Annotated in this window: 101 protein-coding genes (2 of these 101 only partly in view); 57 read left to right on the forward strand and 44 right to left on the reverse strand. The window is 62.4% G+C overall.

The annotated features are described in order from the left end of the window. The 4 genes from KU43P_RS21220 to dinG form a co-directional block, all read right to left on the reverse strand. Positions 1–457, reverse strand: partial view of an OmpA family protein gene (locus tag KU43P_RS21220; protein WP_317659379.1) — the start only. The gene continues 530 nt to the left of window position 1, outside the view; only the first 457 of its 987 coding nucleotides appear in the window; it begins with the start codon at positions 455–457; the stop codon falls past the left edge of the window. Between the two features lie 99 nt (positions 458–556). Further along, positions 557–1,702 (reverse strand): serine hydrolase domain-containing protein, encoded by a 1,146-nt coding sequence (locus KU43P_RS21225; protein WP_317659380.1) that lies wholly within the window; start codon positions 1,700–1,702, stop codon positions 557–559. 134 nt (positions 1,703–1,836) lie between these two features. After that, positions 1,837–4,071: a beta-agarase gene (locus tag KU43P_RS21230; protein ID WP_317659381.1), complete on the reverse strand. Its 2,235-nt coding sequence runs from the start codon at positions 4,069–4,071 to the stop codon at positions 1,837–1,839. Positions 4,072–4,152: 81 nt separating this feature from the next. Then, entirely contained in the window at positions 4,153–6,297 is a 2,145-nt protein-coding gene (gene dinG / locus KU43P_RS21235; RefSeq protein ID WP_317659382.1) for an ATP-dependent DNA helicase DinG, read from the reverse strand. A 98-nt stretch (positions 6,298–6,395) separates the two neighbouring features. On the opposite strand from dinG, the gene KU43P_RS21240 reads away from it, so the two are divergent. Then, entirely contained in the window at positions 6,396–6,860 is a 465-nt protein-coding gene (locus KU43P_RS21240; RefSeq protein ID WP_008090634.1) for a CopD family protein, read from the forward strand. A 6-nt stretch (positions 6,861–6,866) separates the two neighbouring features. Here the strand turns inward: KU43P_RS21240 and KU43P_RS21245 are convergent, their stop codons facing one another. The 3 genes from KU43P_RS21245 to KU43P_RS21255 form a co-directional block, all read right to left on the reverse strand. After that, on the reverse strand, positions 6,867–7,142 hold the full coding sequence (locus tag KU43P_RS21245; RefSeq protein ID WP_317659383.1) for a DUF1145 domain-containing protein: 276 nt from the start codon (positions 7,140–7,142) through the stop codon (positions 6,867–6,869). 20 nt (positions 7,143–7,162) lie between these two features. Then, positions 7,163–7,876 (reverse strand): OmpA family protein, encoded by a 714-nt coding sequence (locus KU43P_RS21250; RefSeq protein ID WP_317659385.1) that lies wholly within the window; start codon positions 7,874–7,876, stop codon positions 7,163–7,165. Between the two features lie 87 nt (positions 7,877–7,963). Then, the gene (locus tag KU43P_RS21255; protein WP_317659387.1) at positions 7,964–8,656 is read right to left on the reverse strand and encodes an OmpA family protein; all 693 of its coding nucleotides are present in this window, start codon (positions 8,654–8,656) and stop codon (positions 7,964–7,966) included. 158 nt (positions 8,657–8,814) lie between these two features. Here KU43P_RS21255 and KU43P_RS21260 point away from each other — a divergent pair, with 158 nt between their 5' ends. From KU43P_RS21260 to pdeM, 10 genes are all read left to right on the forward strand, one after another. Further along, a complete protein-coding gene (locus KU43P_RS21260) occupies positions 8,815–9,309 on the forward strand; it encodes a DUF6231 family protein (protein WP_317659389.1) in 495 nt (164 codons plus the stop codon). A gap of 2 nt (positions 9,310–9,311) precedes the next feature. After that, positions 9,312–9,788, forward strand: coding sequence for a YchJ family protein (locus KU43P_RS21265; protein ID WP_317659391.1), 477 nt, complete (start codon positions 9,312–9,314; stop codon positions 9,786–9,788). 2 nt (positions 9,789–9,790) lie between these two features. Beyond that, complete coding sequence (locus KU43P_RS21270) at positions 9,791–10,267, forward strand: LEA type 2 family protein (RefSeq protein WP_317659393.1); 477 nt, start codon at positions 9,791–9,793, stop codon at positions 10,265–10,267. Between the two features lie 7 nt (positions 10,268–10,274). Then, on the forward strand, positions 10,275–10,478 hold the full coding sequence (locus KU43P_RS21275) for an SEC-C metal-binding domain-containing protein (RefSeq protein WP_011532538.1): 204 nt from the start codon (positions 10,275–10,277) through the stop codon (positions 10,476–10,478). A 146-nt stretch (positions 10,479–10,624) separates the two neighbouring features. Then, positions 10,625–13,066 (forward strand): penicillin acylase family protein, encoded by a 2,442-nt coding sequence (locus KU43P_RS21280; protein ID WP_317659398.1) that lies wholly within the window; start codon positions 10,625–10,627, stop codon positions 13,064–13,066. A gap of 209 nt (positions 13,067–13,275) precedes the next feature. After that, positions 13,276–14,292 carry a ligase-associated DNA damage response exonuclease gene (locus tag KU43P_RS21285; RefSeq protein ID WP_317659399.1) on the forward strand — a complete coding sequence of 339 codons (1,017 nt, stop codon included), beginning with the start codon at positions 13,276–13,278 and terminating at the stop codon, positions 14,290–14,292. Next, on the forward strand, positions 14,289–15,947 hold the full coding sequence (locus tag KU43P_RS21290; RefSeq protein WP_317659400.1) for an ATP-dependent DNA ligase: 1,659 nt from the start codon (positions 14,289–14,291) through the stop codon (positions 15,945–15,947). The genes KU43P_RS21285 and KU43P_RS21290 overlap by 4 nt, the downstream gene beginning before the upstream one ends. An 80-nt stretch (positions 15,948–16,027) precedes the next feature. Next, positions 16,028–17,143 carry a succinylglutamate desuccinylase/aspartoacylase family protein gene (locus KU43P_RS21295; protein ID WP_317659401.1) on the forward strand — a complete coding sequence of 372 codons (1,116 nt, stop codon included), beginning with the start codon at positions 16,028–16,030 and terminating at the stop codon, positions 17,141–17,143. 67 nt (positions 17,144–17,210) lie between these two features. Then, a complete protein-coding gene (locus tag KU43P_RS21300) occupies positions 17,211–19,673 on the forward strand; it encodes a ligase-associated DNA damage response DEXH box helicase (protein WP_317659403.1) in 2,463 nt (820 codons plus the stop codon). Then, positions 19,670–20,329, forward strand: a complete 660-nt coding sequence (gene pdeM / locus KU43P_RS21305; protein ID WP_317659404.1) for a ligase-associated DNA damage response endonuclease PdeM — start codon at positions 19,670–19,672, stop codon at positions 20,327–20,329. The genes KU43P_RS21300 and pdeM overlap by 4 nt, the downstream gene beginning before the upstream one ends. On the opposite strand, the gene KU43P_RS21310 is transcribed toward pdeM, so the two are convergent. Together KU43P_RS21310 and dcd are read right to left on the reverse strand one after the other, a co-directional pair. Then, positions 20,330–20,542, reverse strand: coding sequence for a hypothetical protein (locus KU43P_RS21310; protein ID WP_317659405.1), 213 nt, complete (start codon positions 20,540–20,542; stop codon positions 20,330–20,332). A 96-nt stretch (positions 20,543–20,638) separates the two neighbouring features. Then, positions 20,639–21,205: a dCTP deaminase gene (gene dcd, locus KU43P_RS21315; protein ID WP_317659406.1), complete on the reverse strand. Its 567-nt coding sequence runs from the start codon at positions 21,203–21,205 to the stop codon at positions 20,639–20,641. Positions 21,206–21,533: 328 nt separating this feature from the next. On the opposite strand from dcd, the gene KU43P_RS21320 reads away from it, so the two are divergent. After that, complete coding sequence (locus KU43P_RS21320) at positions 21,534–21,743, forward strand: cold-shock protein (protein WP_003254922.1); 210 nt, start codon at positions 21,534–21,536, stop codon at positions 21,741–21,743. A 221-nt stretch (positions 21,744–21,964) separates the two neighbouring features. Here KU43P_RS21320 and apbC read toward each other — a convergent pair whose 3' ends face one another. After that, a complete protein-coding gene (gene apbC / locus KU43P_RS21325) occupies positions 21,965–23,059 on the reverse strand; it encodes an iron-sulfur cluster carrier protein ApbC (RefSeq protein WP_317659407.1) in 1,095 nt (364 codons plus the stop codon). Positions 23,060–23,215: 156 nt separating this feature from the next. On the opposite strand from apbC, the gene metG reads away from it, so the two are divergent. From metG to KU43P_RS21360, 7 genes are all read left to right on the forward strand, one after another. Next, entirely contained in the window at positions 23,216–25,255 is a 2,040-nt protein-coding gene (metG, locus tag KU43P_RS21330; RefSeq protein WP_317659409.1) for a methionine--tRNA ligase, read from the forward strand. 89 nt (positions 25,256–25,344) lie between these two features. Continuing rightward, positions 25,345–25,893, forward strand: a complete 549-nt coding sequence (locus KU43P_RS21335) for an Rnf-Nqr domain containing protein (RefSeq protein WP_317663888.1) — start codon at positions 25,345–25,347, stop codon at positions 25,891–25,893. Between the two features lie 39 nt (positions 25,894–25,932). Continuing rightward, a complete protein-coding gene (locus KU43P_RS21340; protein WP_317659410.1) occupies positions 25,933–26,904 on the forward strand; it encodes an RnfABCDGE type electron transport complex subunit D in 972 nt (323 codons plus the stop codon). After that, the gene (locus KU43P_RS21345; protein ID WP_317659411.1) at positions 26,901–27,503 is read left to right on the forward strand and encodes an RnfABCDGE type electron transport complex subunit G; all 603 of its coding nucleotides are present in this window, start codon (positions 26,901–26,903) and stop codon (positions 27,501–27,503) included. Before KU43P_RS21340 ends, KU43P_RS21345 begins: the two co-directional genes overlap by 4 nt. Then, positions 27,496–28,020, forward strand: a complete 525-nt coding sequence (locus tag KU43P_RS21350; RefSeq protein WP_317659412.1) for an Rnf-Nqr domain containing protein — start codon at positions 27,496–27,498, stop codon at positions 28,018–28,020. The genes KU43P_RS21345 and KU43P_RS21350 overlap by 8 nt, the downstream gene beginning before the upstream one ends. Before the next feature lie 4 nt (positions 28,021–28,024). Next, positions 28,025–28,663, forward strand: coding sequence for an endonuclease III (gene nth / locus KU43P_RS21355; RefSeq protein WP_317659413.1), 639 nt, complete (start codon positions 28,025–28,027; stop codon positions 28,661–28,663). Positions 28,664–28,767: 104 nt separating this feature from the next. After that, positions 28,768–28,944 carry a PA3496 family putative envelope integrity protein gene (locus KU43P_RS21360; RefSeq protein ID WP_317659414.1) on the forward strand — a complete coding sequence of 59 codons (177 nt, stop codon included), beginning with the start codon at positions 28,768–28,770 and terminating at the stop codon, positions 28,942–28,944. A 44-nt stretch (positions 28,945–28,988) separates the two neighbouring features. Here the strand turns inward: KU43P_RS21360 and KU43P_RS21365 are convergent, their stop codons facing one another. Then, entirely contained in the window at positions 28,989–29,615 is a 627-nt protein-coding gene (locus KU43P_RS21365) for a response regulator transcription factor (protein ID WP_317659415.1), read from the reverse strand. A 317-nt stretch (positions 29,616–29,932) separates the two neighbouring features. Between KU43P_RS21365 and KU43P_RS21370 the strand changes: the two genes are divergently transcribed. After that, positions 29,933–30,397 carry a hypothetical protein gene (locus tag KU43P_RS21370; protein ID WP_317659417.1) on the forward strand — a complete coding sequence of 155 codons (465 nt, stop codon included), beginning with the start codon at positions 29,933–29,935 and terminating at the stop codon, positions 30,395–30,397. Between the two features lie 61 nt (positions 30,398–30,458). Here KU43P_RS21370 and KU43P_RS21375 read toward each other — a convergent pair whose 3' ends face one another. Beyond that, positions 30,459–31,676 (reverse strand): argininosuccinate synthase, encoded by a 1,218-nt coding sequence (locus KU43P_RS21375; protein WP_317659419.1) that lies wholly within the window; start codon positions 31,674–31,676, stop codon positions 30,459–30,461. A 129-nt stretch (positions 31,677–31,805) separates the two neighbouring features. Continuing rightward, entirely contained in the window at positions 31,806–32,774 is a 969-nt protein-coding gene (locus tag KU43P_RS21380) for a flagellar protein MotY (RefSeq protein WP_317659420.1), read from the reverse strand. A gap of 130 nt (positions 32,775–32,904) precedes the next feature. Here KU43P_RS21380 and pyrC point away from each other — a divergent pair, with 130 nt between their 5' ends. Beyond that, complete coding sequence (gene pyrC, locus KU43P_RS21385; protein WP_016395688.1) at positions 32,905–33,951, forward strand: dihydroorotase; 1,047 nt, start codon at positions 32,905–32,907, stop codon at positions 33,949–33,951. Between the two features lie 59 nt (positions 33,952–34,010). Then, positions 34,011–34,622: a ribonuclease T gene (rnt, locus tag KU43P_RS21390; protein WP_411567265.1), complete on the forward strand. Its 612-nt coding sequence runs from the start codon at positions 34,011–34,013 to the stop codon at positions 34,620–34,622. Between the two features lie 178 nt (positions 34,623–34,800). On the opposite strand, the gene KU43P_RS21395 is transcribed toward rnt, so the two are convergent. Next, positions 34,801–35,403: a peroxiredoxin gene (locus KU43P_RS21395; RefSeq protein ID WP_023629028.1), complete on the reverse strand. Its 603-nt coding sequence runs from the start codon at positions 35,401–35,403 to the stop codon at positions 34,801–34,803. Positions 35,404–35,617: 214 nt separating this feature from the next. Between KU43P_RS21395 and KU43P_RS21400 the strand changes: the two genes are divergently transcribed. Next, the gene (locus KU43P_RS21400; RefSeq protein WP_152954499.1) at positions 35,618–35,839 is read left to right on the forward strand and encodes a bacterioferritin-associated ferredoxin; all 222 of its coding nucleotides are present in this window, start codon (positions 35,618–35,620) and stop codon (positions 35,837–35,839) included. 201 nt (positions 35,840–36,040) lie between these two features. After that, complete coding sequence (gene bfr / locus KU43P_RS21405) at positions 36,041–36,514, forward strand: bacterioferritin (protein WP_016395686.1); 474 nt, start codon at positions 36,041–36,043, stop codon at positions 36,512–36,514. Positions 36,515–36,571: 57 nt separating this feature from the next. On the opposite strand, the gene grxD is transcribed toward bfr, so the two are convergent. After that, positions 36,572–36,907, reverse strand: a complete 336-nt coding sequence (gene grxD, locus KU43P_RS21410; protein ID WP_274908984.1) for a Grx4 family monothiol glutaredoxin — start codon at positions 36,905–36,907, stop codon at positions 36,572–36,574. 91 nt (positions 36,908–36,998) lie between these two features. Beyond that, a complete protein-coding gene (locus KU43P_RS21415) occupies positions 36,999–39,107 on the reverse strand; it encodes a molybdopterin oxidoreductase family protein (RefSeq protein ID WP_317659422.1) in 2,109 nt (702 codons plus the stop codon). A gap of 374 nt (positions 39,108–39,481) precedes the next feature. Here KU43P_RS21415 and argF point away from each other — a divergent pair, with 374 nt between their 5' ends. Both argF and KU43P_RS21425 read left to right on the forward strand, forming a co-directional pair. Next, entirely contained in the window at positions 39,482–40,402 is a 921-nt protein-coding gene (argF, locus tag KU43P_RS21420; protein ID WP_317659424.1) for an ornithine carbamoyltransferase, read from the forward strand. Further along, a complete protein-coding gene (locus tag KU43P_RS21425; protein WP_317659426.1) occupies positions 40,399–41,508 on the forward strand; it encodes an ABC transporter ATP-binding protein in 1,110 nt (369 codons plus the stop codon). The genes argF and KU43P_RS21425 overlap by 4 nt, the downstream gene beginning before the upstream one ends. A gap of 39 nt (positions 41,509–41,547) precedes the next feature. Here the strand turns inward: KU43P_RS21425 and ybaK are convergent, their stop codons facing one another. Further along, positions 41,548–42,018, reverse strand: a complete 471-nt coding sequence (ybaK, locus tag KU43P_RS21430) for a Cys-tRNA(Pro) deacylase (protein WP_317659428.1) — start codon at positions 42,016–42,018, stop codon at positions 41,548–41,550. Positions 42,019–42,320: 302 nt separating this feature from the next. Here ybaK and KU43P_RS21435 point away from each other — a divergent pair, with 302 nt between their 5' ends. The 4 genes from KU43P_RS21435 (at position 42,321) to glpD (ending at position 47,390) form a co-directional block, all read left to right on the forward strand. Then, complete coding sequence (locus KU43P_RS21435) at positions 42,321–43,172, forward strand: MIP/aquaporin family protein (protein WP_317659429.1); 852 nt, start codon at positions 42,321–42,323, stop codon at positions 43,170–43,172. A gap of 40 nt (positions 43,173–43,212) precedes the next feature. Next, complete coding sequence (gene glpK, locus KU43P_RS21440; RefSeq protein WP_317659431.1) at positions 43,213–44,712, forward strand: glycerol kinase GlpK; 1,500 nt, start codon at positions 43,213–43,215, stop codon at positions 44,710–44,712. A gap of 168 nt (positions 44,713–44,880) precedes the next feature. Next, positions 44,881–45,636: a DNA-binding transcriptional repressor GlpR gene (glpR, locus tag KU43P_RS21445; RefSeq protein WP_317659432.1), complete on the forward strand. Its 756-nt coding sequence runs from the start codon at positions 44,881–44,883 to the stop codon at positions 45,634–45,636. Between the two features lie 224 nt (positions 45,637–45,860). Continuing rightward, positions 45,861–47,390, forward strand: coding sequence for a glycerol-3-phosphate dehydrogenase (gene glpD, locus KU43P_RS21450; RefSeq protein WP_317659434.1), 1,530 nt, complete (start codon positions 45,861–45,863; stop codon positions 47,388–47,390). Positions 47,391–47,426: 36 nt separating this feature from the next. On the opposite strand, the gene KU43P_RS21455 is transcribed toward glpD, so the two are convergent. Further along, on the reverse strand, positions 47,427–51,323 hold the full coding sequence (locus KU43P_RS21455; RefSeq protein WP_317659436.1) for an NEL-type E3 ubiquitin ligase domain-containing protein: 3,897 nt from the start codon (positions 51,321–51,323) through the stop codon (positions 47,427–47,429). A gap of 328 nt (positions 51,324–51,651) precedes the next feature. Between KU43P_RS21455 and KU43P_RS21460 the strand changes: the two genes are divergently transcribed. The 6 genes from KU43P_RS21460 to KU43P_RS21485 all read left to right on the forward strand — a co-directional run bounded on the left by KU43P_RS21460 (position 51,652) and on the right by KU43P_RS21485 (position 58,160). Then, positions 51,652–52,569 (forward strand): glutamate/aspartate ABC transporter substrate-binding protein, encoded by a 918-nt coding sequence (locus tag KU43P_RS21460; RefSeq protein ID WP_317659437.1) that lies wholly within the window; start codon positions 51,652–51,654, stop codon positions 52,567–52,569. Between the two features lie 142 nt (positions 52,570–52,711). Further along, on the forward strand, positions 52,712–53,458 hold the full coding sequence (locus KU43P_RS21465; protein ID WP_023379010.1) for an amino acid ABC transporter permease: 747 nt from the start codon (positions 52,712–52,714) through the stop codon (positions 53,456–53,458). After that, on the forward strand, positions 53,459–54,130 hold the full coding sequence (locus KU43P_RS21470; RefSeq protein ID WP_317659438.1) for an amino acid ABC transporter permease: 672 nt from the start codon (positions 53,459–53,461) through the stop codon (positions 54,128–54,130). Further along, positions 54,127–54,861 (forward strand): amino acid ABC transporter ATP-binding protein, encoded by a 735-nt coding sequence (locus tag KU43P_RS21475; protein ID WP_317659439.1) that lies wholly within the window; start codon positions 54,127–54,129, stop codon positions 54,859–54,861. The genes KU43P_RS21470 and KU43P_RS21475 overlap by 4 nt, the downstream gene beginning before the upstream one ends. A 69-nt stretch (positions 54,862–54,930) precedes the next feature. Beyond that, the gene (locus KU43P_RS21480) at positions 54,931–56,835 is read left to right on the forward strand and encodes an ATP-binding protein (protein ID WP_317659440.1); all 1,905 of its coding nucleotides are present in this window, start codon (positions 54,931–54,933) and stop codon (positions 56,833–56,835) included. Continuing rightward, positions 56,832–58,160 carry a sigma-54-dependent transcriptional regulator gene (locus tag KU43P_RS21485; RefSeq protein ID WP_317659441.1) on the forward strand — a complete coding sequence of 443 codons (1,329 nt, stop codon included), beginning with the start codon at positions 56,832–56,834 and terminating at the stop codon, positions 58,158–58,160. The genes KU43P_RS21480 and KU43P_RS21485 overlap by 4 nt, the downstream gene beginning before the upstream one ends. Positions 58,161–58,201: 41 nt before the next feature. Here KU43P_RS21485 and KU43P_RS21490 read toward each other — a convergent pair whose 3' ends face one another. After that, entirely contained in the window at positions 58,202–59,197 is a 996-nt protein-coding gene (locus tag KU43P_RS21490; RefSeq protein ID WP_317659442.1) for an alpha/beta fold hydrolase, read from the reverse strand. A 196-nt stretch (positions 59,198–59,393) separates the two neighbouring features. Between KU43P_RS21490 and metR the strand changes: the two genes are divergently transcribed. Beyond that, entirely contained in the window at positions 59,394–60,311 is a 918-nt protein-coding gene (gene metR / locus KU43P_RS21495; RefSeq protein WP_016395669.1) for a transcriptional regulator MetR, read from the forward strand. Here metR and KU43P_RS21500 read toward each other — a convergent pair. After that, positions 60,295–60,708: an NUDIX hydrolase gene (locus KU43P_RS21500; RefSeq protein ID WP_317659444.1), complete on the reverse strand. Its 414-nt coding sequence runs from the start codon at positions 60,706–60,708 to the stop codon at positions 60,295–60,297. The two genes, metR and KU43P_RS21500, sit on opposite strands and share 17 nt — an antisense overlap. Positions 60,709–60,932: 224 nt before the next feature. Between KU43P_RS21500 and KU43P_RS21505 the strand changes: the two genes are divergently transcribed. Further along, positions 60,933–65,201: a DEAD/DEAH box helicase gene (locus KU43P_RS21505; protein ID WP_317659445.1), complete on the forward strand. Its 4,269-nt coding sequence runs from the start codon at positions 60,933–60,935 to the stop codon at positions 65,199–65,201. Positions 65,202–65,303: 102 nt separating this feature from the next. Next, positions 65,304–66,923, forward strand: a complete 1,620-nt coding sequence (locus tag KU43P_RS21510) for an FMN-binding glutamate synthase family protein (RefSeq protein WP_317659447.1) — start codon at positions 65,304–65,306, stop codon at positions 66,921–66,923. Here KU43P_RS21510 and KU43P_RS21515 read toward each other — a convergent pair. From KU43P_RS21515 to KU43P_RS21530, 4 genes are all read right to left on the reverse strand, one after another. Next, positions 66,857–68,527 carry a glycosyltransferase family 39 protein gene (locus KU43P_RS21515; protein ID WP_317659449.1) on the reverse strand — a complete coding sequence of 557 codons (1,671 nt, stop codon included), beginning with the start codon at positions 68,525–68,527 and terminating at the stop codon, positions 66,857–66,859. The genes KU43P_RS21510 and KU43P_RS21515 overlap by 67 nt on opposite strands. Then, positions 68,524–69,489, reverse strand: a complete 966-nt coding sequence (locus KU43P_RS21520) for a glycosyltransferase family 2 protein (RefSeq protein ID WP_317659450.1) — start codon at positions 69,487–69,489, stop codon at positions 68,524–68,526. The genes KU43P_RS21515 and KU43P_RS21520 overlap by 4 nt, the downstream gene beginning before the upstream one ends. Continuing rightward, complete coding sequence (locus tag KU43P_RS21525; RefSeq protein ID WP_317659451.1) at positions 69,474–69,857, reverse strand: GtrA family protein; 384 nt, start codon at positions 69,855–69,857, stop codon at positions 69,474–69,476. Before KU43P_RS21525 ends, KU43P_RS21520 begins: the two co-directional genes overlap by 16 nt. A 148-nt stretch (positions 69,858–70,005) precedes the next feature. Beyond that, complete coding sequence (locus KU43P_RS21530; protein ID WP_317659452.1) at positions 70,006–71,424, reverse strand: amino acid permease; 1,419 nt, start codon at positions 71,422–71,424, stop codon at positions 70,006–70,008. Between the two features lie 390 nt (positions 71,425–71,814). On the opposite strand from KU43P_RS21530, the gene KU43P_RS21535 reads away from it, so the two are divergent. The 3 genes from KU43P_RS21535 to KU43P_RS21545 all read left to right on the forward strand — a co-directional run bounded on the left by KU43P_RS21535 (position 71,815) and on the right by KU43P_RS21545 (position 76,361). After that, positions 71,815–74,946 (forward strand): biosynthetic peptidoglycan transglycosylase, encoded by a 3,132-nt coding sequence (locus tag KU43P_RS21535; protein ID WP_317659453.1) that lies wholly within the window; start codon positions 71,815–71,817, stop codon positions 74,944–74,946. 88 nt (positions 74,947–75,034) lie between these two features. Further along, on the forward strand, positions 75,035–75,580 hold the full coding sequence (locus KU43P_RS21540; protein WP_317659454.1) for a PadR family transcriptional regulator: 546 nt from the start codon (positions 75,035–75,037) through the stop codon (positions 75,578–75,580). Beyond that, entirely contained in the window at positions 75,573–76,361 is a 789-nt protein-coding gene (locus KU43P_RS21545) for a siderophore-interacting protein (RefSeq protein ID WP_317659456.1), read from the forward strand. Before KU43P_RS21540 ends, KU43P_RS21545 begins: the two co-directional genes overlap by 8 nt. A gap of 27 nt (positions 76,362–76,388) precedes the next feature. On the opposite strand, the gene KU43P_RS21550 is transcribed toward KU43P_RS21545, so the two are convergent. The 3 genes from KU43P_RS21550 to KU43P_RS21560 form a co-directional block, all read right to left on the reverse strand. Beyond that, positions 76,389–77,636 carry an IS256 family transposase gene (locus KU43P_RS21550; protein WP_317658073.1) on the reverse strand — a complete coding sequence of 416 codons (1,248 nt, stop codon included), beginning with the start codon at positions 77,634–77,636 and terminating at the stop codon, positions 76,389–76,391. 146 nt (positions 77,637–77,782) lie between these two features. Continuing rightward, on the reverse strand, positions 77,783–78,424 hold the full coding sequence (locus tag KU43P_RS21555) for a Pr6Pr family membrane protein (RefSeq protein ID WP_317659458.1): 642 nt from the start codon (positions 78,422–78,424) through the stop codon (positions 77,783–77,785). Position 78,425: 1 nt separating this feature from the next. Next, positions 78,426–78,647: a VF530 family DNA-binding protein gene (locus tag KU43P_RS21560; protein ID WP_176511034.1), complete on the reverse strand. Its 222-nt coding sequence runs from the start codon at positions 78,645–78,647 to the stop codon at positions 78,426–78,428. Positions 78,648–78,817: 170 nt separating this feature from the next. Here KU43P_RS21560 and KU43P_RS21565 point away from each other — a divergent pair, with 170 nt between their 5' ends. The 4 genes from KU43P_RS21565 to lon all read left to right on the forward strand — a co-directional run bounded on the left by KU43P_RS21565 (position 78,818) and on the right by lon (position 87,525). Next, positions 78,818–80,863: a TonB-dependent receptor gene (locus tag KU43P_RS21565; RefSeq protein ID WP_317659461.1), complete on the forward strand. Its 2,046-nt coding sequence runs from the start codon at positions 78,818–78,820 to the stop codon at positions 80,861–80,863. A gap of 247 nt (positions 80,864–81,110) precedes the next feature. Next, a complete protein-coding gene (locus KU43P_RS21570) occupies positions 81,111–82,445 on the forward strand; it encodes a carbohydrate porin (RefSeq protein ID WP_317659463.1) in 1,335 nt (444 codons plus the stop codon). 27 nt (positions 82,446–82,472) lie between these two features. Beyond that, on the forward strand, positions 82,473–84,884 hold the full coding sequence (locus tag KU43P_RS21575) for a glucose/quinate/shikimate family membrane-bound PQQ-dependent dehydrogenase (protein WP_317659465.1): 2,412 nt from the start codon (positions 82,473–82,475) through the stop codon (positions 84,882–84,884). Positions 84,885–85,101: 217 nt separating this feature from the next. Next, on the forward strand, positions 85,102–87,525 hold the full coding sequence (lon, locus tag KU43P_RS21580) for an endopeptidase La (RefSeq protein WP_317659467.1): 2,424 nt from the start codon (positions 85,102–85,104) through the stop codon (positions 87,523–87,525). A gap of 37 nt (positions 87,526–87,562) precedes the next feature. Here lon and KU43P_RS21585 read toward each other — a convergent pair whose 3' ends face one another. The 3 genes from KU43P_RS21585 to KU43P_RS21595 all read right to left on the reverse strand — a co-directional run bounded on the left by KU43P_RS21585 (position 87,563) and on the right by KU43P_RS21595 (position 90,762). Further along, positions 87,563–88,528, reverse strand: a complete 966-nt coding sequence (locus KU43P_RS21585; protein WP_317659469.1) for a hypothetical protein — start codon at positions 88,526–88,528, stop codon at positions 87,563–87,565. Positions 88,529–88,596: 68 nt separating this feature from the next. After that, positions 88,597–89,586, reverse strand: a complete 990-nt coding sequence (locus KU43P_RS21590; RefSeq protein WP_317659471.1) for an alpha-xenorhabdolysin family binary toxin subunit B — start codon at positions 89,584–89,586, stop codon at positions 88,597–88,599. A gap of 12 nt (positions 89,587–89,598) precedes the next feature. Then, positions 89,599–90,762, reverse strand: a complete 1,164-nt coding sequence (locus tag KU43P_RS21595) for an alpha-xenorhabdolysin family binary toxin subunit A (RefSeq protein ID WP_317659473.1) — start codon at positions 90,760–90,762, stop codon at positions 89,599–89,601. Positions 90,763–90,929: 167 nt separating this feature from the next. On the opposite strand from KU43P_RS21595, the gene KU43P_RS21600 reads away from it, so the two are divergent. The 5 genes from KU43P_RS21600 (at position 90,930) to KU43P_RS21620 (ending at position 95,490) form a co-directional block, all read left to right on the forward strand. After that, positions 90,930–91,322, forward strand: coding sequence for a protease inhibitor I42 family protein (locus KU43P_RS21600; protein ID WP_317659475.1), 393 nt, complete (start codon positions 90,930–90,932; stop codon positions 91,320–91,322). Between the two features lie 89 nt (positions 91,323–91,411). Further along, positions 91,412–92,155 carry a carboxy-S-adenosyl-L-methionine synthase CmoA gene (gene cmoA, locus KU43P_RS21605; protein WP_317659477.1) on the forward strand — a complete coding sequence of 248 codons (744 nt, stop codon included), beginning with the start codon at positions 91,412–91,414 and terminating at the stop codon, positions 92,153–92,155. Continuing rightward, the gene (gene cmoB / locus KU43P_RS21610) at positions 92,152–93,108 is read left to right on the forward strand and encodes a tRNA 5-methoxyuridine(34)/uridine 5-oxyacetic acid(34) synthase CmoB (RefSeq protein WP_317659479.1); all 957 of its coding nucleotides are present in this window, start codon (positions 92,152–92,154) and stop codon (positions 93,106–93,108) included. The genes cmoA and cmoB overlap by 4 nt, the downstream gene beginning before the upstream one ends. A 328-nt stretch (positions 93,109–93,436) precedes the next feature. After that, positions 93,437–94,108, forward strand: coding sequence for a heavy metal response regulator transcription factor (locus tag KU43P_RS21615; RefSeq protein WP_317659481.1), 672 nt, complete (start codon positions 93,437–93,439; stop codon positions 94,106–94,108). Next, positions 94,108–95,490: a heavy metal sensor histidine kinase gene (locus tag KU43P_RS21620; protein WP_317659483.1), complete on the forward strand. Its 1,383-nt coding sequence runs from the start codon at positions 94,108–94,110 to the stop codon at positions 95,488–95,490. Before KU43P_RS21615 ends, KU43P_RS21620 begins: the two co-directional genes overlap by 1 nt. A gap of 127 nt (positions 95,491–95,617) precedes the next feature. On the opposite strand, the gene pdxJ is transcribed toward KU43P_RS21620, so the two are convergent. The 6 genes from pdxJ to lepA form a co-directional block, all read right to left on the reverse strand. Beyond that, positions 95,618–96,340, reverse strand: a complete 723-nt coding sequence (gene pdxJ, locus KU43P_RS21625) for a pyridoxine 5'-phosphate synthase (protein ID WP_411567266.1) — start codon at positions 96,338–96,340, stop codon at positions 95,618–95,620. Positions 96,341–96,401: 61 nt separating this feature from the next. Next, a complete protein-coding gene (gene recO, locus KU43P_RS21630) occupies positions 96,402–97,085 on the reverse strand; it encodes a DNA repair protein RecO (RefSeq protein WP_317659487.1) in 684 nt (227 codons plus the stop codon). Positions 97,086–97,138: 53 nt separating this feature from the next. Beyond that, entirely contained in the window at positions 97,139–98,041 is a 903-nt protein-coding gene (era, locus tag KU43P_RS21635; RefSeq protein ID WP_317659489.1) for a GTPase Era, read from the reverse strand. Continuing rightward, a complete protein-coding gene (gene rnc / locus KU43P_RS21640) occupies positions 98,034–98,723 on the reverse strand; it encodes a ribonuclease III (RefSeq protein ID WP_317659491.1) in 690 nt (229 codons plus the stop codon). Before rnc ends, era begins: the two co-directional genes overlap by 8 nt. Positions 98,724–98,884: 161 nt before the next feature. Further along, positions 98,885–99,739 (reverse strand): signal peptidase I, encoded by an 855-nt coding sequence (gene lepB, locus KU43P_RS21645; RefSeq protein WP_176511018.1) that lies wholly within the window; start codon positions 99,737–99,739, stop codon positions 98,885–98,887. A gap of 5 nt (positions 99,740–99,744) precedes the next feature. Further along, entirely contained in the window at positions 99,745–101,544 is a 1,800-nt protein-coding gene (gene lepA, locus KU43P_RS21650) for a translation elongation factor 4 (RefSeq protein ID WP_317659493.1), read from the reverse strand. A 250-nt stretch (positions 101,545–101,794) separates the two neighbouring features. On the opposite strand from lepA, the gene KU43P_RS21655 reads away from it, so the two are divergent. Continuing rightward, positions 101,795–102,985, forward strand: coding sequence for a hypothetical protein (locus KU43P_RS21655; RefSeq protein WP_317659495.1), 1,191 nt, complete (start codon positions 101,795–101,797; stop codon positions 102,983–102,985). 76 nt (positions 102,986–103,061) lie between these two features. Here KU43P_RS21655 and KU43P_RS21660 read toward each other — a convergent pair whose 3' ends face one another. From KU43P_RS21660 to rpoE, 4 genes are all read right to left on the reverse strand, one after another. Then, entirely contained in the window at positions 103,062–104,495 is a 1,434-nt protein-coding gene (locus KU43P_RS21660; protein ID WP_411567267.1) for a DegQ family serine endoprotease, read from the reverse strand. A 182-nt stretch (positions 104,496–104,677) separates the two neighbouring features. Then, entirely contained in the window at positions 104,678–105,643 is a 966-nt protein-coding gene (locus tag KU43P_RS21665) for a MucB/RseB C-terminal domain-containing protein (protein WP_317659499.1), read from the reverse strand. A gap of 12 nt (positions 105,644–105,655) precedes the next feature. Continuing rightward, positions 105,656–106,249, reverse strand: coding sequence for a sigma-E factor negative regulatory protein (locus KU43P_RS21670; RefSeq protein WP_317659500.1), 594 nt, complete (start codon positions 106,247–106,249; stop codon positions 105,656–105,658). A 31-nt stretch (positions 106,250–106,280) separates the two neighbouring features. Next, the gene (rpoE, locus tag KU43P_RS21675; protein WP_003252049.1) at positions 106,281–106,862 is read right to left on the reverse strand and encodes an RNA polymerase sigma factor RpoE; all 582 of its coding nucleotides are present in this window, start codon (positions 106,860–106,862) and stop codon (positions 106,281–106,283) included. A 435-nt stretch (positions 106,863–107,297) separates the two neighbouring features. Here rpoE and nadB point away from each other — a divergent pair, with 435 nt between their 5' ends. Beyond that, positions 107,298–108,902, forward strand: a complete 1,605-nt coding sequence (gene nadB, locus KU43P_RS21680) for an L-aspartate oxidase (protein WP_317659507.1) — start codon at positions 107,298–107,300, stop codon at positions 108,900–108,902. 55 nt (positions 108,903–108,957) lie between these two features. Here nadB and KU43P_RS21685 read toward each other — a convergent pair whose 3' ends face one another. Beyond that, positions 108,958–109,437 (reverse strand): protein YgfX, encoded by a 480-nt coding sequence (locus KU43P_RS21685; RefSeq protein ID WP_317659509.1) that lies wholly within the window; start codon positions 109,435–109,437, stop codon positions 108,958–108,960. After that, positions 109,421–109,675: a succinate dehydrogenase assembly factor 2 gene (locus KU43P_RS21690; protein WP_317659511.1), complete on the reverse strand. Its 255-nt coding sequence runs from the start codon at positions 109,673–109,675 to the stop codon at positions 109,421–109,423. Before KU43P_RS21690 ends, KU43P_RS21685 begins: the two co-directional genes overlap by 17 nt. Positions 109,676–109,808: 133 nt before the next feature. Here KU43P_RS21690 and KU43P_RS21695 point away from each other — a divergent pair, with 133 nt between their 5' ends. Both KU43P_RS21695 and KU43P_RS21700 read left to right on the forward strand, forming a co-directional pair. Further along, positions 109,809–110,750: a YgfZ/GcvT domain-containing protein gene (locus tag KU43P_RS21695; protein WP_317659512.1), complete on the forward strand. Its 942-nt coding sequence runs from the start codon at positions 109,809–109,811 to the stop codon at positions 110,748–110,750. Positions 110,751–110,781: 31 nt separating this feature from the next. Further along, complete coding sequence (locus tag KU43P_RS21700; protein ID WP_317659514.1) at positions 110,782–111,588, forward strand: HDOD domain-containing protein; 807 nt, start codon at positions 110,782–110,784, stop codon at positions 111,586–111,588. 38 nt (positions 111,589–111,626) lie between these two features. Here the strand turns inward: KU43P_RS21700 and KU43P_RS21705 are convergent, their stop codons facing one another. Beyond that, the gene (locus KU43P_RS21705) at positions 111,627–113,006 is read right to left on the reverse strand and encodes a sensor histidine kinase (protein ID WP_317659516.1); all 1,380 of its coding nucleotides are present in this window, start codon (positions 113,004–113,006) and stop codon (positions 111,627–111,629) included. Next, entirely contained in the window at positions 112,999–113,670 is a 672-nt protein-coding gene (locus KU43P_RS21710; protein WP_317659518.1) for a response regulator, read from the reverse strand. The genes KU43P_RS21705 and KU43P_RS21710 overlap by 8 nt, the downstream gene beginning before the upstream one ends. A gap of 199 nt (positions 113,671–113,869) precedes the next feature. Between KU43P_RS21710 and KU43P_RS21715 the strand changes: the two genes are divergently transcribed. Together KU43P_RS21715 and KU43P_RS21720 are read left to right on the forward strand one after the other, a co-directional pair. After that, positions 113,870–115,159: an OprD family porin gene (locus tag KU43P_RS21715; protein ID WP_317659520.1), complete on the forward strand. Its 1,290-nt coding sequence runs from the start codon at positions 113,870–113,872 to the stop codon at positions 115,157–115,159. Positions 115,160–115,204: 45 nt separating this feature from the next. Further along, positions 115,205–115,343, forward strand: the 5' end (the start) of a protein-coding gene (locus KU43P_RS21720) for a Bug family tripartite tricarboxylate transporter substrate binding protein (protein ID WP_317659522.1). It continues 842 nt past the right edge of the window; only the first 139 of its 981 coding nucleotides appear in the window; it begins with the start codon at positions 115,205–115,207; its stop codon lies beyond the right edge, outside the window.

Genomic DNA, 115,343 nt, shown 5'->3' on the forward strand with positions numbered 1-115,343 from the left:
TCTTGGCGACGCGGGTGATCGGGCCCAAGGTCATCGGCAGCAACATGTTCGGCCGATCCGGGTTGTACGAACCGTCGACAGGGATGGTCACCGCCAGCACGTTGTCGCGGCGCTCGAGCTGCAACTTGCTGTCCTTGATAGCTTCGCGCAGCTTCGGCTCGTATTCGTCGAGCCAGGCCTGGGTGGCTTTCTGGTCGATCTTCGGTACCGCTGGCCCCTTGGCCTGCTTGTCGTCACCACCGAATGGCCACCACCAGTGGCTGGCACTTTCCGACTTGGCGTCGGCCTTGGCGACGTTTTCGTTGACGGCTTGCTTCACTTCCTGTTCTGCGACCTTGTCCGAACCGAAGGGCCACCAGCTGCTGGACTCGCCCTTCGCTGCATCCGGAGAGTGGCTGGCACAGCCGGTCATGGCGGTCAGGCACAGCGCGAGTGCTAAGGTTTTATGTGAAGACATCAGCGATACACCATGAATTAAAAAGAAATTTTGCCAATGCACTGCAGGCATTGGCATTCAGGATAGTCAAAGGGTGCGGGCATTACCCGCGTTACCCGATCAAAGGCATGTGCCAAGGACCCGTACCAACTGTTGGGCTCTAGGGTCCATAAGCACGTATGGGCCGAGGGTATTGACCACGAAACCGAAGGCCACATCGTGCTCCGGGTCGGCGAAACCGACCGACCCTCCAGCGCCGGGGTGGCCGAAGGCACGGGCACCCAGGCCGAAGGTGGCGTTGGCCACATCGGGCTGGTCGAGCATGCAACCCAGGCCGAAGCGGGTCTGGGTCAGCAATGTACGATCCTGACCGAGGCTGTGTTCGCGGGTCAGTTCGTCGAGCAACTCGGATTCCAGCAAGCTGCCGTCGAGCAGGCCGGCATAGAAGCCTGCCAGGCTGCGGGCGTTGCCGTGGCCATTAGCCGCGGGCTGCTGCATGCGCCGCCACTCCGGTTTGTTGGTGCTGGTGAGGATCGCCGGCGGGTTGGTAAAGGCACGGGTCGACAAAGCCTCTGGCTCTCGCATGGTCACCTGCAGCAGGCGCTGGGCTGCGGCATCGCCTGCGTTGCCTTTGCCACGTGCGATATGCGCCACCCGATGGAATTCTTCGTCCGCCAGGCCGATATGGAAGTCCAGCCCCAGTGGGCGTGCGGTACGGGCGACAATCGACTCGCCCGGGCCACGGCCGTCGACACGTCGGATCAGCTCGCCGACCAACCAGCCGTAGGTGATGGCGGCATAGCCATGTTCGGTGCCGGGCGTCCACCAAGGTGTTTCAGCAGCCAGGGCATCGACCATCGCCTGCCAGTCGTACAGCGCCTCTGCCGGCAGCAACTCACGGATGGCCGGAAGGCCAGCGCGGTGGCTGAGCAACTGGCGAAGGGTGATGCCTTGCTTGCCCGCCTGGGCGAACTCGGGCCAGTAACGTGCCACCGGAACATCCAGAGCCAGCTTGCCCTCGCCCACCAGTTGCAGGGCGGTAACGGCCGCGAAGGTCTTGGTGCAGGAGAACAGGTTGGCAATGGTATCGCTGTGCCACGCTTGCTGGCCGTCCTTGTCGGCGCTGCCCGCCCACAGGTCGATCACGGTTTCGCCACCGACCTGGATGCACAACGCCGCACCGCGCTCCTGGGGATCATCGAACAATGCCGCGAACGCTTCGCGCACTGCCTCGAACTTCAGCTCATAGTGACCCTGAATCTGCACCCGCCTGTTCTCCGTACGACCTGGCTGGAAAAGGCGTGCATTGTTTCAGTAGTTAAGGGTTTTGCCTACTGGGCAGGGTCGGATGGTAATACGGAATATGTCCCTCAACGAGGGACTTGGCCGTACTGACAACCTCAAGGAGCCGATTTCTCAAGCTGGCCGCTTAACTGACCAACGGCCGCCAAGTTGCTTTTGCGCACCGCCTCGACAAACCCTGCATAAGGCACGTCAGTGATCGCCACCAGGCCCAGATGACCATTTTCGCCATCGAGCAAGCGGCCACTGGCAGGTTGGTCAAGATACTGGAACCAGTGCGCGCCCACGATCATCGGCTGGGCCAGGGCCGCCTTGAGGAAGTTGCCATAGGCCGGCCCACGGTCCTCTTCTCGCGCCACTTCCACAGGCCCGGGCCAGAATGGACCGCGGTCGCGGGAACCGAACTGGAACTCCGATACCAGCACAGGCTTGTCCAGTTCGGCCAGGCGGGAGAAGTCGTAGCCGTCTTCCGGCTTGAGGGTGTAGAAGTTGAAACTCAGCACATCACAGAACTCAGCGCAGGCCTTCACTGCCTCCGGCGTGCTCACGGCGTAGCGACCGCCCAGTAGCAGGTGGTTGGGAGCATGCCATTTCAGCGAGTCGGAAATGGTCTTGAAGTAGGTTTGCGCGAACACTTCCTGGAAGTACTGGTAGTCGCGCTCGATTTCCGGGTGTTCAGGGTTGGGCAGTGGCGCCTCGAAACCTGGGTCTTCCATCAGTTCCCACGCCGGCAGGTCGATGCCCCAGGCCTTGGACAAGCCTTCCTGGTTGCGATACTTGTCGCGCAACTGCTTGAGGAACGCGCGCTTGGCCGGCACATCGGTGGTCAGGCGCAGGGTGCCGTAGGCCAGGCCGTAACGCGCCTTGGGGTCGTTACCCGGCGCCGCCCAGGCCAGTTCGTTGTCGGCGAAGTAACCGATCAGCCAGGGGTCGTCACGGTGATCGCGGGCAGCAATGGCCACGGCGCGTTCGGTGGCCATGGCGAAGCGTGGGTCGAAGGGGTCCGGCATGCGGCCCCACCAGTCCATGCCGGTGCTGATGCTGGCGTAATCGCCGACAATCGACAGCGGCAGGGTATAGGGCACACGCTTTGCCTGGGCCAAGGCCGGGTCGCTCCAGTTACCCAGGGTGTTGAAGCCCCAGGCTTGCAAACGGTCGAGCGTATGGGCCTGCCAGCGGGCATTGTCCAGTGCAGGTGGCGGGCAGTCGGCCCCCGGTTGCCCGTCCACGGGTGCGCACGGCTTGCCGTAGGTGCGCTGGATGTTGGCGGCATAGAAGTCGAACCAACGCCCCTGCTTGAATCCACGCCCTTGAGAGGAAGCGTTGCCATCGTCGTTGTTGCCCTCACCATAGAAGGCAGCCAGCGCGTCGGCTTGGTCCGGCAAGCCAGCGAACATGCCTTCGCGGCCGGCGACATAAGTTCGACCGCCATCGGCGGCCACGGCATTGACGCCCAGGGAATAGAACGGGTGGCCATCAGGCGTTACCAGGTACCAACGGCCATCGCGTTTCTCGGTGCGGAAAAAACCCTTGGCATCGAACCCAGGCCCGGCCAGCAGGCCACCGTAGGTATCCAGCGGCTGTTTTGCACGCTCAGCCAGCCAGCCCTTGAGCTGCTGCTGCTCACGGCCATCGGCGGCCTTGAGCTGTTCGTCACTGACAATTCTTTCGGGCCAGCGGCCACGGGTGGACTGGCCGTAGGCATCGATCAGTTCATGGTAGGCCGCCTGGTAGGCCAGATCGTCGTCCTGGATGCCAACCTTTTCGATCAGCAGGTTCTGCGCAACCTTGGGGGCCGGGATACTCAGGCTCACGGAAGCCACTTGCGCGAGGTCGATCTCGCCTGCGCTGCTGGCCAACAAAAGGCGCTGGCCTTCATGGACCCACGGCATCGGTGGGCCAGCACGCATACCCTGGCTCAGCGGCGAACTGGCCTTGAGCGGCACCATGACGGTTTGCGCGGGCCCGGCCGGCAGGTCTATGCGGCTGGTCAGGGTACGGCCATCGCTGCCCAGCACCGTGACATCGACGGTCAACGCCCAGTCCATGGCACTTTGCATGCGCAAGGTCAGGAACTGACCGGCCGACCAATCCCATACACCCTCCTGCGGGCTCAGGCGCAAGGTTGGCCGCTCGACCGGGTTGAACACCACGCGCCGTAGCACCTCGCCTTCCGTGGTCTGCTCCGCGTTGTACTGCGGCATGCCAGTCCCTTCGGTCGCCACCGTGACCACCGAGGCCGGGCGCACGAAGCTGAACAGCGTCTGCTGTCCAGCCAGCAGTGGCGTGCTGAGCAACAGGGTGAGTACAGCAGGCAAGGTGCGACGGATCATAGGGCTCAGGCTCTCCTTTCAGGCCCGTTCGGGCCCGCGACTGAGTGATGGACAACGGGCCGGCGCAGCATGCTCCGGCCGTCAGGAAATCTCCCGCCGGAAGGGCGGCAGCGCATTGAGAATAGCCTTGCCGTAGCGCTGGGTGACCAGACGCCGATCGAGCAGGGTGATAACGCCACGGTCCTGCTCGGTCCGCAGCAGGCGGCCACAGGCCTGGATCAGTTTCAGTGAGGCATCGGGTACGGATATTTCCATGAACGGGTTGCCGCCACGGGCTTCGATCCACTCGGCCAGGGCCGCTTCGACCGGGTCGTCCGGCACCGAGAAGGGAATCTTGGCGATCACCACGTGTTCACAGTAGGCCCCTGGCAAGTCGACACCTTCGGCGAAGCTGGCCAGGCCGAACAGCACGCTGTGCTGGCCATCGTCGACCCGTGCCTTGTGCTTGTTCAGGGTTTCCTGCTTGGACAGATTGCCCTGGATCAGCACCAGCTTGCGCCAATCGCGGTCCAGGCCGTCGAACACGTCCTGCATCTGTTTGCGCGAGGAGAACAGCACCAAAGCGCCGCGGGCGTCTTCGACGATGGCAGGCAGTTCGCGGATGATCGCCGCGGTGTGCGCGGCTGCATCACGTGGGTCGGCCTTGAGGTCGGGCACCCGCAGCAGGCCGGCGTCACCGTGCACGAACGGGCTGGGCACCACGCAGGTGACAGCATCACGCGGCAAGCCCGAACGCATGCGGAAGCGGTCAAACTTGCCCAGTGCGGTGAGCGTTGCGGAAGTCACCAGGGCACCATGGGCCACATTCCACAAACTGCGGCGCAGCATCTCGGCGGCGAGGATGGGGCTTGCGTTGACCTCGATGTCGAACAGCGCCCCGCTCTCGGCAAGGGTTAGCCAGCGCGCCATGGGCGGGCTGTCCTGTGGGTCTTCGGCGGTGAAGGCGGTCCACAGTTCCCAATTGCCCTGGGCCCGGGTGACCAGGCTGCCGAACAGTGGGTACCACTCCTCGGCCTGGTGGCTGGCGATGCCGATGTTGACCTCGCCGTCCATGCCTTCCTTGAGCAGGTCGGCCAGGCGCGTGAACAGGTCGTTGAGCCGGGCAAAGCCTTTTTTCAGTTCGATGCCGACTTCGCGGATCTGCTCCGGCACCACGCCGCCTTCGAAGCGATAGCGTGGACGCTCGCGCCCCTCGGTATCTTCGCTGGGGCGGAAGTCGGCAACCTGCTCGCACAAGGTGAACATGAACTGCTGCTGGGTGCGGATTTCCCGCGCCAGTTCCGGCACCTGCTCGATCAGTTTGCCCAGGTCGCCTGGCAAAGGATGCTGGGCGAGCAGCTTGGTGAGGTTCTTGGCGGTCTGCTCCAGCCAGTCGGCAGTGGAGCGCAAGCGCGAATAGTGGGCGAAGTGGCCGATGGCCTTGTCTGGCAGGTGGTGGCCTTCGTCGAACACGTAGATGGTGTCACGCGGGTCAGGCAGTACCGCACCACCGCCCAGGGCCAAGTCGGCCAGGACCATGTCGTGGTTGGTGACGATCACATCGACCTTGCCCATGCCTTCGCGGGCCTTGTAGAACACGCACTGCTGGAAGTTCGGGCAATGGCGCCCGGTGCACTGGCTGTGGTCGGTGGTCAGGCGCGCCCAGTCCTGGTCCTCCAGGGCTTCGGACCAGCTGTCGCGGTCACCGTCCCAACGGTTGCCGGCCAGCTTCTCGATCATGCTGTTGAACAGCTTCTGGCTGCGCTCGTCCACTTCGATGTGGAAGCCCTCTTCCTCGAACAGCTGGGCAGTGGCCGACTGTGCGTGGCCCTCCTGCAGCAGGATGTCGAGCTTGGACAGGCACAGGTAGCGGCCGCGGCCCTTGGCCAGGGCGAAGCTGAAGTTCAGGCCACTGCTGCGCATCAGGTCGGGCAGGTCCTTGAAGACGATCTGTTCCTGCAGTGCCACGGTCGCGGTAGCGATCACCAGGCGCTTGCCGGCGGCCTTGGCGGCCGGAATCGCGGCCAGGCTGTAGGCCACCGTCTTGCCGGTACCGGTACCCGCCTCTACCGCGACTACGGCAGGCTCGCCGGCACGACGGCCTTCTTCGTCGCAGGCGATGTCGCCAAGCACCTTGGCCACTTCGGCGATCATCAGGCGCTGGCCATAACGCGGCTTGAGGCTCTTGGCTTCGAGAAAACGCGAGTAGGCGCCCTGGATGGTGGCTTTGAGTTCGTTGCTGATCATGGTCTGCAGGCGCCCGGAGGGCTGGATATATTTTCAGTGTTTCGCATGGGGCGGCTATCATACCCCGCTATTGCCCTTTGTGCCGCATGGAGATCCAGATGCTCGCCTTTGCCCTGCCCTACACATTGCATGTCCTGGCCGCCCTGGTGTGGGTCGGTGGCATGTTCTTCGCCTGGCTGGTGCTACGCCCGGCAACGGTTGCAGCCCTTGAGGGGCCAGCCCGGCTGCGACTCTGGGTGGAAGTTTTCCGACGGTTCTTCAGATGGGTCTGGCTGGCAGTGGCCATTCTGGCGATAAGTGGTATCGGCATGTTGCACATGCGTTTCAACGGCTTCGAGACAGCCCCGAAATACATTCACGTGATGATCGGCGGCGGCATTGCCATGTTCGCGCTGTTCATGCGCATCCAGGCATTGCTGCTGCCAGAGCTGAAAACAGCGGTGCAGGCTGAAGACTGGGCTGCCGGGGCTGCCGTGTTGGGCCGGATTCGTCGGATGGTCGGGGTCAACCTGTTGCTGGGGCTGGCCGTGGTGGCAGTGGCCAGCTCGCGGCTACTGATGTAACACGCTTCAGCCACGCCGCGGCAGCTCAGGCTGTCGCGGTATCGACATAACGTGGAATATCCCTGTCAGCAATATCTGCAACCGATCGAACCAGCGATGACTGCGCCCCCGCAGGCTGCCATTGAAGAACAACACTTCCAGCACATGCAGGCCCAGCACCGCGATACCTGCGGCATTGATCAACAGGTTGAACGGCAACGGTTGCGGCATGAGCCGGTTGAACAGCACCACGCCCCAGAACGCCACCGTCAGGACCTTGCCCAGGCCCAGGATGAATTTCATCTGCCGCCCCCTTCTCGTGGTCAATTGAGGTGCAAGTCGACCCGACGGTTGTGCGCGCGCCCTTCCTCGGTATCGTTTTCCGCCACCGGTTCGCTGGCCCCTCGTCCTTCACTGGTGACCTTCTGAGGTGCCAGGCCCTGGCTGATCAGGTACTCGGCAACGCTGGCGGCGCGCCGTTCGGAAAGCACCTGATTGTAACTGTCGGAGCCGACATTGTCGGTGTGGCCAACCACCCTGATGCGCGTGACACCCAACTCGTTGAGCCTCGGCAGCAAGCTTTGCAGCCGCTGCTGACTGCCGGTCGTAAGGTCTGCGGAGTTGAACGCGAACATCACCTGGCCTTGATCGTCGAGGGAAATCACCTCTGGCTTCGGTTCAGGCGCAGGCTGGCTCGGCGGGTATTGCGGCAACGGGCAACCCATGTGGTCGACTTCGGTATTGGCCGGCGTGTCGGGGCAGCGATCACCGCGATCGAACACCCCATCACCGTCCTCGTCACCATCTTGGGCGTAGCAGATGAGCCCGCCTGCAATGGCGCCCAAGGCTCCCCCGCCTGCGGCCCAGCTCGAACTCTCGATGGCACCGAGGCCACCGCCAGCCAGGCCGCCGAGCAGGCTGCAGATCGGCCAGGTCCTTTGATTGAGGGGGGCACTGCCATCACTGTGGGTGGCGCAGCCTGAGAGTAGGCTGGTGACCATCAGCAATGGCAGCGCCGCCTTTGACATAACACTCATCATGAATGCTCCTGTGTCGTTGACCGCAACCGGCCTACAGGAGTAAAGACGCGCCCGCGCCACTTCTCAAGGCGCGGGCGCAGGCCGTCAGCGCTGGATCTTGATCTCGGTGCGACGGTTCATCGAACGCCCATCGGCCGTGGCATTGTCCGCCACTGGCTGGGTCTCGCCGGCACCGACCACCGAGACGAAGCTGGCGCGCGGAACGCCGCTCTCGATCAGGTATTCGGTCACCGAGTGTGCACGACGCTCGGACAGTTTCTGGTTGTAGCTGTCGGAGCCGACGCTGTCGGTGTGGCCGGTAACGCTGAGGCGAGCGCTTGGCGCTTCCTGCTTCAGGCGGGTAGCGATGGTGTTAAGGCGTTCCTTGTCGGCCGCAGTCAGGCGGGCGGAATCGAACTCGAAGTGCACGTCACGGATGACGATGACTTCTTCTTTCTGCACCACCACTTCCTCGACCACCGGCGCCGGCTCGGGTGGGCAGCCATTGGCATCGACCTGCACGCCGCGTGGCGTGCCCGGGCACTTGTCGCGGCTGTCTGGCACGCCATCGCCGTCTTCGTCACCATCACCGTGAGCCCAGCAGTAACCCGCCGCCAGGCCACCGCCAAGCAGCGCGCCCCAACCCGCCCACGTAGAACTTTCGATGGCGCCCAGGGCGGCACCGCCCACGCCCCCGACGGCAGCACACTTCGGCCAGTCGGTTTTTTGCAAACCTGCACAACCAGTCAACACACTGGTGAGCAGTACCAGGGGTATCGCTGTGCGTACTATGCTCATTTTGTTGCTTCTCCTAGGGGGAATCGGCATAAGACCGATCTCTGGGAGTAAAGACCGCGCAATCAATCCCTGCCAGCAATAAGCCATGTCCCGGCACATGCCCCTTTGCCCACACGCAATGGCCCGCTAGTCTTGGGCAACCTGAACGAGGATTGGCAATGACCGACGGTTTTTCCCAACGTACCCCGCAGCAGGCCCTGGCGGCCCTGCTCGAACGCTTCACACCGCAGCGTCTGCTGCTGGTGGGCACGCGCTTTCCGGCCTTGGAGGCATTCGCCCAGGCGCACCCGCACGTGATCATCGAAACTGCCGCGCCCGGCCCTCTGCCGGCTGCACTCGCCGCTCAGCGCTTCGACCTGGCGGTGCTGGTGGACTGCCTGGAACACCTGCCTAAGCGCACCGGCCTGGAACTGCTGGGGGGCATCCGCAACCTCAATGCCAGCCGCGTGGCGGTGCTGGCCGACCTGCCCGCCTGTGGCTGGCACGACACCGACTTTTTCGCCCTGGCGCTGTCTGCCAGCGAGAAATTCCGGCGCGATGAGCAGGTTCTGAGCTTGTTCACCTATGATCTACATGACTATAAGCAGGTTCCGGACTGGCTCAATGCCAAGTTCTGGGCCAATCCTGAAAACTTCGGCAAGTACTGGTGGTGATGATGAGTGTCTCGGTTTGCCCTTGTGGTAGCGGCAACCTGCTCGACGCCTGCTGCGGGCACTACCATGTCGGTACCCCGGCGCCGGACGCGCAGACGCTGATGCGCTCGCGCTACAGTGCCTATGTGCTGGGCCTGATCGATTATCTGGTGGCCACCACCCTGCCAGCCCAGCAGGCTGGCCTGGACCGCGATGCCATGGCCGCCTGGAGCGCCCAGAGCACCTGGCTTGGCCTGGAAGTGGAAAGCGCGCAGGTGCTTGGCGGCCAGCCCGAACACGCCTTCGTCACCTTCACCGCACGCTGGCATGACCAGGAGGGCGACCACCAGCATCGCGAACGGTCGGCCTTTGTCCAACACGACCGGCGCTGGTACTTCATCGATCCGACCGTCGAGCTCAAGGCAGGACGTAACGACCCCTGCCCTTGCGCGAGCGGGCAGAAGTTCAAGAAATGCTGCGCCAGCTACGTCGGTAACTGAGCATGATTGCCCAGGCCCGCCTGCTGCTGCTCGGAACCCTCCTGGCAATGCTGTCGGGCTGCGCAATCTGGGGCGATGACGACTGGCGCGACCCCGAGGTGCACCTGGTCAAGGTCGAGACCGTGAAGGCGCGCCTGCTGGAGCAGGAGTTCGTCCTGCACCTGCGCATCGACAACCCCAACGACAGCCGCCTGTTCATCCGTAACCTGAACTATTCGCTGTGGCTCAACGACCTGCTGCTGGTCGAAGATGAAGCGAGCATCTGGCGCAGCGTCGGTGGCCATGCAAGGCGCACGTTCAAGATCACGGCACGGACCAACCTGTGGCAGCACCTCAAGCCGCTGGTCAAGCTGCTCAAGAGTGACGATGAGCTGCACTACCGATTGCGCGGCGAGCTCGCCACCGGGCTGATCATCCATCGGGACCTGCACTTGTCGCGCAGTGGTGAGATAATCCCCGGTGATTTCCTACCGGAGTAACCCTGCAATGACCCAGCAACCCCATGTCCATGGCCCAGACTGCAACCACGGTCACGATCATCACCACGATCACGACCATGGCCATGTGCACGGCCCGCACTGCAACCACGGCCACCAGGAGCCGGTGCGCAACGCCCTGAAGGACGTCGGCCGCAACGACCCGTGCCCGTGCGGCAGCCAGAAGAAATTCAAGAAGTGCCACGGCGCCTGATCAGGTGCCAGGCTGCCAGCTCCGGGCTTTGCGCCTGAAGCTGGCGACCGCTGGTAAATAAAGCTTCGACGCACCTTGCACGGCGACTGCGCGCTCACTACCTTAGCGCCTTTCCAACACTGCCACGCCTTGCAGGAGCCCTTGTCATGGCCGCCCCCGTCCTTCTCCCCTTCCGCCTGCGGTTCGCCAGCGCTGCCACGCTGCTCGGCATGCTCGGGCTAGCCGGCTGCCAGATGGGTGGCTATCAGGACAGTGTGCCCCCGACTACTGGTGTGCAACCGCTCACGGGCCTGGCACAGAACGTGTCGATACGGCGCAATGCCATGGGCGCGCCGCTGATCGAAAGCAGCAGCTTCCATGACGCTCTGTTCAGCCTTGGCTATGTGCATGCCGGTGACCGCATCGAGCAGATGCTCGCCATGCGCCTGCTGGCGCAGGGCCGCCTGGCCGAGATGGCCGGCAGCGAAGCGCTGGACATCGACCGTCTGATGCGTGCGGCCAACCTCAAGCAGAACGCCTCCCAGCTGTATGCCGATGCCTCGCCACGGCTCAAGCGCTTCTTCGAAGTCTATGCCCGCGGTGTCAATGCCTACCTGTTCCGCTACCGCGACAAGCTGCCGGCCAACCTTGCCAGCAGCGGCTACCGCCCGGAGTACTGGAAGCCTGAAGATTCGGCGTTGATTTTCAGCCTGTATGCCTTCAGCCAGTCGGTGAACCTGCAGGAGGAGCTCAGCGCCCTGACCCTAGCGCAGAAAGTGGGCAGCGACAAACTCGCCTGGCTGCTGCCCGGCGCCCCGGATGAACCGTTGGCAGACGCCGAGGTGGACAAGCTCAAGGGCCTGAACCTGAACAGCCAATTGCCTGGCCTGGCAACCTTGGCCGCAGCCAGCCAGAAGCTCGCCGACCTGGGCCTGCTTGGCAGCCCGGGTTCGGCCAACCTGGCCCTGGGCCCGCAACGCAGCCGCAGCGGCAAGAGCCTGCTGGCCAGCGACAGCCGTGCCGCCTGGGCCTTGAGCCCGGTGCAGATCCATACCGGCAAGTACCAGGTCGCGGGCCTCTCGCTGCCCGGGCTGCCCATCGTGCTGGCCGGCTACAACGGCAAGCTGGCCTGGAGCAGCAGCGCGGTAATGGCCGACAACCAGGACCTGTACCTGGAGCAGTTGCGCCACCAGGGCAGCCAGGTCAGCTACCTGGCCGATGGCAAATGGCAACCGGCCCGCGCCCGCAGCGAAACCTTCTTCGTGCGTGGCCAGCGGCCGTTGCGTGAAGTGATGTACGACACCCGCCACGGCACCCTGCTCGCCCAGTCCGGCAACCCAAGCCTGGGCCTGGCGCTGAACCTGCCGCAGATCAAGGGCGACCGCAGCCTCGATGCACTGTTCGACCTGACCCGCGCACAAACGGTGGAGCGCGCCTTCGACAGCACTCGCGAAGTGGCCGCGGCAGCACTCAACTTCGTCTTCGCCGAAGCCGAACACATTGGCTGGCAAGTCAGCGGCCGTTACCCCAACCGTCGCGAAGGCCAGGGCCTGCTGCCATCGCCAGGCTGGGACGGGCGCTACGACTGGGACGGCTATGCCGACCCGATGCTCCACCCCTACGACCAGGACCCGCCAGAAGGCTGGCTCGGCCATGCCAACCAGCGCAGCCTGCCCCGCGGTTATGGCATGCAGTTGTCCAATACCTGGTATTACCCCGAGCGCGCCGAGCGCCTGGCCCAGCTGGCCGGCAATGGGCGGCATGACAGCCGCAGCCTGATGGCCCTGCAGAACGACCAGGTAACGCTGCTGGCCGACAAGCTCAAGCAGATGTTCGACGCCCCCGGCATGGCCCAGCCGCTCAAACAGGCCATCGATGCTCTGCCGCCAGCCCAGGGCGACAAGGCTCGGGACGCCTTGGCCCGCCTCAAGGCCTTCGATGGCCGCCTGAGCCCGGCCTCGGCGGATGCGGCGCTGTATGAGCTGTTCCTGCAGGAAGTCGCACGCCAGGCCTTCCTCGACGAACTCGGCCCGGAATCCGGCCCGGCCTGGCAGGCGTTCGTCAGCAACGCCCAGCTGTCCTACTCGGCCCAGGCCGACCACCTGCTCGGCCGCGAGGACAGCCCCTTCTGGGATGACCGCAGCACGCCGCAGAAGGAAGATAAACCGGCCATTCTTGCCCGCAGCCTGGCCGCAGCCGTGGATGCCGGCACCGCGCAACTGGGCGCCGATCTGCGCACCTGGCAGTGGGGCAAGCTGCACCAGTACCGTTGGCCTGCCCCGGCCTATCACGGCTTGGGCGATACCCAGAGCCGTTCGCCGCTTGCCGCGGGAGGCGACTTCAGTACTTTGGCGCTGACGCCGTACGCTTGGGGCAGCGATTTCGACACCCATCTGCCGGCTTCGGCGCGGATGATCGTCGACTTCGGCCAGGCCGAGCCGTTGCAGGTGCTGACCAGCAGCGGGCAGTCCGGCAACCCGGCCAGCGGGCATTACAGCGACGGGCTGGATGCGTGGTTCAAGGGGCGTTTCATGAGCTTGCCGCTGCAACCGCAGAACTTTGGGCGGGCGTATGGGAGTCAGCGGTTGAGCCTGGTACCGGGCAGGTAATGGCGCGGGATTGCGTGAGGTGTGACTGGCGCTCGGCGTCGATTCTCTAGTGGTCTTGAGATCGAGCGCCGCGCGCGGCGCTCGATCTCAAGACCGATAAAAATGCCATGACAAACACCGCTCCCCCACCAACACGATCCAACCCCAAGCGAACTTCCCAACCCTGGCCCCGCTCCTAACTGGTAACCCCAGCCATCAGCGCCCACGCCATGGACCTCGTAATCGCCCGCCCCGAAGGCCTGTACTGCCCGCCCGGTGATTTCTACATCGACCCCTGGCGCCCGGTTTCACGGGCAATCATCACCCACGGCCATGGCGACCATGCCCGCAGCGGTAATCGTCATTACCTGACCGCCACCCCGGGGGCCGGCATCCTGCGCAGCCGGCTGGGGCCGGACATCGACTTGCAAACCCTGGCCTATGGCGAGCGCATCCAGCACCACGGCGTCACCGTGAGCCTGCACCCGGCCGGGCATGTGCTGGGCTCGGCGCAAGTGCGTGTGGAATACGAGGGCGAAGTCTGGGTGGCTTCTGGCGACTACAAGGTCGAACCAGACGGCACCTGCGCCGCCTTCGAACCGGTGCGTTGCCACACCTTCATCACCGAGTCGACCTTCGGCCTGCCCATCTACCGATGGCCCGAGCAGGCGCAGATATTCGCGGGCATCAACAGCTGGTGGCGCAGCAACCGCGACCAGGGCAAGGCCAGCGTGTTGTTCTGTTATGCCTTCGGCAAGGCTCAGCGCATTCTCCACGGCCTGGACCCAAGCATTGGCCCGATCCTGGTGCACGGCGCGGTCGAGCCGCTGAACCGGGTGTACCGTGAGGCTGGCGTGCATTTGCCACCCACCCGTTACGCCGGCGATATCCCGCGCAACGACCCGCTCATGCGCCAAGCCGTGGTACTTGCACCGCCTTCGGCAGCCGGCAGCACTTGGATGCGGCGTTTCGGCGATTACAGCGATGCCTTCGCCAGCGGCTGGATGCTGCTGCGCGGTACGCGCCGACGCCGTGGCGTTGACCGGGGGTTCGTGCTTTCCGATCATGCCGATTGGCCGGGGCTGCTATGGGCCATCGGCCAGACCGGCGCCGAGCGGGTGATGGTCACCCATGGCTCGGTCAATGTGTTGGTGCGCTACCTCAACGAGCAGGGGCTGGATGCCCGCCCATTCGTCACCGAGTACGGCGACGAAGATGACGCGCTCATCACAGAGCCCGAGCCATGAAGGCCTTCGCCGCGCTGTACTTGCGCCTGGATGCGACCACCTCCAGCAATGCCAAGCTCGAGGCACTGCGTGACTACTTCGCCAGCGCGCCTGCCGAGGACGCGGCCTGGGCGGTGTATTTCCTGGCCGGAGGCCGGCCTCGGCAATTGGTGCCTACCCGCCTGTTGCGCGAATTGACCACGCAATTGGCCGGGCTACCCGAATGGCTGTTCGAGGAAAGCTATCAAGCGGTGGGCGACCTGGCGGAGACCATTTCCCTGGTGCTGCCGACCACCTCCCAGGGCAACGACGAAGGTCTCGCCCATTGGGTGGAAGTACATCTGCTACTGCTGCGCGGATTGCCGCCAGAGGCCATTCGACAACGGCTTCCGCCTCTGTGGGCCCAGCTCGACCGCCCGAGCCTGATGCTGTGCCTGAAGCTGATCACCGGCAGTTTCCGCGTGGGCGTGTCCAAACTCCTGGTCACTCGGGCCCTGGCACAACTGGCCGGCCTGGACAGCAAGCGCGTGGCACAGCGCCTGGTTGGCTATACCGACATCGGCCACCGCCCCACGGCAGACGACTATCAGAAACTGGTCGCTGCCGAGTCGCCCGATGAACACCTGCAGCGTGGCGGCCAGCCTTACCCGTTCTTCCTCGCACATGCCCTGCAGGCTCCCACCGAGCAGTTCGACGCCTTGCTCGGCGCACCCAGCGACTGGCAGATCGAGTGGAAGTGGGATGGCATCCGCGCCCAGGTGGTCAAGCGCGATGGGCAGCTGTGGATCTGGTCGCGCGGGGAAGAGCTGGTGACCGACCGTTTTCCAGAGCTGCACAGCCTGGTGCAGACCTTGCCGGACGGCGTCGTGCTCGATGGCGAAATCCTGGTCTGGAAGGCGGACGCCAGCAATGACATGCTGGCCGTGCAACCCTTCGCCTTGCTGCAGCAACGGATCGGGCGCAAGACGCTGGGCAAGAAACTGCTCGCCGACGCGCCGGTGATCCTGCAAGCCTACGATTTGCTGGAATGGCAAGGCGAGGACTGGCGTAACCGCCAGCAACATGAACGCCGCCAGCAACTGCAATGGTTGGTCGAAACCTATCCGCTGGCCCCCGTGCTGCTTTCGCCGTTGCTTCAAGGCGACAGCTGGGAAGCACTTGCCGAACAGCGCGAACAGTCGCGCAGCCTGGGCGTCGAAGGGCTGATGCTGAAGCAACGAGAGGCCTTGTACGGCGTGGGCCGGACCAAGGACATGGGCCTCTGGTGGAAGTGGAAGATCGACCCGTTCAGTGTCGATGCCGTGCTGATCTACGCACAGCGCGGCCATGGCCGGCGGGCCAGCCTCTACAGCGACTACACCTTTGCCGTCTGGAACGCGCCCGCCGGCACGCCGGATCGTGCCCTTGTGCCCTTCGCCAAGGCCTATTCAGGGCTCAGCGATGAAGAAATGCGCAAGGTCGATGCAATCATCCGCAAGACCACGGTGGAAACCTTCGGCCCGGTACGCAGCGTGACCCCAACCTTGGTGTTCGAACTTGGCTTCGAAGGCATTGCCTTGTCCAAGCGGCACAAGAGCGGGATTGCCGTGCGTTTTCCGCGCATGCTGCGCTGGCGACTGGACAAGCCGGTGGAGGAAGCCGATGACCTGGCCACCTTGCAGGCGCTGTTGGCCTGAAGACGAAGCAGTGAGGCACAGTGGCCGATTTTATGCTTCTATCTTTGTCGCACCGTTTTCGCCACGCCCTCAGGACCACCATGCACCATTCGACCCACGACCTGCTCTCCCCCGTACCCGGCATCAGCCGCCAATTGCACAGCTTCCACTTCGGCCCCCGCGGTGGCGCCAAGGTGTACATCCAGGCCTCGCTGCATGCCGACGAGCTGCCTGGCATGCTGGTTGCCTGGCACCTCAAGCGCCAGCTCGCCGAACTGGAACAGCAAGGCCGCCTGCGCCGGGAAATCATCCTGGTGCCCGTGGCCAACCCGGTAGGCCTGGAACAAGTGGTGCTGGACGCGCCGCTGGGGCGTTTCGAGCTGCAGAGCGGTGAGAACTTCAACCGCAAGTTCGTCGATCTTTCCGACAGCATCGGCGACCAGATCGATGGCCATCTGACCCAAGACCCCGCGCATAACCTTGCATTGATTCGCGAGTACCTGCGCCGCGGCCTCGACGCTCACCCGGCCCATACCCCCCTGCAATCGCAACGCCTGACCTTGCAGCGGCTGGCCTGCGATGCCGACCTGGTGCTGGACCTGCACTGCGACTTCGAAGCCGTCGAACACCTCTACACCACTCCCGAGGCGTGGCCCCAAGTCGAGCCACTGGCTCGCTACCTCGGTGCCCAGGCCAGCTTGCTGGCCACCGACTCCGGCGGTCAGTCATTCGACGAATGTTTCAGCCTGGTCTGGTGGCAACTGCAGCAACGCTTCGGCAAACGCTTCCCGATCCCGCTGGGCAGCGTTGCGGTGACCGTCGAACTGCGCGGCCAGGCGGACGTCAGCCACGACCTGGCGGGCAAAGACTGCCAGGCGATCCTCAATTACCTGACCCATGCCGGCGTCATCGCCGGCAACGCCGCCGCTCTGCCGCCATTGCCACGCGCCGCGACGCCGCTGGCAGCCGTGGAGCCTGTGTCGGCGCCGCTGGGGGGGTTGCTGGTGTATCACGTGCGCCCAGGCCAGCAGGTGGAGGCCGGGCAGCTGATCGCCGAAGTGATCGACCCGCTCAGCGACCGCGTCACCGCCGTGCGCGCCGCCCAGCCAGGGTTGCTCTATGCCCGTAGCGTGCGCCGCATGGCGACCGCCGGCATGGTCATCGCCCATGTCGCCGGCGAACAGGTGTTGCGCACCGGCTACCTACTGGCCAACTGACCCGGTAAAACCAATGCACGTGGCTCAAGGTCTGTAGAAGCACAACCTTGCAAGGATCACACCGCGCATGCCTGCTTCTACCGACCTTGCCACTGCCTGGTTCGCCACGCGCGGCTGGAAGCCCTTCGCCTTCCAGCGGCAGGTCTGGGCAGCCGTCGGTCGAGGCGAATCCGGGCTGCTACATGCCAGCACCGGGGCTGGCAAGACTTACGCCGTCTGGCTTGCCGCCCTGCGCGCCTTTGCCGAGCCGACACCCGAGCGCCTGCCCCCCGGGCTGCAAGTGCTATGGATCACGCCCATGCGCGCGTTGGCGGCCGATACCGCACGTGCCTTGCAAGCCCCGCTGGACGACCTTGGCCTGAACTGGACCGTAGCGGTACGCAGCGGCGATACCAGCAGTGCGGAACGCGCGCGCCAGGCTCGGCGCCTGCCGAGCGCGCTGATCACCACGCCCGAGAGCCTGACCTTGCTGCTGACCCGCGCCCAGGCCGAAAGCGACTTCGCCAGCCTGCGCTTGGTGGTGGTCGATGAATGGCACGAACTGCTTGGCAACAAACGTGGCGTTCAACTGCAACTCGCCCTCGCGTGCCTGCGGCGCTGGCGGCCAGGCCTGGTGACCTGGGGCCTTTCGGCTACGTTGGGCAACCTGCCGCATGCCCTCGACGTGCTGTTGCCCCAAGGCGGCCAACTGGTACGAGGCCGCCAGGACAAACGGCTGGTCGTCGACACCCTGCTGCCACCGGCCATCGAACGCTTCCCCTGGGCCGGGCACATGGGCCTGAAGATGCTCGACCAGGTCGCCGATGCACTCGATGCCAGTGCCAGCAGTTTAGTGTTCACCAACACCCGCGCCCAGGCCGAACTCTGGTACCAGGCCTTGCTCGATGCGCGCCCCGACTGGGCCGGGCAGATCGCCCTGCATCATGCTTCGCTGGCCCGTGCAACGCGCGACTGGGTCGAACTGAGCCTCAAGCAAGGGGCGCTCAAGGCGGTGATCTGTACTTCCAGCCTGGATCTGGGCGTGGACTTTCTGCCGGTAGAGCGGGTGTTGCAGATCGGCTCGACCAAGGGCATCGCTCGGCTCATGCAGAGAGCCGGCCGTTCAGGGCATGCGCCGGGGCGGCGTTCGCGGATCACCCTGGTACCCACCCACAGCCTGGAGCTGGTGGAAGCCGCCGCCGCGCGCGAGGCGCTGGCGGCCGGCCATATCGAGGCGCGCCGCTCGCCACGCCTGTGCATGGATGTACTGGTCCAGCATCTGGTCAGCATGGCACTGGGCGCGGGCTTTCGCCCTGCAGAACTGCTGGCGGAAGTACGCGATACCTGGGCGTTTCGCGACCTGCGCGACAGCCAGTGGCAGTGGGCACTGGGCTTCGTCTGCCAGGGTGGCAGCTCGCTCAGCGCCTACCCCGATTACCAGCGTGTCGAGGCCCACCCCGACGGCATCTGGCGGGTGGCCAGCGAACGCCTGGCACGGCGACACCGCATGGGCATCGGCACCATCGTCAGTGATGCCAGCCTGCAACTCAAGTACTGGAGCAAGGGTGGCGGTGGCAAGCACCTTGGCAGTGTCGAGGAAGCCTTCATAGCCCGCCTGCGCCCAGGCGACACGCTGGTGTTTGCCGGACGCGTGCTGGAGCTGGTTAGGGTCGAGAACATGACCGCCTACGTACGCCGCAGCACGGCTCGCAAGGCCGCCGTGGCGCGTTGGAATGGCGGGCGCATGCCGCTGTCCAGCGAACTGGCCGATGCCTTGGTCGAGCAACTGGATGCCGCTGCCCACGGCCGCTACGCCAGCCCGGAAATGCGCGCGGTGCGCCCACTGCTGGCACTGCAGGCACGCTGGTCGGCCTTGCCTACCACGCAGACACTGCTGGCCGAGACCTTGGCATCTCGGCAGGGCTGGCACCTGTTCCTGTACCCGTTTGCCGGACGCATGGCCAATTTGGGCCTGGCCAGCCTGATCGCCTGGCGAGTCAGCCGGCAGCAACCGCTCTCGGTGTCGATCGCGGTCAGCGACTATGGCTTCGAACTGCTCAGCCCAAGCCCGGTGGACTGGGCCTCCCACCTGCCCGCCGCGCTGTCCACCGAGCATTTGCTGGACGATGTATTGGCCAGTCTCAACGCTGGAGAAATGGCCTTGAGGCGCTTTCGCGAAATTGCCCAGATCGCCGGGCTGGTCTTCGGCGGCTACCCGGCTGCGCAGAAAAGCACCCGCCAGATCCAGGCTTCGAGTGGGTTGTTCTATGAGGTGTTTCGCAAACACGACGCCCACAACCTGCTGCTCGGCCAGGCTCGGGATGAAGTGTTGCGCGAAGAGCTGGAAATCGAGCGTTTGCAACGGCAATTACAGAAGATGGGCCAGTTGCAGTTGGACCTTCAAGTGTTGCAACGGCCAGGGCCGTTGGCCTTCGCACTGCTGGTGGAAGGCATGCGCGAAACGTTGAGCACGGAGAAGCTGGCGGACCGGATTGCTCGGATGGTGGCAGACCTCGAGAAAGCGGCCATGCGAGGGAATGGTGAACCATGAACAGCGCCCTGGTGGTCGAGCATTGCGGTGAGACGCTCTGGCTGCTGCCGGGCAAGGCCATCTACTGGCCCGCTCGCCAAGCGCTGCTGGTGGCCGATGTGCATATCGGCAAGGCCGCCAGTTATCGGGCGCTGCACCAACCTGTGCCCCGGGGCACCACCGACGCGACTCTGGTACGCCTGGGTGAGCTGCTGGCCACATACGATTGCAAGCAGCTGGTGATCCTTGGGGATTTCCTCCACGCCCGCACGGCGCGAGCGCCGAACACACTGGCCAAGCTGCAGGCATGGCGCGAACAGCATGCCGAGCTGCGCATCGTACTGATCCGGGGCAACCACGACCGCCACGCCGGTGACCCACCTGCCGGGTTGGCCATCGAGGTGATCGACGAACCCTGGCTGGTGGCGCCCTTCGCCTTGCAGCATGAACCCGTGCCGCACCCCCAATACCCGGTGCTGGCGGGCCATGTGCATCCGGTCTACCTGTTACGCGGGCGGGCCCGGCAGCGCCTGCGGCTCCCGTGCTTTGTGCTCGACGCCCAGGTCAGCCTGCTGCCGGCTTTCGGAGAGTTTACCGGAGGCTTTACTGTCACACCGAGCGCAGATAGCCGTGTATTCGTCACCGGCGACGGTCACGTGTGGTCGCTGAGCGGTTGATCAGGCCACCGGCGCGGGTGGTGGTTCGTCCGGCCTGATGGGATCGCCCGGTTCACTCGGTTCGGGCGGTTGAGGGGTATCGGGTTCGGGCTGGTGCGGCACCCCCCCGGCCTGCATCGGCAACGGGTGAGCCAGCAACGACCAGGGCAGCAGGCCGACCTGGTTGGGCTGCAGCACAGCCAGCTTCGCGCTGATTGCGGGATGGAGTTTCATTGGCTGCTCCTGACGAGAGCCGATGCGCCTCATGCACATCGGCACGGTTACCCGTTGGAGTGCCAAAGGCGCGGGGAATTCCCCGCGCTCGTCGGCTCAGGTACGCGGCAGGGTGACGCCGCGCTGGCCTTGGTACTTGCCACCACGGTCCTTGTAGGACACTTCGCACTCTTCATCGGATTGGAGGAAGAGCATCTGCGCCACACCTTCGTTGGCGTAGATTTTCGCCGGCAGAGTGGTGGTGTTGGAGAATTCCAGGGTCACATGGCCTTCCCACTCAGGCTCGAGCGGGGTGACGTTGACGATGATGCCGCAACGGGCATAAGTGCTCTTGCCCAGGCAGATGGTCAGCACGTTGCGCGGAATGCGGAAGTACTCGACGGTGCGGGCCAGGGCGAAGGAGTTCGGCGGGATGATGCAGACATCGCTCTTGACGTCGACGAAGCTGCCGGCATCGAAATTCTTGGGGTCGACAGTGGCCGAGTTGATGTTGGTGAACACCTTGAATTCGTCGGCGCAACGCACGTCGTAACCGTAGCTGGAGACGCCGAAGGAGATGACTCGGCTGTCCTGCTCGCCGCGCACCTGGCGCTCGACGAACGGTTCGATCATGCCGTGTTCCTGCGCCATGCGGCGAATCCACTTGTCCGATTTGATGCTCATGGCGGGGTGTCCTGAAGGGTTGCAAGGTGAAAAACAAGACGCGCATCTTACCGGTCCCAGCGCCCAGGTTAAAGTTCCACGCCGCATCCCGCGCCGGACGGGGCTTGCGGCCGCCGCCGATCTGAATTTCATCAAAGGCCATCTTGGAGATTGGCAGGTTGCGGAAAGTGGGTTAAGGTGACGCCACTGTGCTGCACGTGACACCGAGAATCTCTAGTTTGATGCACGATCCTGATCGGCCCATCGCTGAATTTTCTGCTCTCTTTGCGCTCAGTCCCGGCCAGGGATTTTCCTGACCGTTTTCAACTTTATCCAAGGAGACAGAAAAATGTCCAACCGTCAATCCGGTGTTGTTAAGTGGTTCAACGATGAGAAAGGCTACGGCTTCATCACTCCTCAGTCGGGCGATGACCTGTTCGTGCACTTCAAAGCCATCCAAGCTGACGGCTTCAAAACCCTGAAAGAAGGCCAGGCTGTTACTTTCGTCGCTACCCGCGGCCAGAAAGGCATGCAGGCTGAAGAAGTTCAAATCGCCTAAGTCGATTTAGCTTCCTAGCTTTCAAAAAAACCCGCCTTCTGGCGGGTTTTTTTATGCCTGCGTCAAACACAGCCCACAAGCATTGAAATAGTACCTCTCCCTGTGGGAGCCGGCTTGCCGGCGATAGGAACCGAAGGGGCATTCGCCTGCCTCTGCCTCATCGCCGGCAAGCCGGCTCCCACATCGATCGCACTGGCCTGTGACCCTGCGCAATCGACCGGTCAATCTTCGCTGATGGTGATGCTCGGCATCGCCGGCGCTGCCGCTTCCTGCAACACGATGCGCGCGCCCACCTGACGGGCCAGCTCCTGATACACCATGGCGATCTGGCTTTCCGGCTCGGCGATCGCCGTCGGTTTGCCGCTGTCGGCCTGCTCACGGATCACCATCGACAATGGCAACGAGGCCAGTAGCTCGACGCCGTACTGCGCCGCCAGCTTCTCGCCGCCGCCTTCGCCGAACAGGTGCTCGGCGTGGCCGCAGTTCGAGCAGATGTGCACCGCCATGTTCTCCACCACGCCCAGCACGGGAATGTTGACCTTGCGGAACATCTCCACGCCTTTCTTGGCATCGAGCAGGGCCAGGTCCTGTGGCGTGGTGACGATCACCGAGCCGGCCACCGGCACTTTCTGCGCCAGGGTAAGCTGAATGTCACCGGTACCTGGCGGCATGTCGATCACCAGGTAGTCGAGGTCGTCCCAGGCCGTTTGGGTCACCAACTGCAACAACGCCCCCGATACCATCGGGCCACGCCAGACCATGGGCGTGTTGTCGTCGGTGAGGAAGGCCATGGACATGACCTCCACGCCATGGGCCTTGATCGGCACGAACCACTTCTGTTCGCGAATCTGTGGGCGAGTACCTTCGGCGATACCGAACATCACACCTTGGCTAGGGCCATAGATGTCGGCGTCGAGAATACCGACGCGAGCACCTTCGCGCGCCAGCGCAAGCGCCAGGTTGGCGGCGGTAGTCGACTTGCCGACTCCGCCCTTGCCCGAGGCCACGGCGACGATGTTCTTGACGTTGCCCAGGGCCGGCACCTGCGCCTGCGCCTTGTGCGCAGCGACCACGCAGTCGATCGACACCTGAGCCGAGGCGACGCCATCAAGGTTCTCGATCGCGGTCTGCAGCACCTGGGCCCAGCCATTCTTGAACAGGCCGGCGGCATAACCGAGCTGCAACTGCACAGCAACCTGACCGCCCTGGATATCGATGGCGCGCACGCAACCGGCGCTGACCGGGTCCAGGTTCAGGTAGGGGTCGGTGTACTGGCGAAGCACGCCTTCGACGGCGGCGCGGGTGACGACACTCATGGAGACTCCCATTGGCAAACTGAATGTGAAACAGACGCCTATCCTAACCCGTCAATCGTCAGCAGATGCGTGCACGGGGTGAAATATATTCGCGAGCCCTTTATAGTGGCCGATCACCCTCATTTTTACCCGAGCCGAATAAGTAGCCGAGCCACCATGTCCGAGCCACGTCAGATTCTCGTTACCAGCGCCCTGCCCTACGCCAATGGATCCATCCACCTTGGCCATATGCTCGAGTACATCCAGACGGACATGTGGGTTCGCTTCCAGAAGCTGCGCGGCAACCAGTGCATCTACGTCTGTGCCGACGACGCCCATGGTTCGGCCATCATGCTGCGCGCCGAGAAGGAAGGCATCACGCCCGAGCAGCTGATCGCCAGTGTGCAAGCCGAGCACAGCCGCGACTTCGCCGACTTCCTGGTGGACTTCGACAATTTCCACTCCACCCACAGCGAAGAGAACCGCGAGCTGTCCAGCCTGATCTACTCGCGCCTGCGCGAAGCCGGGCACATCGCCACCCGTTCTGTGACCCAGTACTTCGACCCGGAAAAGGGCATGTTCCTGGCCGACCGTTTCATCAAGGGCACCTGCCCCAAGTGTGCGGCCGAAGACCAGTACGGCGATAACTGCGAGAAATGCGGTGCCACCTACGCCCCGACCGAGCTGAAGAACCCGAAATCGGCGATTTCCGGTGCCACGCCGGTACTGCGCGACTCCCAGCACTTCTTCTTCAAGCTGCCGGACTTCCAGGCCATGCTGCAGCAGTGGACCCGCAGCGGCACCCTGCAGGACGCCGTGGCCAACAAGCTCGCCGAGTGGCTGGACTCGGGCCTTCAGGAGTGGGACATCTCGCGTGACGCGCCGTACTTCGGCTTCGAGATCCCTGGCGAGCCGGGCAAGTACTTCTACGTCTGGCTGGACGCGCCGATCGGCTACATGGCCAGCTTCAAGCATCTCTGCGCACGCCGCCCGGAGCTGGACTTCGATGCCTTCTGGAACGAAGGCTCCAAGGCCGAGCTGTACCACTTCATCGGCAAGGACATCGTCAACTTCCACGCCCTGTTCTGGCCAGCCATGCTCGAAGGCGCGGGCTTCCGCAAGCCGACCGCGGTCAACGTACACGGCTACCTGACGGTCAACGGCGCCAAGATGTCCAAGTCGCGCGGCACTTTCATCAAGGCCCGCACCTACCTGGATCACCTGCAGCCGGAATACCTGCGCTACTACTACGCAGCCAAGCTCGGCCGTGGCGTCGACGACCTCGACCTGAACCTCGAGGACTTCGTGCAGAAGGTCAACTCGGACCTGGTCGGCAAGGTGGTGAACATCGCCAGCCGCTGCGCAGGCTTCATTCACAAAGGCAATGAAGGCGTCATGGTTGCAGGCGATGCCGCACCGGAACTGACCGAAGCCTTCCTCGCCGCAGCCCCTTCCATTGCCGACGCCTACGAAGGCCGCGACTTTGGTCGTGCCATGCGCGAAATCATGGCCCTGGCCGACCGCGCCAATGCCTGGATTGCCGACAAGGCGCCGTGGTCGCTGGCCAAGCAGGAAGGCAAGCAGGACGAAGTGCAGGCGATCTGCGCCCAGGGCATCAACCTGTTCCGTCAGCTGGTGATCTTCCTCAAGCCAGTGCTGCCATTGCTGGCCGCCGACGCCGAAGCCTTCCTCAATGTCGCGCCGCTGACCTGGAACGATCACCAATCGCGCCTGGAAAACCATCAGCTCAACCCGTTCAAGGCCCTGATGAGCCGTATCGAACCGGCCAAGGTCGAAGCCATGGTCGCCGCCAGCAAGGAAGACCTGCTGGCAGCCGAAGCCAAGGCTCCGGCCGGCAATGGCGAACTGGCCAAGGACCCACTGTCGGCAGAAATCGAGTTCGACACCTTCGCCGCCGTCGACTTGCGCGTGGCGCTGATCGTCAAGGCTGAAGCGGTGCCGGGCGCTGACAAGCTGCTGCAACTGACCCTGGATATCGGCGACGAGCGTCGCAATGTGTTCTCGGGTATCAAGTCGGCGTATCCGGACCCGTCCAAGCTCGAAGGTCGCCTGACCATGATGGTGGCCAACCTCAAACCACGCAAAATGCGCTTTGGCGTGTCCGAAGGCATGGTCATGGCCGCCGGCCCAGGCGGCGAAGAGATCTACCTCCTCAGCCCTGACAGCGGTGCCAAACCAGGCCAGCGCATCAAGTAAGACCTTCTGCCCCGGCCTTAGCGCCGGGGCATTCATTTTCCCCTTCGTATGGCCGGACGCGCAGGCGAATCATGGCTATCGTCATCTACATGAACGATCACGTCCTGGTTCTGGTCAGTGCTGCGCTGATCAGCCACCTGTTCCTGCAACAACAGCCGCTGTCACGCCTGCGCATGCATGTGGGCGGCATGGCGGGCGCACTGACGACCGCCTTTGGCATTCCCCTGGCGCAACTGCTGGAACGCTGGGTGGTTGCACCCTGGCAAATCGAAGCATTGCGCCTGTTCCTGCTCCTGCCCTGGTTGGCTCTGCTGGCGTGGGGCGTGGTGCAAACCCTGTCAAGATTGCGCCCCCAGTGGCCCACCGAAGGGCTGATGCTGCCCATGCTGGGCAACGCCGTTGTGCTGGGTTTGGCACTGCAGACCATGGACGCACAAGGAAACTGGTTTGCAACCTTGGGCTGCAGCGTACTGGCGGGGCTTGGTTTCTGGCTGGCCCTGGCATTGTTCGACGACCTGCTACAACGCAGCGAGCACGCAGACGTCCCTATTGCGTTGCGTGGCCTGCCCATCACGCTGCTCGGTGCCGGCGTGATGGCCATGGCGTTCTCGGGCTTCAACGGACTATTCACACCATGAAGCTGACTCAGCGAATCGACGTTCTGCGGCGGCACGACCATGGCCTTACCTGACCCACGCCTGCGCAACGCCATGGGCCTGGTGCTGCTGGCCTGCATCCCAGGGCTGCTGGCATCGTTCTGGCTGCACGGCTGGGGCCTGCTGTTCAGCCTGGCGCTGTGCGTCAGCAGCGCGCTGTGCTGCGAAGCCGCCCTGCTGGCGTTGCGCGGTCAACCTGTGGCCAGCGCCCTGAACGACGGCAGCGCCCTGGTTACCGCGATGCTGCTCGCCGTCGCCCTGCCCACCCAGGCGCCCTGGTGGCTGCCGATGACGGCCACAGCCATTGCCATCGGCCTTGGCAAGCAGGCCTTCGGCGGTGTCGGCCGGAACCTGTTCAACCCCGCAATGGTGGGCTACGCCTTCGTGCTGCTGAGTTTCCCGCTGCAGATGAACCATTGGCCAGGGCAACTACCCGGGTTCCTGGACAGCCTGCACCTGGTGTTTGGCGGTGGCGAGCAGATCGACGCCTGGGCCAGCCCCACCGTACTCGATGGCCTGCGCCATAACCGCAGCCTGACAGTCGATGAACTGTTCGCCAGCCACCCCGGCTTCGGCAGTGTTGGCGGTCGTGGTGCCGAGTGGGTCAATCTGGCCTTTCTGTTTGGCGGCTTGTTCCTCCTGCAGCGCAGGGTTTATAGCTGGCACACACCCGCAGGCCTGCTGGGCGGGCTGACGCTGTTCAGCCTGCTGGCGTGGAATGGCTCGGGCTCGGATTCGAACGGCTCGCCATTGCTGCACCTGTTCTCCGGCTCGACCATGCTGGCGGCTTTTTTCATCGCCACCGAGCCCGTTTCCGGCCCGAAGGCAGGCCTGGCCAAGCTGTTGTTCGGCTTTGGCGCGGGCGTACTGATCTACCTGATCCGTAGCTGGGGCAGTTACCCGGATGGCACGGCATTCGCCATCCTGCTCATGAACCTGCTGGCCCCGGCCCTCGATCGGCTCGCCGAGCGGCGCCAGCAGGCCACATCATGAGCGCGCGCATGCGCAATGCCGCCTGGTTGCTGTTAGTGGCGGGGCTGGCCGTGGCGGCAACGCTGGCATGGCGGCAGTGGACCCGTGCACCCATCATCGAAGCCGAAAAACTCTGGTATACGCGTCAGTTTCTCGCAGTGTTGCCCGAACAAAGCTATGACAACCAACCCCTGGACACACCGCTGCCGCTTCCAGGCGAGCAACCGGCACGCAGCCGAATAACCGCCGCCTATCGCGCCACCTTGGCGATGAAGCCGACAGCAATCGTTCTAGTGAGCCAGGTCCAAGGCTATGCCGGCCCTATCCGGCTGGTCATCGCCATCAGTGCCGAGGGGCGACTGATCGGCACGCAAGTAATCGAGCAACAGGAAAGCCCCGGCCTGGGAGGCCGCATCAGTGACCCGCAGGTCAATTGGCTAGGGCAATTCGCCAACCGTCGCCTGGACGACCGCTGGGCACTCAGGCGCGATCAGGGCGACTTTGACCAACTGGCCGGCGCGACTGTAACTTCACGTGCCGTGATAGCTGCGCAACAGGAGGCCCTGGCCTATTTTGACCAGCATCGCACGCTGTTGCTTGGAGGCCCCGCCCATGAATAGTTACTGCTTGCTGGTGGCCGGCCTTGCACCGCTGATCGGCGCTACCCAGACGCTCGCTCAGGCCGCTACCCTGGGCTGCGGCATGGTGATGCTGAGCCTTTTCCACCAGCTGTTGTTGGCCCCACTGCGCCCACGCCTCACTGGGGCGGCGTACTGGCTGGCCAGCCTGATGCTGATTGCCGCCTTGGCCAGTTGCCTGCAACTGGCTTTGCGTGCCTGGGTACTGCCTCTGGCCTTGTCGCTCGGACACTACCCAGCCCTGATCTGCCTGCAATGCCTGGCTGCAGACCGGCTGCTGCCGGCCGAAGGCCGCTGGCGCCAGCTGCTCGTGCACGTCGCCGGCCTGCTGCTGCTCTACCTGCTGCTCGGCGCCAGCCGTCAATGGCTGGACCAAGGCTTGGGGCTGCATGCGGCGGGCCTTAGCTTTGGCGCGTTGCTACTGCTCGGCGCACTGTTGGCCTTGTACAATCGCCTGCGTCTGGGCCACGCCCCCTCTCGACGTCAAGGAACCCGTTGACCCCATGAATGCTGCCAAACGCCTGGAGATATTTCGCAGGCTGCACGAAGACAATCCCGACCCGAAGACAGAACTGGCTTACACCACACCTTTCGAATTGCTGGTGGCTGTCACCCTCTCTGCACAGTCCACCGATGTGGGTGTCAACAAGGCTACCGCCCGCCTGTTTCCAGTCGCCAATACCCCGCAAGCCATCTATGCGCTAGGGGTCGCAGGCCTGAGCGAATACATCAAGACAATCGGCCTTTACAACAGCAAGGCCAAGAACGTCATCGAAGCCTGTCGCTTGCTGATCGAGCGCCATGGTGGCGAAGTACCACAAACCCGTGAAGCGCTCGAAGCCCTCCCGGGCGTGGGGCGTAAAACGGCCAATGTCGTGCTCAATACCGCATTCAGACAGCCAACCATGGCGGTGGACACGCACATTTTTAGAGTGAGCAACCGCACTGGCATCGCACCCGGCAAGACTGTGCTCGAGGTGGAGAAGAAGCTGGTGAAGTTCGTGCCCAAGGACTACCTGCTCGATGCACACCATTGGCTCATTCTGCACGGGCGCTATGTCTGCCAGGCACGCAAGCCCCGGTGCGGCAGTTGCCGGATCGAAGATTTATGCGAGTACAAGCAGAAGACATCTGACGATTGATTCGATAGCGAAAAGATATGGGTTTCGATTGAAAAAATCTTTTTTACCAGGCTTCGCTTTCTGGTTATAAGGACGGCCAATGGCCCATTGGCTTGGAGCGACCCATGAGTACCGATAAAGACGACCTGTCAATCGAAGATGACTTTGCCCCCTCTGACGACGAAGCGGAGCCGCAGGTGGAAACCGCGAAGACCAACCTCAGCAAGCGTCGGACCATTGACAATCTCCTGGAAGAACGTCGCCTGAAGCGGCAACTCGCAGATTTCGACTACGACTTGTAGCCTGACGGAAAGCCTCCATTGCGGAGGCTTTCTGCAGTCAGGCTTCACGTCAGGCCATGCCGCCGGGCCAGTTCGATCAGGTCCACCAGCGAGTGGGCATTGAGCTTCAGCAACAATCGGGTTTTGTAGGTACTGACCGTCTTGTTGCTGAGGAACATGCTTTCGGCGATTTCCTTGTTCGATTTCCCGCGCGCCAGTTGCTGCAGCACCATCATCTCCCTCGCCGACAGACGATCGACCATCTCCATTTCACTGCCCGCCCCCGCGCGCCCCCGCGACTTGTGCAGGGCCTGGTTGGGGAAATAGCTATAGCCGGACAGTACCGCCTTGATCGCGCTGAGCAGCTCGGTGAGTTCCTGCTGTTTGCACACATAGCCGCAAGCACCCGCCTGCATGCAGCGCATGGAAAAGTGCCCGGGTGCCTGCGACGTCAGTACCAGCACTCGGCTCCCCGGGCTGGCAGAAGATAAACGGGCAATAACCTCCAGCCCGTCAAGTTTGGGAATACCGATATCCAGTACCACAATATCGGGGAGGTACTCCCTTGTAAGCTGCAAGGCTGCTACTCCGTTGTCGGTTTCCGCGACCACATCGTAGCCATGCCGCTCCATCAGCATGCGCACTGCCAGGCGTATGACCGGGTGGTCATCCACGATAAGGACTTTATTCATGCGATATCCATTCATTCATTATTTTGCTTTGACGACGGCTCACCATAACCGAGCCATGTGCTCAATGGCGTGTCAAACACCAGAGCAAATACATGAATAGATGAGCCTTACGTCGTTTTAGGAATTTTCCTACAAGCAATAACTTACAAGTCACTTATCAAGAAGCTAACCCACGTGGCAAGTCAGTTGTTTTTACAGGCGCACCTTTCAATTGCAACGGAAGATAGCGGGATCATTTTCATGGATCGGAAAAAATCCAGCATTCGGCCAGGGAGCGCCAATGGGTTTAGATAGGCAAAACGGCAGGAGACGCCGCCATGACAAGCCAACCCGCAGCCCCATTGACCATCATCGCCGTGTTCGCCGGCATCATCGAATCTTCGGCGCTGGCAACGCTCCCCTTCCTTAGCGAGGAGAGTCAGAACCTGTATACATGGTTCCTTGTAGGGTTTCCGTTTTTTCTGACGGCGCTGTTTTTCTTGACGCTTAACTTCAACTACAAATCGCTCTACAAACCCGAGGAAACCGGCAACGTGTACGCGCAAGCTGCCAGTGCACCGGAACATAAAGAAAAACAATCCACATTGGCCGAAACAGAACCTATCACGGTCATGCTCTCTGGCCCCAATGCGCAACAGATGATTACCCAACAGGTACTGAAGACCTTGGCTCAGCCCCACGAATCAGGTCGCACCTGGGTGTTTTGCAATCTGGATAAACAGCAATGCTTTCGCCTGTCTGTAGATGACCTGCCAGAAAATACAGCACAGTTCATCAACTAGATGCGCAAAAAAAACCCCGACCGGAGTCGGGGTTCTCTACAGCGCTTTGCTCAACGTGGCGTTAGAGCAATGCACGGCCTTTGTTCGCGGCAATGCGCATGCGCAGTGCGTTGAGCTTGATGAAGCCTGCAGCATCGGCCTGGTTGTAGGCGCCGCCGTCTTCCTCGAAGGTCGCGATGTTGGCATCGAACAGCGAATCGTCCGACTTGCGACCGACCACCGTAACGTTGCCCTTGTACAGTTTCAGGCGCACCACACCATTCACGTTGACCTGCGAAGCGTCGATCATCTGCTGCAGCATCAGACGCTCCGGGCTCCACCAGTAGCCGGTGTAGATCAAGCTGGCGTACTTCGGCATCAGCTCATCTTTCAGGTGAGCGACTTCGCGGTCCAGGGTGATCGACTCGATGGCACGGTGGGCCTTGAGCATGATGGTGCCGCCTGGGGTTTCGTAGCAGCCACGCGACTTCATGCCCACGTAACGGTTCTCGACGATGTCCAGACGGCCGATGCCGTTGGCGCCGCCAATGCGGTTCAGGTCGGCCAGCACGGTGGCTGGGGACTTCTCTACGCCGTCGATGGCGACGATGTCACCGTTGCGGTAGGTCAGTTCGAGGTAGGTCGCCTGGTCCGGAGCGTTCTCCGGCGAGACGCTCCAACGCCACATGTCTTCTTCGTGCTCGGTCCAGGTATCTTCCAGGACACCGCCTTCGTACGAGATGTGCAGCAAGTTGGCGTCCATCGAGTACGGCGACTTCTTCTTGCCGTGGCGCTCGATCGGGATACCGTGCTTTTCGGCGTAGTCCATCAGTTTCTCGCGGGACAGCAGGTCCCACTCGCGCCATGGTGCGATGACCTTGACGCCTGGCTTGAGCGCGTAGGCACCCAGCTCGAAACGCACCTGGTCGTTACCTTTGCCGGTGGCGCCATGGGAAATGGCGTCGGCGCCGGTTTCGTTGGCGATCTCGATCAGGCGCTTGGCGATCAGCGGACGGGCGATGGAAGTACCCAGCAGGTACTCGCCTTCGTAGACGGTGTTGGCGCGGAACATCGGGAAGACGAAATCACGCACGAATTCTTCGCGCAGGTCGTCGATGTAGATCTCTTTGACGCCCATAGCCTGGGCTTTGGCGCGAGCCGGCTCGACTTCTTCGCCCTGCCCCAGGTCAGCGGTGAAGGTCACCACTTCGCAGTTGTAGGTATCCTGCAGCCACTTGAGAATCACCGAAGTATCAAGGCCGCCGGAATACGCCAGTACGACCTTTTTTACGTCCGCCATGCCATCACTCCACGGGGTTGTACGGAAAAGGCCCGATTCTACCGGCGTTACGGATAAATTTACAGTGGGGCGACAGCTTCTGACGACAAAGCGACAGGAACTGTCGTGGGCGCGACGCCCTGTCGCACCTTAGGAGGCTTTTGCAGCAGGGGTGGCCGGCGCGTTCGTGGCAGGCGCTGCGGCAGGCGCTGCTGCCGGCGCTGGAACGGGTTGCAGCGCCGGCTGCTCGGCAGGTTTTTCGACCGGGGTAACGCGGTCCAGTTCGATATTCACACGGCGATTGCGCGCGCGGTTGGCGGCACTGTTGTTTTTCACCAACGGGTACCGCTCACCGTGGAAACGTACGGTGATCTGATTTTCCGCGATGCCATGGGCGACCAGGTAATCGGCCACCGCCAGCGCGCGGCGGCGCGAAGTATCTCGGTTGGTCAGGCGATTACCGCTGTTGTCCGAGTGGCCGTTGAGCTCGATGTGGTTGACCGTCGGATCCGCCTTCAGGTACTCGACGATCAGATCCAGACGCGCCCGTGCCGCTGCGTCCAGGTCAATGCCTGATCCAGGGAAACCGATCTGGGTCTGGCGCACCTGGTCGTAATTCATGGCCAACATCTTCCCGGCGCATACCTGGTAATCGTTGTAGGCCTTGGCAAAGCTCACCGGCAGCACCCGCACTTCCATCGGCCGCCCACCTTCGCTTGCGTAACTGCGCACCACGGTGCTGCGCCCGTCGAGCAGGCCGTTGATCAGGCGGCTGGCCTGGCCCTGGGAAGTGGTGAACAGCACGCCGTTGCGGGCCATGCGCACGGCGCCGAGGTTGATATCGTTGCGCCCTGGTTGCCAGGGCGCCGCTGCTGCCAGCAAGGTCGCCGAGCCGGCACCGAGCACGTTGCTGTCCGAACGCAACTGGAATACTGGCTGCTCACCCGCCCGGCGCACGAATTCGCCACTGCCGAAACCGTCGATCGGCTGTATCAGGCGGCATTCGAACTGGTCACCCTCGACCTTCCAGGCAATGTTCTCCATACGGGTCTGGAAAGTCAGTGCGCCGGCCGGCAGGCTGGCGAACAGGGTCAACAGGGCTAGGTAACGCTGGCGCACGGGCGGCTCCACTTTTTCTGACGGCTTACCTGCAGGCTATCGGACGCCGACCGGAAAACTTGATAGCCGTGCTCAGCCCAGGGTTTTCCGGTAGCATTGACGCTTGAGTTCGACCCGCCTGGAATCCCCAATGTCCGATCGCCTGACCCTCCTGCGTCCCGACGACTGGCACATCCATCTACGCGATGGTGCCGTCCTGCCCCATACCGTTGGCGATGTGGCGCGTACCTTCGCCCGTGCCATCATCATGCCCAACCTGGTTCCGCCGGTACGTAATGCCGTCGAAGCTGGCGCCTACCGCGAGCGCATTCTCGCCGCCCGCCCGGCCGGCAGCCGTTTCGAGCCGCTGATGGTGCTGTACCTTACCGACCGCACCAGCCCCGAGGACATCCGCGCGGCCAAGGCCAGTGGCATCGTGTACGCCGCCAAGCTGTACCCGGCCGGCGCCACCACCAACTCCGATTCGGGCGTGACCAGCATCGACAATATCTTCCCGGCCATCGAGGCACTGGCGGAGACCGGCCTGCCCTTGCTGGTGCATGGCGAAGTGACACGCAGCGAGATCGACGTGTTCGATCGCGAAAAGCGTTTCATCGACGAGCACATGCGTCGCCTGGTAGAACGCTTCCCGACGCTGAAAGTGGTGTTCGAGCACATCACCACAGCCGATGCCGCGCAGTTCGTCACCGAAGCGCCGGCCAACGTCGGCGCGACCATCACCGCCCAGCACCTGTTGTACAACCGCAACCACATGCTGGTCGGCGGCATCCGCCCGCACTTCTATTGCCTGCCGATCCTCAAGCGCAACACCCACCAGGTGGCGCTGCTGGACGCTGCGACCAGCGGCAACCCGAAATTCTTCCTCGGTACCGACTCGGCCCCACACGCCCGCCACGCCAAGGAAGCGGCCTGCGGCTGCGCCGGTTGCTACACCGCCTATGCGGCCATCGAGATGTATGCCGAAGCCTTCGAACAGCGCAACGCGCTCGACAAGCTCGAAGGTTTCGCCAGCCTGCACGGCCCGGCCTTCTATGGCCTGCCGGCAAACACCGACACCATTACCCTGGTCCGCGAAGAGTGGACTGCCCCGGACAGCCTGCCCTTCGGCGAGCAGACCGTGGTTCCGCTGCGCGCCGGTGAGAAGCTGCGCTGGCGCCTGCTGGAGGGCAACGCGTGAGCGAAGACCTCTACGAAGACGACCAGGACGGCCAGGCCAGCGGCGGTTCGCGCCACCCCATGGCCGAGCGTTTCCGGGGCTACCTGCCAGTGGTCGTGGATGTCGAGACCGGCGGCTTCAATAGCGCCACCGACGCCTTGCTGGAAATCGCCGCCGTGACCATTGGCATGGACGAGAAAGGCTTCCTGTTTCCCGAGCATACCTACTTCTATCGGGTAGAGCCGTTCGAGGGCGCCAACATCGAACCTGCCGCGCTGGAATTCACCGGGATCAAGCTGGACCACCCACTGCGCATGGCGGTGAGCGAAGAAAGCGCGCTGACCGACATCTTCCGTGGCGTGCGCAAGGCGCTCAAGGCCAATGGCTGCAAGCGGGCTATCCTGGTCGGCCACAACAGCAGCTTCGACCTGGGCTTCCTTAATGCCGCAGTGTCGCGCAACGACCTCAAGCGCAACCCGTTCCACCCGTTCTCCAGCTTCGATACCGCGACGCTGGCCGGCCTCGCCTATGGCCAGACCGTGCTGGCACGGGCCTGCCAGAGCGCCGATATCGACTTCGATGGGCGCGAGGCGCACTCGGCGCGGTATGACACCGAGAAGACTGCCGAACTGTTCTGCGGCATCGTCAATCGCTGGAAAGAAATGGGCGGCTGGCGCGACTTCAACGATTGAGTCGAGGTCCCCATCGCCGGCAAGCCGGCTCCCACAAGTACTCCACAATCTCCGAGCCTGTGGTGATCATGTGGGAGCCGGCTTGCCGGCGATAAGGCCGTAACAGGCACTGGAAGCCTCGAGTTCCAGGCACAAAAAAACCGGCCACCAGGGCCGGTTTTTTTCATGCGCGCGGCAATTACAGCTTGCCAGCGTTCTCGCTCAGGTAGGCAGCAACGCCTTCTGGCGAAGCGTTCATGCCCTTGTCGCCTTTCTTCCAGTTGGCCGGGCAGACTTCGCCGTGCTCTTCGTGGAATTGCAGAGCGTCGACCAGACGCAGCAGCTCGTCCATGTTGCGGCCCAGTGGCAGGTCGTTGACGATCTGCGAGCGCACGACACCGTTGGTGTCGATCAGGAAGGCGCCACGGAAAGCCACGCCGCCTTCGGACTCAACGTCGTAGGCCTTGCAGATTTCGTGGGTCATGTCGGCTGCCAGGGTGTACTTCACCTGGCCGATGCCGCCATTGTTGACCGGGGTGTTGCGCCAGGCGTTGTGGGTGAAGTGCGAGTCGATCGACACGCCGATCACTTCGACGTTGCGCGCCTGGAAGTCAGGGATGCGGTTGTCCAGGGCGATCAGCTCGGACGGGCAGACGAAGGTGAAGTCCAGCGGGTAGAAGAACACCAGGCCGTACTTGCCCTTGATGGCCGAGGCCAGGTTGAAGCTGTCGACGATTTCGCCGTTGCCCAGCACAGCTGGAACGGTGAAGTCGGGGGCTTGTTTGCCAACGAGTACGCTCATTGTAATCTCCTGATGAGGGTGAAGAACTATTTGCCGGGCCAAGGCAGGCTTGCCCGACATCCAACAAAGGCCGACCATCATACACGGCTTCTGATGACAGGCCGAATCCAACCGCCGGTCGCTCAAGCACACCCCTTTCAGAAAGTCCTTTGACAAGCATTCTCATTAACATTAAGCTCCAATCCATCGACTCAACCCGCGATGGTCAGCCCTTATGTATGTGTGTCTTTGTGTCGGCGTCACCGACGGACAGATCCGCGATGCGATCTATGAAGGATGCTGCAGTTACAAGGAAGTCCGCGCTGCGACCAACGTCGCCAGCCAGTGTGGCAAATGTGCCTGCCTGGCCAAGCAGGTGGTACGCGAAACGCTCACCGACCTGCAGGTGAGCCAGCAAGCCGCCCTGCCCTATCCGGTGGAATTTACCGCCGCTTGATAGCACCGAATTTGAAGAACCGGACCTTGTGTCCGGTTTTTTTATGCCCGGAATTCAATAAGTTAGCGTTCCAACGCGGTTCACAAACATTCTTATTCCTATTAATTTTCACTTATTATTCAAGAACTTAGGTTTGACAGGCCTAAGTAACAGGCTCAAACTTCTCTGTATTGGCACACTTCTACAGGGCAGGAACCCGAAATGAAAGGCGACGTAAGCGTCATCCAGCATCTCAACAAGATCCTCGGAAACGAGCTGGTCGCGATCAACCAGTACTTCCTGCACGCACGCATGTACGAAGATTGGGGCCTGAACAAGCTCGGCAAGCACGAGTACAAGGAATCCATCGATGAGATGAAGCACGCTGACAAATTGATCAAGCGTATTCTCTTCCTCGAAGGCATCCCCAATGTTCAGGACCTGGGCAAGCTGCTGATTGGCGAGCACACCAAAGAAATGCTCGAGTGCGACCTGAAGATCGAGCAGAAAGGCCTGGCCGACCTGAAAGCCGCCATCGCCCACTGCGAAACCGTCGGCGACTTCGGCTCGCGTGACCTGCTCGAAGAGATCCTCGAATCCGAGGAAGAGCACATCGATTGGCTGGAAACCCAACTGAGCCTGATCGACAAGATTACCCTCGAGAACTACCTGCAATCGCAGATGGGCGAAGAGTAATTTTCGCAGGCAATAAAAAACCCGCCTTGAGCGGGTTTTTTATTGCCTGCCTGATAATCAGGCTTCGGAAGCCTTGGCCTTGGCGGCAGCTTCCTTGATCAGGGTCTGCAGCTCACCCTTCTCGAACATTTCCAGCATGATGTCGCTACCGCCGACCAGCTCGCCGGCTACCCACAGTTGCGGGAAGGTTGGCCAGTTGGCGTACTTGGGCAGGTTGGCGCGGATTTCCGGGTTCTGCAGGATGTCGACGTAGGCGAACTTCTCGCCGCACTGCATGACGGCCTGCGAGGCGCGGGACGAGAAGCCACACTGTGGGGCATTCGGCGAGCCTTTCATGTAAAGCAGAATGGTGTTGTTGGCAATCTGCTCTTTGATCGTTTCGATGATATCCATGTAGCACCTCGGCTGAACTTTGCGACGCAGTCGTCGGACGGTGACGCATTGTAACGGAATCCCAAGCGGCGTGCTCGGCCTCTGCCATCGTTCAGGCGGCCTCCACCTGCACAGGCACGCCATTGAGCGCAGCATTGCCGGACACTTGGTCGCGTAGGCACTCATCAGTCAGGTCGTTGGCACTGACGCCAGGTTGTGCCTGGGCGATTTCCAGGTGCACGCCCAGGCGACCATGGCCGAAGCCATGGGGCAGGCTGACCACGCCGGGCATCATGTCGTCGCAGGCTTGCACCTCGACTTCCAGGGTGCCGGTCCGCGAGCGAATACGCACTTGCTGGCCATCCTGAAGGTTCCGCTGCTGCAAGTCTTGCGGGTGCATCAACAGTTGATGGCGTGGCTTGCCTTTGACCAGTCGATGAAAGTTGTGCATCCAGGAGTTGTTGCTGCGGATGTGACGGCGACCGATCAGCAACAACTCATCCGCGTTCGGCGGCGCCTGCCGGGCAAGCCGGTGCAAGTCGTCCAGCAGCACCTGGGGCGCCGCCTCGACCGCCTTGCTGGCAGTTCCCAGCCGCTGGCCGAGGTTTGCCCGCAGCGGCCCCAGGTCCAGGCCGTGAGGGTAATAGTCCAGGGTTGCCAACGAAAGCTTGAAGGCGGATGTCTCGCCGTAACGGCCTTGGCGCAGGGCCAGGTCGACCATCTTAGCCGGGGGCACAGTCGGTTTCAGTTCAACTTCGGCACGCTCGGCAAACGCGCGCGCCAGGCCAACGAAGATTTCCCAGTCATGCAGTGCCCCATCCGGCTTGGCCAGGATCGCCCGGTTGAAGCGCGTGACGTTGCGTATGGCCAGCAGATTGAAGGTGCTGTCGTAGTGGTCGTTCTCCAGCGCCGAAGTGGACGGCAGGATCAAGTCTGCGTGGCGCGTGGTCTCGTTGATGTAGAGGTCGATGCTTAACATGAACTCCAAGCCCTGCAGTGCCCTGTCGAGCTGACGACCATTGGGTGTCGACAGCACCGGGTTACCTGCCACAGTCACCAGTGCGCGGACCTGGCCTTCGCCTGGCGTGAGCATTTCTTCGGCCAGGGCCGCCACCGGCAGTTCTCCGCCGTATTCGGGCAAGCCCGACACGCGGCTCTGCCAGGCGTTGAAATGCCCGCCCGAGGTGCTTGCCACCAGGTCGACGGCAGGTTCGGTGCACAGCGCCCCACCCTCGCGGTCGAGGTTGCCGGTGACCAGGTTGATCAGTTGGACCAGCCAGTGGCAAAGGCTACCGAAGGCCTGGGTAGACACCCCCATGCGGCCATAGCAGACCGCTTTGTCGGCCGCCGCGAAGTCCCGTGCCAGCTGGCGGATGTCCGCTGCGTCGATGCCGCAATGTGCGCTCATCGCCTCGGCGCTGAACGGGGCGATGGCCTCGCGCACCTGCTGCAGGCCGTTCACCGGCAAGTGCGTGCCACGCGCCAGGCGCTCGTCGAACACTGTGTGCAGCAGGGCGCTGAGCAAGGCCGCATCACCACCTGGACGCACGAACAGGTGCTGGTCGGCCATCGCCGCGGTTTCGCTGCGTCGCGGGTCGACCACCACCAACCGCCCGCCGCGGGCACGCAAAGCCTTCAGGCGCTTTTCCACATCTGGCACCGTCATGATGCTGCCGTTGGAGGCCAATGGGTTGCCGCCGAGGATCAGCATGAACTGGGTATGGTCGATATCAGGGATCGGCAATAGCAGGCCGTGGCCGTACATCAGGTGGCTGGTCAGGTGCTGAGGGAGCTGGTCCACCGAAGTGGCAGAGAAACGGTTACGAGTCTTGAGCAGACCCAGGAAATAGTTGCTGTGGGTCATCAACCCGTAGTTGTGCACGCTGGGGTTGCCTTGATACACCGCCACGGCATTGCGCCCATGGGCCTGTTGTATCGCCCAGAGCTTATCGGCGGCCAGGGCGAACGCTTCGTCCCAACCAATGGCCTGCCACTGTTCGCCAACCCGCTTATGGGGTTGGCGCAGGCGGTCGGGGTCATGCTGGATATCTTGCAATGCCACCGCCTTGGGGCAGATATGGCCGCGGCTGAAAGGATCGTCCGGGTCACCCTTGATCGAGCTGATCCGCGCGGGCATGCCTGGTTCATGGCTGACTTCGATATTCAGCCCGCAGATGGCTTCGCACAGGTGACAGGCACGGTGATGCAGGGTCTTGGTCATGGCCGCCTCTGCTTGTTGTAGTCGAAGGGTGACTATGCGCCCTGCCCTGCCCCTCTTCCACCCAGCTTCGTGATGTGAATCCTGCGACATCAGGCAGACGATTCGCGCCAGCCCTGGGCAAAGCCATTTGCCAAATTGCCAGCAAGCCGTGTACAAACCCTGTAGCAAATAAAAAACAGCACACGCTCAACGGGTTGATACACCCTTTGCAACAGAGCCGCTGTTTCCCCTCTTGGTTTTAGGCGACATTTAATTATAGTATTGCGCCTTTCCCTATTTCGTCCGCCCCGTGCGGCTTACGCCGCAGGTCACTCCCGTTGTCAAAAAAAACCATACGGTCGACCTGCATTTCGTTGCAGATAAGGTAGTCAATCATGAGCGCTAGGCACTTTCTCTCCCTGCTGGACTTCACCACCGACGAATTGCTCGGTGTGATCCGCCGCGGCATCGAGCTGAAGGACCTACGCAAGCGAGGCGTGCTGTTCGAGCCGCTGAAGAACCGCGTACTGGGCATGATCTTCGAGAAGTCCTCGACCCGTACCCGCGTGTCGTTCGAGGCTGGCATGATTCAGCTCGGTGGCCAGGCGATCTTCCTGTCCCCGCGCGACACCCAGCTGGGCCGTGGCGAGCCGATCAGCGACAGCGCCATCGTGCTGTCGAGCATGCTCGATGCGGTGATGATCCGTACCCACGCACACAGCACCCTCACCGAGTTCGCCGCCAACTCGCGGGTGCCGGTGATCAACGGCCTGTCGGACGAATCGCACCCTTGCCAGTTGCTGGCCGACATGCAGACCTTCGTCGAGCACCGTGGCTCGATCCAGGGCAAGACCGTGGCCTGGATAGGTGATGGCTTCAACATGTGCAACTCGTACATCGAAGCCGCCCGCCAGTTCGACTTCCAGCTGCGCATCGCCTGCCCGGAAGGCTACGAACCGGATCCACGCTTCATGGCGCTGGGCGGTGACCGGGTACAGATCATCCGTGATCCGAAGGAAGCCGTGCGTGGCGCCCACCTGGTGACCACCGACGTCTGGACTTCCATGGGTCAGGAGGAGGAAACTGCACGGCGCCTGGCGCATTTCGCGCCTTACCAGGTCACCCGCGAACTGCTCGACCTGGCGGCACCCGATGCCCTGTTCATGCATTGCCTGCCCGCCCACCGCGGCGAGGAAATCAGCCAGGACCTGCTCGACGACCCGCGTTCGGTCGCCTGGGACCAAGCTGAAAACCGGCTGCATGCGCAGAAGGCCCTTCTCGAATTCCTTGTCGAACCGGCTTACCACCACGCATGAGTCAACCCCTACTGCTCAACCTGCGCAACCTCGCCTGCGGCTACGGCGACCAGCGCATCGTCCAGAACCTCAACCTGCACCTCAATGCAGGCGACATCGGTTGCCTGCTGGGGTCTTCAGGGTGCGGCAAGACCACCACACTGCGCGCCATCGCCGGCTTCGAGCCGGTACACGAGGGTGAAATACAGCTGGCCGGCGAAGTCATATCCCGCGCCGGCTTCACCCAGGCACCCGAAAAGCGCCGGATCGGCATGGTGTTTCAGGACTACGCGCTGTTCCCGCACCTGACCGTGGCACAGAACATTGCCTTTGGCATCGCCAAGCACCCGCGCCAGGCGCAGGTGGTCGAGGAAATGCTGGAGCTGGTCAAGCTCGGCGGCCTCGGAGGGCGCTACCCGCACGAATTGTCCGGAGGCCAGCAGCAACGTGTCGCCCTGGCCCGAGCATTGGCCCCGGAACCGCAACTGCTGCTGCTCGACGAGCCGTTTTCCAACCTGGACGTGGAGCTGCGCCGGCGCCTGAGCCATGAGGTCCGCGACATCCTGAAAAGCCGCGGCACCAGTGCGATCCTGGTCACCCACGACCAGGAAGAAGCCTTCGCGGTCAGCGACCACGTGGGCGTGTTCAAGGAAGGCCGCCTGGAGCAGTGGGATACCCCCTACAACCTCTACCACGAACCGCAGACACCGTTCGTTGCCAGCTTCATCGGCCAGGGCTATTTCATCCGTGGCCAGATGAGTAGCCATGAGGCGGTCAATACCGAGCTGGGTGAGCTGCGCGGCAATCGCGCCTACATCATGGCCCCTGGAAGTTCGGTAGATGTGCTGCTGCGTCCTGACGACATCGTCCACGCGCCAGACAGTGCTCTGCGCGCCAGCATCGCTGGCAAGAGCTTCCTTGGCGCGTCGACCCTGTACCGCTTGCAACTGCCGACCGGCAGCCAGCTGGAAGCGATCTTCCCAAGCCATATCGACCATCAGGTAGGTGAGGAAGTGGGAATTGCGGTCAAGGCCGACCACCTGGTGTTGTTCCCGGTGCCGGGCAGTGTCGCGGCACAATTGCCGCGGCAAGAGAATGGGGTTCGTCGCTTCAGTTCGGCGACCTGATGACCTAGCGAGGGGCTGCAATGCAGCCCCTCGTGCTTTCTACCCCCGGCCAATTCCGGCGAACGTGCCCTGAGTCTGCTCGGCCAGCACCGTCGCTGCCAATTCGACCTCCAAGCCTCGCCGCCCAGCGCTGACATGGATGGTTGCAAAATTCTGCGCGGAGTCATCGATGAAAGTGCGCAGACGCTTCTTTTGCCCCAGCGGGCTGATGCCGCCTACCAGGTAGCCGGTGGCTCGCTGCGCGGCCGCCGGATCGGCCATTTCGCACTTCTTCACACCCGCGGCATGGGCCAGCGCCTTGAGGTCCAGCGTACCCACCACCGGTACGACTGCCACCAGCAACTCGCCTTTCTCACTGCTTGCCAACAAGGTCTTGAATACCTGCTGCGGGTCGAGCCCGAGCTTTTCCGCCGCCTCCAGCCCGTATGACGCCGATTTGGGGTCATGTTCATAACTGTGCACGCGGTGTTCGGCGCGGGCTTTTTTCAGCAGGTCGAGGGCGGGGGTCATGCAAAGGCTCCGGTCTGGGACAGGTCGGCGGCTACTTTAGGACAATTCCCACCACTCAGCCAGCTCATGGCCTACGCGCACGTCTAGCGTGCGGATTCAACCCGGCAGCGGCCGTTCAGAACGTGACCGATGGTTCACTTTCGACCTTTGACATAAGCGTTTCTTGTCTATATTTTTTCGTTTCTGAATAAATGGTGCCCTTTTTAGGTGCATTCCTATATCCGCCCGGGGTCAACGGGGATAGACACCGGGCCTTGCTGTCGAGCGCCACGCGCCTCACAACAAAAAAAACGAGGTCATACATGACGACTGCTCTACGCGAACCCACATTGTCCAGCCAATGCCTGGCCGAATTCCTCGGCACAGCGTTGCTGATCTTCTTCGGTACCGGTTGTGTCGCCGCCCTCAAGGTCGCGGGCGCCAGCTTCGGCCTTTGGGAAATCAGCATCATCTGGGGGGTCGGTGTGAGCATGGCGATCTACCTCACCGCCGGGATTTCCGGCGCTCACCTGAACCCGGCGGTAAGCATCGCGCTTGCCGTATTTGCCGGCTTCGACAAGCGCAAGCTGCCGTTCTACATGCTTGCGCAGGTCTGCGGTGCGTTCTGTGGCGCGGCGCTGGTCTACACCCTCTACAGCAACCTGTTCTTCGATTTCGAACAAGCCCATGCCATGTTGCGTGGCAGCAGCGAGAGCCTGGAACTGGCCTCGGTGTTTTCCACCTACCCACATCCTTTGCTGTCCACCGGCCAGGCATTCCTCGTCGAAGTGGTGATCACTGCCATTCTGATGGCAGTGATCATGGCCCTGACCGACGACAACAACGGCCTGCCGCGCGGGGCAATGGCGCCGCTGCTGATCGGCTTGCTGATCGCCGTGATTGGCAGCGCGATGGGCCCGCTGACCGGTTTCGCGATGAACCCAGCGCGCGATTTCGGGCCAAAACTGATGACCTTCCTGGCCGGTTGGGGCGAAATCGCCTTCACTGGCGGTCGGGACATCCCTTATTTCCTGGTTCCGGTGTTCGCACCGATCCTCGGCGCTTGCCTGGGTGCCGCGACGTATCGCGGCCTGATAGCCCGCAACCTGCCCGCGGCGGCAAGCGTGAACCCAGAGACAAACGACAATCGCCAGGGCGATACTCAAGCCAACTGATGCGGCGCCCTGACCCCCTCATTTTGCAAGGCCTACGACCATGACAGACACCCAGGATAAGAACTACATCATCGCCCTGGACCAGGGCACGACCAGTTCGCGGGCCATCATTTTCGACCGCGACGCCAATGTGGTCGGCACCTCCCAGCGCGAGTTCGCCCAGCACTATCCGCAAGCCGGCTGGGTCGAGCATGACCCGATGGAAATCTTCGCCACCCAGAGCGCAACCATGGTCGAGGCCCTGGCCCAGGCCGGCATCAGCCATGCCCAGGTTGCTGCGCTGGGCATTACCAACCAGCGTGAAACCACCGTGGTGTGGGACAAGGAAACCGGCCGCCCGGTCTACAACGCCATTGTCTGGCAATGCCGCCGTAGTACCGAAATCTGCGCGCAGCTCAAGCGTGACGGGCACGAAGACTACATCCGCGAATCCACCGGCCTGGTCACCGACCCGTACTTCTCGGGCACCAAGCTCAAGTGGATCCTGGACAATGTCGAGGGGGCCCGCGAACGTGCCGAACGTGGCGAGCTGCTGTTCGGCACCGTCGATACCTGGCTGATCTGGAAGTTCTCCGGCGGCAAGGTGCATGTGACCGACTACACCAACGCCTCACGCACACTGATGTTCAACATCCATAGCCTGCAGTGGGACGACAAACTGCTGGAAATCCTTGGCATCCCGCGGCAGATGCTGCCCGAAGTGCGGCCCTCGTCGGAAGTCTATGGCCATACCAAGAGCGGCATCGCCATCGCCGGTATCGCCGGTGACCAGCAGTCCGCGCTGTTCGGCCAGATGTGCGTGGAGCCGGGTCAGGCCAAGAACACCTATGGCACCGGCTGCTTCCTGCTGATGAACACCGGCGACAAGGCGGTGAAGTCGTCCCACGGCCTGCTCACTACCATCGCCTGCGGCCCTCGTGGCGAAGTGGCCTACGCGCTGGAAGGCGCGGTGTTCAACGGCGGCTCCACCGTACAGTGGCTGCGCGATGAACTGAAGATCGTCAACGACGCTCTGGATACCGAGTATTTCGCCAGCAAGGTCAAGGACAGCAACGGTGTTTACCTGGTACCCGCCTTCACCGGCCTCGGCGCACCGTACTGGGACCCGTATGCGCGTGGCGCCCTGTTCGGCCTGACCCGTGGCGTGAAGGTCGACCACATCATCCGCGCTGCGCTGGAGTCCATCGCCTACCAGACCCGCGACGTGCTCGATGCCATGCAACAGGATTGTGGCCAGCGCCTGTCCGAGTTGCGTGTGGATGGTGGTGCGGTGGCTAACAACTTCCTCATGCAGTTCCAGGCCGACATTCTCGGCACCTGTGTCGAGCGCCCGCAAATGCGCGAAACCACGGCCCTTGGCGCGGCCTACCTGGCGGGCCTGGCCTGTGGCTTCTGGAGCGGCCTGGACGAGCTGCGCGACAAGGCGATCATCGAGCGCGAGTTCAGCCCGCAGCTGGACGAGTCGCAGAAGGAAAAACTGTACGCAGGCTGGCGCAAGGCAGTCGATCGTACTCGTGACTGGGAAGATCACGAGGCCTGATGTGATGTGAGGCTTGTGGCCTCATCGCCGACCAGCCGGCTCCCACGCAACCTGTGGGAGCCGGCTTGCCGGCGATGGGCCGCATGACGGCCCCAATAGCCCACTGGCCGTCATCCCCTTCCTGCGGCATCATTGCAGAATTTGTCCGGCTGCCCCAAAGGACCGCCCATGAATCTGCCCCCACGCCAACAACAAATTCTCGAGCTGGTGCGCGAACGCGGCTACGTCAGCATCGAGGAAATGGCGCAGCTTTTCATCGTCACCCCGCAAACCATTCGCCGCGATATCAATCAGCTCGCCGAACTCAACCTGCTACGCCGGTACCACGGTGGCGCGGCCTACGACTCGAGCATCGAGAACACCGCCTACGCCATGCGCGCCGACCAGATGCGCGACGAGAAACAGCGCATTGCCGAAGCCGTGGCCAGGCAGATTCCCGACCATGCGTCGGTGTTCATCAACATCGGAACCACCACCGAGTCCATCGCTCGCGCCCTGCTCAACCACAACCACCTCAAGGTCATCACCAACAATCTGCACGTGGCCGCGATCCTGGCTGCCAAAGATGACTTCGAGGTACTGGTAGCCGGCGGAACAGTGCGCCGTGACGGCGGCGTGGTGGGTCAGGCCAGCGTCGATTTCATCAACCAGTTCAAGGTCGACTTCGCTCTGGTCGGCATCAGCGGTATCGATGAAGATGGCAGCCTGCTGGATTTCGACTACCAGGAAGTGCGGGTTTCTCAGGCGATCATCGCCAATGCGCGCCAGGTGGTTCTGGCTGCAGACTCCAGCAAGTTCGGGCGTAATGCCATGGTGCGCCTGGGCTCGATCAGCCTGGTCGATTGCCTGGTAACCGATCAGCCCCCTACCCCAGCGCTGAGCCAGTTGCTGAACCAGTACAAGATTCGGCTCGACGTGGTTTGAGCGGCGTTTTTGAGATCGAGCGCCGCGCAGGCGGCGCTCGGTTTACGCCCCACCGCCCTTCTCAAACCTTACCCCTCCTTTTTTCGTTTTTGTTCACTTATTTGTCATCCGATCAGTTTTTTCTATAAAGACTGACTGGCGACCGGCTTTCTCTTGCGCTAGTATTTTCGAAAACGAACATCAATGTTCACATTCGATGTGAAAAGCCCCAGGAGGCCTTGCCCGTGTCCCAGCCCGTTTCGTCCCAGCCCCCACTCGCCGACTGCTATGACCTCGCCGTGATCGGCGGCGGCATCAATGGCGTGGGCATCGCTGCCGACGCCGCCGGTCGTGGCCTGAAGGTGTTTCTTTGCGAAAAGGACGATCTTGCCCAGCACACGTCGTCGGCCAGCAGCAAGCTGATCCACGGCGGCCTGCGCTACCTCGAACACTACGAGTTCCGCCTGGTGCGCGAGGCACTGGCCGAGCGCGAAGTGTTGCTGGCCAAGGCACCCCATATCGTCAAGCCGATGCGCTTCGTACTGCCCCACCGGCCGCACCTGCGTCCGGCCTGGATGATCCGCGCTGGTCTGTTCCTGTATGACCACCTGGGCAAACGCAAGCGCCTGGGCGCCTCGCGCAGCCTGCGCTTCGGCCCCGGCTACCCGCTGAAACCTTCGATCACCCGCGGTTTCGAATACGCCGACTGCGCTGTCGACGACGCCCGCCTGGTAGTGCTCAATGCCATGGCCGCCCGTGAGAGCGGCGCGCACATCCAGACGCGCACCCGCTGCCTGCGCGCCGAGCGTGTCGATGGCCTGTGGCAGGTTGAACTGCAACATGCAGATGGCAGCCAGCAAACCATCCACGCCCGCGCCCTGGTCAACGCTGCCGGCCCTTGGGTCGCCAACTTCATCAAGGACGACTTGAAGCTCGACGCGCCCTACGGCATCCGCCTGATCCAGGGCAGCCACCTGATCGTTCCGCGACTCTATGAGGGCGAACACGCCTACATCCTGCAGAATGAAGATCAGCGCATCGTCTTCTGCATTCCCTACCTCGATCGCTTCACCCTGATCGGCACCACCGACCGTGAATACAGCGGTGATCCCGCCAAGGTCGCGATCACCGAAGGGGAAACCGACTACCTGCTCAAGGTGGTCAACGCCCACTTCAACCATCAGCTGAGCCGGGCCGATATCCTGCACACCTATTCCGGTGTGCGGCCACTGTGCAATGACGAGTCGGACAACCCCTCGGCCGTTACCCGCGACTACACCTTGGCGCTCTCCGCCAGCGAGGGCCAGGCACCGCTGCTGTCAGTGTTCGGCGGCAAGCTGACCACCTACCGCAAACTGGCCGAATCGGCCATGGACGAGCTCAAGCCCTACTTCACCCAGATGCGCGGCAGCTGGACCGCCAGCGCACCGCTGCCGGGTGGTGAGGACATGACCACCGTGCAAGCGCTCGCCGACGCCGTACTGGCCCGTTGCAGCTGGCTGCCCGTGGATATCGCCAAACGCTGGGCGTTGACCTACGGCAGCCGCGTGTGGCACCTGCTCGAAGGTGTACAAGGCCCCCAAGACCTGGGCCAGGGCATCGGCGGTGGCCTGTTCGGCCGCGAAGTGGATTACCTGCGAAGCGAGGAGTGGGCCATCAGCGCCGATGACATCCTGTGGCGCCGGACCAAGCTGGGCCTGTTCACGACCGACGCCGAACAGCAAACCCTGCGCGATTACCTGCAACGGCTTCAGGCACAGGATCGCGCCGCCTGATCGACGGTAGCGCCCCAAACGGGGCGCTACCTTGATTTACCGTTGGGATCGCTCGTAAGCCTCACGGGCCAGGGTCCGGATCAGCTCACGCTCAGCCGCATGCAGTTCATGCATCAAGGCATTGCTAGCCTCCAGATAAGCCTGCTCACCTCCCGTGCTCGCCGCGCTTTCGGCTTCGACCAGACGCTGTTGGAAACCCTCCACCAGTGCCTCGAAACGTTGGCTTTCGCGGTCGCGCACGTGGTTCTGCCAGAACGGCCGCTCGGCCAGCGAATCACTGACTGCCTGCGCATTTTCCGCAGCCTGCACCGCACGCAGCGCTCGCTTGAGATCGCTGCTTGTCACCTGTGCAAAACTTTCGTAATGCATCGTGTCGGGCTGCGCCGGCAACTCCAATGCAGGGGCCAGCTTGACCCGATAGCACAGACGTACCTCGATATCATCGATGCCGGATACCCCTCGCTCGTGCAGGCGGACAATGTGCCGGGCCGCCTCCTGGTCGACCTGGTCGAGACGAAACAACGTGGTACCCAACCGTACTAGCCGTCGTTCGAGATCGGCGACATCGACGTTGTCGATGCCCCGCTGGACCAGCACGCTGATTTCCATCTGGCTGAGCATCAGCAGCAGCCGATCGTCACAGGTGCGCGGCCCGCCGGCTTCCCTGAACAATGCAGTGCGCACCGACTCGTGCTGCTCGCAGGCTTCCAGCAACCGCCAGATGCGCATGCGGTAATGGCCCGGATGCTCTTGGAAATCCTCCGACACGGCAAAATCGGCGAGAAAGCGGAACAGGTCTGCCGATTCTGGCTCCCCGCGCAAGGTGTCCCACAAAGCCTCCCGGTCGTTACGCAGGTCGTCGCGAACACTGCCAATCCATATCTCGCGCACGCTCGCATCCAGGCTCTGGTGACGATAGCCGGCACTGCCCCTCGTGGCGGCGTGGACGTTTCCGCGGGCTTGATCCAGGCGCCGGGCGCTGGGCTCGTCCAGCGGGTTGTCATGCAGGTGCAGGCGCTGCACGCGCAAGCGCAGGCTGTCGACATGCTCACGGATCTGGCGGATATGGTTTTCCCGCAAGTCGGCCAATGACTGCCAGCCCAGGCTATTGGGCGCAGGCAGCTCGGCGAGTGCCGTAGCCCTCAGGTGCAGATGACGCAAATGAATCAGGCTCGAGACATCGGGTGTTTCACCCAACTGGCTGAAGCTCAGGTCCAGGCTTTGCAGGTGCGTCAAGGCGCCGAGGCGTCGATTGCCATCGGCATCCATCACGATCCGGTTGCTGCTGAGGTCCAGCAGCCTTAGCTGGCTCAGGTTCTCCAGGCCCGGAGGAATCGCAGTGAGCTGATTGCCACGCAGGTCGAGTTCGACCAGGTTGCCGAATCTGTTGAGGAAATCACTGCCCAGTGTGCTCAGGTCCATGCCGCGCAACGTCATGCGCCTGACATGGCCGTAGTCCACGCCCTCGGGCAGAGCTGGAAGCTCACCTGTGCGCTCGCCATCGATGAACAGCACATACTCATCGGCCAGGTTGACCACTTTGCGCCGCCAGCAACGTCGCAAGGCCTCCGCCACGCGGCGCCGCCTGAGCATCTGCCGCAAGCCACGGCCCTGCTCCTGCCAGCTGTCCAGCGCCGCGCGCAGGCTGGACAGCTGGGTTTGCAATTGTTGGTAGTGGTCCCAGAGGTTCACATCGCGCCCCATCAGGTCGAGCATATAGACCTCCAGCTCGGTATCCTGCAATGTCGGAAAGATCTGCTGAATACCCCGCCGGATTGCCTGACGGCTGCTCCCGGCGCGCCCACTGAGCGGGTACCCCAGGCGACCATCGGCAAAGCGTCTTGGCGGACGAATGCCGGCACCCACCGGCGCCATGCCGAGCAGCGCGGCCGCCTGTTCACGATGCTCGCTGGCATGGTTGGCCTGCCAGATGCGCATCTGCTCCCCTGCTTCAGGTAACGGCGCAGTCGGACCGGTAAGTCCCAGGGCCAATCTTGCAGTGTCGGCATTGCTCGCCTCTGCCATGTGCAACCCCAGACAGGCGCGATCGAGGCGGCTGTCACGCACATACCAGCGCGCCCGCTCCGCCAGGGCCAAGGGCACCCGCGCATTGTCGAGCAGGCTGTCACGCTGGGCAGTACTTGCCTGTTCGAGGATTTCTGCTGCACCCCGCACGCTCAGGCCAGGGAAATCCCGCAACAGCACGGCTTGCTCCGCTGATGGCGCACCCTGCAGGTTGGCAAGGTGCAGATCCAGCGCATGCGCCTGCAGCGCTGGGTTCTCGCGCAGGGCAAGGTAACGATCGCGAAGGTCGAGCAAGCGTGCCGGTGCAGGCGCACCTTCCAGATGCAGACGGCGTAACTGATCCAGGCGCATCCCGGTACTCTGCAGCAACACCTCGGCGGTACCATCGGAGTCATCGGCCAGCGCGCCATCCCATTGACGCAACAGGGGGCCATGATCCCGCAGGTCATGCACGAGTGTCTCGCCTTGGGCCAGCCTCAAACGGCTCGCTCCGCGCAGCTCCGGCACCAGCTCATCGACGAATTCGATGCGTTTGAGCACCGCCTTGCCCGCCACCATCGCGCCCCCCAGCAACAGGCTCTCGGACACACCCAGCGCCACGCCGAAGGCATGATCGAGTGCACCTTGCCTGTCACCCAGTTGCCAGTCCCGATAGCCCTCGTAGACTTCATCGGCAACTTGCACGGCAGCCACGGCGAGCATCACCTCGCCCAACACCGGGACGAACAATGCCGCCAGGTTGAGCAAGTCAAGGCCGGCACCCGCCATCGCTTGCAGGCGAAGATGGCGCTCGAGCAGGTCTTCTTGCGCGGTGGGCACCGCCAGCATGCCGGCATCGTCCAGAAGCTTGTCGATCTGACGGCTACGCAAACAGGCAAAAACCTCTGACTCGATGGCAAAGTGGCGGATATCCAGCTCGGCCCTCTCCACGCCCAGCTGCACGCCAAGGTTGAGGTCGAAGGCTGGCCGGTCCCGTTCACGGACAAAGCGTGCAAAGTAGCGCCGGTACCCGCTGCCCCGTAAGCGCTGCACCAGGGCAGCCTGCAGGTCCTCCCAGCTGGCATGCTGGGACAAGGTTGCTAGCGGATCCTGTGGCAACCACAAGACGATGCAGCTCGGTGTGTCGGCCTGCGCCGCGTGTATCCCCAGAGCCAGCGCCCCAACAATCGGCTTGCCCAGCAGATTCAGATGATATGCAGTCACCCGCCCTGGAAGCGCTGGCACGGTGGGCGCGGCGGCGATCAGTGGAAGCAGCTGCAGGTAAGTGGCATGGCTCAGCACTCCTTTCAACGCAGCCAGGCGCACGGCGGCTTCCAGCTGCAAACGCAGATTGGTTTCCATCAGTCGCTCGATGCTTGCGCCAGCCATGCCTTTCGGGCTGCCGGGCCGATCCTTGGGCTGTAACACCTGACCGATCAGCGTCTGATAGCGACCGCCGAGATCCAGTTGCCTGCAGCAGCGTGCGAATGACTGAAAGTCGAGCGACAGCGGTTGGCCTTGTGCATCCACCAATATCGCCTGTCGCCGCAACATGGGTTGTGTGTCATCGGCATGGAAATTGTGCAGCGCCGCGGCCAGCAGGCTCTGCCGGGATCTGAACGTCTGGGTGGGCACTGGCAAGCGCGGCGCAGCCGTGGACAGCGCGAGCTCCTGAGTGATACGCACCTGCATGCGTCGTACATCAGGTACTTCGACTCCTATGTCGCGCAACGCCTGATCGAGCAAGGGCATGGCGAACTGGTCGAGCGCAGGAAGGCGCGCGAAGATTCGCTTGAGCTGTTCGGCGCACTCCTGCTGTTGGCTCAGCGCCCTGTGCAACTTGCGCAAGTGTTCCGGCTGGGCTGAAGTCAGCCAAGCAGGCAGTTGACGAGCGATAAGCGCATCGACCGAGTCGGAGGGAAAAGTCATGACGGGCACTCCTGAGGATGGGAGGCCAGCTCAACGCAGAGCGCCAAAGCAAGGGTATTAGTTAACTGCCACTTCAACGGTCACTCATTCGGATTTCCGAACGAGAGAAATGCAATTCATTCGGAAGTCCGTCGCACTGTTCAGTTGCAAAAACATCACAATTCCTTCAGCCCTAGTATTTTCGGGGGGTTATGATCGATACCGGACCTTGGCACGAGTCATGCTCTACACTTGGAAGCCGAATGCACACCGCTTCATGCTGTATTCGTTGAACGAAAGAGTCCGCCAACGGCTCCATAAAAAAAACAAACACGTCGAGGAAAATTTGATGCGTATCGTTCGTCAATTGCTGGGCGCCGCCATCGCGGCTGCAGTCATCGCTTCGCCGGCCATGGCCGAGGAGCTGACCGGCACCCTGAAGAAGATCAAGGATTCGGGCACCATCACCCTGGGGCACCGCGACTCCTCCATTCCATTTTCCTACCTGGCCGGCAAGCCCGAGCCCGTGGGCTACTCGCATGACATCCAGCTGGCTGTCGTCGAGGCCCTGAAGAAGCAACTGGGTACGGACATCAAGGTCCGATACAACCTGGTCACCTCGCAAACCCGCATCCCGCTGGTGCAGAACGGCACCGTCGACCTGGAGTGCGGCTCCACCACCAACAACGTCGAGCGCCAGCAACAGGTCGGCTTCTCGGTGGGCATCTTCGAAGTCGGTACCCGCCTGCTGACCAAGGTCAAGGACGGTCAGCCTTCCTACAAGGACTTCCCTGACCTGGCCGGCAAGAACGTGGTGACTACCGCCGGCACCACCTCCGAGCGCATCCTCAAGGCGATGAACGCCGACAAGCAGATGAAGATGAACGTGATTTCCGCCAAGGACCACGGTGAAGCCTTCAACATGCTCGAAAGCGGCCGCGCCGTGGCCTTCATGATGGACGACGCCCTGCTCGCCGGTGAAATGGCCAAGGCCCGCAAGCCGAGCGACTGGGTCATCACCGGCACCCCACAGTCGTACGAAATCTACGGCTGCATGGTGCGCAAGGATGATGCAGCGTTCAAGAAGGCGGTCGACGACGCCATCGTGGCCTACTTCAAGTCGGGCGAAGTCAACAAGAGCTACGACAAGTGGTTCCAGCAGCCGATTCCGCCAAAAGGCCTGAACCTGAATTTCCCGATGAGCGACGAGCTGAAAAAACTGATCGCCGAGCCGACCGACAAGGCCGCGGACGAGAAGAAGTCCTGATCCTCAGATAGTGGCCTGGTGCGCAAGCGCACGAATCAATACTGCAGGCCACTCATTAGTGTCTAACCTTTCATCCGAGGGCGCATGCCGCCCTTGGATGCTCGAAGGTGCCCGTGAAACAACCGTCTGAGGGGAAATCCCGATGAATTACAACTGGGACTGGGGCGTGTTCTTCAAGTCCACCGGCGTGGGCAGCGAAACCTATCTGGACTGGTACATCACCGGCCTGGGCTGGACCATCGCCATCGCCATCTCCGCCTGGATCATCGCGCTGCTGCTGGGCTCTGTGCTCGGCGTCATGCGTACCGTGCCGAACCGCCTGGTGTCGGGTATCGCCACCGCCTATGTGGAACTGTTCCGCAACGTGCCGCTGCTGGTGCAGCTGTTCATCTGGTACTTCCTGGTACCGGACCTGCTGCCCGAAGGCCTTCAGGAATGGTTCAAGCAGGACCTCAACCCGACGACTTCGGCGTTGATCAGCGTGGTCATCTGCCTGGGTCTGTTCACCGCTGCCCGCGTCTGCGAACAGGTGCGCACCGGTATCCAGGCGCTGCCGCGGGGCCAGGAAGCCGCCGCCCGCGCCATGGGCTTCAGCCTGCCGCAGATCTACAACAACGTGCTGCTGCCACAGGCCTACCGGATCATCATTCCGCCGCTTACCTCCGAGTTCCTCAACGTGTTCAAGAACTCCTCGGTGGCATCGCTGATCGGCCTGATGGAGCTGCTGGCGCAGACCAAGCAGACTGCCGAATTCTCCGCCAACCTGTTCGAGGCGTTCACCCTGGCCACACTGATCTACTTCACCCTGAACATGGGCCTGATGCTGCTCATGCGCATGGTCGAGAAGAAAGTCGCCGTGCCTGGCCTGATTTCAGTGGGGGGCAAATAAATGGACATGGATTTCAGCGAAATCATCCCGGCCCTGCCTGCCCTCTGGGAAGGCATGCTGATGACCCTCAAGCTGATGGTCATGGGCGTGGTCGGCGGTATCGTGCTGGGCACCATCCTGGCGCTGATGCGCCTGTCGTCGAGCAAGCTGCTGTCGCGGCTGGCCGGTGCCTACGTCAACTACTTCCGGTCGATCCCGCTGCTGTTGGTGATCACCTGGTTCTACCTGGCGGTTCCGTTCGTGCTGCGCTGGATCACCGGCGAGGACACCCCGGTGGGCGCGTTCACCTCCTGCGTGGTCGCTTTCATGATGTTCGAGGCCGCGTATTTCTGCGAAATCGTGCGTGCCGGTGTGCAGTCGATCTCCAAGGGGCAGATGGGCGCCGCGCAAGCGCTGGGCATGAACTACGCGCAGACCATGCGCCTGATCATCCTGCCCCAGGCCTTCCGCAAGATGACTCCGCTGCTGCTGCAGCAGAGCATCATCCTGTTCCAGGACACCTCGCTGGTGTACACCGTGGGCCTGGTGGACTTCCTCAACTCGGCACGTTCCAACGGCGACATCATCGGGCGCTCCCATGAGTTCCTGATCTTCGCCGGGGTCGTCTACTTCCTCATCAGCTTCTCCGCTTCGTGGCTGGTCAAGCGCCTGCAAAAAAGGATCACCGTATGATTTCCATCAAGAACGTCAACAAGTGGTACGGCGACTTCCAGGTACTGACCGACTGCAGCACCGAGGTCCAGAAGGGTGAAGTGGTGGTGGTCTGCGGCCCGTCGGGCTCGGGCAAGTCCACCCTGATCAAGTGCGTCAACGCCCTCGAACCCTTCCAGAAGGGCGACATCGTGGTTGACGGCACCTCGATCGCCGACCCGAAGACCAACCTGCCGAAGCTGCGCTCGCGGGTGGGCATGGTGTTCCAGCACTTCGAGCTGTTCCCGCACCTGACCATCACCGAGAACCTGACCATCGCCCAGCGCAAGGTCTTGGGCCGCAGCGAAGCGGAAGCCACCAAGAAGGGCCTGGCCCTGCTCGAGCGCGTCGGCCTCAGCGCCCATGCCAAAAAGCACCCTGGCCAACTTTCCGGTGGCCAGCAGCAGCGTGTGGCGATCGCCCGCGCGCTGGCAATGGACCCGATCGTCATGCTGTTCGACGAACCTACCTCGGCGCTGGACCCGGAAATGGTCAGCGAGGTGCTGGACGTGATGGTGCAACTGGCTCACGAAGGTATGACCATGATGTGCGTGACCCACGAAATGGGCTTTGCCCGCAAGGTCGCCAACCGGGTCATCTTCATGGACAAGGGCAGCATCATCGAAGACTGCACCAAAGAAGAGTTCTTCGGTGACCAGAGCGCTCGCGACCAACGTACCCAGCACTTCCTCAGCAAGATCCTGCAACACTAAGTCGGCCACAGTCTCCGCTGCTCCTGGCCTCCCGGGGCAGCGGATGCTGGCCGTGACAAGGCCACTGTGATGAAATGCGACCCCTCGCTTCTTCGCCCTGCCAAGCCTGCCGTGAAATCCCGCCTGATCCGTCAATTGCTGCTACCGCCCCTGGTCATCCTGCTGATGGTCGGCCTGGGCCTGGCCGGCTTTCTGATCAGCGAGAGCAACGGTATCCGCACCCTCAGCGAAAACGGCGAACGCCAGCTGGAGCTGCACGCGCGCACGGTGGAAAGCGAAATCAGCAAGTACACCTACCTGCCGAGCTTGCTGGAGCTGGAAGACAGCGTCTCGCAGTTGCTGACCGACCCCGACGGCGCCAACCGGCAAACCGTCAACGAATACCTTGAAGGCCTCAACCGCCGCAGCCGCAGCCGAGCGATCTTCGTGCTCGACACCAATGGCCGGGTGCAGGCCAGCAGCAACTGGCGCGATGCCGACTCGTTCCTCGGCGAGGACCTGTCGTTCCGTGCCTATTTCCAGAACGCCGTGCGCGGTGAACCCGGGCGTTTCTACGGCATCGGCAGCACCACCGGCGAAGCCGGCTATTACCTGGCCCACGGCCTGGAAGAACATGGCAAGATCATCGGCGTGGCGGTGATCAAAGTGCGCCTGGACACCCTGGAAGAGCGCTGGCAACGGGCCCGCCTGGAAGCCTTCGTCAGCGACGAGAATGGCATCATCATCCTGTCCAGCGACCCGGCGCGGCGGCTGAAATCGGTACGCCCGCTGACCCCGCAAATCAAGGAACGCCTGGCACGCAGCCTGCAGTACTACTGGTGGCCGTTGAACGAACTGCAGCCGCTGGCCCGCGAAACCCTGGCCGACGGTGTAGAGAAACTCACCTTCCCGGCGAACAGCGAAACGGCCCAGGGCAAGCCCCATGAGGTGGCCTATCTGGCACAGACCCGACGTCTGGTCGACACGCCATGGCATTTCACCCTGCTCACCCCTTTGCAGGACTTGCGTCGCGAATCGATGGTGCAAGGCATCCTGGTGGCCGTGGCGTTCGCCTTGCTGGCAATTCTGGGCATCGCCTGGAACGAGCGGCGCAAGGTGATCGCCACGCGATTGGCGGCCCGCGAAGCGCTGGAAGAAGCCAACAGTCAGCTGGAGCGACGCATCGCCGATCGCACCGCCGACTTGCGTGCCAGCAACGAGCGCCTCAAGGGCCAGATCCGCGAGCGCCGTCACGCCGAACAAACATTGCGCCACGCCCAGGACGAGCTGGTGCAGGCCGGCAAGCTGGCAGCCATCGGGCAGATGTCCACCAGCATTGCCCACGAACTCAACCAGCCGCTCGCGGCGCTACGCACCTTGTCCGGCAACACCGTGCGCTTTCTCGAGCGCGGCGCACTGGAAACCGCCAGCACCAACCTGCGCACCATGAACGATCTCATCGACCGTATGGGCCGCATCACCGCCAGTCTGCGCTCCTTTGCCCGGCGCGGCGACGACCGCGGCCAGGCATCGCTGGCCAAGGCGGTCGAGGCCACCCTGCAGGTGCTGGCCAACCGCATCAGCGCCTGCCACTTGCAGTTGCACAGCCAGTTCGACGACCATCAACTGGCCATCGACCAGACGCGCCTGGAGCAGATCCTGGTCAACCTGATCGGCAATGCCCTTGATGCCATGGCTGCCCAACCGCTGCCTGAGCTGTGGCTTGAAGGCGAGCTGCAGGGCGACAAATACCGCCTGCGGGTACGCGACAATGGCCACGGCATTGACGCCGAAGCACGCAAACACCTGTTCGAACCCTTCTTCACCACCAAACCCGGCGAACACGGCCTGGGCCTGGGCCTGACCCTGTCGGCGAGCCTTGCCGCCGCCGCCAAGGGCAGCCTGAACGTCGAGCACCCCGCCAATGGCGGTACGGCCTTCGTCCTTGCCCTGCCCCTGGTCACGCCCCCTAGCGAAACGGCAGAGCAACCATGAACCCAGCGCCTCTTACCGTATTGATCGTCGAAGACGACCCTCATGTGCTGCTCGGCTGCCAGCAAGCCCTGGCCCTGGAAGACATCGCCTGCGAAGGGGTCGGCAGCGCCGAGCAGGCCCTGGAACGTATCGGTGAGGACTTCGCCGGTATCGTGGTCAGTGATATTCGTCTGCCCGGCATCGACGGCCTTGAACTGCTCAACCGCCTCAAGGCGCGTGACCGCAGCCTGCCGGTGGTGCTGATCACCGGTCACGGCGATATCGACATGGCCGTGGGCGCCATGCGCAATGGCGCCTACGACTTCATGGAGAAACCCTTCTCGCCCGAGCGACTGGTCGAGGTGGTTCGGCGCGCGCTGGAGCAGCGCGGGCTGTCACGCGAGGTGTCCGCCCTACGCCGCCAGTTGGCCGAACAGAACAGCCTGGAGGGGCGCATTATTGGCCGTTCGCCGGCCATGGAGCATTTGCGCGAACTGATCGCCAACGTGGCCGACACTTCGGCCAACGTGCTGATCGAGGGCGAAACCGGCACGGGTAAGGAGCTGGTTGCTCGGTGCCTGCACGATTTCAGCCGACGCCATGGGCAGCCCTTCGTAGCGCTGAACTGCGGCGGCCTGCCGGAGAACCTGTTCGAGAGCGAAATCTTCGGCCACGAGGCCAACGCCTTTACCGGTGCCGGTAAACGTCGCATCGGCAAGATCGAGCATGCCAATGGCGGTACGCTGTTTCTCGACGAGGTCGAGAGCATGCCGATCAACTTGCAGATCAAGCTGCTGCGCGTGTTGCAGGAACGCACCCTGGAGCGCCTGGGCTCGAACCAGAGCATCCCGGTGGACTGCCGAGTGATTGCCGCGACCAAGGCCGACCTGGCCACCCTGGGCCAGAGCGGCCAGTTCCGCAGTGACCTTTACTACCGGCTGAACGTGGTCACCCTGGAGTTGCCGCCGCTGCGCGAGCGCCGCGAAGACATTCGCCAGTTGTTCGAGCACTTCCTGCAGCAATCGGCATTGCGCTTCGATCGGGAGCTGCCACAGCTCGACAGCCAGACCCTGTCGCGCCTGATGTCCCACGACTGGCCGGGTAATGTGCGCGAGTTGCGCAACGTCGCCGAGCGCTTCGCCCTGGGCTTGCCGGCCTTCAAGAAGGGGCCGAGCGGTGGCGCCAGCCAAGGGCTGGGGTTTGCCGAGGCGGTGGAGGCGTTCGAGCGCAACCTGCTCAGTGACGCCCTGCAGCGTACCGGCGGCAATCTCAGCCAGGCCAGCCAGGAACTGGGCATGGCCAAGACCACGCTGTTCGACAAGGTGAAAAAGTACGGGCTTGGCTGAGCCCCACAGGAGTCATGCAAGGATTGGCATGCCGCGCTTAGCTAAAGGCCAGCGATATGCGTCATGTCCTGCCGGTGGGACTGCAGGTAAGGGAGCACTGCCCCCAGCAATGGCGCCTTGAAGGGCTCCTGGAAGCGGTGCGCCAGCCCCGGAATCAACTTCAGCTGGCTACCTTGAATATGCGCCGCCAGGTGCACCCCATGCATCACCGGCAACAATGGATCGGACGTGCCATGCACGACCAGCGTGGGCACGCGCAGCTTGTTGAGCAGCTCGACCCGGCTGGGCTCGGCCAGGATCGCCATGATCTGGCGCTTGGCGCCATCGGGGTTGAACGCCCGGTCGTAGGCCACTGCCGCCTGCTGCAACAAAACCGCCCGATCGTCACGTACCTGCGGGCTGCCCAGTGCCGCCAGCAAATCGGCCTGCTGTTCGATGGCGACCTCGCGATTCGGCGCACTGCGCCGGGCCAGCAACTGCACCAGGGCCGGGTCGGGCGCCGGCAGGCCCGCCGCGCCAGAGCTGGACATCACCAGCGTCAGGCTACGCACCCGTTCCGGCGCCATCGCCGCCAGGTGCTGGGCAATCATGCCGCCCATGCTGACACCCAGGACATGGAATTGGCGTATGCCCAGTGAGTCCATCAGGCGCAGGCCGTCACCGGCCATGTCGGTCAGTGTATAGGGCGCGGCAACCGGCAAGCCCAACTTGTAGCGCAGCAGCTCGACTGTCAGGTTGGCGGTGGGTGGGAGCTGATTCCAGCGCGACAGGCCGACATCGCGATTGTCGTAGCGAATGACCCGAAAGCCCTGGCGGCACAGTGCCTCGACCACATCATCCGGCCAGTGGATGAGCTGGCCACCGAGCCCCATGACCAGCAGCAGCGCCGGATCCCGCGGCGCACCGACGCTTTGGTACACCAGGCTCAGGTCACCCAGCTCAGCCCGTTGAACCGCCACGTGTGCGTCGCAACGCTGGTCGGCGAAGCTCGCCGGCACGCTGACAAGGAAGAAGAAAAAAAGCAGAAAAGCCCGCATGAAAGAAACACCAGAATGCAGATCCCCAGTAGAGCGCGAGTCTGATGACTTTCATTCAAGCGCGCTGCCACAGTTCGGTGACAGTTTCATGAACCCTGCCGAGCGGTTGATCCAAGGTTCAGTCGACAGCGAGGGCCAACATGAGGGAAACTCAACTCAATCCGCTTTTACTCAAACTTTTCTCTCGGAGTCAGCCGTGCTGGAGATCCGCCACCTGAAAACCCTTCATGCCCTGCGCGAGGCTGACAGCCTGGTGGAGGCTGCCGAACGTCTGCACCTGACACAATCGGCGCTGTCGCACCAGTTCAAGGAGCTGGAAGAGCGCCTGGGGTTACCCCTGTTCGTGCGCAAGACCAAGCCGATTCGCTTCACCAGCGCCGGCCTGCGCCTACTTCAACTGGCCGACGCCACCCTACCGCTGCTGCGCGGTGCCGAGCGCGACATCGCCCGGCTGGCCGGCGGTACCGCAGGGCGCCTGCACATGGCCATCGAATGCCACAGCTGCTTCCAATGGCTGATGCCGACCATCGACCAGTTCCGCGATGCCTGGCCTGAAGTGGAGCTGGACCTGGCCTCGGGGTTCGCCTTCGCCCCCCTGCCAGCCCTGGCCCGTGGCGACCTTGACCTGGTGGTGACCTCCGACCCGGTCGACCTCGCCGGCATCACCTACGTGCCGCTGTTCACCTACGAAGCCATGCTGGCCGTGGCCAACCAGCACCCGCTGGCGAGCAAGCCGTACATGGTGCCCCAGGATCTCATCGACCAAACCTTGATCACCTACCCGGTGGAACGTGATCGCCTGGATATCTTCACCCGTTTTCTGGAGCCGGCCGATATCGAACCGGCGGCCGTGCGTACCTCGGAGCTGACGGTGATGATGATGCAGCTGGTGGCCAGCGGCCGTGGCGTTTGCGGCATGCCCCACTGGGCGCTGCACGAGTACAGCTCCCGCGGTTATGTGAAAGGCAAGCGCCTGGGCGAAAAAGGGCTGTTCGCCACCCTTTATGCGGCGGTGCGTACCGACATGCTGGATGCACCGTACATGCGCGACTTCCTGCTGACGGCCAAGGACACCTCGTTCGCCACCCTCGATGGGGTCAGCGCGGTGCGCTGAGCGCCTGGCGATACAGCGGCAGGATCAGGTCGCGGGTCAGCGGCGCCAGCTGCAGTTCAGGCGACTGATCAGCGGTCAGCCACACCACTTCTTCGATTTCCGCCGCAGGCGTCACGGCCTCGGCGCAGTCGACCCGAAACAGTTGCGCTTGCACCTCGAAACCTGGTTCGTTGGCGGCCGGGGCACTGAACTGGCCCAGCGCGATGGCCTGCGCCGGGTCGATGTGCAGGCCCAGTTCCTCGTGCAGTTCGCGCACCAGGGCGGCGACCGCCGACTCGCCGGCATCGATCTTGCCGCCTGGCTGCATGAACGCCTGGGTGCCGCGTTTGCGCACCAGCAAGGTCCGGCCTTGGGGGTCGATCAACAGGGCGGCGGCGATGCGGATGATGTTGGGCATGGAATAGGCTCGCGGACAAAGGCAGGGAGGATCCCATGGGCTCCGGGGCCTGACAAGGACAGTGCTGACTTTACCGGCCCTATCGCCGGCCAGCCGGCTCCCACAAGCGCCCCCACAAAACTTGAAGATTGTGCAGCACCTGTGGGAGCCGGCTTGCCGGCGATAGGGCCCGCACAGACGAACGGCCCCTTGCCAACCCGCCGTCCACCCTCCATAACCAACACATGAACCTGCCAGCCCACCAGCACCCGGTGCTCGAGCTGTTCCATCCCGCCGTCGGCACCTGGTTCCGTCGCCATTTCGCCACGGTCACCGATGCCCAGGCCCAGGCGTGGCCGCTGATCCATGCCGGCCAGTCGATGCTGCTCGCCGCGCCGACCGGCTCGGGCAAGACCCTCAGCGCCTTCCTTGCGGTACTGGACGAACTGTTCCGCCAGGGCCTGGAACTGGACGGCGAATTGCCGGCCCAGACCCAGGTCATCTACGTATCGCCCCTCAAGGCGTTGTCCAACGACATCCGCCTGAACCTCCAGGCCCCGCTCGAAGGCATCAGCCAGACCCTCGAAGCGCAGGGCCTGAAGGCACCGCGCATCACCACCGCCGTGCGCACCGGAGACACGCCACAAAAAGAGCGCGCAGCCATGCGCAAGCTGGCCCCGCACATTCTGGTGACCACACCCGAATCGCTCTACGTGCTGATGGGCTCGGCCTCCGGACGCGCAGGCCTGGCCTGCGTGCACACCGTGATCGTCGACGAGATCCACGCCCTGGCCGGCAACAAGCGTGGCGCCCACCTGGCGCTGACGCTTGAGCGCCTGCAGGCGCTTTGCGGGCAACCGTTGCGGCGCATCGGCCTGTCCGCCACGCAACGCCCGGTCGAACGTGTGGCGCAGTTTCTGGTCGGCTGCCAGCGGCCCTGCGCGATCGTCGATATCGGCCATGCCCGCCAGCGCGACCTGGCCATCGAGGTGCCCCCGGTGCCACTGGGTGCGGTGATGGCCACCGATGTGTGGGGCCTGGTCTATGACCGCCTGGCCGCGCTCGCCCGCGAACATCGAACCACACTGGTATTCGTCAACACTCGACGCCTGGCCGAACGCCTGACCCGCCACCTCAGTGACCGCCTAGGCAAGGAAACAGTGGCGGCCCACCACGGCAGCCTGGCCAAGGAACTGCGCCTGGATGCCGAGCAACGACTGAAGAACGGGCAATTGCAGGTGCTGGTGGCCACCGCCTCGCTGGAGCTGGGCATCGATATCGGCGACGTCGATCTGGTCTGCCAGATCGCTTCGCCTGGCTCGATCGCCGCCTTCCTGCAACGTGTCGGGCGCTCAGGCCATCAGGTCGAAGGCGTGCCCAAAGGGCGGCTGTTCGCTACCTCGCGAGACGACCTGATCGAATGCGTCGCCCTGCTCGACTGCATCCGCCATGGCGAACTCGACGAACTGCATATCCCCAAGGCTCCGCTGGATGTGCTGGCCCAGCAGATCGTCGCCGAGGCCAGCAACCAGCCCTGGCAGGAACAGGCCCTGTTCGACTGCCTGCGCCAGGCAACCCCATATGCCGAACTCGACGTGAACCATTACCAAGCGCTGCTGCGCATGCTTGCCGAGGGCTATAACGGCCGCCTGGGTGTACGCAGTGCCTACCTGCACCGCGATGCGGTCAGCGGCACCTTGCGCGGGCGTCGAGGTAGCCAGCTGACCGCCCTGACCAGTGGTGGCACCATACCCGAGACGGCCGACTACAGCGTGCTGCTCGAACCGCAGGCACTGAATATCGGCAGCGTCAACGAAGACTTCGCCGTGGAAAGCATCGCCGGTGACATCTTCCAGCTAGGCAACGCCTCCTACCGCATCCTGCGGGTCGAACCCGGCCGCGTGCGAGTCGAGGACGCCCAAGGCCTGCCGCCAACCCTACCGTTCTGGCTCGGCGAAGCGCCGGGGCGCAGCGATGAGCTGTCTGCAGCGGTAGCGCGCTTGCAGGCCCGCATTGACGAGCAGTTGGGGCTGAGCGATGGCGACCTCATTGCCGTGCAGCAGTGGCTGCAAAGCACCTTCGAGCTGGACCAGGCCTGTGCCAGCCAATTGCTCGACTATTTGGGCCGTACCCGTGAAGCGTTGGGCGGTCTGCCCTCGCAGCAAACCCTGATCATGGAGCGTTTTTTCGACGAATCTGGCGGCACCCAGCTGATCATCCATTCGCCCTATGGCAGCCGCATCAACCGCGCCTGGGGCCTGGCTCTGCGCAAACGCTTCTGCCGCACGTTCAACTTCGAGCTGCAGGCCGCTGCCAGCGAAGACGCCATCGTGCTGTCGCTGTCCACCAGCCACAGTTTCGAGCTGGACGACGTCTGGCGCTATCTCTCCAGCCGTAGCGCCGAGCACATTCTCATCCAGGCCCTGCTGGACGCCCCGCTGTTCGGTGTGCGCTGGCGCTGGAATGCCGCCGTGGCCATGGCCCTGCCGCGCTTCGTGGGGGGCCGCAAAGTGGCCCCGCAAATCCAGCGCATGAAGAGTGAAGACCTGATCGCCGCGGTCTTCCCCGACCAGATCGCCTGCCTTGAGAACATCGCCGGCGAACGACAGATCCCCGAACACCCCCTGGTCGAGCAGACTCTCGACGACTGCCTGCACGAGGCCATGGACAGCGAAGGCTGGCTGGCCCTGCTCAGGCGCATGGAGTGCGGCGAGGTGAGGCTGCTGTGCCGCGACCTTCCGGCCCCCTCGCCGCTGGCTTCGGCCATCCTCAATGCCAGGCCCTATGCCTTTCTCGATGACGCCCCGCTGGAAGAGCGACGCACCCAGGCGGTGCTCAACCGGCGCTGGAACCCGGTGCAAAGCGGCGATGACCTGGGCGCGCTGGACGCCGACGCCATTGCCGCCGTCGTGGCCGAGGCATGGCCTGAGCCACGCAGCGCCGACGAGATGCACGAAGCCTTGATGAGCCTGGGCGCGATCAGCCAGCAAGAAGTGCACGCCAACGCCAGTTGGGATTTGCTGTTGCGCCAACTCGCCAAAGCCGGACGGGCGCTGCAATTACCCACCCAACAACTCTGGCTGGCCCGCGAACGCCTGAACCTGTTGCAAGCCCTGTATCCGCAGGCAACCCCAGCGCCTGCCCTCGGCGTGCTCCCAGGTTTCGATCAGGCCATCGACCCGGACAGCGCGCTCAGCGAGCTGCTGCGTAGCCGCCTGAGCGGCCACGGCCCCCTGACCTTGGCGCAGATCGCCAGGCCGCTGGGCAAGCCTGATGCGGCTGTGGCGCAGGCCCTGGCGCAGCTGGAGGCCGAAGGCTACGTACTGCGCGGCCATTTCAGCCCTGGCCAGGCCGAGCCACAGTGGTGCGAGCGCCACCTGCTGGCGCGCATCCACCGCTACACGGTCAAGCGCCTGCGCCGTGAGATCGAGCCGGTCAGCCTGCAGGACTTCATGCGCTTTCTGTTTGACTGGCAGCACCTGGCGCCCGGCGAGCGCCTGCGCGGCCCACAGGCCGTGACCGAGGTACTTGGCCAGTTGCAGGGCTTCCCCAGTGCGGCAGCGGCCTGGGAAGCGGAATTGTTGCCCGCGCGAATCGAAGACTACAGCCCGCACTGGCTCGATGATGCCTGCCGCAGCGGGCAGTTCGCCTGGAGCCGGCTGGCGGCGACGGCGGCCAGCAGCACCTTGTCCAGCACCCCGCTGGTGCTGCTGCCCCGGGAACACCTGGGCTTCTGGCGCAGCCTTGCCCCCACAACCGCCGTTGACGCCCTGGGGCTGCGTGCGCAACGGGTGCACGAGGTGCTGCGGGCGCAAGGGGCGCTGTTCTTCGATGAACTGGCACAGGATGCCCACCTGCTGCCCAGCGAGCTGGAAAGCGCCCTCCAGGCCTTGGTGGGCGCCGGTCTGGTGGGCGCCGACAGCTTCATCGGCCTGCGCAGCCTGATCACTCCAGCGGCCAAACGCACCTCGCGCCACAGCCGGCGCGGGCACCCGCCACTGTCCAGCAACATGGCCCATGCCGGGCGCTGGGCATTGCTGCGCCCAGGTAATGCCGATGACGGCCAGCGTCTGGAGCACATCGCCCGCGCCCTGCTGCGGCGCTATGGAGTGATGTGCTGGCGACTTCTGGAGCGCGAAAGCGACGTGCTACCGCCCTGGCGCGAGTTGCTGCGCTGTTATCACCGCCTGGAAGCCCGTGGCGAGATTCGTGGTGGACGCTTCATTGCCGGCTTGGCTGGGGAGCAATTTGCCCTGCCAGAAGCGGTTGGCCTGCTCCGGCAAGTACGCCGGCAAGCGGCTGAAGGTACGCTGGTGGTGGTCAGCGCCAGCGACCCGCTGAACCTCGTGGGCTCACTGCTGCCTGGGGCGAAAGTACCGGCCGTGAGCGGCAACCGCTTGCTGTACCGCGATGGTGTCCCGGTGGCGGTACGGATCGCCGGGCGTTACAGCTACCTGGTCGACGCGTCGGCCGTCGAACAGCAAACCTGGCGGCAAAAACTCTTGCGCGAATGATTTTCGATACCCCGATTTTCATTTTCAGTGCAGCTCAACCGGGCTATGGTCGGGGTTTGTTCCAGGCCCCTGAGCCTGACCGAGCCATCGCAAGGACCCCGTATGAGCCTGTCACTTCTCAGTCGCTACGCCTTTTTCGCTGCTTGTGTACTGTTCACCCTGGCGAGTCTGCCGTTCCTCCATCACGAATGGCTGTGGCCATTCACCCTGGCTAGCGCGCTGCTCAGCCTGGTCGGCGTGGTCGATCTGCTGCAGCAACGTCACGCGGTGCGCCGCAATTACCCAATCCTTGGCAACATTCGCTACCTGGTCGAAGGCATCCGCCCGGAAATTCGCCAGTACCTGCTGGAGGCCGACAGCGATGCCCTGCCCTTCTCACGCGCCCAGCGCTCGCTGGTTTACGCGCGGGCCAAGAACGAGGCTTCGGACAAACCGTTCGGTACCTTGATCGACGTGTATGAGTCCGGTTTCGAGTTCATCGGCCATTCCATGCGCCCGGCACCGCTGGCCGACCCGGCAAGTTTCCGCACCATCATCGGTGGCCCGCAATGCAGCCAGCCGTACTCGGCGTCGATCTTCAACATTTCCGCCATGAGCTTCGGCTCGCTCAGCGCCAACGCTATCCGCGCGCTGAACCAGGGCGCCAAGCTGGGCAACTTCCACCATGACACCGGCGAAGGCAGCATCAGCCCCTATCACCGCGAACACGGCGGCGACCTGGTCTGGGAGCTGGGCAGCGGCTACTTCGGTTGCCGCACGGCGGACGGGCGCTTCGACCCTGAACGCTTCGCCACCCAGGCACGTAGCCCGCAGGTGCGGATGATCGAGATCAAGATGAGCCAGGGTGCCAAACCCGGCCACGGCGGCATCCTGCCCAAGCACAAAGTGACCAAGGAGATCGCCGACACCCGCGGCGTGCTGATGGGCGAGGACTGCATTTCGCCATCACGCCACAGCGCTTTCTCCACACCGATCGAAATGATGCAGTTCATCGCACAGCTGCGTGAGCTGTCGGGCGGAAAACCAGTGGGCTTCAAGTTCTGCCTCGGCCACCCGTGGGAGTTCATGGGCATCGCCAAGGCCATGCTGGAAACCGGCATCCTGCCCGATTTCATCGTCGTCGACGGCAAGGAAGGCGGTACCGGTGCCGCGCCGGTGGAATTCACCGACCACATCGGAGTGCCGCTGCGCGAGGGCCTGCTGTTCGTGCACAACACCCTGGTCGGCCTGAACCTGCGCGACAAGATCAAGCTCGGCGCCAGCGGCAAGATCGTCAGCGCCTTCGATATCGCCAGCGTACTGGCCATCGGTGCGGACTGGGCCAACTCGGCACGGGGCTTCATGTTCGCCATCGGCTGCATCCAGTCGCAGAGCTGCCACACCAACAAATGCCCGACTGGCGTGGCCACCCAGGACCCGCTGCGCCAACGGGCGCTGGTGGTGCCGGACAAGGCCCAGCGGGTATTGAACTTCCACCACAACACCCTGCGCGCCCTGGCCGAGATGCTCGCCGCGGCGGGTCTGGAGCATCCGGCGCAGCTGGAAGCCAAGCACCTGGTGCGGCGTGTTTCGGCCACCGAAATCAAGCTGTTCTCGCAGATGCATGTGTTCCTCAAGCCAGGGGAGTTGCTGACCGGCGAGGTGGACGGGCAATTCTATTCGCGCATGTGGCAGATGGCGCGGGCGGACAGTTTCGAGCCACACACCGACGTGGCGGCCTGATCAACAGCGGAAGAAGTTCCACCATGGCCAGCTGCAGGGGGAACTTCGAACAGCAAGGCCTGGATATCGCCGGCAATGTATCGCGCCTGTAGCGTCCAGGCCGGCGGCAATTGGTTTGCACCTCTCGAGCTGGCGGGGCCTTGTATCCACCAGACTCGCCCGGACTTCGCGCTCAGTTGTCGCGGATCGACCACGTAGATCTGTTCAGACCTGGGATAAAGCAAGGTTTCCCAGTTGTAGCTGGTAGGGGAGGTTCCAGAGTTGTCCCCCGACTGACCATATTGATACAGCCGCGGCTCACTGCCCGTCTTGTTGTAGTACTCCACGCTGTAGTACCAGAACAACGAGTCCACCACCATTACATCGCCGTCTCGCCAGTGGGCATTGACCTGATCGAGCAGTGACGCCACCTTGATGCGTCCCCAGACCGTCTTGCCATTGAGCTCGACCTTGCCTTGATAGAGCCGTCCAAGACCTGCGGATTGCAAAGAAACGCACAAGATGACCAGTACAGCGGCGCCGACAGGCGAGCGTCTGGCAATGCCATCTACCGTCACCGCCAGCAGAATCGCCAGCCCCGCCGCGCTGAAGAGCAGATAGCGCGGCATGAACACCGGCAGTGCGTAGGACGCCAGCCAGGCTGTGAGCAATGGCAGGCAGAAGAAGAGCAGGATCAGCAGGCGAGGTTTGGCAGGCAACTTGTCATGTTTGACAGCAGCCATGCAGAGCGCAGCCACCGCAACAGGCAGCAGCCAGAACACTGGCCACCCATGCTCGGTGCCAGGCTGGAGCGCCATGAATTGCCAAAGTGCCGAAGGCAGGGTATTCCCGCTCACCGGCGCAATCCAGTTCAGCGCACCGCTGCTACGCGTCATCTGCTCGTTGAGTTGCGGCAACCAGGGAAGGAAGGCGAGCGCGATGGCCACATTGCATAACCACCAGTCAGGCGAGCGCACCAGGCGCTGCCCTCTGCCGTTGCGCATCGGCAACAGGTACAGCCAGTGAGCCGCCGCGCACAGCACGGCAAAATAGTGGGTGTAGAGCGCTGCCGTCAGCAAAACCGCATAAATCAGCAGATAGCGCCGACGATGCTGCGCCTGTACCCACATCATGAGTAGAAGGGTTGCCGCCAGCAGCCACATGCCAAGCAGGGAATACATCCGCACTTCCTGGCTGTAGCGCACGGTGATGGGAAGCAACGCCATGAACAACCCGGTTATCACCGCGGCACGCGGGTTTGCCAGACGCAGCGCGATAGCCATTGCCAGCAAAACCGACAGCACCCCCGCCAAAACACTGAACCCGCGCACGGCGAGCAGACCATCACCAAACGCTGCGATCCAGTAGTGCAGCAACAGGTAATACAGCGGAGGATGCACGTCGCGCCCGGTATGCAGAAGAATCTGCCCCGGCGCCATGCTGCTCAACTTGACACTGAATGCCTCGTCGAGCCAAAGCACCGGCACCTCGATGCGATAGAGCCGCAGCGCAACGCTGAGCACGAGGATGCCGAGCATCAGTAGCAGCCACCCTCTGTTCGGCAGGGTGATCGCCGCCAGGCCCACGGTTGCGCGTTTCGGCTGCCATCGTGGCGAAACTGTCATCGTTGTTCCTTGAATACACTGCGGCCACCCTGAGTCGCATTGCGCCCCAGCGTGCCTTTGACGACATAACGCGGTCGGTGCTTGGACTCCATGTAGATGCGACCGATGTATTCCCCAAGGACACCGATTCCAATCAGCTGGACCCCGCCCAGAAACAGGATGGCCGTCATGAGAGAGGGATATCCAGGCACGGGGTTGCCCAGGATGAGCTTGTCCAAGACCAGCAACGCCGCGTAAGCAAACGCCGTGATGGCAATGACGCCCCCCACGTAGCTCCACAGCCGTAGTGGCACGGTGCTGAACGAGGTAATGCCATCCAACGCCAGGTTCCACAGTTTCCAGGCATTGAAGCGGCTGCCTCCTTGGGTTCGCGGCGCGCGCTCGTATTCGACGACCGCCGTGCTGAACCCTGCCCACGACAACATGCCTTTCATGAACAGTTGCTGCTCTGGCATCGACTTGATCACTTCCACGACCTTGCGATCGAGCAAGCGGAAGTCGCCGACATTTTCTTCGATATGGATTTGCGAGATGCGATTGAGCAGGAAGTAGAACCCCCCAGCCGAAAGGCGCTTGAGGTAGGTATCACTGGATCGATCGCGGCGCTTGGCGAGTACCACATCGAAGCCGGCTCGCCACTCTTCGATCAGCAACGGAATGACCTCCACCGGGTCTTGCAGGTCTACGTCGATCGGAATCATCACGTCGCCCTCGGCCATTTCCAGGCCGGCGAACAGTGCCGCCTCCTTGCCGAAGTTTCGCGACAGGTCGACCAGCATGACATCCGGGTCGCCGGCAACCAGCTGACGAATCTGCCGCTCGGTATCGTCCTGACTGCCATCGTTGACGAAGATCACCTCGACCCGAGCGGTTTCACCGTTCAATGCCTGGCGAACCGCGTCGTAGAAAGGTCGGATCGACTGTTCTTCATTGAACACCGGCACGATCAGCGAAATAACCATCTGCGCCGCTCCATGAAGATCCATCGAGACAGCATGAAACCCAACAGCAGGCTGATCGCCGAATACACCACGACGGTGACCACCGGGCGCCAGCTCTGAAGATCGGCAATCGTCCCCACTGCCACACTCAGGCTGCCCATGCCTGCGACGAAGCTCAGGTAGCGCAAGAGCGATACAGGTACCCTGAAGGTGTACCGGGCATTGGCCATGAACGAGAACGACAGCGCCACGAAGAAGGCCGTCAGATTGCTGATCGCCTGATCGGTACCGGCCAACAGCTGCATCGCCGTGAACACGGCGGCGTGAATGGCGGTGTTGAAGATACCTACGAGCAAGTACTTGAAGAACGTCGACGTTGCGAATCGCATGATCGGTCTTGCCCTTCCTTACCTGGCATGAACGCCACGTTAGGCGAGATGGGGAAGGTGTTCTACTGACAAAAATGCCAGTTGACGATCGCATCGACCTGGAGAATCGAAGGGTGAAAAGGGCCGCGGCAGCGGCCCTCTTGCATTGTCAGAGCGCTGGGCTGGCCACGCCCCGCGCTTGTTTCGGCGCAAGCCGGAACACGTGATACAGCACCGTCAGCAGCACCAGGAACGCTGGGCCGATGTACAGCGCCACGCGGGTGTCCTCGAAGTACGCCATCAGGCCCACCACCAGCACCAGGAACGCCAGGGCCAGGTAGGAGCTCAGCGGCCACAGCCACATGCGGTACTTCAGGGCCCCGCGCTCAGCGCTCGACAGACCGGCGCGGAACTTCAGCTGGGCCAGCAGGATCATCACCCAGGTCCAGATCGCGCCGAAGGTGGCGATCGAGGTCACCCAGACGAACACCTTCTCAGGCACCAGATAGTTGGCCAACACACCCAGCAGCAACGCACCGATCGACAGCAGCAGCGCGTTGCGTGGCACGCCGCTCTTCGAGGTGCGGGCAAACGCCGCTGGGGCCTGGCCATTCTGCGCCAGGCTGTAGAGCATGCGCCCGGTGCTGAAGATACCGCCGTTGCAGGATGACAGCGCCGCAGTGATAACCACGAAGTTGATGATACCGGCGGCAGTCTTGATACCCAGCCGCTCGAAGGTCATGACGAACGGGCTGCCCTGGCTGCCGATCTCGTTCCACGGGTAGATCGAAAGGATGACGAACAGCGCACCGACGTAGAACAGCAGGATGCGCCAGAACACCGAACCGATGGCCTGCGGGATGGTTTTCTGAGGGTTGCGTGCTTCACCGGCGGTCAGGCCGATCATTTCCACGCCCAGGTAGGCGAACATCACCATCTGCAGCGACATCAGCACACCGGTCACACCGTTGGGCATGAAGCCGCCGTTGCTCCACAGGTTGGAAACGCCCACCGCCACGCCGTCATTGCCGAAGCCGAAAGCAATGATGCCGATGCCGCCTAGGACCATGGCAATGATGGTGACGATCTTGATCAGGGCGAACCAGAACTCGAACTCACCGAAGGCCTTGACCGCGATCAGGTTGACCGCGCCCATGCTGCCCAGGGCCATCAAGGCCCAGATCCAGCGCGGCACATCCGGGAACCAGATGCCCATGTAGATGGCCACCGCGGTGATTTCCGCGACACAAGTCACCAGCCACAAGAACCAGTAGTTCCAACCGGTGAGAAAGCCCGCGAGTGGGCCAAGGTAGTCCTGGGCATAGCTGCTGAACGAACCGGCGACCGGGTTGTGCACGGCCATTTCGCCGAGCGCGCGCATGATCACCAGGATCGCCAGGCCGCCAATGATGTAGGAAAGCATGATGGCTGGGCCGGCCATTTCAATGGCCTTGGCCGAACCGAGGAAAAGACCGACACCGATACAGGCGCCCAGCGCCATAAGACGGATGTGCCGTTCGCCCAGTTCACGCTTCAGAGGGCCGCCCTGGGCGGTCTCGGCATGGGCAGGGTGGTTGCCGACTGGCATAGCAATACAACCTCATTTTGTTATTGGATTTGACCTTCGTGCAGCCGCAGCCTGCCGATAGGCATGACGTTGGCTTGCCGGGCTGGCCTTGTGGGCCGGCCCGTGTGCCGGACTAGAGCGGCCGGCAGGGCGAAGGGGCCGAGCAGTATAGGAAGCCCGACGTAGGGCTTTTCACTGTAAATATCCTGAAATTTGGCGAGAAGTCGGGGTGTAAGTTATGCCCGGCTGCGCCGTACAGCCACCCTAGCAATATCGCAGCTGGAAGAAACCCACACCAAAGCCGCATATCCCACTTCTGTTTTCTCCTCTTCCTACAATTTTTTCACCTCCTGCTGTCACCGTCTAAGCTTCAGGCAAGCAACACGAAAAAACCTGGCCGGATTGAAGACTATGGGCGCACTGTGGCAATCGGAACCAACCAGAACGGAAGCACCCGAAGCACCTCTGGCCGAGACGCCACAGCCGAAGTCCCCTCGTCAGCGTCGGCTATGGTGGCGGCTGATCCTGCTGATCCTGCTGGTGGCGATCATCGCCATTGGCTTTGCCGCCTATGATGAATTCCGTACGTCCGAGCTGCAGTCGCGGGAATTCAGCAAGCTGGCCACCACCCTCACCTACTCGCTGCAGCCGGGCCCCAGCGACGCCATCGTCTATCCGGGTGATGGGCCGTTCGACAAGCGCCTGGGTTACAGCGCGATGGGCGAATTCCTGCCGCGCCTGCTCAAGCGCGACTACCTGATCAGCGAACAGGTGAAGTTCTCGCCGGCGTTGATGAACTACGTCGACCATGGCCTGTTCGCCCCCTACATCGAGAAAATCCAGGCCGGCCTTGCGATCACCGACTGCCGCGGCGATACCTTGTACCAGTACAACTACCCGCAGCACCTGTACCCGAATTTCGCAGCGATCCCCCCGGTAATGGTCAACAGCTTGCTGTTCATCGAGAACCGCGACCTTCTGGACCCGAAAGACCCGAAGAACAACCCGGCAGTGGACTGGCCGCGCTTCGCCAAGGCCGCCTACAGCCAGGTGGCCAAATACCTGGCCCTGCCCGGCCAATCCGCCGGTGGCAGCACCCTGGCCACCCAGTTGGAGAAGTACCGCCATTCACCCGACGGCCTGACCGTGTCGGGTGCAGAGAAGATCCGCCAGATGATTTCCGCCAGCGTGCGCGCTTACCAGGGCGGCCCGGACACCACCGAAGCCCGCCAGCGCATCGTGCGTGACTACCTCAACAGCGTGCCACTGTCGGCGGTGCCGGGGCACGGCGAGGTACACGGCATGGCCGAAGGATTGCGAGTTTGGTACGGCGCCGATTTCGACCAGGTCAACCAGGCCCTGACCTCCACTGCCAGCGACCCGCAAAGCATGGCCGCGCGCGGCCTGGCCCTGCGCCAGGTATTGTCGTTGATGATTGCCCAACGCCGCCCGTCGCACTACTTGTCCAAAGGCCGTGTGGAACTGGCCGAACTCACTGACTCACACATTCGCGTGCTGGCCGCCAGCAATATCATCGATCGCCAGTTGGCCGACGCGGCGTTGGCCAGCAAGGCCGTGTACCGCGACTGGGTGGCGCAACCGACCATCGTGCCGATCATCACCAACAAGGGCATCAGCCTGGCGCGCAACCGCCTGGCCGCCATGCTCAACCGCCCGCTCTACGACCTCGACCGCCTGGACGTGTCAGCCACCAGTACGCTGCAGGCCGACCTGCAACTGCAGGTCAGCCAGTACCTGAAAAACCTCTCTGACCCGGAGTTCGCCGCGCAGATCGGCCTGATCGGCGAACGCCTGCTGACCTCCAAGACCACCGACCAGGTGCGCTACAGCTTCACCCTGTTCGAACGCACCGCCGACGGCTCGCGCGTGCGGGTGCAGACCGACAGCACCGACCAGCCGTTCGACATCAACGAAGGCAGCAAGCTGGAGCTGGGCTCCACCGCCAAGCTGCGGGTGCTCACCACCTACCTGGAGATCATTGCCGAGCTGCACGACAAGTACGCGGGCAAACCCGCCGCCGAGCTGAAGAAGGTCGAAGTCGCCGAGCTTGACCGCATTACCCAGTGGTCGCTGGAGTGGCTGACGCAGAACAGCAAGAACCAGAGCCTGGACGCCATGCTCGACGCTGCGCTGGAGCGCAAGTACTCGGCCAACACCGGCGAAGCCTTCTTTACCGGCGGCGGCATGCATGTGTTCAACAACTTCCGCAAGGAAGACAACAGCCGCAACCCGACCCTCAAGGTCGCCCTGCGCGAGTCGATCAACCTGCCGTTCATTCGCTTGATGCGCGATTTGGTGCGCTACGTGACCTACCAGCAGCCGTTCAACCGCGTACCACTGCTCAAGGACGACTCCGACCCTCGCCGTCAGGAGTACCTGGCGCGCTTTGCCGACAAGGAAGGCACCAACTACCTGATGCGGTTCTGGAAGAAATACCAGCGCAAGACTTCGCAGCAGCGCCTGGACACCTTCCTCGACAGTATGCGCGTCACCCCGCAGCGCCTGGCTGCGGTGCACCGCTACCTGTTCCCCGAGGCCGGCCAGGAAACCTTCAACGCGTTCGTCCGTGCCCACAGCAAGGACGACAAGATCGCCCTGGGCAAGCTCACCGACGGCCGCCTGGCGGAGATGTATGAAGGCTATGGGCCGGGCAAGTACGACCTGCCCGACCAGGGCTATATCGCCAAAGTGCACCCGCTGGACCTGTGGTTGCTCGGTTACCTGCTGAAGAACCCGAGCGCCACGCTGACCGAGATGGTGAATGCAAGCCGCTTCGAGCGCCAGGAAGTGTATGGCTGGCTGTTCAAGAGCCGTTACCAGGGCGCCCGTGATAGCCGCATCCGCACCATGGTCGAAATCGAGGCCTTTACCGACATTCACCAGCGCTGGAAACGGGTGGGCTACCCGTTCGATCATCTGGTGCCGTCGTTGGCGACCGCCATCGGCAGCTCGGGCGACCGCCCGGCAGCGCTGTCGGAGTTGGTGGGGATCATCCAGAACGACGGCGTGCGCTTGCCAACCTTGCGCATCGACACCCTGCACTTCGCTGCCGACACCCCCTACGAAACCAAGCTGGTCAGCGACCCGGACCGCGGCCAGCGGATTCTGCCGGTGGAAGTGGCCCGTGCACTCAAGGGCGCCATGTCGCAGGTGGTCGATGCCGGTACTGCGCGGCGTATCTCGGGCAGTTTCAAACTGCATGACGGAACACCGCTGGTGATGGGCGGCAAGACCGGCACCGGCGACAACCGTATCGAGAGTTTCGGCGCTGGCGGCAGGCTGATCGGCTCGCGTTCGCTGAACCGCACCGCGACCTTTGTATTTTTCCTTGGTGATAACCACTTCGGCACACTCACCGCGTTCGTACCGGGGCGCTCCGCCGAAGCGTTCAAGTTCACCTCGGCGCTGCCCGTGCAAGTGCTCAAGGGCATGGCACCGATCCTGATGCCGTACCTGGAGCCAGGCAACCCCAACGAATGCAGAGCACCACAAGTGGCGATGCACGACCCATCGAACAATTAGATGATAATCATCCGCATTTAGAGGCTTGTCTTTAGATATATCTTGAGTAATATCTTGCGATATATCTAAACGACGGAGCCTCATCTTCATGCGCGACCCCTACGCCCATGACCCCTTCGAACGCCGGCCCGGCCGCGGTGAGCGTGGCCCGCGGGTATTCGCACCCGGCGACCTGAAGCTGCTGATGCTGTCGCTATTGGCCGAACAACCGGGCCACGGCTACGACCTGATCCGCCAGATCGAGAACCTCTTCGATGGCAGCTACACGCCGAGCCCAGGTGTCATCTACCCCACCCTCAACTTCCTTGAGGAAGCCGAACTGATCAGCGGCCAGGTGCAGGGCAGCAAACGCCTTTACGCCATCACCGATGCCGGCCGTACAGCCGTCGGCGAACAGGCCGTAGCCCTCGATGGCGTGCGCATGCGTATCGAAGTCAGCAAGCGCGCGCTGCGTGGCCACGACCGCCCGGCCGAGATCCATGAAGCGGTGGGCAACCTTCGTCATGCCCTGCACATGCACAGCGGGCGCTGGACGCCAGAAGAAATCCAGCGGGTGCGCAACCTGCTCAACGACACGGCCAAGGCCATCGCCTCAGGCCCCGCCGACCCCGTTACGGAGATTCCCCATGAGTGACAGCATTCACCGCGTCAACCACGAAATCCGCCAACGCAGCCTGCAGGTGCTGCGGGTCATCGAACTGACCCCACGCATGCGCCGCATCACCTTGGGTGGCGCACAGTTGCAGGGCTTTACCAGCCTCGGCAGCGACGATCACATCAAGCTGCTGTTCGCTGAAACGGCGGAGCAGCAACAGGCCATCGATGCCGGCAACCTGGGGCGCGAAGGTGGTGTGCGGCCGACCATGCGCGAATACACGCCACGGCGCATCGACTTGGTCAACCATGAACTGGACATCGACTTCGTGCTGCACGGCGATGGCCCTGCCTCGACCTGGGCGGCCCAGGCCACGCCCGGACAGACGCTGAACATTGCTGGGCCGCGTGCCTCGATGGTGGTGCCGGATATCTTCGACAGCTATTTGCTGATTGGTGATGAGACAGCCATCCCGGCCATCGGCCGCCGCCTTGAGGAATTGCCGGCAGGTCGCCGGGTGCTGGCAGTGATACAGATCGAAGACGAGCAGGAGCGCCAGCCGCTGCCTAGCCAGGCACAGGTCGAGGTAATGTGGGTGCAGCGGGATGAGGATCTGCTGGGGTTGCTGAAAGGGCTGACCTTGCCTGAAGGGAAACTGTATGGCTGGGTTGCCCTGGAAAAGTCGCTGACCCGGCAAGCCAAGGCACTGCTGCTGGAAAAGGGCGTTGCGGAAGATCGCCTCAAGGCGGCGGCGTATTGGCGGGCAGAAGGTACTGCGGACGACGCGGGACTGTCAGTTTTTTTGTGTTCGGGCCGGTAATGGCCTGCCGTTAGGCAGGCCCGATTTTCACCACGTCGGCCTGATGAACCGATCCCCGTACAGAATCGCGAATTGATTCATCGCACTTTTCCAATCATGCGCCGCCGAGCCCCAGTTTGCCGTGATGTTCCGCAGCCCCAGCCAGATCAGCTTGGTGGCTGCTTCATCGTTCGGGAAATGCCCCCGAGTTTTAATGATTTTGCGTAGCTGGGCGTTGATGCTCTCAATAGCGTTGGTGGTGTAGATCACTTTGCGGATGGCAGGTGGGAAGACAAAGAAGGGAATCACTCGATCCCAGGCGCGTCTCCAGGCTGCCACGACCGTTGGATACTGTTTGCCCCAGGGTCCGTTTTCAAACTCATCCAATGCCTGCTCAGCCGCTTCTGCATTGATGGCCTGGTAAATCGGTTTCAACGCCTTGGCCAGTGCCCGGCGCTTGTCCCAAGCCACGTAGTCGAGGCTGTTGCGGATCAGGTGCACGATGCACGTCTGCAGCGTCGTTTCTGGAAACACGGCGCTGAGAGCCTCTGGCATGCCTTTGAGGCCATCGGTCACGGCAATCAGCACATCCTCGACACCACGCGTCTTGAGATCGTTAAAAACCTTCATCCAGAACTTCGCACCCTCGGTGTTCTCGATCCAGATGCCTAAGATATCGCGCGTCCCGTCGGGTAGAACGCCCAAAGCCAGGTAAATGGCCTTGTTGCGCACCAGGCCTTCTTCGCGAATTTTCACCCGCAGCGCATCAAAGAAAATGACCGGGTACATCGGCTCCAATGGCCGCTGTTGCCACGCGCCAATCTCTTCCATGACCTCGTCTGTCACAGAGCTGATGAAATCGGGCGAAACGTCGGTTCCATACTGCTCGGACAGAAACGCTCGGATCTCTCTGACCGTCATGCCACGGGCGTACATGGCGATGATCTTGTCATCGAAACCGGTGTACCGCCGTTCGTGCTTAGGGATCAGAATGGGCGCAAAACTGCCGTCTCGATCACGAGGAATTTCCAGCCGCAGCGGGCCATCGCCGGTCAAAACCGTCTTGCCACTCTTGCCGTTACGCTGGTTGGTTTCATCCTCTGGGCGCTGCGCGCCCGGCGGATAACCCAGGTGGTGACCAAGCTCGGCATGCAGAGCACGCTCGATCAAGGCCTTTTTGAACGCCGCAGAGGCATCCTCGATAGCTTCTGCGGTCATCAGGCCCTCACCGAACTGCTCCAGCAGCTCTTTGGGGATTTTGGGCAGGTCACGCAGGGGTTTCTTTTTGGTTGGCATACATGCACCTCTTACTCATGTTATGCCCGAACACAAAATTTCTGACACCCTCGACGACGCATGATCGGCTTTGGCTGCACCGGCCCTATCGCCGGCAAGCCGGCTCCCACAGGATTGGCACGCGCCTCTGTAGGGGCCGGTACAGGCTACGCAAAGGTCTGTAAACGCCGCCCCCGCCACCAATCGAGCCCCAACAGCACCAGCCCGATCACCCAAAAGCCCGCCAACACCCCCAGTGCATTGAGCATGACTTGCCCATACCCCAGGCTCGCCACATCGATGAACGGATAGGGATAAACCCCGATCTCGCTGCCTCGCCACAGCGCATAGGCGAAATACACCGCCGGATACAGCGCCCACACCGCTAGGTGCCAAAGCCGCAGGCTGCCTTTAGGCACCACGAACCACCAGTACAAGACGAATAGCGCCGGCATCACATCGTGCAGCAACTCGTCCGCTAGCCACTGCCAGCCCTCAGGTTGCCACAGATGGCGCAACAACACGCTGTAGGCCAGCGCCACCAGAATGATGCTGGTTGCCACTGCGGAACCCACTGTTGCGGACAAGAAAAAGCGCCTGGCGCGGCCTTCCCGCCCGAAAGCTGCATAGCTGATGACCGTCGCCACCAAGGTATTGGTCAGCACCGTGAAGTAACCGAACAGGTTGATCAGCCCACCGATGAGGCTGGCCTGCTCCTGCCAGCGTGCCCACAGCACCAGGTAGACCTGCACCGCGAGCCCCACCCAGCCCAGCACGGCCATCGCGGTCAGCCAGGGATGACGGGGCATGTCAGGCCTTGCGCTGCAGCTTCACGTAGAGCTGCTCGACCTTTTCTCGCGCCCAAGGCGTCTTGCGCAGGAAGGTCAGGCTCGACTTGATGCTCGGGTTGCTCTTGAAGCAGCGCACATCCACACGCTCGGCCAAACCCTCCCATTGGTAGTGCGCCACCAGCTCGGTGAGGATCTGTTCGAGGGTCTTGCCGTGCAGCGCGTTGTGTTGGGCCGTGCTCATGCCAGTGCTCCAGCGTGGAAAAAAGATGCGCACCTTACACGAGTGTAGTGGCGGGTGGGACATGCAGTGGCTGGCGAAAAAGCGCTGGCCAGGAGCAAAACCTCTGTGCTGAAATAGTGATGTTATATTGTAACAACACAAAAGCATCTGCCAAGGAACGTCACAGCCCCATGCTGCACATCCCGCTCCGTCTCTCCCCCCTGTCGGTCGCCCTGTGGCTTGCCGCTACATCCAGCCAAGCCGTCGAACTCGAACCCCAGGTCATTACCGCCAACCCGCTGGGCAATCAACAGCTCGCCGCACCAAGCACCGTGCTCGCCGGCGACGACCTGCTGCAACAGCAACACGGCAGCCTCGGCGAAACCCTGAACAAGCAGCCCGGTGTGGCCTCCACCTGGTTTGGCCCAGGCGCCAGTCGCCCGGTCATCCGCGGCCTGGACGGCGACCGCATTCGCATCCTGCGCAATGGTGTGGGCGCTTTGGACGCCTCGTCGCTGTCCTATGACCATGCCGTCCCGCTGGACCCGGTTACCGTTGATCGTGTGGAAATCGTCCGCGGGCCTGCCGCCCTGCTGTATGGCGGCAGCGCCATAGGTGGCGTGGTCAACACCTTCGACAACCGCATCCCCGACGCGCCGATCGAGGGCATTCACGGTGCCGGCGAACTGCGCTACGGCGGTGCCGACACCACGCGCAGCAGCGCCGGCAAGCTGGAGGCCGGCGACGGTACCTTCGCCCTGCACCTGGACGCCAACAGTCGCCAGTTCAACGACCTGCGCATTCCTGGCTATGCGCGCAGCGCGAACGTGCGCAGCGCCGAACAACCGGGCAGCAAGCACCGCCTGGACAATAGCGACGGCCGCCAGGATGGCGGTGCGATCGGCGGTGCCTACCACTGGGACCATGGCTATACCGGCCTTTCCTATAGCCGCTACGACAGCAACTACGGCTCGGTCGCCGAGCCCGGCGTGCGCTTGGACATGCAACAGGACCACTACGGTTTCGCTTCCGAACTGCGCGACCTGGACGGCCCCATCAGCGCGGTCAAGGTCGATGCCGGCTACACCGACTACCAGCACCGTGAGATCGAGAGCGGTGAAGTGCATACCACCTTCAAGAACAAAGGCTACGAGGCACGCGTCGAGGCACGCCACCAGCCGATCGGCCCAGTCGAAGGCGTGGTCGGCGCTCAGGTCAGTCGCAACGAGTTTTCCGCGCTAGGTGAAGAAGCGTTCGTTCCGCACACCGATACCGACAGCCTGGCGCTGTTCATGCTGGAGCAATGGCAGGCCACCGAGCGGCTCAACCTGAGCCTTGGCGCTCGCCTGGAACATACCCGTGTGGACCCGGATGCCAAGGGCAACGAGAATTTCGCTGACGCCGATGGTGCCAGCAGCTTCAATGCCTACAGCCTGTCTTCCGGGGCGGTGTACCAGCTCGACCCAATCTGGTCGCTGGCCGCCAACCTCGCCTACACCGAACGGGCACCGACCTTCTACGAGCTCTACGCCAACGGTGCCCACGTCGCAACTGGGTCATTTGAAGTCGGTGATGCAAACCTGGACAAGGAAAAGGCCATCTCCGCCGACCTGGCCCTGCGCTTTGACAACGGCACGCACAAGGGCAGCGTGGGTGTCTTCTATAGCCATTTTCGCAACTACATCGGGCTGATCGGCACCGGCAATCTGCGCGAAGGCCATGACCACGACCATGAGGGCGAGGATCACGACCACGATCACGACCACGGCGACATCCCCGAATATCAATATCAGGGCGTTCGTGCGCGCTTTTATGGCATCGAGGCCCAGGACCGCTGGCAACTGCTGCAGAACCGATATGGCAGCTTTGCCCTCGAACTGTCGGGCGACTACACCCGAGCGAAGAATCTCGACAACGGCGAGCCGTTGCCACGCATTGCTCCGCTGCGTTTGAACAGTGGCCTGGTATGGGAACTTGAGCGCTGGCAGGCGCGGGTCGATGTGCAGCATGCCTCGTCGCAGCACCGCACACCTGCCAATGAAACCAGCACCGACGGCTATACCACCCTGGGGGCGAGCGTCGGCTATCGCTTCGACATTGGCCAGAGCCAGTGGTTGGCCTTCGTGCGCGGCGAGAACCTGACAGACCAGACCGTGCGCTACGCCAGTTCGATCCTGCGAGACATTGCGCCGGCGCCGGGGCGTAGTGTGGAGGTAGGTTTGCGCACGACCTTCTGACCAGCTTTGCCCCCATCGCCGGCTAGCCGGCGATGGGGCTGCAAGGCGGCCCCTTCAAAACCGAACTGTTACCCGATCAGCAACAATCAACTGCGACAATTTGTCTTTTTTTCTTACAAATTCCCCTATATCCTCCCCTCGCACGCTGAAACGCTTCACTTAAACCATTTTGTCGCCATATCCATTGAAGGCCCCACCTTCGATGCGCTTGCCGTTTTTTTCAATAATCAGAAGATAGCGCTATCTCATGCTCCAAATGCCCAAACCCTGTTACATCGGCCTTGCCCTCGGTGCCCTGGCAACTCAAGCCAGCGCCAGTGAACCCTTCGCCAGCGAGTCACCCTGGATGCTGGGTGACTGGGGCGGCACCCGCACCGAGCTGCTGGAAAGAGGCTATGACTTCACCCTCGGCTACACCGGCGAAATGGGCAGCAACCTGCATGGCGGCTACGACCATGACCGCACCGCGCGCTACAGCGACCAGTTCACTTTCGGCAGCCACCTGGACCTGGAGAAGATCCTCGGCTGGCAGGCCACTGAATTTCAGCTGACAGTCACCGAACGCCACGGCGACAACATCAGCAACGACCGCATCAACGACCCGCGTGTCGGCGGCTTCACCTCCGCCCAGGAAGTCTGGGGCCGGGGCGAAACCTGGCGGCTGACCCAGATGTGGATCAAGCAGAAGTACTTCGACGGCGCCCTGGATGTGAAATTCGGCCGCTTCGGCGAAGGCGAGGACTTCAACAGCTTTCCCTGCGATTTCCAGAACCTGGCCTTCTGCGGCTCCCAGGTAGGTAACTGGGCTGGCAGCATCTGGTACAACTGGCCGGTCAGCCAGTGGGCCCTGCGCGTGCGCTACAACCTCAACGACGCCCTTTACGCTCAGGTCGGCGTGTTCGAGCAGAACCCATCCAACCTGGAGTCGGGCAACGGCTTCAAGCTCAGCGGCAGCGGCACCCAGGGCGTCGTGATGCCGGTCGAACTGGTCTGGAGCCCAGCGGTCAATGGCCTGAAAGGGGAATATCGCGCCGGCTACTACTACAGTAATGCCAAGGCACAGGATGTTCTCAAGGACAGCAACGGCCAGCCGGCCGCCATCAGTGGCGCCGCCTACCGCAGCAGTTCGAGCAAGCACGGCCTGTGGATCGGTGCCCAGCAGCAAGTCACTGCGCTGGCCACCGACCAGTCGCGCGGCCTGAGCCTGTTCGCCAACGCCACGGTGCACGACAAGAAGACCAATGCCATCGACAACTACGTTCAGGCAGGACTGCTATTCAAGGGCCCATTCGACGCCCGCAGCAAGGACGACATCGGTTTCGCCCTGGCCCGCGTGCACGTCAACCCCGCCTATCGCAAGAACGCCCGCCTGGCCAACCAGGCCGCCGGGCTCGTCGACTATGACAATCCGGGTTACCTGCCCGTGCAGGACACCGAATACAGCGCCGAACTCTATTACGGCATTCACCTGGCCGACTGGCTCACGGTACGCCCGAACCTGCAGTACATCCGCCATCCGGGCGGGGTGTCGCAGGTCGATGACGCCGTGATCGCCGGCCTGAAGATCCAGAGCACGTTCTAATCACTTTCAACTAACGGAGAACATACGATGAGCACTGACGGTGCCAAGAATGGAAGCCGCTGGCTACCGCGCCTGATGGGCGTACTACTGTTGCTGATGGGCCTGGCCCTGCTGGCGGGCGGGATCAAGCTGAGCCAGGTCGGCGGGTCGCTTTATTACCTGATTGCCGGTATCGGCTTTGCCCTGTCGGGAGCCCTGCTGCTGGCCCAGCGCCGTATCGCACTGGGCCTGTATGGCCTGGTGCTGCTCGGCAGTACGGTGTGGGCGTTGCTCGAAGTGGGCCTGGACTGGTGGCAACTGGTGCCACGCCTGGCCCTGTGGTTCGCCATCGGCGTCGTCCTGCTGCTGCCGTGGGCTCGCCGCCCGCTGATCGGCCCGGCGGCGAAGGCCAACACCGCGCTGCTCGGCGTTGCCGTGCTGGCTTCGGGTGCCTGTGCCCTGGGCAGCCAGTTCACCCACCCCGGTGAGGTGTTCGGCGAGCTCGGCCGCGACAACAGCGAAATGGGCAGTGCCGCCCCAGCCATGCCCGACGGCGACTGGCAGGCCTATGGCCGCACCGAACACGGCGACCGCTATTCGCCGCTGCGCCAGATCACCCCGCAGAATGCCTATCGCCTCGAAGAGGCCTGGCGTATCCGCACCGGCGACCTGCCGACCGACAACGACCCCGTGGAGCTGACCAACGAGAACACCCCACTCAAGGCCAACGGCATGCTCTATGCCTGCACGCCCCACAGCAAGGTGCTGGCCCTCGACCCGGACACCGGTGCCGAAATCTGGCGCTTCGACCCGCAGATCAAGACCCCGGTCGGCACCTTCAAGGGCTTTGCCCACATGACCTGCCGCGGCGTCTCGTACTATGACGAGAACGCCTACGTCAGCCGTGACGGCAGCCCGGCGCCGAAAATCTCCGACGCAGGCCAGGCCGTGGCCCAGGCCTGCCCGCGCCGCCTGTACCTGCCCACCGCCGACGCCCGCCTGATCGCCATCAACGCCGACAACGGCAAGGTCTGCGAAGGTTTCGCCAACCAGGGCGCGGTTGACCTCACCACCGGGATTGGCCCATTCACCGCTGGTGGTTACTACTCCACCTCACCGGTGGCGATCACCCGCAGCCTGGTGATCATCGGTGGCCACGTCACCGATAACGAGTCGACCAATGAGCCGTCCGGCGTCATCCGCGCCTACGACGTGCATGATGGCCGCCTGGTGTGGAACTGGGACAGCAACAATCCGGACGACACCAAGCCCCTGGCCCCCGGCAAGCAGTACAGCCGCAATTCGGCCAACATGTGGTCGCTGGCCAGTGTCGATGAAGACCTGGGCATGGTCTACCTGCCCCTGGGCAACCAGACCCCTGACCAGTGGGGCGCCGACCGCACCCCAGGCGCCGAGAAATACAGCGCCGGCGTGGTCGCCCTGGACCTGGCCACTGGCAAGGCACGCTGGAACTACCAATTCACCCACCATGACCTGTGGGACATGGACGTCGGCAGCCAGCCGACCCTGGTGCACCTGAAGACCAAGGACGACGTGAAACCGGCGATCATCGTGCCGACCAAGCAGGGTAGCCTGTACGTGCTCGACCGCCGTGACGGCACGCCGATCGTGCCGATCCGCGAGATCCCGGTACCGCAAGGCGCCGTCAAAGGCGACCACACCGCACCGACTCAAGCCCGCTCCGACCTCAACCTGCTCGGCCCTGAACTGACCGAACAGGCCATGTGGGGCGCCACGCCGTTCGACCAGATGCTATGCCGCATCCAGTTCCGCGAACTGCGCTACGAAGGCCAGTACACGCCTCCGTCCGAACAAGGCAGCCTGGTGTACCCGGGCAACGTCGGCGTGTTCAACTGGGGTAGCGTCTCGGTCGACCCGGTGCGCCAGCTGCTGTTCACTTCGCCCAACTACATGGCCTTCGTGTCGAAGATGGTGCCGCGCGAGCAAGTTGCCGCCGGCAGCAAGCGCGAAAGCGAGACCAGCGGCGTGCAGCCGAACACCGGCGCACCTTACGCCGTGACCATGCACCCGTTCATGTCGCCACTAGGTGTACCGTGCCAGGCTCCGGCCTGGGGTTATGTCGCGGCCATCGACCTGTTCACCAACAAGGTGGTGTGGAAGCGCAAGAACGGCACGACCCGTGACAGCACCCCAGTCCCGATCGGCCTGCCGGTAGGCGTGCCGAGCATGGGCGGCTCGATTGTCACCGCAGGGGGCGTCGGTTTCCTCAGCGGCACACTCGACCAGTACCTTCGCGCCTATGACGTGAACAACGGCAAGGAGCTGTGGAAATCGCGCCTGCCGGCAGGTGGCCAAGCCACGCCAATGACCTACACCGGCAAGGACGGCAAGCAGTACGTGCTGATCGTGGCCGGCGGCCACGGCTCGCTGGGCACCAAAATGGGCGATTACATCATCGCTTACAAATTGGCTGAGTGACCCTCGTTTGCGGCGGTGACCTCACCGCCGCAATCGCCGGCAAGCCGGCTCCCACAGGTACTCCAGACGCTTGGGTACCTGTGGAATTCGGCTTGCTGGCGACACGGTCAATACAGGCGCCGGAAGATGAAAGCCTCCCCCTCCTCCCTTCGTCTACCATTGAAACCCATCCCCCCGCGCCCCATCTAAGCACCATAGTCATTCACGCAGGTGCCCCATGAGCGACCAGCAGGATTTCCCGGAACAACCCGACGAACACCGCGAAGCCGAACACCTCGAGCCCCAGACCGAACCCGGCCACGCCCTCGCCCTGCCCGGCCAGCAGTTGCCGGACAAGGTCTACGTGATCCCGATCCACAACCGCCCGTTCTTCCCGGCCCAGGTGCTGCCGGTGATCGTCAACGAAGAACCCTGGGCAGAAACCCTCGACCTGGTAGCCAAGACCCCGCACCACTCGCTTGCACTGTTCTTCATGGACACCCCGCCAGAAGACCACCGCCACTTCGACACGGCGGCCCTGCCGGAGTACGGCACCCTGGTCAAGGTGCACCACGCCAGCCGCGAGAACGGCAAGCTGCAGTTCGTCGCCCAGGGCCTGACCCGCGTGCGCATCCGCACCTGGCTCAAGCACCATCGCCCGCCGTACCTGGTCGAGGTCGAGTACCCTCGCCAGCCGACCGAGCCGACCGACGAGGTCAAGGCCTACGGCATGGCGCTGATCAACGCGATCAAGGAATTGCTGCCGCTCAACCCGCTATACAGCGAAGAGCTGAAGAACTACCTCAACCGCTTCAGCCCCAACGATCCTTCACCGCTCACCGACTTCGCCGCGGCGCTGACCTCGGCCACCGGCAACCAGCTGCAAGAAGTGCTCGACTGCGTGCCCATGCTCAAGCGCATGGAAAAAGTCCTGCCGATGCTGCGCAAGGAAGTCGAGGTTGCACGCCTGCAGAACGAGATTTCCGCAGAGGTCAACCGGCAGATCGGCGAGCACCAGCGTGAGTTCTTCCTCAAGGAACAGCTCAAGGTCATCCAGCAGGAGCTGGGTCTGACCAAGGACGACCGCAGTGCCGACCTGGAACAGTTCGAGCAGCGCCTGCTGGGCAAGACCCTGCCGGAGCAGGCCAAGAAGCGCATCGACGAAGAGATGGGCAAGCTGGCTATCCTGGAAACCGGCTCGCCCGAATACGCCGTTACCCGCAACTACCTGGAATGGGCCACTGCCCTGCCCTGGGGCGTGTACGGCAAGGACAAGCTCGACCTCAAGCATGCCCGCAAGGTGCTCGATCAGCACCACGCCGGCCTCGATGACATCAAGGAACGCATCCTCGAATTCCTCGCCGTAGGCGCCTGGAAGGGTGAGATCAGCGGCTCCATCGTCTTGCTGGTAGGCCCGCCTGGCGTGGGCAAGACCAGCATCGGCAAGTCCATCGCCGAATCCCTCGGACGGCCGTTCTACCGCTTCAGTGTCGGCGGCATGCGCGACGAGGCGGAGATCAAGGGCCACCGGCGCACTTACATCGGTGCCCAGCCGGGCAAGCTGGTGCAGGCATTGAAGGACGTCGAGGTGATGAACCCGGTGATCATGCTCGACGAAATCGACAAGATGGGCCAGAGCTACCAGGGCGACCCGGCCTCGGCACTGCTGGAGACCCTTGACCCCGAGCAGAACGTCGACTTCCTCGATCACTACCTGGACCTGCGCCTGGACCTGTCCAAGGTGCTGTTCGTGTGCACTGCCAATACCCTGGATTCGATCCCCGGCCCGCTGCTCGACCGTATGGAAGTGATTCGCCTGTCGGGCTATATCACCGAAGAAAAGCTGGCTATCGCCAAGCGCCACCTGTGGCCCAAGCAACTGGACAAGGCCGGCGTCGCCAAGACTAGCCTGAGCATCAGCGACAGCGCCCTGCGCACGGTGATCGAAGGCTATGCCCGCGAAGCCGGCGTACGACAGCTTGAAAAACAATTGGGCAAGCTGGTGCGCAAGTCCGTGGTCAAACTGCTGGAAGACCCGGATGCCAAGCTCAAGATAGGCACCAGGGACCTTGAGGCGGCACTGGGCATGCCGGTGTTCCGCAGCGAACAGGTGCTGGCCGGCAAGGGTGTCATCACCGGGCTGGCCTGGACCAGCATGGGCGGCGCCACCCTGCCGATCGAGGCGACTCGGATCCACACCCTCAACCGCGGGTTCAAGCTCACCGGCAAGCTCGGCGACGTGATGAAGGAGTCCGCCGAAATCGCCTACAGCTACGTCAGTTCCAACCTCAAGCAGTTTGGCGGTGACCCGGCATTCTTCAATGAAGCCTTCATTCACTTGCACGTACCCGAGGGGGCCACACCCAAGGACGGCCCGAGTGCCGGTATTACAATGGCCAGCGCCCTCTTGTCGCTGGCCCGCGACCAGGCACCGAAGAAAGGCGTGGCGATGACCGGCGAGCTGACCCTCACCGGCCAGGTGCTGCCCATTGGTGGGGTGCGCGAGAAAGTGATTGCGGCCCGTCGACAGAAGATCTTCGAGCTGATCCTGCCAGATCCGAACCGGGGGGATTATGAAGAGTTGCCCGATTACCTTCGCGAAGGGATAAAAGTTCATTTCGCCAAGCGTTTCGCAGATGTCGCCAAAGTCCTTTTCAATTAATCCAGCTGGCGGGCTCCAATGCCCGCCATTTTTACGATTATTGAACCGCCTCAAATGATAAAAGCTTCTCTTGTGCAAACATCTTGATACCTGCCCACTGCGCCAGAAAAATTCTGTATTGAACCATGAAATTGGCGAGCTGCTCTTGGGTTTCCATGCTCAGTAAGCGGTGCTCCGACTGATCAATGTATGCATCAATCCCTTGCCAGAGGGAGTGAATGGATCCCACCCCGGCCACGCCTATGGAAAGGCCCGCTTCCATTTTCCCAAGATTCACTTTCAATACTGCACATGCACGGCCACTGGCCGCCGGATGAACGTAGCTTTTAGACTGGGGGAATTCCATCAAGCTCAATTCAAATTGGCGAGCACGTTGAAGGCGATTAAGCGCTCTCATTTTTTCCTGCACCACCGGCATCAACTTGAATCTCGCCTCATCGCGAAATTCTGCCAACCCGGCCTGGACGTGTTCAATGGACGCCTGAAAATGCTGAATGGGCGTTTTGAGCACCGTAAATGAAGATGCCATTTTCGACACAATGGCTTTGTCGTACGCCTCAATTGCCTCGGGGAGATTCAACGCCCCCCACTTCTCGGGTTCCGTCCCTAGGGCTTTAGTTTCACAGGCACAAGAAACAACTTCTTCCCCTTGGGCTTGAATGCTCTCGGCAAGCTTGATCAGGCTTTCAGCAACCGCTTTACTACTGTTCCGCAAATTGAACCAATTACTGGCACGCCCCTTCAAGGCACCGAACAACTCGAGCATCTTTTCAGGCAGCAGTTCAGGCTCTTCTATATGAAAATAATCGAGGTAATGTTGAGCCTGCTGCACAGTGCCTGGCAGCTGCGACATTGATGATGCATAGCCGTCCAACAACCACAACGTTTCTTCCGCCACTAGAAAGGGCAGGTCTTTTTTCCCCGCCATCTCCCTCAAGGCCTCGACAATCTTCTGATGCCCTCCAACCCAGGACTCATGGCTTCCGTCAGGTTCACCCGCCATATCATCGCTCCACAAACCATGAGGCCCCAAGCCACCCGGCAGCTACCGGGTGGCTATAACGGAATTGATCAAACCTTGCTCATCAGATCCAGCAGACCTTTGTTATAAGTTCGGACCTCAGCAAACACGACGTCCAATTTCTTAATGTCCTCAAGGCTCCTGACCGACGCCCCTTTCAGTTCTGCAGACTGCTTTCCCTGCGATCTAACGATAGCCTGTACGCAGGAAGTCCAACTTGCGGCATAGCCCAAAAGTTCAGGTATTACCTTCAGCATTTTCTGCTGACCCTCAACTTCTTGTAGCTCCATGGACTTGTCACGCACTTGACGTTCGAGATCCTTCTCTCGTTTTATCGCTTCACGGCGGCAATCCTGCAGCTCCGAGTACCGCATACCTTCAAGGATGGACCCCATCATTTTTTCGAGATCCTTCATCGCTTTAGTGGCGGCATCCAGCGCGAATTTTGCCTCTCCACCGGGGACTACAAGTGCGCTCAGCTGCTCCGATGTAGGGACTAGACCACTGAGGTCCAGTTGGACATCCTTTGCTTCCAATGCCTCAATTGCAGCCGATAAGGCCGCACGCTTCTTTTTCTCGTCTTCCAACAACTTGCTCAATTGGGCAATATCGCCGTGAAGGCCTTTCTCGGATTTTTCCAAACGCGAACCCTCCGCGCGCCCATCAAGCGTTGGCAGAGAGGCAAAACCGTCATTACCTGTTTTCAGGCAGTTGATCACGCCTGCCAGCGCATTCAGCACATCGTCGCGCATCTCATGTGCAACATCCAACAAATCCGGATCGTCACCACTCTGCAAGCCTTCGATGACGAGTTGAAGCGAATCATCAGACAGTTGCGTAAGCAGCGCTTTCAATGCCACTCTGACTGCACTCTGGTTGTCATCCAAAAATATGGCATACCGTTTGATCACATCATGAAGCGTGGGTTGGAATGCGAATTTCTGCTGCTGAAAAGCATTAAGAAATTCACTCGCGGCGGTATTCATGGCTTGTACGTCTGGCAATTTGCCATTCGGCAGATAAGATACATTGCTGGTCATTTCTAATACCCCTTATTTAGCTGCCGTCGCCTCATCAAAAATGCGAGTCAATTGCCTCGACGTTTTTTCGATACTGCTCCACTGCCCCAGAAACTGCCGGAAATAAATCATGAAACGAGCAAGCGACTTATTATCTGTCAACTTACCGAGTTTATCGATGGAGGCGACAATATAACTATCTACTGTATCCCACGCCGTCTGCAGATGAGCGGCGGCAATCAGCACACTGGCCAAACGAAAATCCAAGTCATCTACAAACTGGTCCAACTGCCTGAGGCTACCCTCCATTTTTACGCGCGCTTCCAGTTGCCTGGCCACTGCTTTGCGCTCACCCTCTCTTTTTTTTCTCTCCTTCCTGGCTTTCTCCGCCTTGGCTCCATAGATGGCACCCCCGATAAGGAGCCCGAGCGGCCCCGCCGCTGCGCTCCCCATCACACCTTTGATGTAATTGTCATACTCTTTCCTGAGCGCTGCTATCTCTTCATCCAGGTCTGCCAGGTCCTTTCGCAGTTGCTGAGCTTCACCACTTTCCAGCTCCCGCTCTACCGCATTATTTTTTTTGGCCACTTCGGGAATAAGCTTGAATTTTATTTCATTGCGCCACTCGCTTGTCTGCGACTTCACGCTTTCCACTCGGCTTGCGTACCTGACAACATCCTCCCTCAAAACCTCCATGTATTCGACCAACTGGGTGACTGTGCGCTTGTCATCATTACTCAGTGCCACCGGTGTTCCCAGCGCAACTTTATCCCACGTTTCAACCGCATTCCCCAGCGCTCTGATGCGCTTGCACTCTTCCGTGATCACCTGACCACTGGCATCAATCGAGACCGCCGTACTCGCCAATTCGCTGGAAAGCTTCTTGCTGTTATCAGAAAGCGTTGACCACTGGCCGGCATGGGTACGCAACAACTGGAAAAGCGCCTCCCATTTTTTGGGCATCAGTTCTGGGTCTGCAATTTTCTTGTAGCCTAACCAACGCTCAATATTCTCAAGATCGCTGGGCAAGGCGAACACATGATTGACATATTGATTGATGGTAATGATGTGCTCTCGAGTAAGTGTCAAACCGCCCTCATTCGGTCCATCGCGCTCGGCCATGGCATCGACCAGGTCACCGGGTAGCCTGGATGCTTGCTCCGAAAGGTCTTCGTAACTGACGTCTTCTGCACTCATGATGGTTTCCTCTCGCTTGACGACCCAATAGATCGACTCCGGAAAGTGAACGTACAGGGCGCTTATCAACACCATCAGGCTGCAGGCTTTCCCCGCCCCACCCGTGACAACACAAAACCCGGTTACCTTCAGTTATGCTCTGGCCATCGTCTGCCCCAGGAGCCCCCATGACTGCCCATCGCCTGCTCGTTCCCCTGTCCCTTTGCCTGCTGACAGCCTGCGCCCAGCACTCCAGGCAGGCCGTGCAACTGGACGCGGAAAGCGAATGCCCACAGCGCCTGGCAGTGGGCCAGCCGATCACGCTGACCCTGCCCAGCAACCCTTCCACCGGTTACCGCTGGCTGGTACAGAACCCGGCCTCCAATGTGCTGCGCAGCCTTGGCCCCGAGGTCTACAGCACGCCCGAAGAAGCTGGCATCGTCGGCAGTTCGGGCGTCTCCACCTGGCGCTTCGAAGCCCGTGCCGCCGGCGAAGGCCACCTGGTGCTGGTCTATCAGCAACCCTGGGCCCCGGAAGTACGCCCTGTACAGACCTTTGATTGTGCTGTGCGAGTCAACTGATCGCACAGCGCTGGTCAGCCAACCATGCATCCTTGCCGCGGTTTGGCTAGAATGCCGGCCCTGCCTCTTGTCAGCCGCCTGGATTCACCGTGAGCAAACAACCCGACCGCCTTTTCGCCCAGCCTCTGGAGCAAGTCCCCGACTTCGTGTTCAACGAAGACGTGGTGCGCGTGTTCCCGGACATGATCAAGCGCTCGGTGCCCGGTTACCCGACCATCGTCGAGAACCTCGGAGTGCTCGCGGCACGCTTTGCCCAGCCGAACACCGCCCTGTACGACCTCGGCGCATCGCTGGGTGCCGTGACTCAGTCGTTACGCCGCCATGTACGCAGCGATGGCTGCCGCGTCATTGCCGTGGACAACTCCGCGGCCATGGTCGAACGCTGCCGCCAGTACCTGACCGCCCAGGACTCGATGTTCCAGGAGCTGCTCCCGGTGCAGGTGCTGGAAGCCGACATTCTGGAGCTGCCATTCGAGCCGACGTCGGTGGTGGCGATGAACTTCACCCTGCAATTCATCGCCCCCGAGCAGCGCCTGGCGCTGCTTGGCCGCATCCGCCAGGCCCTGCTGCCCGGCGGCGCGCTGATCCTCTCGGAGAAACTGCGTTTCGCCGATGACGAGGAACAGGCCCTGCTCAACGAACTGCACCTGGACTTCAAACGCGCCAATGGCTACAGCGAGCTGGAAATCGCCCAGAAACGCAGCGCCATCGAGAACGTGATGAAGCCCGACACTCTGCAGGCCCATACCGAGCGGTTACGCGCGGCGGGCTTCAGCAAGGTGGTGCCGTGGTTCCAATGCCTTAACTTTGCCTCGTTGATAGCCCTGCCATGATCGATCTTTCTCCCCTCGTCCGCCGCCTGGCGGGCACGCCACTGGCTTCCTGGTCACAAGGCCTGCAAGCGCAACTGGACGCCAAGCTGGAAAAAGGCCACGGCGACCTCGACCGCTGGCGGGGTGCGCTGGACGCATTGCCGGTCCTGACACCCAGCCAGGTAGATCTGCTCGACGGCCTGCGCCTGGATTGCGACTGCGACGACGCCACTCGCGCCCGCATGCGTGATGCCCTGATGGGGCTGTCGCCGTGGCGCAAGGGCCCGTTCGACCTGTTCGGGGTGCATGTGGACACCGAATGGCGCTCGGACTGGAAATGGTCACGGGTGAGCCCGCACCTCGACCTCAAGGGCAAGCGTGTGCTCGACGTGGGCTGTGGCAATGGCTATTACCAGTGGCGCATGCTCGGTGCCGGTGCCGACATGGTCATCGGCGTCGACCCCAATTGGTTGTTCTTCTGCCAGTTCCAGGCCGTTCAGCAGTACCTGCCCGAGCTGCCTGCCTGGCATCTGCCGTTCGCCCTGGAAGACCTGCCAGCCAACCTCGAAGGTTTCGACACGGTGTTCTCCATGGGCGTGTTCTACCACCGTCGCTCGCCCATCGAACACTTGCTGGCGCTGAAGGACTGCCTGGTGAAAGGCGGCGAGCTGGTGCTGGAGACGCTGGTGATCGAAGGTGACGAGCAGCAGGTGCTGGTGCCTGAAGACCGCTACGCGCAGATGCGCAACGTTTGGTATCTACCTTCGGTACCGGCGCTGGCGCGCTGGCTGCGCCGTGCGGGCTTCAGCGATGTGCGCTGCGTGGATGTCAGCGTCACCAGCGTCGAGGAACAGCGCAGTACCGACTGGATGCGCTACCAGTCTCTCGGCGACTTCCTCGACCCGAACGACCACAGCAAGACCATCGAAGGCCTGCCGGCCCCGCGCCGGGCAACTTTGCTGGCACGCAAGTAAGAAAGGCGCCCTTCAAGGGCGCCCGAATCACACCTGTGCCGAGGAGCGATGACAGCACAGGTGCTGTTGCCTCGGGCCTTGGCCACCTTTCGTGCATTCCCCCGCACCTTGCCCTCGCGTTCGGCAACCGCTTGCTGCTTGTCATCGCCATACAGGCGCTCCTGCTCCTGGCGGAAGATAACGCCCTGGCAGACAGCCAGATAACACCCGGATTACAAATCCGTTATTTGCGCCGTTTGCCCTTACTCATGCCGTAACATCCTGCCGGTTGACCCTGAAGCCCCTACAGGGTCGAGAATCAGCCCCTTTTCAAGCACACCGAGCCCCCATGCGCCTACTCATCATCGAGGACGAACTGCGAACCGCCGACTACCTGCAGCAAGGCCTGCGCGAGAACGGCTACGTGGTCGACTGCGCCCACACCGGCACCGACGGCCTGCACCTGGCCCGTCAGCAGCCGTATGATCTCATCATCCTCGACGTCAACCTGCCCGAACTCGATGGCTGGAGCGTGCTGCAACGCCTGCGCGCCGAGTCGCCCACGCGCATCATGATGCTCACCGCCCACGGTCGCCTGGCCGACCGGGTCAAGGGCCTGGACCTGGGCGCCGATGACTATCTGCTCAAGCCCTTCGAGTTTCCCGAACTGCTGGCCCGCATTCGCAGCCTGCTGCGCCGTAACGACCAGCAGATGCAGCCCAGCACCCTGCGCGTCGCCGACCTGGAACTGGACCCCGGCCGCCACCGCGCCTACCGCGGTGGGCAGCGCATTGACCTGACTGCCAAGGAGTTCGCCTTGCTGCACCTGCTGATGCGCCAGAGCGGCGAGGTGCTGTCACGCACGCAGATCATTTCGCTGGTGTGGGACATGAACTTCGATTGCGACACCAATGTGGTCGAAGTCTCGATCCGCCGCTTGCGCGCCAAGATCGACGACCCGTTCGAAGAAAAGCTCATCCACACCCTGCGCGGCGTGGGTTACGTGCTGGAGGCGCGCTGATGAGGCAGGCCAGCCTGTCGCTGCGCCTCGGCCTGAGCGTAACCCTGATGGGCGCCGCGCTGGTGCTGCTGCTCGCCTGCCTGGCGGTGTTCGCCCTCGAGCATGAGCTCGAGAACCGCGCCCGCAAGGACCTGGCGCGCAAGATGCTGCAGGTCGAGCACAACCTGCGGGTCGACCTGCGCAGCGAAGACCTGAGCAGCCGCGCTCACCCGCTGCTCGACCTGGTGATGGGGCACGATAACCTGAGCCTCAGCGTGCTGGCCCTGGATGGCCGCCACCCGCACCTGCTCAGCCTCGGCCCGGCCCTGGAGGCACAAGTAGGCGAGCTGTTCACCGACAACCGACTGAGCTTCCACGAATGGCGTGACAGCAGCGGCCAGCAGATGCTAACCGCAACCCGGCAGATGCGGCTGCGCGACGACACACCGGTGCAGGTGATGATGTCGCTCAACCGCGCTGACGACAATGACCTGCTGCAAGCCTACCTGCACTCGACCTTGCTGGCCCTGCCGCTGCTGTTGCTGCTGATCGGTGCCGGTGCCTGGTGGCTGATGCAGCGCGGTTTGAAGCCATTGCGCCACTTCCGACGTATCGCCGGCAGGGTGTCCGCACAAGATCTTCAGCATCGGCTGCCTGACCATGGCTTGCCGGTGGAACTGGCCGAACTCGCCAGCAGCATCAACGTCATGCTCGATCGACTGGACCAGGGTGTGCGCCAACTGTCGCAGTTTTCCGATGACCTGGCTCACGAGCTCCGCACACCTTTGAGCAACCTGATGGGCAAGGCCCAGGTGACCCTGGCCCGCGAGCGCGACTGCGAGCAGTACCGGGAAGTGCTGGCCGACAGCATCGATGAGCTGACCCGCCTGAGCCGCATCATCAATGACATGCTGTTTATCGCCCAGGTCAGCCAGCCCCAGGCGCAGTTGGCGCTCAAGCCGCTGGCCGTGGCTGATGAAGCGCAGCAGGTGCTCGAGCTGTTTGCCTTCAGCGCCGAACACAAAGGGCTGGCGCTTCAGCTCAAAGGCTGGGGAACGGCCCTGGCTGACCGGCTGATGTTCCAACGTGCGCTGTCGAACCTGTTGAGCAACGCGATCCGCCACAGCCCGGAAGACCGGGAGGTGACCCTGGGTATCGAACGGCATGGCAACGAGGTTTGGCTGTGGGTCGAGAACGAGGGGCCGGGCATTGCCGATGAGCATCTGCCACGGTTGTTCGAGCGGTTCTATCGTGCAGGATCCGGGCGTTCACGGCTGGAAGGCGGGACAGGGCTCGGGTTGGCGATCGTGGAATCGATCATGCGGCTGCATGGGGGGCGGGTTGAGGTGCACAGCAGCTCCACAGGGCCCACGCGCTTTTCTCTGGTGTTTGTAGCCGAATAGCTTGTTATCTCTACTGGCCTCATCGCCGGCAAGCTGGCTCCCACAGGCACCCCATTGAACCCTGGTGCAGTGAAATACTGGTGGGAGCCGGCTTGCCGGCGATAGGGCCATCACCCTCAACACATGATCAGCGCGAAGCCTGTACGATCAGCGCCTTCATCTCCGCCACCGCCGCCTTGAAACCGACAAACAGTGCATGCGCGACCAATGCATGGCCAATGTTCAGCTCATTGATGCCTTTGATCGCCGCAACAGACTCCACGTTGTGATAATGCAGGCCATGGCCGGCATTGACGATCAGCCCCTGCCCCACACCAAACGCCACACCATCGACGATGCGCTTGAGCTCCTCAGCCACATCGGTAGGCGTTTCGGCATCGGCATAGCGGCCGGTGTGCAGCTCGATGGCCGGCGCACCGACACGGCGCGATGCCTCGATCTGACGCTCGTCCGCATCGATGAACAACGACACTTCAGCGCCGGTGCGCGACAGGCGCTCCACCGCAGCCTTGATCCTCGCCTCCTGGCCGGCCACATCCAGGCCGCCCTCGGTGGTCAGCTCCTGGCGAGTTTCCGGCACCAGGCAGATATGCGCCGGGCGGATCTTTTCGGCGAAGGCCATCATCTCTTCGGTCACGCCCATTTCGAAGTTCATGCGCGTCTGCAGCACGTCCTTGAGCACCAGCACGTCGCGCTCCTGAATGTGCCGGCGGTCTTCGCGCAGGTGCACGGTGATGCCGTCGGCACCCGCTTCTTCGGCGTCCAGCGCGGCTTTTACAGGGTCTGGATAGCGGGTACCACGGGCCTGGCGCAGGGTCGCCACGTGGTCGATATTGACACCGAGAAGCATGCGATTGCTGTGAGTCACGAAAGGCTCTCCTGAAGATTTAGCCCCACAGCATACGACGTGCTCAGCGCTTGCGAAACAGTTCCCGGCTGACCAGTGGTTTCGACCCCAGGTGCACTGCCAGTGCCTGGCGCATCAGGCGCTTGGCCGCAAGCAAGGCGCCGGGTGCCTGCCAGTCGGCCTGAGCCAGGGCCAGCAGCTCGGCACCATTGAACAGGCCAGGCTGCACCAGGTACACCCGCTCAAGGCCGGCATCGACCTGCAAGCGATAGAGGCCATCGGCGGCGATCGGGTCATCGTTGATGTCGTGGTGGAGCGAGAAGGCGTACCCGAGATCATCCAGCAGGCGCCATTCGAAGGCACGCAGCAGCGGCTCCAACGAACGCCCGGCGGCCAGCGCCTGCAGGGTCAGGGCGTAATGCTCGAACAGCTCGGGTTGGGGCGCCTCAGCAGGCAGCAGGCGCATCAGCAGCTCATTGAGGTACAGGCCACTGAACAGCGCATCGCCGTGCAGCCAGGCAGCGATGCCAACGCTGTCCAGCCGCCCGACATTCTTCAGCTCGCCGCGCCCGCGCAGTTCCACTTCAAGCGGCACGAACGGCCGAACCAGGCTGCCGCCCTTGCCCCGCGCCCGGCGCAACACCGCGCGCATGCGGCCCTGAGGGGTGAAGAAGTCCACCAGCGCGCTGGTTTCCTTGTAGGCGCGGCTATGCAGCACGTAGGCCGGCTGGGCGACGGGTTGTTCCATGGAGAATGGCCTGAAAAGGCAAAGGCCCGGAGAAGTCCGGGCCCCTGGAGGAGTTACAAGTCGCCGTAGCCCAGCGAACGCAACGCGCGTTCATCGTCGGACCAGCCACCCTTGACCTTGACCCACAGGTTGAGCATGACCTTGGCGTCGAACAGGGTTTCCATGTCCTTGCGCGCATCGGAGCCGATACGCTTGATGCGTTCACCCTTGTCGCCAATGATGATCTTTTTCTGGCCGTCACGCTCGACCAGGATCAGCGCATGGATGTGCAGCACATGACCTTGCTGCTTGAACTCTTCGATTTCCACGGTGATCTGGTACGGCAGCTCTGCACCGAGCTGGCGCATGATCTTCTCGCGCACCAGTTCAGCGGCCAGGAAGCGGCTGCTGCGGTCGGTGATCTGGTCTTCCGGGAAGAAGTGCTCGTTTTCCGGCAAGTGCTTGGCGATCAGCGCTTCCAGCGATTCGAGGTTGTGCCCCTGCTGGGCCGAGATCGGCACGATTTCGGCATTCGGCAGTTGCTCTTGCAGCCACTGCAGGTGCGGAATCAGCTCGGCCTTTTCGTCCATGCGGTCGGTCTTGTTCACCGCCAGGATCACCGGGCCGGTCACGTACTGGATGCGCTCGAGTACCAGTTGGTCCTCGTCGGTCCAGCGGGTGCGGTCGACCACGAAAATCACCACATCGACGTCCTTCAGGGCTGCCGAGGCGTTGCGGTTCATGTAGCGGTTCAAGGCCTTGTCGTTGGCCTTGTGCATGCCCGGGGTGTCGACGTAGATCGCCTGCACGTCACCCTCGGTCTTGATGCCGAGCATGTTGTGGCGGGTAGTCTGCGGCTTGCGCGAGGTGATCGCCAGCTTCTGGCCGAGGATGTGGTTGAGCAGGGTCGACTTGCCCACGTTGGGGCGGCCGACGATGGCCACGTAGCCGCAGCGAGTCGGGTTGTTATCAGTCATTGCCATTCTCCACGCCCAGGGCGATCAATGCGGCGGCGGCAGCGACTTGCTCGGCAATACGCCGGCTAACGCCCTGGCCACGGCTCTTGTTGTTCAGCAGCACCACTTCGCATTCGACGAAGAAGGTACGGCAGTGCGGTTCGCCCTGGATGTCCACCACCTCATAACGTGGCAGTTCGCAGCTACGCGACTGCAGGAATTCCTGCAGGCGGGTTTTCGGGTCCTTGTTGGTGTCGACCAGCGTCAGGCTTTCGAACTCGTCGGTCAGCCAGGCCAGAATGCGCTCGCGCGCGGTCTGCATGTCGGCGTCCAGATAGATGGCACCAATCAGCGCTTCCAGGGCGTCCGCCAGGATCGACTCGCGGCGAAAGCCACCGCTCTTGAGCTCACCCGAGCCCAGGCGCAGGTATTCACCCAGGTCGAAGCCACGAGCCAGGCGGGCCAGGGTTTCGCCTTTGACCAAGCGGGCACGCAGGCGCGACAGCTGGCCTTCGCGGGCCTGCGGGAAGCGCTCGAACAGCGCCTCGGCGGCGACGAAGTTGAGAATGGAGTCACCGAGAAACTCCAGGCGCTCGTTGTTGCGCCCGGCGTAGCTGCGGTGAGTCAGGGCCAGCAGCATCTGGTCCTGATTCTTGAAGGTGTAACCGAGCTTGCGCTCGAGACGGGCAAGGGAAGCACTCATGCAGCCACCCGTGGGTTATTCAACGCGTTGTTCAAATCAACATCCTGAAAGACTGTTGGGCTGTGGTCCGTCGCGGCGAGCGGCGAAACTCTCGATCCTTGAGAACACAGCCTATGTCAGAAATGCATTCGGCGCTGTCTTCAGGACAGCGCCGATGGGTATCAATGGATCAGGCCGACCCGCGACAGGTTGGGCAGGTGGCTGAGTTTTGGCTCTGGCCAGCTCATCCATACCGCGAAGGCCTTGCCGACTATGTTCCGGTCCGGAACCATGCCGTGCAGTTCCTTGGGAATGTTCGGGTCATCCCAGTAACGGCTGTCGTTGGAGTTGTCGCGGTTGTCGCCCATCATGAAGTAATGGCCGGCCGGCACGGTCCATTGCTGGTCCGGCGGCATGCGATAACGGGTCATTTCCTTGCGGATCAGGTGCTCGGCAGCGCCGAGTTTTTCCTTGTACAGCTCGGCACTGCCCAAGGTGCCTGGCTCGGCGCCGACCAGCTGTTCGGCGATCGGCTGGCCATTGACGAACAACCGCTTGTCGCTGGTGTAGCGCACCTGATCACCCGGCAGGCCAACCACACGCTTGATGTAGTTGACGTTCGGGTCGCTCGGGTAGCGGAACACCATCACATCGCCGCGCTGCGGGTCACCGACCTCGATGACCTTCTTGTCGATCACCGGCAGGCGGATGCCATAGGAGAACTTGTTCACCAGGATGAAGTCGCCCACTTCCAGGGTCGGTTTCATCGACCCGGACGGAATCTGGAACGGCTCGACCAGGAACGAACGCAACACCAGCACGATGAACAGCACCGGGAAGAACGACTTGCCGTACTCCACCAGCAGCGGTTCCTTGTTCAGGCGCTCGACCACGGCCATTTCTGGCTGGTTGACGCTACCCTGGTAGTTGGCGACTGCCGCCCGCCGGCGCGGGGCCAGGAACAGCAGGTCGATCAAGCCCAACAGACCGCAGACGGCTACGGCGATGACTAGCAACAGCGGGAAATTTAGCGACATAGGACCTAGCTATCCAACCTGAGCACGGCGAGGAAGGCTTCTTGTGGAATTTCCACGTTGCCGACCTGTTTCATGCGTTTCTTACCGGCCTTCTGCTTCTCCAGCAGCTTCTTCTTACGGCTGACGTCACCGCCGTAGCACTTGGCCAGTACGTTCTTTCTGAGCGCCTTGACCGTGGTCCGCGCGATGATCTGGCCGCCAATGGCTGCCTGGATCGCCACATCGAACATCTGCCGAGGGATCAGTTCCTTCATCTTTTCGGTCAACGCACGGCCTTTGTAGGCCGCGTTGTCGCGGTGAACGATCAATGCCAGGGCATCGACCTTGTCGCCGTTGATCAGTACATCCAGCTTGACCAGGTTAGCCGACTGGTAGCGATCGAAATGATAGTCCAGCGAAGCATAGCCGCGGCTGGTCGACTTCAGACGGTCGAAGAAGTCCAGCACCACTTCGTTCATCGGCATGTCGTAACGCACCTGCACCTGGCTACCGAGGAACTGCATGTCGCGCTGCACGCCACGCTTCTCGATGCACAGGGTGATGACGTTGCCCAGGTGCTCCTGCGGCACCAGGATGGTCGCGGTGACGATCGGCTCGCGGAAGTCTGCGACTGCCGATACATCCGGCAGCTTCGACGGGTTGTCGACGACGATGGTTTCGCCGGTCTTGAGCTCGAGCTCGTAGATCACGCTCGGCGCAGTGGTGATCAGGTCCAGGTCGTATTCGCGCTCCAGGCGCTCCTGGATGATCTCCATGTGCAGCATGCCCAGGAAGCCGCAACGGAAGCCGAAGCCCAGGGCGTCGGAGCTTTCCGGCATGTACTGCAGCGACGAGTCGTTCAGGGTCAGCTTCTGCAGGGCATCGCGGAAGTCTTCGAAGTCGTCGGAGCTGACCGGGAACAGGCCGGCGTAGACCTGCGGCTGGATTTTCTTGAAGCCCGGCAGCACTTCGACTTCAGGGGTGCTGGACAGGGTCAGGGTGTCACCGACCGGTGCACCGTGGATGTCCTTGATGCTGGCGATGATGAAGCCCACTTCACCGGCTTTCAGGTCGGCGGTCTGGGTGTGCTTGGGCGTGAACACGCCCACACTGTCGACCAGGTGCAGCTTGCCGGTGGACTTGACCAGAATCTTGTCGCCCTTCTTGACGCGGCCGTGGCGCACGCGCACCAACGAGACGACGCCCAAGTAGTTGTCGAACCAGGAATCGATGATCAGCGCCTGCAAGGGCGCATCAATGTCGCCTTCCGGCGCAGGGATGGTCTGTACCAGGCGCTCGAGCACCTCATCCACGCCCATGCCGCTCTTGGCGCTGCAGGCCACAGCGTCGGTGGCGTCGATGCCGATGATCTTCTCGATCTCGTCCTTGACGCGGTCCGGGTCGGCCTGCGGCAGGTCCATCTTGTTCAGGACCGGCATGACCTCAAGGCCCTGCTCGATCGCGGTGTAACAGTTGGCCACGGACTGGGCTTCGACGCCCTGGCCTGCGTCCACCACCAGCAAGGCACCTTCACAGGCTGCCAGCGAGCGCGAGACTTCGTAGGTGAAGTCGACGTGGCCGGGGGTGTCGATGAAGTTGAGCTGGTAGACCTTGCCGTCCTGCGCCTTGTAGTTGAGCGTGACGCTGTGGGCCTTGATGGTGATACCGCGCTCGCGCTCGAGGTCCATGGAGTCCAGGACCTGGGCTTCCATTTCGCGCGCCGACAGGCCACCGCACATCTGGATGAAACGGTCGGCCAGTGTCGACTTGCCATGGTCGATGTGGGCGATGATGGAGAAATTGCGGATATGACTCAAATCACTCACGGGTCAACACTCGAAAAGGCTGCGAGCCGGAACGCCCGCCGAAAAATAGCCGGGAATTGTACCTGAAGCCGAAACGAGCTGCACGCTTGCTCGCCGTAAGGCCGCCAAAAGGTCTGCCACATTCCCTCTCCTTGCGCGTGCATAGCCTGTCATTTCTGCCAGTTTTCCTCACCTGAAACCGCCTTTAGATTAATGAAATCGCTCATGTATACGGAACGATCACTAAAAACATTTCACGAGGAGCATGCAGATGCCCAGATCCAGCGTGCAGGCAGGCGACTATGATCGATCATTTGGTCAAGACGGCTATGCCGAAACTCCGCCTTTTTTTGGTGCCTGGCTACCCCGAAACTTTGCCGGTTTGACACTGCAAGACGACAACATCCTGATCAGTGCCTTGGCACTCGACGAGCGCGGCGGGAGGCATTGCGGGATCATCCGGCTAGCGCCGAATGGCTCGCAGGACATGTCATTCGGAATTGATGGCGTGGTAGCGGGCAGATTCAATGCCAACGAACATGCTCAGCCCGAAGCACTGATCGCGCTTGCCGATGGGCCGATCATCCTGCTGGGGCTTACCGCAGATCCGGCACGCCCCTTTCCCCAGCCTCATTACCTGATACTGGAGCCGAATGGCCAAGGCCCCACTCCTTCTTTCAAACTTGAGGCGCCAGATGGTGCTGCCGCTGTGATCGGTAGCGGGCGACTGACAGCCTTGGGTCCTCATTTCATGGCTGCCCTCACCTTTTACGGCATCCCAGGTCAACCAACACCGAATCCCCGTGTCTATCGCTTGAATCTCGCCGGCGACCCGAGTTTTCCAGATGGATCCTTCATCGAAATTGGACTTACGCCAGGCGAACTGGAAATCACTGGGCTGATTCAACTGGACACGGTTTTTTACCTGAGCGGTATCCGCCTTCAAACCGGGCTGCCAGATGAAAGTTTCATTGCCCGTTATACGGTTGATGGGAAGCTCGATCCGATGTTCGGCAACAACGGCTCGATCATAGTGAAAGTTGAAAATCGGTCCACACACGTCAAGGCTTTAATCCAGAGGCCAGACGGCCATTTGATCGTCGTGGGCAGTGCGCAAGATGACTCGGTTAGCCAGGCCATGGTCTGGCAGTTCACTGCCCTGGGCGCGCCGGACCAAAACTTCAACAATGGAGACCCGTTGCTCGATAGCGCAGCACGCGCTTGGCACAGCGCATCACTCGATCCCGCTGGGCGACTGATCACATTCGGTACGGGCGCAAGGCTGGAACACAAAAGGTACCTCATGGATGGCTCGACAGACCCTGACTACCTCCCTTCAGCTCAGCTCATTGGCATCCCCGATGCCATGCTGACTTTGAACAGAGGAGCAAATACCTTGTTCGCCTACAATGCGACGGCAAGTATCGGCCTGATCGGCACCGTTGCGGCAATTCAGAACTGATTCAATTTCAATGAAAAAGCCCGGGGGTCATTGACCACCGGGCTTGCCTGACTACTGCACAGTAGGTTGGGCAGTTTTATTCAGCCAGCTTGAAGGTGATGAAGCTCGCTCGCCCTTGACGCAGCACACGCATCGACACCGAGCGGTTCTTCGGCAGGTCCTTGGCGATTTCGGTGAACTGCTTGGCCGAAGCGATCGCCTGGTTGTTCAAGTGACTGATCACGTCACCCGGACGCAGGCCAATCATCGCTGCCGGACCATCCTGAACTTCCTTGATGACCACGCCCCCCTTCAGCTCCAGCGACTTCTTCTGCTCGGCGGTCAGGTCCGACACGGACACGCCCAGGCGGTTGCTGCTGCGCTCAGCGCTACCATCGGCACCCGTGCCGGTACCGATATCGGCGTCGTCATCCGGCATCGCGCCAATGGTCACATCCAGATTCTGGCGCTTGCCGTTGCGGATGATCTCGAGCTTGGCCTTTTCGCCGTCCTTCAGGGTACCGACCAGGTGCGGGAGGTCGGCCGACATGACGATTGGCTGGCCATTCATGCTCAGGATCACATCGCCCACCTGCAGGCCGCTCTTGGCTGCAGGGCCGTCTTCCAGCACCTGGGCCACCAGGGCGCCAGCCGGCTTGTCCAGGCCGAAGGATTCAGCCAGGTCCTTGTTGACCTCCTGGATCACCACGCCCAGCCATCCACGGCTGACTTTGCCGTCCTTCTTCAACTGGTTGGACACATCGATCGCCACGTCGATCGGGATGGCGAAGGACAGCCCCATGAAACCGCCCGAACGGGTGAAGATCTGTGAGTTGATCCCCACCACTTCGCCTTTCATGTTGAACAGCGGCCCGCCGGAGTTGCCCGGGTTGATGGCAACGTCGGTCTGGATGAACGGTACGTAGGTGTCATTGGGCAAGGTACGGCCCTTGGCACTGACGATACCTTTGGTTACCGAGTGGTCGAAGCCGAATGGCGAGCCGATGGCCAGCACCCACTCACCGACCTTGAGCTTCTCGGAGTCACCCAGCTTGACGGTCGGCAGGTCCTTGCCTTCGACCTTGAGCAGGGCCACGTCGGTACGCGGGTCGGTGCCGACCAGCTTGGCTTGCAACTCGCTGCGGTCCGACAGGCGGACGATGATTTCGTCGGCATCGGCAACCACGTGGTTGTTGGTCAGCACATAACCGTCGCTGGAAATGATGAAGCCCGAGCCCAGCGACTGCGCCTCACGCTGGCGATCACCGCGCGGCGAACGCGGCTGCTGCGGCATGTTGCGCTCGAAGAATTCGCGAAACATCGGCGGCAGGCCTTCGAGGTCCGGCATCTGCCCTGCGGCGACGCGGCGATCTGGCAGCTTCTGCTTGGTACTGATGTTGACCACGGCCGGCGAGGCCTGCTCGACCAGTGTAGTGAAGTCCGGCAGGGCTTCATCGGCCTGGGCGCTGAGCGCCTGGCCGAGCATCAGCACGGCGGCGAACATCGTTAGGTAGGATTTCAAGCGTGGTATTGACATACGGCTCCCGTCACAACGAGCGTAGTTAGCGTAAGACCCCTGCAGAAGCAGGAAAGGCCAGACTCCAAGAAGCCTGACCTATAGAAAATTTGCCGATGGATTGCAAATGACAATGCTTTAATTTCATTTCAGCCGCAGCTTCGCAAGGCTTGGCACGGGCCACGAAAAACGCGCCATCACTGGCGCGCCTGAGCATCCTGGGGCCGCATCGACAGCGCGATGCGCTCTGCGGTGCCCAGCGGAATTTCCCCGACCACGGTGACCATAACCTTGCCCTTGGGCGTATTCAGGCGGCGCGAAACCGCAACGGTCGGGCCAAGCTGAGTGCGCACATCAGCGCCGGAATCGTCCTTCACGGGCTCAAGAAACACGGAGAATCGCGCCAGGCCATCGTCATACATCAGGCTGCTGATGGTGCTGTCACGAGAAGGGTCACGACGCACCGTGCTGTTGATCAGCTCGAAACCGTCGGGGAGCCAGTCCGAACGCCAGCCGGCGACAGCCTCGGCCTTGGTGCTGGCCACGTGCTGCACGGGCTTGCATGCCTCGCTCGGGTTCAAGTCCCGGTCGCTGGGCGGATTATCGGTATCCAGACGAGTCATCTGGAAGCGCTCGAGCAACTGCCCTTTGTCATTGAGCATCAATGAGCGCAAAGGCAGCCCCGTCTGGCGATCCAGGTGCAATTCGAAGGCGTAGCGGTGCTGGTCCCGCGGGGTCAGGGTAACGATTACCGCATCCCGCCCGGCGACCCTTGCCCTGCCTGCAAGGCGCAGGTCGTACCAGCTCATCAGCTTGAGGGGATCGAGCACACGCGCAGCAGCGTCAGGTGGCGTGCCTACGCCACTGACCAGAGCACCACTGACGCACTGCACCTTGCCATCCACGCGCACGATTTCCTGGGCAGCGCCATCGAGCTGCAGTAGCCGCTCGCTGACCTTGCCGTCTTGAACTCGATGCCAGATATCGTGGGAAGAAAAGCTGCCGTTACGTTCGTAGACGAAGGAGCCCTGATAACTCTGCTTTTGCTCGGCCTGTGCCAGCTTGTTCAACCACTCACTCGCCTCTGGCGAAGAGTTGGCTGCCAACGCTGGCACCATCACGCAGCTGCCTATCAGCAGCGACAGGAGAGGTAGCGCGCGCATGATCCTCCTTACTTAGCGGTTTTCCAGGCTGGCGGCGCGGGCATAAGGCAATGCGGTTTCAGTGCCTTTGAGCGCGGACTCCTGGGCGTGCTGGCGCAGATAACCTGGCAGACGCTGATCCCAGCCGGCCTGATTCTGCAGCACACCGTTAGCCATCGGCCCGGTCGGTTGCTCACTGCTCTCACTATAGCCTGCCAAAACGGCCGGGCCTTGAGTTTGTGGCATGGTCAAGCCTTGTTGCGCAGGCTGCTGGGAAGAAGCCAGCTCGGCACCGGTAATTTCGTCCTGGTTGAACATGCGCACACCCGCCAGTACAGCAACGGTTACCGAGGCGGCAACGGCCAGGCGGCCAATGCTGCGCCACGGGCCTTGCTTGACCTTGGCCGGCACGGCTTCGTCAGCCAGTGCGGCAGACACCGCCGAGGCGATATCCAGCTTGGGCAGCAGCAACTCCTTGTGCATGGCTGCACGGGCTACCTGGTAACGCGACCAGGTGGCACGGGTTTCGGCATCGTCGACGGCGTTCAACACCCGACGCAGTTCCAGTTCGTCCGCTTCGTTATCCATCACCGCGGACAGCGATTCCTGCAAAGCTTCACGACTCATGGCGGTTCCTCTCTTGGCTGTCGCCGCTGTCTCAGGTTTCCTGCAACAACGGCTGCAGGGCTTTGTCTATGGCCTCCCGAGCGCGGAAGATTCGAGAGCGCACGGTACCCACCGGACATTGCATGACGCTCGCAATGTCTTCGTAACTCAACCCGTCAAACTCGCGCAGGGTCAACGCCGTGCGCAAATCTTCGGGCAGCTGCTGGATGGTGCGATGGACAGTGCCTTCGATTTCATCCCGCAACAGGGAGCGTTCTGGGGACTCGAGATCCTTGAGACCATGATCGCCGTCGTAAAACTCCGCATCCTCGGAGCTCACATCGCTGTCTGGTGGCCGTCTTCCACGGGACACCAGGTAGTTCTTCGCCGTGTTGATGGCGATGCGGTACAGCCAGGTATAAAACGCACTGTCTCCGCGGAAATTGCCAAGCGCACGGTAGGCCTTGATAAAGGCTTCCTGCGCCACATCCTGGGCCTCGTGGGTATCGTGAACGAACCGCACGATCAACCCGAGAATCTTGTGCTGATACTTCAGCACCAACAGATCGAACGCTCGCCTGTCGCCGCGCTGTACACGCTCGACAAGCTGCTGATCCTCTTCCTGGGTTAGCATGAACACTCCTCAGTGAACTTGAAGGAGCGTTGCAAAAGCCATCGTTCAGGCTTGCAAACATAGACTCGGGCTTTTCGCAAAAGTTCTCTCCTCCAAGCAAGTTTCCTGCGGCCCTTGGTCGGCTCGCACGGAAGACGCGGCGCGGGCACGGCCGGCTGCGTCGATAATCAGGTTTCGGATACGCAGGTGTCAGCCCGGATAGAGCCGCCGCCACGCGTCGCCGCGCGAAAATTTGGCGCACGGGCAGCCTTCATAGGATTTCCAGCCGTGTAGGAAAGTTCCCACGAAGATCGCCCCAACCTCGTAGATGGCATGGAAATTGGCTACCGCAGGCTGCTATAAAGGCAGCCCGACCTGCATTCACGATAGTTTCACAATGCCATCTGCGAGTGACTATTGTGCCGCGCCCCTTTCCAAGATTACTAGTGTCCTGACATGAGCCAACAATTCCAACATGATGTCCTGGTGATCGGCAGCGGCGCCGCCGGTCTCAGCTTGGCACTGAACCTCCCCAGCCACTTGCGCATCGCTGTGCTGAGCAAGGGCGACCTGGCCAACGGTTCGACCTTCTGGGCCCAGGGTGGCGTTGCCGCGGTACTGGACGATTCCGATACCGTGCAGTCCCACGTCGAGGACACCCTCAATGCCGGCGGCGGCCTGTGCCATGAAGAAGCGGTGCGTTTCACCGTCGAACACAGCCGCGAAGCCATCGAATGGCTGATCGAACAGGGCGTGCCGTTCACCCGTGACGAACACTACGGGGTCGACGACGGCGGTTTCGAGTTTCATCTCACCCGCGAAGGTGGCCACAGTCACCGGCGCATCATCCATGCCGCCGATGCCACGGGCGCGGCCATTTTCACCACGCTGCTGGCCCAGGCGCGCCAGCGGCCAAACATCGAGCTGCTGGAACAGCGCGTGGCGGTCGACCTGATCACCGAGCGGCGCCTGGGCCTGCCCGGCGACCGCTGCCTCGGGGCCTATGTACTGAACCGCAACAGCGGCGAAGTGGACACCTTCGGCGCGCGCTTCACCGTGCTCGCCACCGGTGGCGCGGCCAAGGTCTACCTCTACACCAGCAACCCCGATGGTGCCTGTGGCGACGGTATCGCCATGGCCTGGCGCGCCGGTTGCCGCGTGGCGAACCTGGAATTCAACCAGTTCCACCCGACCTGCCTGTACCATCCGCAGGCCAAGAGTTTCTTGATCACCGAAGCCCTGCGTGGCGAAGGTGCCCTTTTGCGCCTGCCCAACGGCGAGCGTTTCATGCCACGTTTCGACCCACGAGAGGAACTGGCCCCGCGCGACATCGTGGCCCGTGCCATCGACCACGAAATGAAGCGCCTTGGCGTGGATTGCGTGTACCTGGACATCACCCACAAGCCGGTCGAGTTCATCAAGAGCCACTTTCCCACCGTCTACGAGCGCTGCCTGACATTTGGTATCGACATCACCCGGCAACCGATCCCGGTGGTGCCGGCGGCCCACTACACCTGTGGAGGCGTGGTGGTCGACGATCGCGGCCACACCGATGTGCCAGGGTTGTATGCCATTGGCGAAACCAGCTTCACCGGCCTGCATGGGGCCAACCGCATGGCCAGCAACTCGTTGCTCGAATGTTTCGTCTACGGCCGCGCCGCTGCGGCGGACATCCAGGCGCACCTGAAGCAGATCGACATGCCCAGCGCCCTGCCCTGCTGGGATGCCAGCCAGGTCACCGACTCGGACGAAGATGTGATCATTGCGCACAACTGGGATGAGTTGCGCCGCTTCATGTGGGACTACGTGGGCATCGTGCGCACCAGCAAGCGCCTTCAGCGCGCCGAGCACCGCATTCGCCTGCTGCTCGATGAGATCGATGAGTTCTACAGCAACTACAAGGTCAGCCGTGACCTGATCGAACTGCGCAACCTGGCCCAGGTGGCCGAGCTGATGATTCGCTCGGCGATGCAGCGCAAGGAAAGCCGCGGGCTGCATTACACCCTGGATTACCCCGGAATGCTGTCTGAGGCCAAGGACACCATCCTCAGCCCGAACTGAAATCGAGGGTGCCTTCGTCGCCGGCAAGCCGGCTCCCACAGGTACTGTGCTGCGCTCACTGGGGGAGCCGGCTTGCCGGCGACGAAGCCGACTCGGCCCACCGGCGGCGACTGAACTTCAGCCTTACCCGCAAACGCCGATACTCCTCTTTCCCCAGGGCATCCCTGGCGATACATTGACTCTCGCCAAACCAGCACCCCGGTCGCACGAAGCGCAACACCACCAGTTCCGGCAGCGCCATGCTGTCCCGACACAAGCGTACCGGCTGCCACCCCCGCGCCCGACTGAACACCTGCCAGCCAAGCACATCTCGGCGCAGGCCGGTAACGGCATGCGGATCAGTCAACAGGATACGTCGGGGAATGGCCCAGCAAGCGTGGGCAATGCATACGGCCAGAACGGCCAGACAGGACCACCAGGGCAGCGCACTGGGCCACAAGGCCATCTGCGCCAGCACCTGGCAGACCAGGTAGGCCGTCAGCAGTTGGCGCGAGCCCTGCCAACGGCACTCGAAGGACTCACTTGGGCTGGACACGGTCCAGAATGATGCGAACCATGCGTTGCAGCTCCGGGTCTTCGGACTCGGTGCGCTCCATGAACCAGCCGAACATGTCCTGATCCTCGCAGCTCAGCAGGCGAACGTAGAGTTCGCGATCGGCGTCGCTCAGGGTCGGGTAGACCTCCTGGGTGAATGGCACCAGCAGCACGTCCAGTTCCAGCATGCCACGGCGGCTGTGCCAGAAAAGCCGGTTGAGTTCAGTTTGTTCGACCATGGGGCCCTCCTCGAATGGTCGGGCAGTATACCGTGCGAAGCCGTGAGCGACACCGGGCGTTGGTCTAGTCACCTACCTATTTTGTTACCGGCGTTCTATGATGGCCGCCAGACTTTAGCCACCGCGATGACCCATGGCCGATTCCGCTTTCTTCAGCCCCCTGTCCCACGAGGGCATCCTCGCCGTACGCGGCTCCGACGCCGGCAAGTTCCTGCAGGGCCAGCTCACGTGCAACATCAACTACCTCAGCCCCGAGCACGCCGGCCTTGGTGCCCGCTGCATGGTCAAGGGGCGCATGCAGTCGAGCTTCCGCATCCTCCCCGAAGGCAACGGCTACCTGCTGGCCATGGCCAGCGAACTGCTCGAAGCGCAGCTGGCCGACCTGAAGAAATACGCCGTGTTCTCCAAGGCCACCCTCAGCGACGAAAGCGCTGCCTGGGTGCGCTTCGGCCTGCAACAGGGCGATGCCGCGCTGCAGGCCCTGGGCCTGAGCGTCCCGGCCAGCGCCGGCGCCACCGTACGCCATGACAACCTGATCGCCATCGCGGTTTCCGACGGCCGTGTCGAGCTGTGGGTACCCGCCGACAACGCCCCCCACGTGCGCGAGGCGCTGGCCGCGGCCTTGCCTGAAGGTAGCCTCAATGACTGGCTGCTGGGGCAGATCCGCGCGGGTATCGGCCAAGTCATGGGCCCGACCCGTGAGCTGTTCATCCCGCAGATGATCAACCTGCAGGCGGTCGACGGCGTGAGCTTCAAGAAAGGCTGCTACACCGGCCAGGAAATCGTTGCGCGCATGCAGTACCTGGGCAAGCTCAAACGTCGCCAGTATCGCCTGGCACTCGCCGAGCAGGCGATTCCAGCGCCGGGCGCGGAGATCTTCTCGCCCACTCACGGCTCCTCGGTTGGCGAAGTGGTACTGGCTGCCAGCACGGGCCAGGGCTGCGAGCTGCTGGCGGTACTGAGCGCCGACGCAGTGGAAGACGACAACCTGCACCTGGGCAGCCTGCAAGGCCCACGCCTTGAGCTGCTGAGCCTGCCTTACGAACTGGACCGCGACCGAGAAATCCAGCGCTGACCAGCACGCCACCACTGCGGTAGAGAAGTTAATGAACAAGCTGGCCGAGACGGTTCAAGCACAGTTGCTCGCTGCCATCGCCAATGATGACCTGGTTTTGCCGACCTTGCCGGAAGTAGCCCTGAGCATCCGCGAGGCCGCCGAGAACACGGAAATCAGCGTCGCTGCCCTGAGCAAGGTGATCGGCCGCGACGCTGCCCTCTCGGCGCGCCTGATCAAGGTGGTCAACAGCCCGCTGCTACGCGCAGCGGTCGAGGTCACCGACCTGCATACCGCGATCACTCGTCTGGGTATCAACTACAGCTGCAACCTGGCCATCGGCCTGGTGATCGAACAGATCTTCCATGCCCGGTCTTCGGCAGTCGAGCAGAAGCTTCGCGATATCTGGGCCAACAGCCTCGAAGTTGCAGGCATCAGCTACGAATTGTGCCGGCGCTACACCCAACTCAAACCTGACCAGGCCACCCTGGGCGGGCTGGTCCACCAGATTGGCGCGCTGCCGGTACTGATCTATGCCGAGGAGCATAACGAGCTGCTTTCCGACCCGGTCTGCCTGCACTATGTGATCGAGCAGATCCAGCCGGTGCTGGGGGACAAGATCCTCTCTTCCTGGGAATTTCCAGAGCAGCTGGTCAACCTGCCGAGCCAGGTGCAGGACCTGGATCGCAGCACCGACAAGGTCGATTACATCGACGTGGTTCAGATCGCCCGCTGCCTCAGCCAGCGCGGGCGCAGCCGGCCGCTGGCAGCCCTGCCGGCCTACCGGCACCTGGGGTTGCCGTATGGCACCGAGCTCGAGATCGGCGAGCTGCTCGAAGCCCGCAGCATGTTGCGCTGAACAGCGGTACCGGCCCTGTCGCCGGCATTGCCAACACATCAATCGGCAATAAAGCTCACCCGCACCTTCAACCCACCCTTCTCACCATCATGCAGGCTGATCTGCGCCAGGTGCGCCCGGCAGATCTCGCCGACAATGGCCAGCCCCAGGCCACTGCCCTGGGCACTGCGCCGGTAGAAGCGCTCGAACACCCGCTCGCGCTCGTCCTCGGGGATACCCGGCCCATCATCCTCCACCTCCAGCACAGCCGGCGCCAGCACCCGCAGGATCACATTGCCCCCCGACGGGGTATGCGCCAGGGCGTTATCCACCAGGTTGCTCAGCAACTCATTGAGCAAGGTCGGCTCCCCTTTGAGCCACACCGGCGCCTCGGCCTCCAACGCCAAAGCCACACCGCGGTTGTGGGCGAGCGGCGCCATGGCCATGCCCAGCTCACGCGCCAGCTGGCTCAAGTCGAGGCGCTGGGCCCCGCCTTCGGCAATCGCCCGGGCACCGTTCTCTACCCGCGCCAACGACAACAGCTGATTGGCCAGATGCGTCAGGCGATCGGTGCCCTGGGCTGCGGACTCCAGCGTCTGCCGCCATTCCTCGGGCTGCTGCGAACGCAAGCCCAGTTCGACCCGAGCCTTGAGCGCAGCCAACGGTGTACGTAACTCATGTGCAGCTTCGGCGATAAATTGCGCCTGGCGCTCGAACTGCCCGCGCAGACGTTCAGTAAAGTGGTTCAACGCTCGCACCAAGGGCCCCAACTCCCGTTGGACCTGCACCACCGGCAGCGCCCTCAGGTCGTCCGGCTGGCGCTCTTCCACCGCCGTTCGCAAGCGCTCCAGAGGCCGCAGCGCGGCACTCACCGCGAACCAGACCATCACCAGCGCACCGAGCGCCAGCATGCCCAGACGCAGCAGGGTGTCGGCCATCAGCCCACGCGCCATACGCACCCGCGCCTCTTCAGTCTCGGCCACGCGAATTTCCGCCATGCCATTCATGTTCGGCTCGCTCACCGCCTTGAGCAGGCTGACCACGCGCACATCCTGGCCCAGATAGGTGGCGTTGTAGAAACGCGCCAGTGCTGGGTAGTCGTCGGTGCGCGGAGTGCCGGGCGGCGGTGGTGGCAACTTCTCGTAGCCCGAAATCAGCTTCTGGTTGATGTCCAGTACCTGGTAGTAGATGCGTCCGGCGCTGTCGTAGGCGAAAGTGTCCAGCGCCACGTAGGGCACATCCGCACTGAGGGTGCCGTCGCGCTGTGACAGGCCGGCGGCGATGGTCCTGGCCGAGGCCAGCAAGGTGCGGTCGTAGGCGGTGTCGGCAGCTTCGCGGCCGTTCCAGTAGGCACTCAGCCCGCTGGCCAGCATCAGTACCACCAGCAGCAGCGCCAGGTTGCCCAGCAGCCGCCCACGCAGGCTACCGTTGTCACGCATCGCGATGCTCGAGCAGGTAACCGAGGCCACGGAAAGTCACGATGGCCACTGGGTGGCCATCAAGCTTCTTGCGCAGCCGATGAATGTAGATTTCGATGGCATCGGGGCTGGCTTCCTCATCCAGGCCGAACACCTGGGCGGCGAGCTGCTCCTTGCTCATGACCCGACCAGGCCGGGCGATCAGCGCTTCGAGCACGCTCTGCTCGCGGGAGGTCAGCGTCAGGTTGTCCTCTCCCAGGGTGAAGCGGCGGGTATCGAGGTCATACACCAACGGCCCGCAACGCTGCTGGCGCTCGCCACCGAGCACACTGCGCCGCAGCAGAGCCTTGACCCGCGCCTCCAGCTCGGTCAGCTCGAAGGGCTTGGCCAGGTAATCATCGGCACCAAGATTCAGACCGTGCACACGATCCTTCACGTCGCTGCGCGCGGTGAGCATCAGCACTGGCAGGGTCTTGCCACGGCTGCGCAGGCGCGCCAGCACCTCGAAGCCATCCATGCGCGGCAAACCCACGTCGAGCACGGCAACGGCATATTCCTCGCTGGCCAAGGCCAGGTCCGCGGCCACGCCATCGTGCAATACATCCACGGTCAGGCCATGGCTTTTAAGGGCCATGGCCACGCTTTCAGCCAGTTGCAGGTGGTCTTCGACCAGCAGCACACGCATCGGATTCTCCCTGCTCGGGTGGGGCGGTGGCGCGGAGTGTACCGCTGTCGCCCGGCCTGTGAAGCCCCTTGTGACAAACCTTTCGTGCTGAAAGGTTAGCGAAAGGTTGATTGCCTAGCATCGCACCACGGTCGCTCTACGCGCCGAAAAAAGCACCAGCAAGGTGCAACGAATAAGAACAATAAACGGAGCCATCCCGATGCTGTCATTGCAGCCGCAGGCAATCACACCTGCCCGTTCCCTGTCCGCACGCCCCACGGCCATCGCCAGTGCCCTTGCACTCGCCGGTGTCGCCCCGATGAGCCAGGCCGCCTTCTTCGAAGACAGCACGGCGACCTTCGAAACCCGCAACATGTACTTCAACCGCGACTTTCGCGACGGCACCAGCGCGCAGCAATCCAAGCGCGACGAGTGGGCCCAGGGCTTCATGCTCAATTTCGAGTCCGGCTACACCGAAGGCCCAGTCGGCTTCGGCCTGGATGCACTGGGCATGCTGGGGATCAAGCTGGATTCCAGCCCCGACCGCACCGACACCGGCCTGCTGCCGACCCATGACGACGGCAAGGCCGCCGACGAGTATTCAAAGCTCGGCCTGACCGGCAAGGTGAAAGTGTCCAAGACCGAACTAAAGATCGGCACCCTCATCCCTGAACTGCCGACCTTGCAGCCGAACGACGGGCGCATTCTGCCGCAAACCTTCGAAGGTGGCCTGCTCACCTCCCAGGAAATCAAGGGCCTGACCTTCACCGGCGGGCGCCTGGACAAGGCCAAGGACCGCAATGACACCAATTGGGAAGACCTGGCGCTCAACAACAAGAACGGGCGCTTCGGTGGCACCTTCACGGCCGACAACCTGGACCTGGCCGGCCTGGACTACAAGTTCACCGACCGCATCACCGGCAGCTACCACTTCGCCCAGCTCGACGACATCTACCGCCAGCACTTCATCGGCCTGCTCGCCACCCAGCCCTGGGGCCCGGGCACCTTCGGCGCCGACCTGCGCCTGGCACTGAGCGACGACGCCGGTTCGGCCAAGGCCGGGCGTATCGACAACACCACCTTCAACGGCATGCTCAGCTACAGCCTGGGCGGGCACAAGGTCAGCGCCGCCTGGCAGCAGTTGTCCGGCGACAGCGCCTTCCCCTACATCGACGGCGCCGACCCCTACCTGGTCAACTTCGTCCAGATCAACGACTTCGCCGGCGCCGACGAACGCTCCTGGCAGGCGCGCTACGACTACAACTTCGCCGCCCTGGGCATCCCCGGCCTGACCTTCATGACCCGCTACATCAACGGTGACAACGTCAGCCGCGCCGCCGGTGGCGAGGGCAAGGAGTGGGAGCGCAACACCGAGTTCAAGTACGTGGTACAAAGCGGCCCGTTGAAAGACGTCGCCGTGCGCCTGCGCAACGCCACCTTCCGCTCCAACTTCGCCCGCGATGCCGACGAAGTGCGGCTGCTGGTGAGCTACAGCGTGGCCCTCTGGTAAGCCAATAGCAGTACCCCATAACAACAATGCTCACGGAGATAGACGATGACCTTTTCACTGCGCCGCCTCGTTCTGGCTACCGGTTGCCTGCTGTTGGCTGGCAATGCCCTGGCCGCCGAACCTAAACGTCCCGAATGCATCGCCCCGGCCTCGCCCGGCGGCGGTTTCGACCTGACCTGCAAGC

The sequence above is a fragment of the Pseudomonas sp. KU43P genome (assembly GCF_033095865.1).
GTDB lineage: Bacteria > Pseudomonadota > Gammaproteobacteria > Pseudomonadales > Pseudomonadaceae > Aquipseudomonas.

Bases quoted from the DNA above. Each gene is read 5' to 3' on its own strand.
- KU43P_RS21705 (WP_317659516.1), bottom strand. From the start codon at position 113,006: ATGCGTGACAACGGTAGCCTGCGTGGGCGGCTGCTGGGCAACCTGGCG.
- KU43P_RS21260 (WP_317659389.1), top strand. From the start codon at position 8,815: ATGACCGACGGTTTTTCCCAACGTACCCCGCAGCAGGCCCTGGCGGCC.
- KU43P_RS21400 (WP_152954499.1), top strand. From the start codon at position 35,618: ATGTATGTGTGTCTTTGTGTCGGCGTCACCGACGGACAGATCCGCGAT.
- KU43P_RS21425 (WP_317659426.1), top strand. From the start codon at position 40,399: ATGAGTCAACCCCTACTGCTCAACCTGCGCAACCTCGCCTGCGGCTAC.
- KU43P_RS21500 (WP_317659444.1), bottom strand. From the start codon at position 60,708: ATGCCCAACATCATCCGCATCGCCGCCGCCCTGTTGATCGACCCCCAA.
- KU43P_RS21345 (WP_317659411.1), top strand. From the start codon at position 26,901: ATGAGCGCGCGCATGCGCAATGCCGCCTGGTTGCTGTTAGTGGCGGGG.
- KU43P_RS21245 (WP_317659383.1), bottom strand. From the start codon at position 7,142: ATGAAATTCATCCTGGGCCTGGGCAAGGTCCTGACGGTGGCGTTCTGG.
- KU43P_RS21550 (WP_317658073.1), bottom strand. From the start codon at position 77,636: ATGCCAACCAAAAAGAAACCCCTGCGTGACCTGCCCAAAATCCCCAAA.
- KU43P_RS21525 (WP_317659451.1), bottom strand. From the start codon at position 69,857: ATGCGATTCGCAACGTCGACGTTCTTCAAGTACTTGCTCGTAGGTATC.
- KU43P_RS21230 (WP_317659381.1), bottom strand. From the start codon at position 4,071: ATGATCCGTCGCACCTTGCCTGCTGTACTCACCCTGTTGCTCAGCACG.
- KU43P_RS21540 (WP_317659454.1), top strand. From the start codon at position 75,035: ATGCGCGACCCCTACGCCCATGACCCCTTCGAACGCCGGCCCGGCCGC.
- KU43P_RS21290 (WP_317659400.1), top strand. From the start codon at position 14,289: ATGAAGGCCTTCGCCGCGCTGTACTTGCGCCTGGATGCGACCACCTCC.
- lon (WP_317659467.1), top strand. From the start codon at position 85,102: ATGAGCGACCAGCAGGATTTCCCGGAACAACCCGACGAACACCGCGAA.
- KU43P_RS21690 (WP_317659511.1), bottom strand. From the start codon at position 109,675: ATGGTCGAACAAACTGAACTCAACCGGCTTTTCTGGCACAGCCGCCGT.
- KU43P_RS21665 (WP_317659499.1), bottom strand. From the start codon at position 105,643: ATGCGCGCGCTACCTCTCCTGTCGCTGCTGATAGGCAGCTGCGTGATG.
- KU43P_RS21475 (WP_317659439.1), top strand. From the start codon at position 54,127: ATGATTTCCATCAAGAACGTCAACAAGTGGTACGGCGACTTCCAGGTA.
- KU43P_RS21320 (WP_003254922.1), top strand. From the start codon at position 21,534: ATGTCCAACCGTCAATCCGGTGTTGTTAAGTGGTTCAACGATGAGAAA.
- KU43P_RS21535 (WP_317659453.1), top strand. From the start codon at position 71,815: ATGGGCGCACTGTGGCAATCGGAACCAACCAGAACGGAAGCACCCGAA.
- KU43P_RS21505 (WP_317659445.1), top strand. From the start codon at position 60,933: ATGAACCTGCCAGCCCACCAGCACCCGGTGCTCGAGCTGTTCCATCCC.
- KU43P_RS21560 (WP_176511034.1), bottom strand. From the start codon at position 78,647: ATGAGCACGGCCCAACACAACGCGCTGCACGGCAAGACCCTCGAACAG.
- KU43P_RS21285 (WP_317659399.1), top strand. From the start codon at position 13,276: ATGGACCTCGTAATCGCCCGCCCCGAAGGCCTGTACTGCCCGCCCGGT.
- pdxJ (WP_411567266.1), bottom strand. From the start codon at position 96,340: ATGCTTCTCGGTGTCAATATCGACCACGTGGCGACCCTGCGCCAGGCC.
- KU43P_RS21255 (WP_317659387.1), bottom strand. From the start codon at position 8,656: ATGAGCATAGTACGCACAGCGATACCCCTGGTACTGCTCACCAGTGTG.
- KU43P_RS21570 (WP_317659463.1), top strand. From the start codon at position 81,111: ATGCTCCAAATGCCCAAACCCTGTTACATCGGCCTTGCCCTCGGTGCC.
- KU43P_RS21595 (WP_317659473.1), bottom strand. From the start codon at position 90,762: ATGAGTGCAGAAGACGTCAGTTACGAAGACCTTTCGGAGCAAGCATCC.
- lepB (WP_176511018.1), bottom strand. From the start codon at position 99,739: ATGTCGCTAAATTTCCCGCTGTTGCTAGTCATCGCCGTAGCCGTCTGC.
- KU43P_RS21555 (WP_317659458.1), bottom strand. From the start codon at position 78,424: ATGCCCCGTCATCCCTGGCTGACCGCGATGGCCGTGCTGGGCTGGGTG.
- bfr (WP_016395686.1), top strand. From the start codon at position 36,041: ATGAAAGGCGACGTAAGCGTCATCCAGCATCTCAACAAGATCCTCGGA.
- KU43P_RS21480 (WP_317659440.1), top strand. From the start codon at position 54,931: ATGAAATGCGACCCCTCGCTTCTTCGCCCTGCCAAGCCTGCCGTGAAA.
- KU43P_RS21510 (WP_317659447.1), top strand. From the start codon at position 65,304: ATGAGCCTGTCACTTCTCAGTCGCTACGCCTTTTTCGCTGCTTGTGTA.
- KU43P_RS21460 (WP_317659437.1), top strand. From the start codon at position 51,652: ATGCGTATCGTTCGTCAATTGCTGGGCGCCGCCATCGCGGCTGCAGTC.
- KU43P_RS21310 (WP_317659405.1), bottom strand. From the start codon at position 20,542: ATGAAACTCCATCCCGCAATCAGCGCGAAGCTGGCTGTGCTGCAGCCC.
- KU43P_RS21700 (WP_317659514.1), top strand. From the start codon at position 110,782: ATGAACAAGCTGGCCGAGACGGTTCAAGCACAGTTGCTCGCTGCCATC.
- KU43P_RS21240 (WP_008090634.1), top strand. From the start codon at position 6,396: ATGCTCGCCTTTGCCCTGCCCTACACATTGCATGTCCTGGCCGCCCTG.
- KU43P_RS21575 (WP_317659465.1), top strand. From the start codon at position 82,473: ATGAGCACTGACGGTGCCAAGAATGGAAGCCGCTGGCTACCGCGCCTG.
- KU43P_RS21590 (WP_317659471.1), bottom strand. From the start codon at position 89,586: ATGACCAGCAATGTATCTTATCTGCCGAATGGCAAATTGCCAGACGTA.
- KU43P_RS21585 (WP_317659469.1), bottom strand. From the start codon at position 88,528: ATGGCGGGTGAACCTGACGGAAGCCATGAGTCCTGGGTTGGAGGGCAT.
- cmoB (WP_317659479.1), top strand. From the start codon at position 92,152: ATGATCGATCTTTCTCCCCTCGTCCGCCGCCTGGCGGGCACGCCACTG.
- KU43P_RS21415 (WP_317659422.1), bottom strand. From the start codon at position 39,107: ATGACCAAGACCCTGCATCACCGTGCCTGTCACCTGTGCGAAGCCATC.
- KU43P_RS21485 (WP_317659441.1), top strand. From the start codon at position 56,832: ATGAACCCAGCGCCTCTTACCGTATTGATCGTCGAAGACGACCCTCAT.
- KU43P_RS21375 (WP_317659419.1), bottom strand. From the start codon at position 31,676: ATGGCGGACGTAAAAAAGGTCGTACTGGCGTATTCCGGCGGCCTTGAT.
- KU43P_RS21615 (WP_317659481.1), top strand. From the start codon at position 93,437: ATGCGCCTACTCATCATCGAGGACGAACTGCGAACCGCCGACTACCTG.
- grxD (WP_274908984.1), bottom strand. From the start codon at position 36,907: ATGGATATCATCGAAACGATCAAAGAGCAGATTGCCAACAACACCATT.
- KU43P_RS21545 (WP_317659456.1), top strand. From the start codon at position 75,573: ATGAGTGACAGCATTCACCGCGTCAACCACGAAATCCGCCAACGCAGC.
- KU43P_RS21395 (WP_023629028.1), bottom strand. From the start codon at position 35,403: ATGAGCGTACTCGTTGGCAAACAAGCCCCCGACTTCACCGTTCCAGCT.
- dcd (WP_317659406.1), bottom strand. From the start codon at position 21,205: ATGAGCATCAAATCGGACAAGTGGATTCGCCGCATGGCGCAGGAACAC.
- KU43P_RS21340 (WP_317659410.1), top strand. From the start codon at position 25,933: ATGGCCTTACCTGACCCACGCCTGCGCAACGCCATGGGCCTGGTGCTG.
- KU43P_RS21350 (WP_317659412.1), top strand. From the start codon at position 27,496: ATGAATAGTTACTGCTTGCTGGTGGCCGGCCTTGCACCGCTGATCGGC.
- KU43P_RS21620 (WP_317659483.1), top strand. From the start codon at position 94,108: ATGAGGCAGGCCAGCCTGTCGCTGCGCCTCGGCCTGAGCGTAACCCTG.
- ybaK (WP_317659428.1), bottom strand. From the start codon at position 42,018: ATGACCCCCGCCCTCGACCTGCTGAAAAAAGCCCGCGCCGAACACCGC.
- argF (WP_317659424.1), top strand. From the start codon at position 39,482: ATGAGCGCTAGGCACTTTCTCTCCCTGCTGGACTTCACCACCGACGAA.
- glpK (WP_317659431.1), top strand. From the start codon at position 43,213: ATGACAGACACCCAGGATAAGAACTACATCATCGCCCTGGACCAGGGC.
- recO (WP_317659487.1), bottom strand. From the start codon at position 97,085: ATGGAACAACCCGTCGCCCAGCCGGCCTACGTGCTGCATAGCCGCGCC.
- KU43P_RS21565 (WP_317659461.1), top strand. From the start codon at position 78,818: ATGCTGCACATCCCGCTCCGTCTCTCCCCCCTGTCGGTCGCCCTGTGG.
- nadB (WP_317659507.1), top strand. From the start codon at position 107,298: ATGAGCCAACAATTCCAACATGATGTCCTGGTGATCGGCAGCGGCGCC.
- KU43P_RS21335 (WP_317663888.1), top strand. From the start codon at position 25,345: ATGAACGATCACGTCCTGGTTCTGGTCAGTGCTGCGCTGATCAGCCAC.
- KU43P_RS21275 (WP_011532538.1), top strand. From the start codon at position 10,275: ATGACCCAGCAACCCCATGTCCATGGCCCAGACTGCAACCACGGTCAC.
- KU43P_RS21470 (WP_317659438.1), top strand. From the start codon at position 53,459: ATGGACATGGATTTCAGCGAAATCATCCCGGCCCTGCCTGCCCTCTGG.
- KU43P_RS21265 (WP_317659391.1), top strand. From the start codon at position 9,312: ATGAGTGTCTCGGTTTGCCCTTGTGGTAGCGGCAACCTGCTCGACGCC.
- apbC (WP_317659407.1), bottom strand. From the start codon at position 23,059: ATGAGTGTCGTCACCCGCGCCGCCGTCGAAGGCGTGCTTCGCCAGTAC.
- KU43P_RS21295 (WP_317659401.1), top strand. From the start codon at position 16,028: ATGCACCATTCGACCCACGACCTGCTCTCCCCCGTACCCGGCATCAGC.
- KU43P_RS21270 (WP_317659393.1), top strand. From the start codon at position 9,791: ATGATTGCCCAGGCCCGCCTGCTGCTGCTCGGAACCCTCCTGGCAATG.
- glpR (WP_317659432.1), top strand. From the start codon at position 44,881: ATGAATCTGCCCCCACGCCAACAACAAATTCTCGAGCTGGTGCGCGAA.
- KU43P_RS21490 (WP_317659442.1), bottom strand. From the start codon at position 59,197: ATGCGGGCTTTTCTGCTTTTTTTCTTCTTCCTTGTCAGCGTGCCGGCG.
- nth (WP_317659413.1), top strand. From the start codon at position 28,025: ATGAATGCTGCCAAACGCCTGGAGATATTTCGCAGGCTGCACGAAGAC.
- KU43P_RS21300 (WP_317659403.1), top strand. From the start codon at position 17,211: ATGCCTGCTTCTACCGACCTTGCCACTGCCTGGTTCGCCACGCGCGGC.
- KU43P_RS21670 (WP_317659500.1), bottom strand. From the start codon at position 106,249: ATGAGTCGTGAAGCTTTGCAGGAATCGCTGTCCGCGGTGATGGATAAC.
- KU43P_RS21520 (WP_317659450.1), bottom strand. From the start codon at position 69,489: ATGGTTATTTCGCTGATCGTGCCGGTGTTCAATGAAGAACAGTCGATC.
- rpoE (WP_003252049.1), bottom strand. From the start codon at position 106,862: ATGCTAACCCAGGAAGAGGATCAGCAGCTTGTCGAGCGTGTACAGCGC.
- KU43P_RS21455 (WP_317659436.1), bottom strand. From the start codon at position 51,323: ATGACTTTTCCCTCCGACTCGGTCGATGCGCTTATCGCTCGTCAACTG.
- KU43P_RS21360 (WP_317659414.1), top strand. From the start codon at position 28,768: ATGAGTACCGATAAAGACGACCTGTCAATCGAAGATGACTTTGCCCCC.
- metG (WP_317659409.1), top strand. From the start codon at position 23,216: ATGTCCGAGCCACGTCAGATTCTCGTTACCAGCGCCCTGCCCTACGCC.
- rnt (WP_411567265.1), top strand. From the start codon at position 34,011: ATGGCCGAGCGTTTCCGGGGCTACCTGCCAGTGGTCGTGGATGTCGAG.
- KU43P_RS21695 (WP_317659512.1), top strand. From the start codon at position 109,809: ATGGCCGATTCCGCTTTCTTCAGCCCCCTGTCCCACGAGGGCATCCTC.
- KU43P_RS21710 (WP_317659518.1), bottom strand. From the start codon at position 113,670: ATGCGTGTGCTGCTGGTCGAAGACCACCTGCAACTGGCTGAAAGCGTG.
- KU43P_RS21530 (WP_317659452.1), bottom strand. From the start codon at position 71,424: ATGCCAGTCGGCAACCACCCTGCCCATGCCGAGACCGCCCAGGGCGGC.
- KU43P_RS21370 (WP_317659417.1), top strand. From the start codon at position 29,933: ATGACAAGCCAACCCGCAGCCCCATTGACCATCATCGCCGTGTTCGCC.
- rnc (WP_317659491.1), bottom strand. From the start codon at position 98,723: ATGAGTGCTTCCCTTGCCCGTCTCGAGCGCAAGCTCGGTTACACCTTC.
- KU43P_RS21250 (WP_317659385.1), bottom strand. From the start codon at position 7,876: ATGAGTGTTATGTCAAAGGCGGCGCTGCCATTGCTGATGGTCACCAGC.
- pdeM (WP_317659404.1), top strand. From the start codon at position 19,670: ATGAACAGCGCCCTGGTGGTCGAGCATTGCGGTGAGACGCTCTGGCTG.
- pyrC (WP_016395688.1), top strand. From the start codon at position 32,905: ATGTCCGATCGCCTGACCCTCCTGCGTCCCGACGACTGGCACATCCAT.
- KU43P_RS21715 (WP_317659520.1), top strand. From the start codon at position 113,870: ATGCTGTCATTGCAGCCGCAGGCAATCACACCTGCCCGTTCCCTGTCC.
- KU43P_RS21280 (WP_317659398.1), top strand. From the start codon at position 10,625: ATGGCCGCCCCCGTCCTTCTCCCCTTCCGCCTGCGGTTCGCCAGCGCT.
- era (WP_317659489.1), bottom strand. From the start codon at position 98,041: ATGACTGATAACAACCCGACTCGCTGCGGCTACGTGGCCATCGTCGGC.
- KU43P_RS21365 (WP_317659415.1), bottom strand. From the start codon at position 29,615: ATGAATAAAGTCCTTATCGTGGATGACCACCCGGTCATACGCCTGGCA.
- KU43P_RS21655 (WP_317659495.1), top strand. From the start codon at position 101,795: ATGCCCAGATCCAGCGTGCAGGCAGGCGACTATGATCGATCATTTGGT.
- KU43P_RS21465 (WP_023379010.1), top strand. From the start codon at position 52,712: ATGAATTACAACTGGGACTGGGGCGTGTTCTTCAAGTCCACCGGCGTG.
- KU43P_RS21600 (WP_317659475.1), top strand. From the start codon at position 90,930: ATGACTGCCCATCGCCTGCTCGTTCCCCTGTCCCTTTGCCTGCTGACA.
- dinG (WP_317659382.1), bottom strand. From the start codon at position 6,297: ATGATCAGCAACGAACTCAAAGCCACCATCCAGGGCGCCTACTCGCGT.
- KU43P_RS21435 (WP_317659429.1), top strand. From the start codon at position 42,321: ATGACGACTGCTCTACGCGAACCCACATTGTCCAGCCAATGCCTGGCC.
- KU43P_RS21515 (WP_317659449.1), bottom strand. From the start codon at position 68,527: ATGACAGTTTCGCCACGATGGCAGCCGAAACGCGCAACCGTGGGCCTG.